Raw genomic sequence first — 89,281 nt, 5'->3', positions numbered from 1 at the left:
TTGGAATCAAGATATACCTATCGGTATAACGGAGTCATGAATAAAGACCTAGTGTCTTGGATCTTGTCTCTTTGATCTAAAAGTCTTCAAAGATTTAGGCGGCCTGGCGCAGGGGTTCCACCTCTTCCCATCCCGAACAGAGCAGTTAAGCCCTGCAGCGCCGATGGTACTGGGGTTACACCCGGGAGAGTAGGTCGCCGCCTCATTATTCAAAACCTCAGCCTAACAGCTGGGGTTTTTTGGTTTTAGGGCTTTTTGAATGAGGAAAAAAAGATACTAGAAGCAATAGCTTATAGATGAATTGTAATTTTTAAGATTTTGAACCCTGTCTCTAAAAGCCTGCAATGACTTTAAAACATTGTGAAATAAACTTTTACCCTCAATATTTTACTTTACAGGGATTAAAAAAGTATATGGGTTCGCTTTTTTATTTAAGTGATACCAATGTAACTCCAGCTCCTCCTCGATCTGCATGTTCATCCTGCATTCTCTGGACTGGTGGCATTGTTCTAAGGAGGTTGCGAGTAATATCTCTAAGGATACCGTCTCCCTTTCCATGTACAATTCTAAGCTCCTTGATCCCGAGCATATGACCCTCGTCTATGAAATTTTGTATCATTGGGAGTACTTCTTCCCCTCGTTTACCTCTCAAATCCAGATTGGTAGAAAAATCCATCATTTTTTGATTTGGTAAATAAGTGCCTCCTTTCCGAGTTTTACTTTCTTTTTTCAACTCAGTTTTGGAGATTTTCTCCAATCTGGAAAGCTTGACAGTGGATTTTAAATCTCCTATTGATATATCAGCCTCTTTATTCCTTAAGTTCAAAACCTCTGCAATTGCACCGTTGTCTTTGACTCGTACAGCATCTCCAATTTCTATCTCTCCCGATACTTTTTTGTAGGTTGGTGCGATTGGTTTTTTCTCCGGTTGAATAGTCTTTTTAAACTCTTCTAGGCCTTTACGTGCTTCTTTCGTCTTTTCTTTTTCGGCCTGTTGCTCTTTGATTTGCCGAATGGTAGTTTCTATTTTTTGGTTTGCCTGATCTAAGAGCTGCTTAGCTTGAGATTTAGCCTCTTGAAGAATGGTTTTTTTACTTTGTTCCAGTGTCTCCTTTAGCTGATTGTACTCTTGAAGCCTTGTCTTGAGAAGCTTATCCTTTTTGGTGACTTCACTAAGTAATGCCTGATATTGATTCTTTTCGTTTTCCAGTTTTGTCAAAAGCCGATCATAATTCACCCTTTCTTCTCCAATTTTAAATTTCGCATAAGAAAGGATTTCCTCGTGAATCCCAATTTTTGAAGCTATTTCAAGTGCAAATGAAGAACCAGGCTTTCCTATCTGAAGTCGGTACATAGGTGTCAGCTTATCCACATCATAGCGCATAGCTCCATTAATCATTCCTGGGTTTTTCTCTGCCACTTGCTTCAAATTGCCATAGTGGGTTGTAATTACTCCAAAAACCCCCTTCTTATTCAGGTCTAATAATACCCCTTCGGCAATAGCTCCGCCAAATTGTGGCTCCGTCCCAGTCCCAAATTCATCAATAAACAAGATTGTCTTTTTATTGGCGAATTCTGTAAAATGTCGCATGCTCATCAAATGCGAGCTATATGTAGAGAGGTCATTCTCCAAGTTTTGCTCATCACCGATATCGATGAAAAAATTCTGAAAAAGTGTACTTTTTGAATCCGGATGTACCGGAATCAAAAGACCACATTGAAGCATGTATTGAAGCAAAGCTACTGTTTTCAAGGAGACAGATTTTCCTCCTGCATTCGGACCTGAAATCACTAAAATCCGCTCATTTCCCTCCAATCTGATATCAAGGGGAACTATTTTTTTCTGTTGGCTTTTTAATACCAACTCCAAAAGAGGATGTCTGGCTTTTGACCAGATCAAAACTCGTTGTTTTTCGAGCTGTGGTTTATTGCTTTCTGTTTTTTGGGCAAACTTTGCTTTGGCTCTAATGAAATCCATTAAACCGAGGAAGTTTGTTGCTTTTTTTAGACCTGGAATAAAGGGTCTGATTCGATCAGTTAGTTCGGTCAAAATCCGAATAATTTCCCTTCTCTCCATGTATTCAAGGTCCCGGATCTCATTATTGATATCCAATGCTTCTTCAGGCTCCATAAATACAGTCTGTCCGGTGGAAGATTCATCATGAATAAATCCACGAATTTTCCGTTTGTTTTCGGCTGCAATTGGAATAACCATTCTGCCTGACCGGATCGTGATGCCGATATCATCTACTGTAAAGCCTTTAGCCCGAACTTCCTTGAAAATCCGATCCATTACCTTTCTGAGGCGGGATTCTTCATAGATTATTTGGGACCTGATCAGTTGGAGTTCTTTGCTTGCATTACTCCTGATTTGACCTTTTTCATCGATAATCTTCTCGATTTCCTTGAGAAGATTCATGTCCAAATCGATCACCAAACCTAAAAGTTGGGATAAGCTTGGGTACAAATCCCCATGTTTGGCAAAGAAGTTCAAACATCCTTTGACCATTTGCAGAGAAAGTTTTAGCTCATGGAATTCCTCTTCATCTAAAAATGTCCCCTCAAGTCTTGCTTTCTCAAGAAATGGATTGATATCTGATATGCTTGAACTTGGAAAGCTCTCTCCGGATTCGAGAATTTTCTTGAATTCATCTGTTTGATCCAATAATTTCTGGACTAAAGAAAAGTCAGATGAAAAGGATATTTTTTCAACATAATCCCTCCCCAAAGAGGAGTTACACTCTTCCTTGATTAGGTTTTTGATTTTCTGAAAGTTTATTTTTTGTTCGAGATTGGAAGGGTAGAGCATTAGAATTCTTCTTGGCTATCCGGTTTGGATTCTTTGACGACCAATGAGTCGATCACTTGTGTGTAGAGTTCATCCATTTTTTGTGGATACTGCAAATAGTATCGCATACTTTCGGTAAAAACAGAATCTGTGACTCCATGTTTTAGAAAAATCTCTTTTTCTAGCAGGGTGTACAATACTTGGGAAGAATCGTATGAAATCGGCAGTGCACTGGCTATCCCTTCTTGGAGATGGATATCGACCAATACCTCTACCATTTTATTTTCTGGTAAAATATGTTTTGGTTTTTCTTCGGATTCGCAAGCAAACAGAATCGCTAAAAGGAATAGTCCCAGTCGGATTACTTTCATCATTCAAAATTAATTTTTTTTAACTGAATAAACCCATACCCTTCCTGTAAGGTAAATTTTATTATTGCCTAGGGTCATTTATCTTAGGCGGTCAAAGCAAGTCTTATGAATCAGCAGCTATTTAGCAAGCTTCGAAAATATGAAATTATGATCCGAAAGGTGGCCAATAATCACCTGCAAGGAGATTATCAGTCACTTTTCAAGGGGGCTGGGCTGGAATTTGATGACCTGCGTCCCTATCAATACGGAGATGACGTAAGAACGATCGAGTGGAAAGTTTCTGCCAAAGGCCACGGAACCTTTGTAAAGACATTCAGAGAGGACAAAGATCAGTCTGTTTATTTCCTTTTGGATATTTCCGGCAGTCAGGATATAGGAAGTGAGGGTTCCAAGAAAATAGATCAAGGGAAAATAATCGCCGGCGTGCTTACTTTGGCTGCATTATTTGAAGGTAGTCAGGTGGGATTGATAAGTTATTCGGATCAAAAAGAAAAGGTAGTCCCACCTGGAAAAGGGAGTAAACAAGGAGTAAAGGTGATCAGAGGGATTTTTGATCACGAAAATCAATCTCTCAAAACTGACCTTGACGGAATGTTTACCTATTGCTTGAATTTGATCAAAAAGCGTAGTGTCATTATCGTGATATCGGATTTTATTGACGATGGCTATCAACGCTCATTTAGGGCGATGGCCGAAAGGCATGATTTGGTTGCAATTCAACTCACTGACCCAAGGGAATCAGCACTTCCTGCTTTAGGTATTATTCCTGTTTTTGATAAAGAAAAAGGCAGAACCACCTGGGTGAATACCGCCTTTGGTGGATTTAGTAAAAAAATATCCGAGACATTTACGACTGAAAGAGAATCACTGAAAGAGCTTTGTAAGAAAAATCAGATCAATTACCTCGCTATCGATACCACTGAAGACATTGTTTTGCCTCTAATGGAGCTTTTCAAGTACCGTAATAAATCTATGAAACGTGGCTAAAAAGTTATTCTTCATAGTAATTGTTTTTCTTCCAGACCTCATTTTCGCTCAAGGGGTCAATGTTGAGGGGTATTTTATGGCTGACTCTGCCAAACTGGGTGAGCGAATCGGCTATGTGCTCAAAGCGACCTATCCACGGGACAAGCAATTGATCTTTCCAGACTCCTCCTTCAATTACGAGCCTTTTGTATTGCTGGAGAAAAAGACCTACGTGAGTAGCACTATCGATTCGGTCACGACGGATAGCACAGTTTATTTTGTCTCCAATTTTGCGCTTGATTCGACGGTATATTTGACCTTACCGGTCTTTGAATTGAGCAGGTATGATAGTGTGACTCACTACCCGCTGGAGGCTGCCCTTGCAGTCAATTGGCAATTGGATTCTATTCCTGAGCAGTTAGCTTTCCAGGAAAATAATGTTTACCAGCCAATTCCCAAGAACTGGAATTGGATCTTAATGGGTCTGATTCTCGTTTTGCTTTTAATCGCCCTTGTAGGTGGTTATCTTCTTTTTGGGAAAAGAATCAAGAAATATCTCAGTGAAAGAAATGAAAAAAGAAGATGGAAAGTATTCGAAAAGCGGTGGCATTCAGCAGTTGAAACGCTCATAAATGATCAAACTATTGATGCAGCAGATGAACTTTTGGGCCTTTGGAAAGGATACATGGAAACGATCACCAAGCTGCCTGTCAGAGAGTGGACTTCCAGTGAGGTTGGTGAAAAGCTGGCCGATATCCGGATTTTCAGTTCACTCCGAAGCATAGAAATGATCATCTACGCAGGAACCAAGTCTGAAGTCAAGGAATCTTCAGATTACTTATTGGCCAAAGCCAAAGAAAACTATCAAGAAAAACTAAAGAATATCAAGCATGATCGAGCAGTTGTCTGATTTTTTTAGCTTCTCTTGGTTTTTACCGGAAACATTCCAGAGCTACGAATGGGAAAAACCTTTTTTGCTCAATTTGATTTGGGTAATTCTGGTCTTGATGCTTTTGCGAAAAGCGGTGAAATTTCTGAAGAATCCGGTTTTAGAATTATCTCTTCCGAAAAGAGTCGCGAAGAATAATCCTTGGACCTATCTCCGGCTTGTACCATCTCTATTTTTCTTCCTTAGCCTTGTGATGATCATTATTGCATTGGCTCGGCCACAGCGAACCAATGAACGCGTCGAGCAATATACCGAAGGGATTGACATCATGCTGGTCATGGATATTTCGGAGTCGATGGATTTGCAGGATTTTACTCCAAATCGTCTTGAATCCGCCAAAGGCACTGCTTCTGACTTCATCAATGGTCGAATGGGTGATCGGATAGGGATCGTGGTTTTTGCAGGGGAGGCCTTTTCACTAGCTCCCCTGACCAATGATTACAAGTTATTGGATGAACTGATTTCTGAAATTGCTTTTGATCTGATGGAAGCTAAAGGAACGGCGATTGGTTCAGCAGTTGCTGCCGGGACCAACCGGCTTAAAGATGCGGAATCAGCCTCGAAAGTAATGATTTTACTCAGTGATGGTGAAAGTAATGCAGGAAATGTAGATCCGCTTTTTGCAGCAGAATTGGCTTCTGCTATTGGGATTAAAATTTACACGATCGCAGTGGGTAAAGATGGAATGGTACCTTATGGAACAGATTTTTTTGGGCGTCCTCAGATGGTAGAAAGCTACTTGGATGAGACCACACTCAGAGAGATTGCGCAGTTAACCAAAGGAGAGTTCTTCAGAGCCTCGGATGGTACCGCACTTCAGCAGATTTTTGATCGGATCGATCAGCTAGAGAAGAGTGAGATCATGGAAAACCGGTATCGGGAAACGACCGATTATTATCGCGCCTACCTTTTTTGGGCGATTCTTTTCTTCCTGGTTTGGCTACTTCTGAAGAGCAGTTTCTTGAATAATTTCCTATTGGACTGAGGTTTCAAAGGTCTTTTGCTTCCAGTTCTGTAGTCTTGGATTCATAATCGAAAACCACAGTGGTGGGAAAAATGCCAGGATTATCATAGCCGAATAGCCTGCAGGCAATTGGGGGCTTTCATCATAGTGATTTAGCACTTGATAGGGTTTGTGTGCAAAAGCATGATGATCAGAGTGTCGTTGTAGCTGAAATAGAAGGAAGTTACTCACACGATGGCTGGCATTCCAGGAATGCAATGGAGTGACTCGTTCATATAGCCCATTTGGAAGTTGCTTGCGCTCCATCCCATAATGCTCCAAATAGTTCACAGCCTCTAAAAGGCTAAAGGCCAAGAAGCTTTGGGTGAAAAAGAAAAGCGGCACCTCCCATACCCATCGATCTAGTGCAATAGAAAACCCAACAAAGAATAGACTCACAAAAATTAAAGGGGCGAGTGTAAACTGAATCATTTCATTTTTAAGTGACCAAAAGGGAAGTGATTTTCTATCCAGTCTGCTTTTCTCTAAAGCCCAGGCACTTTGATAACCATCCCAAACTGATCTCGCCCAAAAGGCATAAAAATTCTCGCCAAAACGACTCGTAGCCGGGTCTTCCGGAGTAGCTACTTTTACATGGTGACCTCGATTATGCTCTATAATGAAATGCATATAACAAACCGTCATGAGTAGTACCTTAGCATAAAACTGGTCTACTTTTTCTTTTTTATGACCTAGTTCATGAGCTACTGTAATGCCTATTCCACCCGTCACTAAGGCCATACCTGTGCATAGAGCAACCCATTCAGTCAGAAGGAGCGTCTCAGTCGCTACTACATAAAATCCCCATACTAGCACGGCCATCTGTACATAAACCCATGAAAAAGTAACTAATTTATAAAATCGCTGCTTCGCAATCTGTGAAATGGCTTCCTTGGGGACATTGCTTTGATCCGTGCTGATTGCATAGTCCATTAGAGGCACTGCTACAAACACAAAAATGTGAATCATCCAGATGCCTATTCCACCAATGTAATGACCTAGTACCAATAAAATAGGGAGGATTAGGGCACTTAGGAATCCTATACGTTTAATGGTTTTCATAGATGAGGGGACTAAGTTTTCCTAAATTAAATCCTTTGGTAAATAAAATCAAGGGCCCGGAATCATGTTCGCGGCTCAATCCCTGATTTTTATCAGCTTTCAGACAAAAACTTATCAAGTTTTCTAAAGATAGACTTTCTCAACTTTGGGGAAATTAGAATAGCATGCTCAGCCCTCAACTCATTCAAAAATATAATACGCCTGCACCTCGATACACTAGCTACCCGACGGTTCCACTTTGGGAAAATAACCTCAATGGTCAAGATTGGGAGGTTTTGGTAAAAAGAGCTTTCGGTTTATTTGGTAGCAAAGAAGGAATCACGCTTTACATTCACTTACCTTTTTGTGAAAGTCTTTGTACCTATTGTGGATGCAACAAGCGAATCACAAAAAGCCATTCGGTAGAATCACCCTACATTGAGGCACTTCTCATTGAATGGGAAAACTATTTAAGACTTTTTGGAGAAAAGCCGAAACTCAATGGAATTCATCTTGGAGGAGGCACTCCGACCTTTTTCAGCCCAGAATCACTCAAAAGGTTGCTTTCGGCTATTACCCATTCTTGTGACATCGCCGAGAATCCAGAGTTTAGTTTCGAAGGACACCCCAACAATACCACATTTGAGCATTTGGAGGCTTTGGCTGAATTGGGATTTGATCGGGTGAGCTATGGAATTCAGGATTTTGATGAGCAAGTTCAGCAATCTATTCACCGGATTCAGCCCTTTGAGGCAGTGGAAAAGGCTACCCAAAATGCCAGAAACCTAGGGTATACCTCAATCAACTTTGATTTGATTTATGGGCTACCTCATCAGACCATTGCTACACTTGAGAAGACTTTTGAGCGAGTAGCCGAATTGATGCCTGATCGGATTGCTTTTTACAGCTATGCCCATGTGCCTAGTTCATTTCCAGCTCAGAAGAGCTATGAACAGTACCTCCCGAGTGAATTAGAGAAAAGAAACTTGTATGATCGAGGGAAGGAGATTCTTTTGGAACTTGGCTACGTAGAGATCGGCATGGATCATTTTTCCCGACAAGATGATCCTTTGGCTAAGGCCAAGGATTTAGGGAAGCTTCACCGGAATTTTATGGGCTTCACTACTTCTCCATCAAAGATGTTGATCGGTCTCGGAGCCAGCAGTATCAGCGATATTCATTTAGCTTTTATGCAAAATGAAAAGGGGATTTCTGCCTATCAGGAGGCGATGGAAAGTGACAATTGGCCAATTGTCAGAAGTCATGAAATGAGTAATAAGGACTTGATAATCAGGAATTTGATTTTGGATCTGATTTGTAAACATGAGGTGATAATCTGCGAAGAGCTTGATTTATTCTTGGGAAATAAACAATGGGAGCAACTCGCAGAGATGCAGGACGAAGGTTTAATAGAGATTTCGCCTAAAAAACTGAAGGTTACAGATGATGGGGTAGGAGTGATCCGTCAAATCTGCAAAGTATTTGACCTTAGGCTGCAATCCCAAAATAAGGAGTTGATTTTTAGTAAGGCTATTTAGTGGCAAACGGTAATCTCCATTTTTTCCGTTCCATAGTCGAAGGTCACCATTTCTGGACTCAGACCGGGAATCCCTAATCCTAGGCCTCTGAAGATAAAGATGATTCCCAAGATGACTCCCAAATAGGGGATCGCTTTTTGAAAATTCATTCGGGTTTTCACTGTGATTATCTGGCTTGAGAACATTAAAAACAGTAAGAGTGGGATCGTACCTATTCCAAAGAAAAACATGTAAACTGCTCCCAAGTAGGGGCTTTGCATGCCAAGTGCTGCGATGAGTGCCATGTAGACCATACCACATGGGAGAAGCCCATTGGCTAAGCCTGTGGCAAAAAAGGCAGGTTTTCCTCCACGTTTTAGGAAGTAGGATAGCTTTTGTCTGACCCATTTTACCAAACCTGAAAAAATGGATACTTGAAGCAGTTGCTCTGATTTTTTGTAATTGAGCGACAGTAAGACTAAAACTACCCCCATGGCAATTGAGAAACCCTGTTGGATTCCAGCTAAAGACATGGAAAAGCCTACAAATCCAATGAGAAGGCCTAAAAGGGCGTAGGTAAAACTTCTACCAAGATTGTAGAGAATTTTATTCCAAATGAATCCGGAATTACTGGCATTTCCAACGGCGAGTGCAATAGGTCCACACATTCCCACGCAGTGGAAAGAACCTAAAAAACCCAAAAGAAATGCAGTCCAAATCATCAGAGTGTAATTTTTTTCTCTTGATAGAATTCTGTTCCGTTTTCGGTCCAAGTGAGTTGAACTCTCCAATATCCAGGTTTAAGATTGGCGATGGATATTTGTTTTTTTCCTGACTCGATAATTTCTACAGGCACGCTTTGATCCAGTTTTACATCCGAAGGTCGATAGAGGTTGAGATTTCCTTTTGCACCCTTTGGAAGATCCAGAATGACTGCTTTAGATTGGGAATCAAAAGCTAAAACTTCCCGATCAAGAAGGAGCGTGGAAGACTCTCGATCGATCTGTTCTTGATATTTGATCTCTGCTTCGTAGTAATTGTCCCTTACCAGCTCGATTCCATCCATTCTAACTGATATCACCACCATGGTCATGATGATCCCTACGAAAGCAATGATTGAAAGTAAAATTCCTTTTCCCCAGTTCATAGTATTATTCTTTTGATACAGGAGCCATAAAGCTCGTTTCTATTTTATCAATTTCTTTATCCGCGTGCACCAGTGAAAGTTGAATTTCCTGCTGTGGGCGGTTTACGCTCTTTTGATCAGTAACGATGAAAAACCGTCCTTCTACTTTGGATTGAGGCTCAAGCACCCAATTTTGTCCGCCGACGATTTCTACATTCATTCCTTCTACCAAGGAAGAAAGATCCACCGTTTGAGGTTCGAAGGTTTTATTGATGAGGGTGATTTGATAGAGATTTGAAACCGTACCATTATCCCGCATCTGATAGGTCATTCCAGGGAACCTTGTCACTGTAGCCTGAAGCTCATCACGAGTAGCAATCAATGATATAAATCCAGCTACCAAAATAACCAACACAACAGAATAAGCTTTGACTCGGTTGGTGATTAGTTTCTGAAAGCCTTGTTGAATACTGTTTTCTGATGCATATCGAATAAGGCCTTTAGGGCGGTCTACTTTGACCATTACCTCATCACAAGCATCTATGCAAGCCGTACAATTGACACACTCCATTTGTACTCCATTTCGGATATCAATGCCTGTCGGACATACCTGCACACAAAGATTACAGTCTACACAATCTCCAAGTGGGGTTTCTTCGACTTTATTTTTTCGAATCGGTCCTCTAGGCTCTCCCCGCACATAATCATACATTACGTTGATAGAGTTGTTGTCTAAAAGCACTCCTTGTAGTCTACCGTAAGGGCAGACCACTGTACATGCTTGCTCTCTAAACCAAGTGAAGACGAACATGAAAATCCCTGAAAAGGCAACCAAACCAATAAATCCGGCAAGGTTAGCGGTTGGTGGCTGGGTGACGATCTCTCTGACCTGATCGATTCCGATCAAATAAGCCATCACCAAATGTCCGATCAAAAGAGAGATTAAACCAAAGATTAGAAGCTTTGATCCTTTTTTGATAATCTTTTCACCATTCCAAGGCATGGCATCCAATGCACGCTGTTGATTGGCATCTCCTTCGATCATGTATTCGATCTTGCGGAAAACCATTTCCATGAAAAGTGTCTGAGGACAAGCCCAACCACACCATATTCTCCCAAATATCACAGTAAACAAGATGATAAATACAAAGAATATCAGGAGAAGGAATATCAACAAATGGGTGTCTTGTGGCCAGAAAACCGCTCCAAAAATGATGAATTTCCGCTCAAAAATATTGAATAGAAGCCAAGGTCTTCCATCTACCTGAATGAATGGGCCGGCAAATAAAATAGCCAAAAGAATCCACGAAAGGTAGGTGCGGTATTTGTAAAAGAAACCCTTTACTTTTTTAGGGTAGACCCAGTTTCGTTTACCATCATCTTGGACAGTTGACAGGGAATCCCGGAAAGTATTCGGATCGAGATGTGGATTTTTCTTTGCCATAATCAGAGAATAATTAAAGACTGTCAGAGAATAGCTCTGACAGTCTAAAGGTATTAAAGTGCAGCAACCACGCTTGTGCTATCAGTCACCACTTCTTCTTGCGTAGGTGTATAAAGTTCCCCTTGTGGGTCTTTGGGACTAGCTGGAGTAGTACCAACTAAACTTAGGATGTAACTGGAGACTTGTTGCATTTCCTGTGGAGAAAGCTGATCCTCCCAAGGCACCATCCCTTTGCTTACTACGCCATATTTCACTACAGAGAAAACATCGTTGATAGACCCTCCATGGATCCAGTATTGATCCGTCAGATTTGGCCCTACACCACCTCCGCCATCTGCAGCATGACAAGCCGCACAGTTGGCTTCGAAGATTGACTTTCCGACGGCTAATCCAGACTCAGAATCATCAACTGTTACGTTTGTCTCGTCTATGGATGCTGTAAGGTTTGCCATTCTTGCTTCCGCAGCTATGGCCTCTACTCTGAGCTCTTCCTGATACTCTTCCACGCCTGTGAGCCCAAAGCCTAAGACTGAATAGTAAGTGAAGTATCCGACGCCGTAGATGATAGTCAATATGAAAACCCACTGAAGCCAAGGCGGCATGAAGTTGTCTAACTCTGTGATGCCATCATAGGAGTGATCGGCCATCATTTTTGCTTTTTCTTCTTTGCCTCCTACAGTATCCATTTTACCAGTGACGAAGCGTTCTTTGAACTTCTCCCACCAGCTTGGTTCATTCGCCAATTCCGGATTTTCATTTCGGAATACCGCAACCATAAAGGTCATCAAATAGACCATCAGAACTAATAAAAGAATGATTACCAGAAGGACAATACCAAGGATAATCAGTAAGGTCAATTGTCCAGGATCCATTGCTTGAAGGTCTGAGTACCAATTGGAGCTTTCTGTTTGTCCAAAAGCAAGCTGAGTGGGTAGCCACCCGATTGTGAATAGAAATATGAGAAACTTTTTCATGGCTGGGATGGGGTTATATCGTCGTCATTTTCCATAGGTAGAGATTTCAGGTGGTCCACCACGTCTTTTGGGATAGACTTTACCCAAAAGAAAACTCCCAAGAAAAATGTGACAAAGATGAGCAGTGAAATCACTGGGTAGATTTCAATATTTTCGATTGATCTTAAAACTTCTTTATACATGGTTTCTTCGGTTTAATTGGATGCGGTAGCATTGATATCTGTCCCAAGTCGCTGTAGGTAAGCGATCAGTGCTACGATTTCGGTATTTGGAAGTACTTCCACACCGGCATCTTTCAGATTGGTCACAATCTGATCAGCTTGGCGCTCCAAATCCGCCATGGCTTGCTGGTCATAACCTTCAGGGTACGGTACGCCAAGTTTTTGTAGCGTTCTGATTTTGGCAGGTAGCTCCGAATAGTCCATGATATTCTCCTTCATCCAAGGATAAGGAGGCATCAATGATCCCGGAGACATTGTTCTTGGATCCTCCATGTGGAAGTAGTGCCAAGAATCAGGGTATTTGCCACCTACCCGATGCAAGTCTGGACCAGTTCGCTTTGATCCCCACAAGAAAGGTCTGTCATAGACGAATTCGCCAGCTTTGGAGTATTCTCCATATCGCTCTGTCTCAAATCGGAATGGTCGGATCATCTGTGAGTGACAGCCTACACAACCATTGGCGATGTAAAGATCTCTACCCTCCAACTCTAGTGGAGTATATGGTTTCACTGAAGCGATGGTCGGCACATTTGACTTTACGAGAATGGTAGGGATGATTTCGATCGCTCCACCAATTGCGATCGCGATGGTAGCCAAAACAGTAAAGAATACTGGCTTGCGCTCCCATGCTCTGTGCCAAAATTCTCCAGCAGGATTGTAGTTTTTAGCCAAAGCTGGTGCCTGATCTTCTTCATAAGCTTGGAAACTTCCTTTCTTGGCAGTCATGTACATATTATACATCATGATAATAGCACCACCTAGATAGAGTAGTCCTCCAAATGCTCTTAGCATGTACATTGGTATAAGCTCTACAACAGTTTGTAGGAAGTTGCCATAAGCCAATCGACCCATTTCATTAAACTCACGAAGCATCAAGAACTGGGTAAGAGCCGCTACATACATCGGAAGTGCATAGAAGATGATTCCGAGTGTGCCAATCCAGAAGTGAGTATTGGCAAGTTTTTGTGAGTAAATCGTGGTTTTGAATAGTCTTGGCCACATCCAATACAGCATTCCGAAGGTTAAGAAACCATTCCAACCCAATCCGCCAATGTGTACGTGTGCTACGATCCAGTCCGTGTAGTGGGCGATGGCGTTGACATTTTTCAATGATAGCATCGGTCCCTCAAAGGTGGACATACCATAGGCTGTCACTGCCACGACCATAAACTTCAATACTGGTTCATTCCGCACTTTATCCCAAGCACCTCTAAGTGTCAGGAGACCATTCACCATACCACCCCAAGAAGGAGCAATCAGCATTACAGAGAATACAGTACCTAATACTTGAGCCCACTCTGGAAGTGCCGTGTAGAGCAAGTGGTGAGGTCCTGCCCACATGTAGATAAAGATCAAGGACCAAAAGTGGATAATGGAAAGCTTGTAGGAATAAACTGGTCTATTCGCAGCTTTTGGAAGAAAGTAATACATCAAGCCAAGGAATGGGGTAGTCAAGAAAAATGCTACTGCATTGTGTCCATACCACCACTGAACCAAGGCATCCTGAACACCTGCATAAGCAGAGTAACTCTTCAGGAAGTTGACTGGAAGTGCAAGAGAGTTGAAGATGTGAAGTACTGCTACCGTCACAAAGGAGGCTAGGTAAAACCAAATGGCCACATACATGTGACGCTCACGACGCTTGATCAGCGTACCGATCATGTTGGCACCAAAGGCTACCCAAACTAATGCAATGGCAATATCGATGGGCCATTCTAGTTCGGCATACTCCTTAGAGGTGGTCAATCCTAGTGGAAGCGTAATGGCTGCTGCCAAAATGATCAATTGCCAGCCCCAAAAGTGAAACCAGCTGAGGCCCTTATTCCACATAGGGGTTTTCAAGAGTCTTGGCATGGAGTAATAAACCCCTGCAAAGATTGCGTTACCTACAAAGGCAAAGATCACCGCATTGGTGTGCAGTGGTCGAATCCTTCCAAAGGTCGTGTAAGGGTTGCCTAAGTTTGCTTCAGGCCAGAAAAGCTGCGTGGCTGCTATGACCCCCACGAGCATCCCCACTATACCCCAGATAATCGTCGCGGCTCCAAAGTACTTGACAATTTTATTGTCGTAATGGAACCTTTCCAGTGTAGCGTCATTCATTGGACTTTTGTTTTAAAGGTTGATTTTTCGTTGTTTTTTTATGATTGTCAAAGAGAATCCTCACCGAAGGAGTGTAGTCATCATCAAACTGTCCGCCTTTCATTGCTTTGAAAAAAAGAAATAGAAAGGTCACCGCCAGAATCAAACTCACCCCGATTAGAATAAATATTACTTCCATGCTTTAGGGCTTTGATTGCGTTAAGAGTCCTTTGCGCCAGGCTAAGAAATTGGTAGAAAGCGTGGTGAAAAGAACTACTGATATACTTGATAGAGGCATCAATACAGCACAGATCACAGGGCTCAAAATACCTTGAACTGCGAGGCTAATACCGACAATATTGTATAGAAAACTCAGGGCGAAACTTGCCTTGATGACATTTCTGCTTTGCTTGGCAAAAGCCAAAAACTCCGGGATTTTATCAAAAGAATCAGCGTCTAAAATGGCATCACTTGCGGGAGAAAAATGGCTAACCCGGTCTGATATCGCTATCCCGACTTGACTTTCCTGCAAGGCTCCTGCATCATTCAATCCATCACCGACCATAAGCGTTTGACGGCGATCCTGATTCAATTTTTTGATGTATTGTAATTTGTCATTTGGTCCCTGCTGAAAATTATAATGGATGTCACTCCCCAGATGGTTTTGAAGCGATTTCATTTCATGACTGTGATCGCCGGAAAGCAAGTGAAGCTCATACTCGTTTTCTAAATGGGATACAACGTCTTTAGCTTTGGATCGCAAACCGGATTGGATATGGAAATATCCAAGGATCACATCCGAGACGCTGAAGTAAACCAGATTGCCTGATTCTACAGAAAGTCCGTTTTTGACACCGCAAAATGCTCCGGATCCTACTTTGACAGGCTGTCCCAGATACTCTCCCTGAATACCTTGTCCTTTGATTTCGGATACATGATCTAAAGTCGCCGAGGCTACATCGCCAAGCCAAACATTGATTCGATTGCTCAGTGGATGAGTAGATCGTGCCACCAGAGATTTTAGAATAGACTTTGATTCTTCGGAGAGTTTTTCTCCCTGATATGAAACACTAGCCTTTGCCGGGTCTGTCAACGTGCCAGTTTTATCAAAAATAAGCGTGTCCACCAAGGCTAAGCGCTCTACCACACTGGCGTTTTTGAGGTAGAATTTTCCCCTGCCAAATATTCGAAGTGTATTTCCCAAAGTAAAAGGAGTAGACATTGCAAGTGCGCAGGGGCAGGCAACTATCAGTACCGAAACAAAGGCTTTTACACCCATGGAAACATCCATCGGTATCCATGTTAACAAGGCAATCAAGGCAATGCTAATGACGGTCCAGGTGAAAACTCCAGAAACCTGATTGGATAGCGGTTCAAGTAGTTTGTCTTTCGATTTTTCGAAGCTTTCATTGTTCCATAGATCGGTGAGATAGCCCTGAGAAGGTGACTTTTGAACTGTCAAAAGAACTGGGTCCCCTTTTTGCCGACCTCCCGCATAGATCAACTCTCCCTTACGCTTTGGAACAGGTACTTCCTCACCGGTGACAAAGCTGTAATCGACTTGAGCGCTTTCACTCAATAGAAGAGAATCTGCTGGAATTAACTCTTCATCACGGACCAAGATTACATCCCCAACCTCCAGCTTTGTCAATGGGATGACTTCTTCTCGATTTTGGACTAATTTGGTAACTGCAATGGGGAAATAAGACTTGTAATCTCGGTCAAACTCAAGGGCAGAGAAGGTTTTTTGCTGATAGATTTTTCCGAGTAGCAAAAAGAATAAAAGTCCTCCTAGGCTATCCATGTACCCTGCATTGCCAAAGGCGAAAATTTCCCAAAGGCTATATAAAAATAAGGAAGCGATACCCAATACGATGGGAATATCCATGTTAATCCGTCGCTGCTTGATGGAGTTCCAGGCGGAGAGGTAATAATCACTTGCAGAATAAGTGACTACTGGGATCGCCAAAAGCACATTTAGATAATTGAAAAGGCTTCGGAAGTTTTCTGCTATCAGCTCTACTTCTGAGAAGTATTCTGGAATGCTAAACAGCATCATATTCCCAAAGCAAAAGCCTGCTACAGCGAGTCTCTTTATTGTGCGTCGGTCTGCTTTTCCGGTTTTATCTTTCTTGTCAAGATGGGAGAGTGAAATTTTTGGTTCGTAGCCGATGGTAGAGAGTAGGCTTACTACTTCTTGAAGATTAATCTTTTCCTTCAAGAATTTGATCTGTACCTTTTTCTTGATGAAATCCACTCGGCTACTGATGATTCCGGGATGGATTTGGTATAGATTCTCGAGTAGCCAAATGCAAGAAGCACAATGGATCAAAGGGATATGGAATGTCACGTGACATTCACTTTCGTTTTGAAAGTCTAGAAGTTTTTGGGCTGTTTCTTCGTCGTTTAGATAGTCAAACCGATTGGCTTTACCTTTCTTTTCCTTCTGACTTTCTCCAGGGAAAGATTCTAAATCATAGTAGGTACAAAGGTCATTCTCTGACAAAACCTCATACACAAGCTTACAGCCTTGGCAACAAAATACCTTTTCGTCGATCTTCAACGAATCATTTTCACATTGCTCACCGCAGTGATAGCAATGCGTTTTTTCGGTAGTTGCTGGGTTAAGCATGATTTTATTTTTTACAAAAATTTAATAATAAATGGCTGAATTTTATGACTTTTGTCATATTTTTTATTGATTTAGAGCGATAAATAAAAAGAAAGTTTGTCGCTCCACATTTTGCCTTTATAGAAGTGGAAAAGCACCTTAGCAAGATCTGCTTGATAGTTTTTGGTGGTGACTAGTAGGGTGCAGTCATGCTTGACGGCATAAGACCAAAAGTCACCAATTCGTAAAAAATTGAACTTGATGAAACTTGTTTCCCGGGTAGATTTGGATACTAGTTGAATCAGCTCTTGTTCCTCCTTTATTTTCGATTTGGGAATAAATGAAGGAGAGATGATCGTCGCTTTGCTATTCCGTATTTTGTTCTGAAATAGTTTGATGTAATTTTTGATGAGGCGAAAAGAGTGTGGGGTGCCATCGTAATGGAAGAGTAAGTGCTGGGTAGAGAAGTTGGGTACGAATAGCAAAACAGGAATCTCGCAGACCTCTTTTTCCAATGGGACAGGTAATTCTTCCTGATGAAGCCAATCCAATACTTTATTAAGGTTGACGGTAATCAAGGAAGGCTCGCCTTCTTTAGGATCGCAGAGTATTTCTTCTTCCTTGCCCGGCCAAAAGTCAGTTGTCAGAACAGGGCAATTGTATTCATGAAGAATAGTTTCAGGAATATGAAATTTGGTGGCGTAGGATTCTTTGAGCTCCATAGTTTCTTGAGATTATTCAAAACTACTGCGCCCCTCCCAGTCACGGTCTGACTAAACCCATGAGCAAACCTGATAAAAATCAGTTTATTTGAGTTTTATCATATTTTGACCAAAAAAAAGAGGGCCAAAGCCCTCTAAATGTTTGATTTATTGATGTTTTTAATCTTTAACCAGATTGAAAACATAGCTCCCCGCCACTGCCTGTACACCAAAAACTCTAGCGCCTGGGGCGGGAATGTTAAACTCTAGTCGAAGGTTATTGCCCGTCTGAGTAAAGGAGATTTCCCGTCCTGCTGCGGGCTTGTTTCCTGTCAAAGTGAATTTGTCAAAATTGGTACCGGCAAAGCTCCAATTCCCAGAATTGTCAAAAAGATCATTATTGTTTCGAGAAGTATAGGTCCTCGAAGAGCCTGAGTTGAGAATTAGTTCAAAATTCTGATAAAGGTCCGTAACAGTGTTTCCACTTCGAGTCACAGATCCTCCACCTGCTATACTCCAGGATTGAGTACCAGTACCTGTAAGGGCTTCGATTGCCAATTCTTCAGGGGTTTTCTGAGGCGGTTGCGGTGTAGGGTCATCACCACCACAAGCTGATGAAAAAATCACCAGAAGCATCAAAGCGAAAAGAGAGGAAAGATTTCTGTTCATACTGATATTAAATTAGAACTTTAAAATTAGCCATATCTGTCTAAGTTCAAAGCTAGCTCTCATTTATAATTCTCTAAGTCTAGTTTTTGTTCGCAAAAATCAAATTCGCGAGGCTCGTTCGAGCAGATTACAAGGATTTTATCACCCTGAAATTTCTTAATCATTTCCCGATACCAGTCGATTCCTCTGATATCTAAATTGGAGGTTGGTTCGTCTAGAAAGACAATACCTACATCCGATATCATAGCCAGGATCAACTTCAGGCGTTGTTTCATTCCTGAGCTGAATTGAGAAACCATTTTTTGGCTATGTTCTTCCAAATAAGCAATCCGTATGATTTCCTCAGGAGTCATGCCATTGATAGGCTGTTTGAAGCGGAAGTGAAATTGAATTAGCTCTTCAAGGGTGAACTCCTCAGGTAGCTCCAAATAGGGGGCTGCTATACTAAGGTGTCGAAACCAATCCCCTTCATCTACATTTTTGCCTTCGAAATTGAAGTTGATTTTACCAGAAGTTAGCGGGATAGATCCAGTAAGGCATTTGAGAAGGGTAGACTTTCCAGAACCATTACTTCCGGTAATAGCCAACTGATCCTTTGGCTTCAGAAGTAGGGATAGTTCTTTGAATATCCATTCGAATTGGAAGCGCTTTGATGCTTTCTCTACACCTATCTCAAGCATGCTTAATGGATGTAACCCTTCATGACTCCTCGCTCGGAGGACCTGATGAAATTCAAAATTTCATCCCGTTCTTTGGTTGCAGGCAGGTTAATTTCAATTTCCTCCAGAGCTCTTGAATTATTCATGCTATTGAGGAAAAGGAACCGATAAACCTCCTGAATATGAGCAATCGACTCAGATGAAAAGCCTCTTCTTCTCAAACCTAAAGAATTGACTCCGGCATAGGAGAGAGGTTCTCTCGCTGCTTTGGTAAAAGGGGGGACATCTTTTCGTACCAAAGATCCGCCAGAGATCATGGAATGCATGCCAATTTTGACAAATTGATGGATAGCGCTAGAACCACCCACAATGGCCCAATCGTCGATGGACACATGACCAGCAATTTGCACGGAGTTGGCGATGATTACATGACTTCCAATCACACAGTCATGAGCCACATGGACGTAAGCCATTAGTAGACAATTGCTTCCGATTACTGTGGTTTGCTTATCTACAGTTCCTCTGCTTATAGTGACGCATTCTCGGATGGTGGTATTGTCTCCGATGACAACGGTGGACTCTTCACCTTGAAATTTGAGGTCTTGCGGAATGCCTGCGATGACAGCTCCCGGAAAAATTTTACAGTTTTTGCCGATTCTCGCTCCCGGAAAAATAGTAACGTTTGGACCAATCCAAGTACCTTCACCTATCTCGACATTTTCATGAATCATCGTGAAAGGGTCGATTTGTACATTCTTCCCAATAGTTGCCTTGGGATCTATGTGGGCCATTGGACTGATCATGATTCTTTACGAGTTATACTTGCTGTCATTACTGCCTCGCATACGAGTGTGTTTCCGACGTAGGCTTCTCCTCTCATTTTAGCGATTCCTCTTCGAATAGGTGCAAGCAATTCACATTTGAATATAAGTGTATCTCCCGGAAGAACCATCTTTCGGAATTTGCAGCTTTCTATTCCCAAGAAATAAGTCCAGTAATTTTCTGGATCGTCTACGGTGCTTAGAACCAGGATCCCGCCCGTCTGTGCCATAGCTTCTACCTGCAATACTCCCGGCATCACGGGGTTTCCTGGAAAATGGCCTAGAAAGAATGGCTCATTCATTGTCACATTCTTTACACCGGCTACCACTGTGTCATCCAGATAGATTACTTTATCTAGTAGCTGAAATGGATATCGATGCGGAAGGATATTGCTGATTTGATTGATATCCATCACCGGCGGAAGCTTGGGGTCATAGTAAGGGATATGGGAAGAGGATGCCTTTTCCATGGCCCTTTTGATTTTTTTTGCAAAAGCCACATTGGCAGCATGCCCAGGTCTGGCAGCTAAAATTTGGGCTTTCAGTGGTCTTCCTACCAAAGCTAGGTCACCTACTACATCCAGAAGCTTGTGTCTGGCAGGTTCATTTTTGTATCGAAGGTCCACATTGTTTAGAATACCCTCTTTTTTGACTTCCACATGTTGCTTGTTAAACATCTTCGCCAGATGCTGCAACTCATCTTTCTCTACGACTCGATCTACCACCACGATGGCGTTATTCAAATCTCCACCTTTAATAAGGTTAGAGTTGTAGAGCATTTCCAGCTCATGCAAAAAACAAAAAGTCCTGCATGAAGCGATTTCAGATTTGAATTGACTGATATCTGTGATGGAGGCATGTTGGCTTCCTAAAACAGGTGAATTGTAGTCCACCATGACAGTCACTCGGTAATTATCTGTCGGTAAGGCTACCATTTCCACTTCGCGAGAAGCGTCTTTATACTGAATGCTTTCCTGTACCTCGAAGAATCTTCTCAACGCATTTTGCTCCTCAAATCCTGCATCTTCCAGGACTTCGATGAATTGGATGGAAGAGCCATCCATAATCGGAGGTTCTGGACCGTCCAATTGAATCAAGACATTGTCAACTTCCAATCCTACAAGTGCTGCCAGAACGTGCTCCACCGTGTAAACTCTAGCTCCATTTTGCTCCAAAGTGGTACCTCGGGAAACATCCACCACCAGGTCACAGTCAGCATCCACTGTAGGTCGACCTTCGAGATCTATTCTTTGAAACTTGATTCCGTGATTGGGAGGAGCGGGTAAAAAGGTCATGTTGGAGATGACTCCTGTGTGAAGTCCGACTCCTGACAGTTCTACTTGCTTCTTTATGGTATGTTGTTTTACTTTCATCGTGTTGGTTAAGCAGTTAGATAGCTTTGGGGCGCAAAATTAAGCCTTTTTTTCGAGTTCTTTGAGTCTCTTCTCCAGCTCTTCAAGATTTTTGAAGAGAGAATAGGACTTGAGAAACTGCTTCATGTCCATTCCCATGTAGCCAAAAAGAGTCTGTCCAGGCTTTTTGATTGACTTGCTTACTCCTGTATTTGCGCCAATCGTGGTTTTTTCGGCAATCTTAATGTGCCCCACAATACCTGCCTTTCCTGCGAGGACTGAGTTTTTTCCTATTTCTGTAGAGCCGGAAATACCAGCTTGGGCGGCGACGACCGTATTTTCACCGATGATTACATTATGAGCAATTTGGACCAAGTTGTCGATTTTAGCTCCTTTTTGGATGATGGTAGAGCCCATCGTAGCGCAGTCTACGGTCGTATTGGCTCCTATGCTTACATGATCTCCTAAAATTACATTGCCGATTTGAGGGATGGCTTTGTAGCTTCCATCTTCCTGAGGAGCAAAACCAAAACCTTCCGAACCAACTACAGCACCCGGATGAATCTCGCAATGATTGCCTAATACCGAGCCATCGCAAATTTTGGCACCAGGATGTATGATGCAGTTATCTCCAATTGTGACTTGGTTGCCAATATATGCGTGAGGATGAATTTTTACCCCATTTCCGATTTGACACTTTTTACCGATGTAGGAAAAAGCCCCTCTGTAGTAACCGTCCCCGATTTGACTGCTTGGATCCATATAGCTCGGCTCTTCCACACCCGATTGGGAGTTTTTGGTAAACTGAGCGTAGGTTTCGAGAATTTGGGTAAAACTTGAGTAGGCGTCTTTTACTCGAATGAGATTCGTTTTATAGGTTTTTTTGGGAGTAAAATTTTGAGAGACAATGACAGCAGAAGCCTCAGTTTCGTATAAAAAAGCCTCATATTTTTCATTGGCTAAAAAGCTTACCCCTCCTGCCTTACCTTCCTGAATTTTATCCAGTCTATTGACTTTTATTTGAGGATCTCCCTCGACGGTGCCTTGGAGAAGTTCGGCTAGCTGCCCAAGCGTAAATTCCATAAAGCGTAAATATTTTAAGGTTTTAAAATTAGGGTTTTAGCCTTACAAACGTAATGCTTCTCAACTATTTTGCTCATGATTTGAATATTTGGCAAGTCAGCAGCGTCGGCTACATCAACCACTTTTCCCTTTTTTGTGAGGATCGAAATCCTATCCTTGGCTAGATATCCATAATTACTCAAGGTACCAGCCGAGAAAAAATAGGGTAGATGTTCTTTGGGGACTTTAAGCTTTTTAATGGTTTTTTCTTCGAGAATTCCGATTTCTTCTTTTTCGAAGGGAATATTGGAAAGTTGGATCTTGAAAAGATTTCTAGTCAAAAACATCCTGGAAATATTCGCCAAAACATAGTCAGGGGAGTTTTTCCATAGTTTGATCGCTCCCCAAATGTCCAAATCATCAAGCTCCAGGAAGATCCGTAGCAATTCCGGGTTAGTCTGGAAGTCTGATTCAGTGATTTTGTGCCCAAGCAAGTAGTCAAATTCATCTGTGATCCCAAAGATTTTGTCTTCAGCCTTCAGGTCCTTTGCACGCTGAATCAGGTTGATAAGCATTTTTTCAGCGCAGACTGTCGTCTTGTGCAGATAGACCTGCCAGTACATCAGTCGACGGGCACTCAGAAAGTTTTCGATGGAATAAATTCCTTTTTCTTCGATGACTATCTTGTCATTTTTGACATCCATCATTTTGATGATCCGATCAGCGCCGATAGTCCCTTCGGATACGCCAGTAAAAAAACAATCTCGCTGCAAATAGTCCAAGCGATCAATATCCAGCTGGCTGGAAACGAGTTGGTGGAAGAACTTTCGCTCATATTGATTTTTGAAAATTTTCAAAGTGAGATCAAGTCTTCCTCCTAGTTCTCGATTGAGCATTTCGATTATCAAAATCGAAAGCTTTTCATGGGGTATAGATCTGAGAAGGCTGTATTCCAAAGCATGTGAAAACGGTCCATGACCGATATCATGAAGGAGAATCGCAATCAAAGTAGCTTCAAATTCTTCGTCGGATATTTCAATACCTTTGGTTCGGAGATGATCTAGTGTCACATGCATGAGATGCATGGCGCCAAGTGCGTGGTGGAATCGCGTATGTAAAGCACCGGGATAGACAAAATCAGTCAAACCCAATTGCTTGATCCGGCGTAATCTCTGAAAGTATGGGTGGTCAATGATCTCAAAAATCAATTCACTTGGAATTGTAATAAAACCATAAACTGGATCATTGAGTATTTTCTGGCTTTTCAAGGAGGCCTGTTTTGTTTACCCAAAAGTAATTATAATTTTAAAAGAATCGGACAACACTATGAACCAAAATGCCTCCATCCTCTGGGCAGATGATGAAATCGACCTGCTCAAACCCCATATTCTTTTTCTAGAACAGAAAGGCTATCAGATCACCACGGTCAATTCGGGTGTAGATGCTATTGAAGAAATAGAGAAAGGGATGTTTGATGTAGTATTTTTAGATGAGATGATGCCAGGAATGACCGGATTGGAGACACTGCAGCAGATCAAGCAGATCAAACCTCAGATTCCCGTGGTGATGATCACCAAGAGCGAAGAAGAGCATATCATGAATGACGCGATAGGAGGGAAGATCGCAGATTACCTGATCAAACCCCTCAATCCAAGTCAAATTTGGCTTTCAGTAAAAAAAATCCTTCAAAATCGTCAGTTGATCGATCAGAAGACTACCATGAATTATCAGCAGGATTTTATGAATATTTCCATGGCAGTTGGAGATGCGGTTGATCATGAAGATTGGGCAAATATTTATACCAAGCTGACCTATTGGGAGCTCCAAATCGACGAGACGGAGAATAAAAGCATGAAGGAGGTTTTAGAGACTCAAAAGTCAGAGGCAGATGCCAATTTTGCTCGTTTTGTCAAGGAATCCTACCTGTCCTGGATGGAAGAAAAAAATCAGGAAAAGCCCTTGATTTCTCCGAATGTGATGAGAAAAAAGGTCTTCCCAAGAATTCAAAGTGGCAAACCGCTCTTTTTCATAGTCATTGACAATCTCAGACTCGATCAGTGGGAAGATATGGAATCCCTGCTTACTCCTTATTTCTCGATTGCTGAGAAGGAGACCTATTACAGTATCCTGCCTACGACCACTGCTTTTGCCAGAAATGCTCTTTTCAGTGGGATGATGCCTTTGGATATGGCTAGATTTTACCCTCAGTATTGGGAAAATGAAGATACAGACGAAGGCAAAAATAACTTTGAAGAAGAGTGGATTCGGATCAATCTGGAAAAAAACCGGCAAAAAATAAGATTTTCCTACACCAAAATTCTGCAGGCTGCTCATGGTAGAAGTGCAGTCGATCAGTTTCATACTATGTTGCAAAATGAGCTAAATGTCTTGGTTTATAATTTTGTCGACATGGTCTCGCATGCACGGACGGATATGAAGATGATCCGTGAGCTTGCTCCGGATGAATCCGCCTATAGGTCACTGACCAAAAGCTGGTTTGAGCACTCGACGTTGTTTGAGATGCTCAAGAAAATTCAGCAAGCGGGAGCAGATGTCATTATCACCACTGACCACGGAACCAAGCGGGTCAACAAGCCCTATCGAATCATCGGCGATAAAAATGTCACGACCAACCTCAGATACAAGCAGGGTAAAAACCTAAATTATGAGCCCGGGAAAGTTTTTGAGGTTTCGAAACCCGAAGAAGCCAAACTTCCCAAATTGAATGTTTCCAGTGCTTATGTATTCGCTGTGGAGGATTATTTCTTTGCCTATCCCAATAATTACAATTATTATGTCAATTTTTACAAGGACACCTTTCAGCATGGAGGGATTTCTCTGGAAGAAATGATTGTCCCGATTGTCTATCTCAAATCAAAATAATTCAAATTTGGACACAAAAATTTACGGATTAGACCAGCTTGATGACATCGCCTCTTGGGTGGTAGATAAGGCAGGAGAGGAACAAATTTGGGTATTCAAAGGTGAAATGGGGGCTGGAAAAACGACTCTTGTCAAAAGTATCGCTAAGCAGCTAAATGTCATTGATCCGATAAGTAGTCCGACCTTTGGCCTTGTCAATCATTACGAAAGGAATACGGGCGAGGAAATTTACCATTTTGACTTTTACCGAATAGAAGATCCCGATGAAGTCTTGGATATCGGAATAGAAGAGTATTTTTATAGTGGCAATATTTGCTGGATAGAATGGCCGGAAAAGATTGCTCCATACCTTCCAGAGGAGTTTTTCTTAATAGAAATAGCTTATCTAGATACACAAACCCGAAAAATAACCCTAGAACATTTCCATAATGCCTAGCGAAATCAAAGAAATAGCAGCCGTGGGATTGATACCAAAAGAGGCCCCTTTAGCTGTGCAGAAAAGGAAAAACCCGATCACGATTGGCTTGCCAAAAGAAAAATCCTCCGAGGAAAGAAGAGTGCTTTTGACCCCTGAGGCGGTAGGTCTTCTGAGTAATAATGGGCTTCAAGTCATTGTTGAGACAGGTGCGGGGAAAGCTTCCAAATTCACAGATCAAGATTATTCTGATGCTGGTGCCAAAGTGGTTTATTCTTCCAAAGAAGCCTTAGAAGCTCAGTTGGTTTTGAAAGTTGATGCACCGGATTTGGAGGAAATAGAGCAGATGAGTCTAGGGGCTTGCTTAATTTCAGCCTTGCAGATTTCCAGACAAAACAAAGAATTCATCGAGGCATTAAATGCCAAGAAGATCACGGCGATTGCCTTTGAGTACCTGGAAGATAAGGTAGGAGGGATGCCAGTAGTGAGGGCTATGTCAGAAATAGCCGGAAGTACTGTGATGCTGATTGCAGCGGAATACCTTTCGAGTGTAAATGACGGTAAAGGGCTGATTCTCGGTGGTGTCACAGGAGTGCCGCCCACTCAAGTGGTGATTATCGGGGCGGGAACCGTGGCAGAATATGCGGCACGAACAGCCTTAGGACTTGGAGCAAATATCAAGGTTTTTGATAATCATATTTACAAGCTTCGACGCTTGAAGCAGCTTCTAGGCCAGCAGATTTATACCTCAACGATTGATAATTTGACACTGACTCAAGCACTTTCGGAAGCCGATGTAGTCATCGGTGCTCTCAGAGCTGAGAAAGGAAGAAATAAAATCGTGGTCAGTGAGGAAATGGTTGCCAATATGATGCATGGAAGCATTATCATTGACGTGGGGATTGACCAAGGTGGCTGTTTTGAAACTTCAAAGATGACTACGCATGAAGATCCTACGTATCAGATACATGATGTAACTCATTACTGTGTGCCAAATATTGCCTCAAGAGTTTCCCGAACAGCTTCTTATTCTTTATCGAATATTTTCACACCCATCGTTCTTCAAATGGCAGACTTGGGTGGGCCAGAAGAAATGATTTTTAATTATCGATGGTTTTTGAGAGGAGTGTATACCTACAGAGGTAGCTTGACCAATGCTTATTTAGCCAAAAGATTTGATCTCACTCATAAGGAATTACAGCTACTTTTAGCAGCGAGGTATTGATTAGCTAAGAAGATTTTGCCTTAAAAGGAACTCCAGTTGCTCATTTGCTTTGATTAGTGCCTGAGTCAATCGCTCGTTTTCTCTTCGAAGGGAAAAGACTTCGTAAGCATTTTTAATGACAGTTCTGAGGTAATCTTCTTCCCAAGGTTTGGTGAGGTAGTGGTAAACTTGACCTTTGTTGATCGCGTCAATTACCGCCTGAATATCAGTGTATCCGGTTAAAAGAACTCGTATCGGGCTTGGATAATGAGGGATGATAGACTCCAGAAATTCAACTCCTGTTTCTTCAGGCATCCGTTGATCGGTAATAATGATTTCTATGTCTTCCTGTTCCAGGATTTTTCTTCCCTCTTCTCCAGAAATCGCAATAAAAATTTTATAATCCCTTCTAAATGTAGCTCGAAACGCCTGGAGGTTGTTTTCCTCATCGTCTACGTATAAAATCCGGATTTTTTCGTCTTTTTTGGTTTCTTCCATTTTACACCCGATTTGGGTCCAGATATTTGAAACCGAAATAATTGTTTTTTTCGATGAAAAACAAACAAAGTGATCTGGATTTTCTACTATTCCTGAATTTCTTCAGTATGCCAGAATTCATTTTTCACCAAGGGTGTCAATAACCTGCAGAGAATGAGAATACTTAATTATATACATTTTTTGAAAAGCTAATATTCACAATAAAAACAAAATGCGTTTTTATTAATTATAGTGACTAATTATATGATTCATAAAAAAATAATTTAAAAATACATTTGAGAATTAAAATCAAAAACTAACTTTACAAAGCACATCACCCTATTTGCGCCTATTTCATGCTATATTCACCCAAAATAGATCTGGAAGCACGGGCCTATCCTATTATCCTTGACCCAAGAATTTCTTCTCAAAAGGAAGAGTTTTTAGAGTTATTGGATGTCCCTCATATTCAGGTAGTTGATCAAATTGAAAGTCAGGTCAAAGATTTGATAAAGGCGAATAGTCCAACGCGCACCTTTACTGAAATCGAGCTGGATGTCGAGGTCGAAAACTTTTTTAGAGATAGGATAAAGGATGATTTTGGTAACTGGGTTTACTATCCTTGGAAAAATACAATTGTCCACTTATTGGAAGAAGAGGATTTCATTAAGATCAGGACGGTTAGGAATAATTACAAAATCACTCCGGAAGAACAATCCGAACTTGGAACAAAGAAAATTGGAATTGTCGGGCTTTCAGTAGGGCAAAGTGTCGCGATTGCCATGGCTCTTGAGAGAAGTTGTGGAGAAATGCGTCTTGCAGATTTTGATACTTTGGAGCTAAGTAATCTCAATCGGATCAATGCTAGTTTGACTAGTTTGGGTCAGGAAAAGGTAGTGATCGCGGCAAGGGCGATATCTGAGATAGATCCTTACTTAAAGCTTACGCTTTACAGGGATGGAATAACAGAAGAAAATGTTGACGACTTTTTAGATTCAGATGGTGGACTCGACTTGCTTATCGACGAATGCGATAGCTTGGATGTGAAAGTTCTCCTCAGGGAGAAAGCTCGTGCAAAGAAAATTCCTGTTCTGATGGAAACCTCAGATAGAGGTATGCTAGACATTGAACGTTTCGATTTGGAGCCTGATAGGCCTATTTTCCATGGGATGATGGGGAATATAGAAATGGGTTCTCTCAAGGGACTGAGTAATCAGCAAAAAGTAGGTATAGGATTGAAAATTACTGGAATTGAGACGCTTTCTCCACGGATGAAAGCATCTCTTTTGGAAGTAGGGCAGACCATTTCCAGTTGGCCACAATTAGCTTCAGCAGTTTTCTTAGGTGGGGCTTCAGTTGCACATGTCGGTCGAAAACTTCTCCTCGAAGATGAAGTGAAATCGGGAAGATTCTATGTGGACTTGGATGAACTTGTCCAAATAGAAATGACCGAGGATACTGCCCCATATCATTCAATACCTGTCAAAAACCGTGATTTCTTAGCTTCTTTACCCAATAATATCCTGCCATCAGGGTACAAACCATCAGAGGAGGAGCTTCTTGAAATGCTCTCTTTTGCCAATTTGGCGCCTTCAGGAGGGAATATTCAACCCTGGGTTTGGGTGATGGATCAAAAAGGAGTTTTGCACCTTTTCCACGACAGAGAGCGAAGTCATTCGCTTTTGGATTACAAAGGTACTGGCTCATTGATCGCTTTTGGTTCTGCCCTTGAAAATTTGAGGATTTACTGTGGAAAGCATGGTTTTGAGGTTGATATAATTGATCAGGTTCAAAGCTTTGAAGATGATCTGATAGCTAGTATCAGGTTTGTGAGTAAACAGAATCAAAGTATTGATATTCCTCACCTTGACTTGTATGAAGGGGTGAGAATTCGGTGTACAAATCGAAAAAACACTAAAAAGGAAAATCTGACTCCAGAACAAATTCAGATGGTTTTTGATCTGATACAATCAGAAGGTCTGAAGTTGGATTATCTGGAAGCGGAACAGGAACTAGAGAGACTTTCAGAGATCTTGGGTGGAATGGATAGGATGAGGTTGTTTCATCAGCAGGGTTTGCAGGATTTCATCCACGAACTGAGGTGGAATGACAAAGAGGCAAAAGAGAGTAGTGATGGGATAGATATAGCTACTTTAGAACTTTCCGGGACAGAGAAAGCTGCAATGGGCTTGCTTCGGGACCCTCGCACAGTGAAGTTCTTCAGAAAGTTTTTGATGGGCTACGGCTTGACTAAAATCAGTCATTCGACCTTGATGGCAAGTTCTGCTATTTTCCTTTTGCAAAGCAAAAAATATACTGCCTCCTCTGTTTTGGAAGCCGGTAGAATACTACAGCGAATTTGGGTAAAATCTAACATGATGGGGATGAGTTTTCAGCCCGTTACCGCTTCGCTTTTTATTTTTCATAGAGTGAATCGCGAGAAGGATCATGGCTTTACTGAGAAGGAAGAGCAAATCATCAAAAAACACCATGAAACTCTCAGAAAATTATTCCAGATCGAAAATGGAATGGAGGAAATTTTTATGTTTAGGCTAAATTTCGCAGGGGAACCAAGCATGCGTTCCTATCGCCGCGATGTAAGAGAGACCTTAATCATGCAGCAATAATGTTTACATTCAAAGCCTTCAGGGCTATTGATGAACCAGAAATATGTGATCAATTCATTGAGGGTCATGCAAATGTGCTGAAGGAGTATGGAGTGACCAAAGTAACCTCTTCTAATAACGACTGGAAGTATAACCCATATGTCTTTGTAGTAACTGTTCATGAGAACTCCACAGGAAATGTCGTTAGCGGCCTTCGAATACATATAGCCTCAGAGGAATATCCTCTTCCCTTGGAAGGTGCGATTGCACCCGTAGATTCAAGAATTTTTGATCTTGTAGCCAAGTATAGAAATGCGGGTACGGGGGAGATTGGGGGATTATGGAATAGTCGCGCGATTTCGGGTTATGGAATAGGGGCAATTTTTCTTTCAAGAACCTCGCTTGTTATAGCGGAGCAATTACAAGTTCCGACACTTTTTGCGCTATGTGCAGAATATACACTCAAACCTACTCTTCAAAAAGGATTTGAAATAGAAGAGGAGATTGGGAATAGTGGAACGTTCTTTTACCCAAAACTGGACTTGGTAGCAACATTGGCTATTCTGAGAGATGTGAAAAATTTACCTCATGCCCTTCCGGTGGAGCGGGATTTTATTTTAGATCTAAGAAAGAACCTTGAGTGTACAAGAATGGAAGAAACTCTCAAGGGACCGGTAGAGATCACTTATCAATTGAAAATTAAAAGTCCTAATTGGAGATAGTTTATGTTGTTTACTATTATTTCTTCACTACTCTTACTTTTTGCACAAAACCCGATTAAGATAACTGGTGAGAGTGTTTATTTGGATCGTTATGAATATTTGATTTTAGAGTCAGATGAAGATTTGTCCATAGAAAACGTGGTCAATCGAGATGATTTCTCATTGCTTGATAATGAAAATAAAAATTTTGGAATTAATAATGACGTAATATGGCTTAAGTACCAAGTAGAAAATCAGGGAGAAAATCTCGAGAAGTACCTTTACATAAACAATCCTTCTCTGGACAGCTTGGAGCTTTTTGTAGTTCAAGATGGAAAAGTTCTTGATTCATACCTTGGTGGAAGATTGGTTGATTTTGATAGTAAGTCTATTCCATCAAAATCTATCATTTTCAAGGTAGATATTCCAAATGAGGGGCATGTTGATTTATATCTCAAAGTAAATAGCGTCAACAAAAAGATTATAACTTCATCCGTAGCATCAAGAGAATTCCTTGAAAGGCTAATCAATAGAGAGAATATCTTTTTTGGGATTTTTACCGGTGTAATTGTCGGTTTATTCTTTTATAATCTATTTTTATTTTTCTCAGTTAGAGATAAGTTATATCTAATTTATGTAATCCATACGGTATTAGTCTGGTTTGCTCAATCCTCCATATTGGGTTATACACAAGGAATACTTTGGCCTAATTTCATCTGGATGAATTTAAGGGCTGGAGTTATTTTTTCATCCTTGGTGAGTATTGTGGGTATTTGGTTCCTTAGAGTCTTTTTATCTACCGATAAGTTTGTTCCAAAGCTGGATAGAGGGTTTTATTTTATATACCTAGTATATGCTTTTATCCTTGTAAATGCATTCTTCTTTTCTATTACCGTTAGTTATCAGACTTTATTGGTTACGCAGTCCATAGTGGTGATTTTTGTATTGCTTGTTGCATTTTCAATATTAAAATTAGGCTATCGTCCCGCACGCTATTATTTGTTGGCTTGGTCGGTTTTTATGCTCGGTATCTTCCTATTCGTTTTGAGCGAAATGGGTATTATCCCGACAAATGATCTGACTGCATATATCATGCCTTTGGGCTCTGCATTGGAAGTGGTATTACTCTCCTTCGCCCTTGCAGACAAAATCAACATCCTCAAGAAGGAGAAGGAAGAAGAGCAGGCCGAGAGACTGAAAGTATTGAAGCAGAATGAGGAGCTAGTCCGGGAGCAAAATACCCTCTTGGAAGAAAAAGTAAGGGTTCGTACAGATGAACTAGAGCAGGCTTTGAGAAACCTGCAGAACACTCAAAGTCAATTGGTCAGTCAGGAGAAGATGGCCTCCCTAGGTCAGCTTACTGCAGGTATCGCTCATGAGATCAATAACCCAATCAATTTTGTGAGTTCTAACATCACGCCCCTCAAGCGAGATATAAAAGACATCATGGAGGTGATCGATTTTTATCGAACAACCGGGCAATCGGAATTCGCTCCTGAATCTAAAAAGAAGGCAGCGGACCTGGAGGAGGAGCTTGAACTTGATTATGTCCTTGAGGAAGTAGATCAATTGCTGAAAGGGATGGAAGAAGGGGCAAAACGTACGGTTGAAATAGTCAAAGGTCTTCGGCTCTTTTCTCGTGTGGATGAGCAGGATGTCAAAAAAGTGGATCTTCACGATGGTATCAATAGTACCATTATCCTTCTTAATAGTTCTATTCCAGGAAAAATTCGTATCGTTAGGGATTTTGGAGAGCTTCCGATGGTCGAGTGCTTGGCAGGTAAGATCAATCAGGTATTCATGAACATTATCAATAATGCTGTTCATGCCTTGAGTGATCATATCGATACGATCAAAGATCCAAAAATTGAAATACGCACCCGTTCACTGGGAGACTCTGTGGTAGTGGAAATTGAAGACAACGGTCCGGGTATGCCTGAGCATGTGAAGGAACGTATTTTTGAACCTTTTTTTACAACCAAGTCAGTAGGGAGAGGTACAGGTTTGGGGCTTTCAATAGTTTATTCTATTATTGAGAACCATAAGGGCACGATGGAGGTAAATACCGAAGTCGGTCAGGGCACAACTTTTATCATTACGCTACCCACCTACCAAAGTAACAGCAAGAATGAATAGCAGTGATATTCGGGTACTTTACATTGACGATGAGGACAATAACCTCAAATCGTTCCGCGCTACCCTTCGAAAAGATTTTAAGATTTTTACTGCCATCGATGCTTTCGAAGGATTAAAGATCGTTCAGGAAGAAGAAATTCATGTCGTCATTGCTGACCAACGGATGCCGGGAATGACAGGTACGGAATTTTTTGAAAAAATGATCGAAATCAATCCGGACCCTGTGCGGATTTTGCTGACAGGCTATTCAGATATTGCCTCAGTCATTGATGCGATCAATAAAGGTGAGGTCTATCGTTTTATAGACAAGCCTTGGAATATCGAGCAGATCAAAAATTCGATCAAAAACGCTGCAGATATCTTTTTTATGCGGAGAGAGCTGAAGGAAAAAAACATCAAACTGGAGAAACTCCACTCAGAGATGAACCAGTTTGTATATAGTCTTTCCCATGAGCTTAGAGGGCCTTTGATGAGTATTTCGGGCGTTTCTAAGCTTGCCAAAATGGAAATTAAAGATCCACATGTCCTTGAGTTTTTTGACATGATCGATACGGCCACGACTAAACTGGATGACTTTATCTATAAGATGCTGGATTTTTATCGATCCACTAAAATCGATCATAAAATCACTCAGATTGACTTCAAAGAAGTAGTCAATCAGCAAATGGAAGCTTACAGAGCCAAGTTTGATCTTTCACATTTTCACGTAGAATTACAGGTCAACCAAGAAGAACCTTTTTTCTCAGACGATTCTAAAATCCGAGTGATTTTAAATAACCTATTCTCCAATTCGGTTCAGTTTATGAAAAATGAGCATGGAGAAAAGCGAATCGCACTGACGATAGATGTGCGAGATGGTGAAGCGATCGTCATGCTCGAGGACAATGGTATCGGCATCGAAGACCGTCATCATCCGGAAGTATTTAATCTATTCACCCGTGCAACGCAGCAAAATGTAGGTACTGGTTTAGGTCTGTACATGGTCAAAGAGGCAGTGGAGCAATTGGGCGGAAAGGTTGAATTGGAATCTATTTTGAATGAAGGAACTACAGTGAGAGTAGTGCTTCCTTCTTTGAATTCGTAATTCTTGCTGGCCTTTTGGCCATGAAAGCCTATCTTTGTTGCGATAATTTTTTCCAACAAAAAACACATATTATGATTAATCCTTGGCATGATGTAAACATCGGTAAAGGCGCTCCCGAACAGGTAATGGGCGTAGTGGAAATCCCCAAAGGAAGTAAAGGGAAATACGAACTACACAAAAAGTCCGGAATGCTAATGCTCGATAGAGTTCTCTTTTCCGCTGTTCATTATCCGGCAAATTATGGTTTTATTCCACAGACCTATTGTGAGGACCATGACCCCTTGGATATCCTGATTATTTCTCAGATTGATATTCCTTCCATGTGCTTGGTGGAGGCAAAAGTGATCGGAGTGATGCGAATGGTAGATGGAGGAGAAGCGGATGATAAAATCATCGCAGTAGCTGCGGGAGACCAATCTGTGAATTATATCAATGACATCGATGAGCTTCCTCCGCATTTGATGAAGGAGGTACACCGATTCTTTGAGGATTACAAAAAGCTTGAAAACAAGGAAGTGAAAGTGGAGGACTTCTTAGGAAAAGAAGATGCGATCCGAATTATCAATGAAAGTATTGAACTTTACGATAAGCATTTTCGAAATCAACGATAACCAAAGGCCTGAGCAATCAGGCTTTTTTGTTTTTAATCTCTTTTTTAGCTGCTTTTTTACGAAGGTATTTGACCAGTTCACTGTAGGCCTCATGCTCATGATTGGAGATACTAATAGATTGCTGATCTGAGAATGCCACAGTCATTTGTCTGAATTCTTTTTTGTTCGCTACCACCACTTCTTCTTCCCAAACCAGAATATCGCTGACAGGATAGGCTTTCTGAAAGCCTCTAAGTGGTAGCTTCACGATGATTTGATCCCTACCGGCAGTGATGAATCGAAAGCCTGCCATCATTTTCACCAAAAGCATCAGCAGAACCAACGTGATCAAAGAAGCTGCAATCAGGTAAAACCAAAGCCCAAAGCTTCCCTTATAGGCAAAATCCCGTAAAATGAAGATCAAGCCTGTCAGCAAGGCAACTACAATCAGGCTAAGTGAAAAATAGGTGGATATTTTGGGTTTGATGACGATCATGTGTGACTGGCTAGTTCGCTAAGTTTTTGTCTGGCAAAAGTCTCCAATTCTCTGAAAAAAGCGAAAAAAATCACCTCAAATTCATCTTCGTATTCGATCAAAGCCAGATGTGCTTGCTCCATTTTGGAGTCAAATCGGGTACGTTTGGCCATTCCGGTCAGTGAGCGCCGGATACCTTCCACTTCCCCATAATGCAGGAGCCAATTGTCCTTTTGCATCCAATAATACATATTGGCAAAGCGCTCCGGAAAGATGTCCTCGTGACGATCGAGGGTATCGTAGGTTTTTTGGATAAAGTCTTCAACAGTTGAAGCTGAAAATTCTGACCAGTTTTTGATCAAAAAATAATCGAAAAAAACGTCCGTGATGACTGTGGAATAGTGTCCAAATTTGGGGCGGAGGTAGGATTGCCCTGCTTTGACCAAAGGGTGAGAATCGGTGAACAGGTCTATTTCGCGATGGAGAAATATGCCTCGCTTGATTTCCTCCTCGAAGTTTTCGATTTGCCTGCCTTTCACAAAGTCTGCGATAAAATTCCCGACAAGAATTTTTTCTTGATCAAAGGACAGAAAAGCATGTGCTAGAAAATTCATGAGGGATGTAAAAAAAAGGAAACTCTATGGCTTTTGATTAGTTTCGTCCACAAAATACGGATTGATGGACAAAGTCACGGAGGAATTAAGAAAAGGACTGAAACTTTTGAAGCAGGAGTGGCAGGAGGACCTAGCCCAATACAAAAAAAAGTTTTTGAATACTTCTCTGGCAGATAAGAAAAATGAAGGAATTACCTGGCACCCCATTCAGGTCAAAAAAGCCAAAATTGGAATGGGAGAGCGGCTTTTGGTAGAAATTGAAAGACTGGACTCCAGCCAAAACTCTGCCTTTCAGTCCGGAAAATCTGTAGCATTTTTCTCTACCCAAGATGGCTATGCTACTTCTGAAAACCGCGTCAACGGAGTCATCAACCAGGTTAAAAAGGATAGTATGATTGTCACGCTTCAGGCGGATGAGTTGCCGGACTGGATGGATAGCAGCCGTTTGGGTGTGGACTTATTGTTTGATGAGGCCAGCTATCGAGAGATGGAATTTGCTTTGAAAAAAGTGATTTCTCCAGAAAATCAACGACTCAAAGAATTAAGAGAAATTCTGATTGGCGATCGAGCTGCAGCATTTAGTGATCTGTCAAGGAGGGAGTCTGAGCACCTGAATTTTTCCCAAAACCAAGCTTGCCAAAAAATCGCCAATGCAAAGGATGTAGCAATTATCCATGGACCTCCGGGAACCGGAAAAACCACTACCTTGATCAGAGCTATTTCGGAGGCTACTGATAAAGGTCTATCCGTTTTGGTCTGTGCTCCCAGTAATGCTGCGGTGGATTTATTGGTTGAAAAATTGACGGATTCAGGGATTTCAACTTTGCGATTGGGGCATCCAGCCCGAGTGGAGGAAAAGATTCTCAATCAGACTTTAGATGCTAAAACAGCAAATCATGAGTCTTATCGAGACCTGAAAAAGCTTCGAAAAGACATAGCTCAATATCTCAAACTGGCTAAGCAGTACAAGCGAAATTTTGGGCCGGAAGAACGTCGGCAGCGGAAGTTATTATTTGATGAGGTGGGGCGAATCCGTGAAGCAGCTAAGCATCTGGAGGAGTATATTTCCTTCGATATTTTTCAAAAGACGCAGGTCTTTGCCAGCACCTTGGTCGGAGCTTCTTCTCATCACTTGAGAGGGATGAGCTTTGATGTGGTATTTATTGATGAGGCAGCTCAGGGATTGGAAGCGGCAACTTGGATTCCAATCCTGAAGGCTAAAAAGGTGGTTTTTGCTGGTGATCACTTACAACTTCCGCCAACGATCAAATCCTTCGAGGCTGCAAAAGAAGGTTTAGCTATCACGCTTATGGAAAAGGTGATCCAGCGGAAGCCTCAAGTAGCAGAACTGTTGCAGGTGCAATACCGCATGAAAGCCGAAATCATGGGATTTTCCAATGAATATTTCTACGGTGGTAAATTGCTAGCTGCAGAAAATACCAAGCAGCATTTCTTTGAAGATGAATCCATAATAGAATGGATTGATACCGCCGGTGCAGGCTATACTGATCGGCAGGAGGAGGAAAGTCTGAGTACATTTAATCCTGAGGAAGCTTTATTCGCGTGCAAGTATTTGAATGAACTGATCAAGCGAATCGGAATTTCAAAATTCAAGGAAAATGGCTGGACTATCGGTTTGATTGCGCCTTACTCGGCGCAGGTCAGGTACTTACGTTCCTTGATTTTTGAGAGCTTTGATTTTCCCAACCTTAAGGCTTTTGCTGACCTGATTACCATCGATACCGTAGATGGATTTCAGGGGCAGGAGCGGGATTTGATGCTGATTTCTCTGACTCGATCCAATGAGCGGGGAGAGATCGGTTTTTTGGCTGATGAGCGCCGGATGAATGTCGCCCTGACCCGCGCCAAGCGCAAGCTGGTCCTGATCGGAGATAGCAGCACCTTGGCAAGTAACTCCTTCTTCGATTCTTTACTGGGTTATTTTGAAGAAAAAGGAGGATACAGAAGTGTTTGGGAGTTTATGGGTGATTAAATTAAATTAAAATTTAAAAATTGCTGTTAAAGGGAAGTGGTCCGATATTTTGAGCCATTCCTCTGACTCTGATACTTCAATTAATTGAAGGTTCTGATGAAATTTTGAAGAGGCAAAAAGGTAGTCGATATGGTAGCTTGTTTGGCTATTTTTCCTATGAAAAAAAGTTGGTTTGGTTTCTCGTCCTTGGCTTTCTTGGAAATGTTGGTGATATAAACTTTTTATTCCTTTTTCCTCTAAGGTCTTGACAACATCTGAGTGATTCCACCATCTATCCCATTGATCCCAAATTACATTACTGTTGAAATCACCACCAACTATTATCTCTTCAAAATTTGTCATATTGGTTTGAAGATACTTCCAGAATTGGCCTATATACCCAAAATTTGGTGAATTGTTTCTATGGGTCCAGACTCCTAAAAGCTGGAATGACTCATTAACTCTACAAGGGAAAAAATGCTTTACTGTATGGTCTTGAAATACGTTTGACCAATCTAGTTTTTCCAATTGGATCTCGGGTTTGGCAAAGATCCCTAGCCCCTTATTTTTAGTATCTCCAATCCAAAGATGGTTTTTAGCCCAGTCTTTATAATTTGGATTATTTGATTTGTGGGGTTCTTCGCATTCTTGAATGATATAAATATCTGATTCTAGAGTTTCTAAAAAATCAAATTTTTTTCGAAGCGCACCGGCACAATTCCAAGTAGTAATTTTCAAATTTTTCAATTTTCAACTCCTTTTCAATTCCTCGAAATCCTTTCCTGCTGATACACCAAATTCAAGAGACTCAAGACTTCCCCAAAAGCTTCCGTGGATTTCATTTGCTCATCCGAAACTTTCTTGCCCAGTAGTCTGCAAAGCAAAAGTCCATAGACTCCGTTGAGGCAGATTTGGATTTCATTTCCCAGGTCTTTGCCTCCGGCTTCCATTACAGCTTGTAGAATGTAAGGCTTTGCTTTTTGATAGGAATCAAAATAGGTTTTGTCCGTCTTTAAGAGCTTCCAGTGAATTTTCGAGAGTTCCTTTACTAATTTTTGGGTTTCCTCCAGATGCCCCTTCTCCATAATTCTTTCTTTTTCCATTTGATTTCGGAAGTCCTGATACCAATTAAAAATGGACTCCTTTTCCATTTTTTCCACTGGAAAGTGAGCCACGACATACTGTCGGATTTCCTCCAGATTCCCTTGAAAAGAGCGAATTAAATCCTCCTGCTGATAGAGATAGATGATATACTCGGCGATGTTTTGGGACTTTTTTGATTCGGCGATGGATTGCATGAATTAAATTATTTTCGTGGCAAAGTTAAAAGCTAAATGTCAGAGGTCGAAATACAGTGGAAATACGGTTGAAATAAATTCACCTTCGGTGAATGAAATAAAGCTGCCAAGAAGAGTATTTTTGCGTAAAGCCTATTTCGCCGAAGGCTTATTTCATGGAGCGAAGCGATTGTATTTCCACTGTATTTCATCTAAGCTGTATTTCAATTGTATTACTCATAAATTCTCCTTCTTTTTCCCTACTTTTGCGGCACAAATGCTTATGAAAAACATTCGAAATTTCTGTATTATCGCCCACATTGATCATGGGAAGAGTACGTTGGCGGATAGGTTGTTGCAGTTCACCAATACGGTGAGTGATCGGGAGATGCAGGACCAGTTGTTGGATGACATGGATCTGGAGCGCGAGCGGGGGATTACGATCAAGTCGCACGCTATTCAGATGAAATACCCTTACAAGGGGGAGGAATACACCTTCAATTTGATCGATACCCCGGGACACGTGGATTTTTCCTACGAAGTGTCGCGTTCGATCGCAGCTTGTGAAGGAGCACTTTTGATTGTGGATGCTTCGCAAGGTATTGAAGCTCAGACGATTTCTAATTTGTACTTGGCGATGGGCCATGATCTGGAAATCATTCCAGTTCTCAATAAAATTGATCTGCCAGGTGCTGATCCTGAACTTCGAGCTGATGAAATTATCGATTTGATCGGTTGTGATCGGGAAGATATCATTTTGGCCTCCGGCAAAGAGGGAATTGGCATTGAGGATATTTTGAATGCCGTGGTAGAGAAAGTTCCTGCTCCTAAAGGCGACCCGGATGCTCCGTTACAGGCGATGATTTTTGATTCGCATTACAATTCCTTCCGGGGAATTGAAGTAATCTTCCGAATCTTCAATGGAACGCTTCGTAAAGGAGAGAAAATTAAATTTGTCAACACCGGCAGGGAATATGAAGCTGATGAAATCGGTATTTTAGGTTTCAATCAAATCCCTCAGCAAGAAATGGGTGCGGGTACTGTTGGCTATTTGATTTCTGGGATTAAAGTAGCCAAAGAAGTAAAAGTAGGGGATACGATTACCCACACCAAGCGTCCTTGTGACAAAGCCATTCAAGGTTTTGAAAATGTGAAACCGATGGTTTTTGCAGGAATTTATCCGGTAGATACCACCGAGTTTGAGGAGTTGAGAGCTTCTATGGAAAAGTTGCAGCTCAATGATGCATCGCTCGTCTGGGAACCTGAGACTTCTGCGGCCCTAGGCTTTGGATTCCGATGCGGATTCTTGGGAATGCTGCACATGGAGATCGTGCAGGAGCGCTTGGAGCGGGAGTTTGACATGACTGTTATTACAACTGTGCCTTCGGTGCAATTCCGTGCGCTGATGACCAACGATACCTACCAAGTGATCAATGCGCCATCAGATATGCCTGACCCGACTAAGTTCAAGCATATTGAAGAGCCTTTTGTCAAAGCATCCATCATTACCGCCTCGGATTATGTAGGTCCAGTGATTCAGCTTTGTATGGAAAAGCGTGGACAGATCAAGAATCAAGTCTACCTGACTTCCGAGCGGGTAGAATTACAGTTTGACATGCCTTTGGCAGAGATTGTGTTTGACTTTTTCGATAAATTGAAGACGATCTCAAGAGGTTATGCTTCTCTGGATTACGAGTTGAAAGGCTACCAGCCTTCACACATGGTCCGTCTGGATGTCATGCTAAACGGCGAGCCCGTGGATGCCCTTTCGGCAATCGTCCATCGGGACAAGGCCTATGAATGGGGCAAGCGTCTTTGTGAAAAACTGAAGGAATTGGTGCCTCGTCAGATGTTTGAGATTGCCATTCAAGCTGCAATCGGAACGAAGATTATTGCCCGGGAAACTGTAAAAGCCCTTCGTAAAAATGTGTTGGCGAAGTGCTATGGCGGTGATATCTCCCGAAAGCGAAAACTTCTTGAAAAGCAGAAAAAAGGTAAGAAACGCATGAGACAAGTCGGCAATGTAGAGGTACCTCAGGAGGCGTTTATGGCAGTGTTGAAGCTAGATTAGAAGTACGAAGTGCGAGTTCTAAACTTCAGCGTTCGACATTCGATGTTCATCATTCATTATTTATAAATATTGGTTGGTGGGAATATAAAATAAGGCCTGAGATTGCTTGATTGGATACTTGCTATGGAAAGAAAATATGATTTGGAAGAGCGTTTGATAAATTTTGCTGCCTCAATCATTGCTTTCACAGATTCTATGGTCAACTCAAAAGCTGGAAACCATTTAGCAAATCAGCTGCTTCGAAGTGGGACCTCTCCAGCCTTGAATTATGGTGAAGCACAATCTGGAGAATCAAGAAAGGATTTTATCCATAAACTGAAAATTGTCCTCAAAGAGTTAAGAGAAACTAGAGTTGCAATCAAAATAATTGATAAATCCATTTTGCATCTTGATAAGGGAGAAATCATAAAACTCTTAAACGAGTGTAACCAATTGATTTCAATCTTTGTGAAAAGTATAGAAACTGCTGAACGAAATAATAATTAAATATCGAATGATGAACGTCGAATGATGAATTTCGAAGTTCAAAACCTACACACGACCTATGCCTACAATTATCGACGGAAAAAAAACCTCACAAGACATTAAAAATGAAATAGCTGCTCGAGTAGCAGAGATCAAAGCTGAAGGTGGAAAAATTCCTCATCTGGCTGCAATCTTGGTGGGAAATGACGGTGCGAGCCAAACCTACGTGGGCGCCAAAGTGAAAGCATGTCATGAAATAGGTTTTGAGTCTACTTTGGTAAGAATGGAAGACACAGTTTCTGAGGAAGAACTTTTGGCGAAGGTGGAAGAAATCAATGAGAATCCGGATATCGATGGTCTGATTGTACAGCTTCCCTTGCCCAAGCATATTTCCGTTGAAAAGGTAACTGACAAGATCAAACCGGAGAAAGATGTGGATGGCTTTACTCCTGCGAATGTGGGCCGAATGGCATTGAACTGGCCGGCATACGTGGCTGCAACTCCCTATGGAATCGTCGAATTGCTCAAGCGGTACGAAATCGAAACTTCCGGAAAGCACTGCGTGGTAATCGGCCGCAGCCACATTGTGGGTAGTCCCATGAGTATTTTGATGGCTAGAAATGGATATCCAGGGAATGCTACTGTTACCTTGACTCACAGCCGAACCCAAAACTTGAAGGAAATTGCACAAAGTGCTGATATTTTGATAGTGGCCTTAGGTAAGCCTGAGTTTGTTACTGCAGATATGGTAAAGCCTGGTGCAGTCGTCATTGATGTGGGAATTCATAGAGTGGAGGATTCCAGCAAGAAATCCGGATTCAGATTGATCGGAGATGTGAAGTTTGATGAAGTAGCCGAAAAGGCTTCGGCTATTACTCCTGTCCCGGGTGGAGTAGGGCCGATGACCATTGCCTCATTGCTTTACAATACGCTTTTGGCGGCCGAGCGAAAGGTTTACGGTTAAAAATATTTTTGCAAAAGCTAGAAATCTGTTTGCATCGAAGACTTCAGCTTTCTACTTTTGCAGACCCTAACCGCGCACGTGGTGAAACTGGTAGACACGCCATCTTGAGGGGGTGGTGCATTAAGTTGTGTGGAGGTTCGAATCCTCTCGTGCGCACTTCAGGCCTGCAAGCTATAGCAGGCCTTTTTTATTTAAAAATGATTTTTGTTTTCTTCCTTATCACCTTATCCTATGCGGGTATTATCTACCTCGCAGGTCATCCGGCAGAAAGGGCAAGGATCTATCTATCGATTAAAGCTTGGCTTAAAAACCTAATTAAATAATACCTAAGTAATATTTGATAAATGGGTCGCTGATCGTTTAGATTTTTACTTATTTTTCGATTCTTAAAATCAAATCCATGATCAAGAATCTATCCCTGCTTTCGCTTATTTTTGTTTTGACCTGTTCATCTTTAATTGCTCAGGAAGCCCAATTTCCAATCGTTAAGGGTTTTGGAGGTATCTACGAGGTGCCGGAAGCTACCGAACGTCCCGATCCTTCGCTTGAATATAAGATTTTGATAGACCTGATTACAGGTACTGAAACCCCTGAAAATGTCAACCGATATGTAGATAATGTGGCTCGATTGATGAATTTACATGGCTTGGCAGGAGTACCCAAAGAAAGGCTCCATGTCAAAGTAGTGGTCCATGGTGGGGCGATTTTCTCTATTTTGAATAATGAGAATTATAAAGAGCGATATAAAGTAGACAATCCGAACGCTCCTGTATTCGCAGCTTTGAGAGAAGCGGGAGCTGATATTTTAGTTTGTGGACAATCCATGATCTTGCGCGGCCTGAAAAAAGAAGACTTGGTAGAAGGGGTAGAAGTGGCTCATTCTATGCTTACTACGGCCACAACCTACGTTCCTCAAGGCTACGTGATGCTTCGTTTTTGATCTTAGCTAGGACATTGATAAGGAGTAGCGCAGCGAAATGAACTTTTCGGTTCTGAATTCTTTTAAATTGCTGTACCTTTGTATCATCACGCTAACTTATCTCCCGGTCAATGAGTGACGCCATCAAGCATGAATGCGGTATAGCCATGGTCAGGCTCCGCAAATCCCCTCAATATTACATCGATAAATACGGCACGCCTGCTTTTGCTTCTAATAGGATGTACGTTCTTATGCAGAAGCAAATCAATAGAGGTCAAGACGGTGCCGGTGTCGCCAATATCAAAATTAATACTAAACCCGGCACGCGCTACATCAGTCGATATCGCTCGATAGAGCCCTCTGCGGTCAATTATATTTTTGATAAAATCAATAAGAAGTACAAGAAAGCTAAAAAACTTGGAGGACACGATGCACTCAGTGATGCAGATTGGCTGAAAGAAAATATTGCTTTCTCTGGCGAAGTTTGGCTAGGACACTTGCGCTATGGTACGCACGGGGAAAACAGCATTGAGACTTGTCACCCTTTCCTCAAGCAGAATAACTGGCGAAGCCGTAACCTGGTAATGGCTGGAAACTTCAATATGACCAATGTGGAGGAACTGTTTGAAAAGCTAGTTCAATTGGGTCAGCACCCGAAGGAGAAGACCGATACGGTCACGGTGATGGAGAAAATTGGTCACTTTTTGGACGAAGAAAACCAACGGATTTTCGAAAAATACAAGCACCAGTATTCTAATGAACAAGTCACACACCTAATTGAGGATGAATTAGATGTAGGCAGAATTCTACGTCGATCCTGCCGTGATTTTGACGGAGGTTATGCGATGGCTGGAATGATAGGAAATGGTTCGAGCTTTGTTGTTCGTGATCCTTCCGGAATCAGGCCAGCATATTATTACGCCGATGATGAAATTATCGTAGTAGCCTCCGAAAAGCCTGCGATCAAATCTGCTTTTGATATTGATTTTAAGGAGATTAAGGAAATTCAGCCGGGTCATGCCTTGGTGATCAATAAGGATGGAAGCTACTCAGAAGAGGAAATTATGCCTGCCAGAGAAAAGAAATCCTGTTCATTCGAGCGGATCTATTTTTCTCGTGGTACCGATCCAAATATTTATCAGGAGCGGAAAAATTTAGGAAAAGCACTCATTCCTCAAATATTGAAAGCTATTGATTTCGATCTGAAGAATACCGTATTTTCTTACATTCCAAATACAGCTGAAACAGCCTTTTTGGGTATGATCGAAGGTTTAGAAGATTATCTGGTTGCCAAGCGTAAAGAGGTCTTTTTGGAAGGAAAACCTCACATGGGTGATTTGGAAGAATTGCTCAATTTCCGGCCAAGAGTCGAAAAACTTGTTAGCAAGGATGTCAAGCTTCGAACTTTTATCACCAATGACGATGATCGAGATGTGATGGTGAGTTCGGTGTATGACACGACCTATGAAGTAGTCAGACCGGGTGTAGATACCCTTGTGGTGATTGATGATAGTATCGTTAGAGGTACCACTTTGGAGAAGAGTATTTTGACTACGCTCGACAAACTCAATCCCAAGCGGATTGTAATCGTTTCTTCTGCTCCTCAGATCCGTTTCCCTGATTGCTACGGGATCGATATGTCTCGAATGAAAGAATTCATTGCCTTCCGTGCCGCTTTGGCTTTGCTAAAGGAACGCAAAATGGAGAATATTTTGGATGAGACATATGAGGCTTGTATAGCTAATCCAAGCTCCTTAGAGAACTATGTGAAGAAGGTCTATGAGAATTTTACCGATCAAGAGATATCTGACAAGATCGCCGAAATCGTAACCTCACCAGAAATCAAAGCGGAAGTTCGGGTGATTTATCAGACGGTTGAATCCTTACATCATTGCATTCCTGATCACGTTGGGGACTGGTACTTTACTGGCGATTATCCGACAAGTGGTGGTACTCGAGTTGTAAACCGGTCATTTGCAAACTTTATGGAAGGAAAAACCATCCGGGCATACTAGTTCGATAAGAATCTTAAATTTCAAGCGCAGCGTCTTCGTTGCGCTTTTTTTATCTTGTATTTTAGCTCAATTAACTGATATAAATAGAATATATGGACGTTTCATTACTCAAAGATGTATGCGAAATAGCCGGAGCACCGGGATTTGAAAAACGGATTAGAGACCTAATTATCGAATTGGTAAAGCCTTATGCCGATGAGATCAAAACCGATAATTTGGGAAATGTCATCGCAGTCAAAAAAGGACAAAGAAACCCTGATGGTAAGCGGGTGATGGTAGCAGCGCACATGGATGAGATTGGTTTTATTGTGACTCATATCGATGAAAATGGATTTCTGCGGTTCCATACCCTCGGTGGGTTTGATCCCAAGACTTTGACAGCACAGCGAGTGATAGTACATGGGAAGAAAGACCTAATCGGTGTGATGGGAAGTAAGCCTATTCATGTAATGAGTCAGGAAGAGCGAAATAAACTTCCAAAGACTACTGATTTTTTCATTGATCTAGGCATGCCCAAGGAGGAAGTCGAAAAGTATATTTCTATCGGTGACCCCGTGACCCGCGATCGAGAATTGATCGAAATGGGTGATTGTGTTAACTGCAAATCGATCGACAATCGAGTAGCGGTTTTTATCCTAATTGAAGCCCTCAAGAATTTGAAAAGCCCCGCTTATGATGTCTTTGCTACTTTCACGGTACAGGAAGAAGTGGGAATACGAGGAGCCAATGTGGCAGCTCATAGTATCAATCCGGATTTTGGGATTGCTTTAGATACCACTATCGCTTTTGATGTGCCAGGTGCACAAGCTCATGAAAAAGTGACGGAACTAGGAAAGGGTACAGCTATCAAAATCATGGACGCGATGACTATCTGTGATTATCGGATGGTGGCTTTTATGAAGCAAATTGCAGATCAAGAAAAAATCACTTGGCAACCCGAGATTCTTACTGCTGGCGGGACAGATACCGCAGGAGTACAGCGAATGGGTAAGCAAGGAGCGATTGCCGGTGCTATTTCTATTCCAACCCGACACCTTCATCAGGTGATCGAGATGGCGCACAAATCGGATATTCAAGGATCGATCGATCTATTGGTCGCTTGTTTGGAAAAAGTAGATACTTACGATTGGAGTCACTGAAAGGGTAATCAGTCAATTGATAAAATGATGAATCTTCAAAAGAGGCCTTAATGTAAAGGCCTTTTTTTGATCATTCCGCCTTTGGTATCCTTGATGGGATACTGAATGACGAAAGCCTTTGGGTCGATTTTGTCGATTTCAGTCAATACGCGTGTAACTTCTAATCGGGTGACTACGCAAAAAAGTACATTTCGATCAGGGTTTTTAGCTTTTTCACCAAATCCGCCGTCGGCTTTAAATGCTGTCACTCCCCGGCCAAGATCGTAAGTGATTTTTTCTTTGATCGCATCTGAGTAATTAGAGACAATCATCACCCCGAGATATTCTTCCACACCATTGATAAGGAAATCGACGGTTCTTGACGCAGCAAAATAGGTCAGCATGGAATACATGGCTGTTTCAAGCCCCACCAGAATAGCGGCTACTAAAAAAAGGCAAACATTAAAAACAGTGATAAAATCTCCTACAGTAAGACTTGACTTTCGGGAAACCTGAATAGCCAATACCTCTGTACCATCAATGACGGCTCCTCCCCGTATCGAAAAGCCAATTCCACTTCCTAAGAAAAAGCCCCCAAAAACAGCAATTAAGAGTTTGTCGGCTGTGATTGTAGGTAGTTCGATGTAGTGAACAAGCAGTGCTAGAGCAAAAATGGCAAAGGTACTTTTGATTGCAAACCTTAGATTCAACTGTTTGTATCCCAGATAAATAAAAGGAATGTTTACTAAAACGATTAGGACAGAAAGGTCAAGTGGAGTGAGAATTTCCATCAACAGCGAAACTCCCATAGCCCCACCATCAAAAAATCCATTTGGAAGTAAAAACCCTTTTAAACCAATGCTGGCCATCACCACACCTATTCCAATAAATAAGATGTCTTTTACCTGTCTCCACAAAGTGACACGCCTTACCCAGGCATTGTCAGGTATATTTAGAATTCCCCTAACCATATGCAAAAATACTGATAATTAATGAGGGTTGGTTCAATTTGCTACAACGGCACCCTTTTCCGGCATTTCAAAAAGATCATCATCAAGAGCATCCTCTGTCAGTACAACATCTGCGAAACTGACCTGATATCGTATCCTGCCTGTGGAATCACCTTCTAATGTGTAGCCTGTCAGAACTCTTGGAAATACCAATCCTCCTGCATCCCGATAGTCCTCGTATTTAAGGGCATTTAGGGTAGGTTCTGGACTATCAAAAAACGTAACTGTATAGAGCACCCATTCCAATTGATGGGTTTCTGGGTCAGCTAACATGTAGTATTGGTCATCAGGGCTATCTCCTTTATCACTGGCAAAGCTTACACTGTAGGTTTCATAGCTTTTGCCATTTAAGGTGCGATCTTCGATCTTCTCCACGCTCACTCCAGGATCTGTGAAAATGTAGGGAATGCTAAAAAAGTAGAAATATAGATTATGATAGAATCTTACGGAAGGCCCCCCAAAAGCTTGTCTGTTGGGGCTAATCCAGACTTTTTGCCCATCAAAGCCTATTTGAAAATTTTGAGCATCGATTCTACCTTTTCTCGAATCCAAATTGAAAAAGTGATTCTCTTGAGTCAAATTCGTTTCATGAAACATGGTGTAAGAAAAGGCTTCTGCATCAAGCCATCGGCTCCAATCTCCATGTGCATCTAGCACTCGTTTGAAATCCTCAGGTTGATTAGCCCGTGGATCTGGTTCCTTTTCTGTGCAGGCAAATATTGAGAGTAGAAGCAGTATAAAGTAAGAGTTTTTCATGATTGGTGGTGATTTCGGCCTCAAGTTAAAAAAATGCCAATCATTTCATCTGTTTATAACTTGATTTTTAGCGGTCAGATGCAATGCCCTACCCCGATGTATCGAGGCATCTCCCCGTGTGCGAAGCAATTCTCATGGGCATTTCCTTTTTTTCAATTTGAAGTCTTTCTATGACCATTCAAATATTTTTTAGAATCAATCTTAATAATCTTAATTTTTCCTTTTAATTTTGACCAAATCTAAATAAGGATAAAGAATGGCAGCCACAAATCCCCTTTGGAAAAAAGTCCGCAAACTCTTCAATGATATTCACCTTTACGCAGGTCTGATTTCTGGATTAGTTGTCATCCTTGTTTGTCTTAGCGGGACGATTTATGTCTACAATACTGAGATCAAAGAGTGGGCAGATTCAGAGCGGTATTTTGTGGAAGAAGAGGGGAGTAGACTTTCTTTGGATGAATTGAGAAGTAAGGTTGAGTCTCAAATTGGCGGTGAAGTCACTTCTGTTTTTGTGAGTGAAGATCCAAGCCGAACCGTGCAGTTTAGCTTATTGAAAGAGGGTGAAAAAGGTCGGGGTACTACCTTTTTTGTCAACCCTTACTCTGGCGAAGTCGTTGCAGATAATTCGGAGCGAACAGCAGCAGAAGAATTTATGAGTATGCAGTTTTCACTGCATCGATGGTTGTTGATCGACCGAATTGAAGAGCCTTTGCTAGAAAGCATGAGCAATCGGGAGCTAGGCCGTTTGATCAATGGAATAGCCACTTCTTTATTTTTATTAGGGGTATTAACAGGAATGGTAATTTGGGTACCCCAAAAGGTCAATAGCTGGCGTCAAGGTCTCAAAGTGAAATGGTCAGGAAACTGGAAGCGGGTGAATCATGACTTGCACAACACCTTGGCATTTTATTCCCTAATCGCTTTGTTTATCATGTCTGCAACGGGATTGTTCTGGTCATTTCAATGGTACCGAGAAGGTTGGCAGAAGACGTGGGACACTTATCAGCCACCTAAAGAAGAGCAAAAAGGAGAGGAGGCCATTGAGATAGTTCCTGGACCGGCTCTTCAGTTTTCTTTAGATAAGGCGTTAGCAAAAGTAAATGAAACCCTTCCTTACAGCGGAAACAGCAGAATCAGCCTTCCGAAGGACGACTCCGAATCCATCAGTATCAGTAAATACCGAACGGGTTTTTTTGCCAGATCAGGGTCGGATCAACTGCAACTTGATCAGGCTAGTTTAGTGGTGAAGGAAAGCAAGCTTTTCTCAGATATGACTGTCAGACAGCAAATTGGCCGCTCGGTGAAAAGCCTACACACAGGAGAGATTTTTGGCACCTTTACAAAGTTTCTTTGGTTTGTCGCTTGCTTGATCGCTACTTCTCTTCCTATCACCGGGACGTTGATTTGGTGGAATAAGTGGAAAAAGAAAAAGCCAAGTAGCAAAAAGAAAAATGTCAAGGAAAGACAGGTGGAAATGGCTTAATTTTCAAATGCAGTGAGTTTCTTGATTTTTTAAGGAAACTTTAAAGAAGAAAACCTGCATTTTTCCTAAAAATCCCGAAATTTTGGCTCATGAGAATTCTCATTGTAGAAGACGAGCCGGGTATATCTAATTTTCTTAAGCAGGGTCTTGAGGAGGAAAACTTTGCTGTAGACATTTCTGATAATGGAAGAGATGGTCTGAATTTAGCCCTTACTGGGGAATATGATCTACTATTGCTCGACTGGATGGTGCCTGGAATTAGTGGAATAGAGTTGACTAGGCAGTTTCGAAAGGAATTCAGCTCCACGCCAATTATATTCCTCACGGCCAAGGATACGGTGGATGAGACCGTTTTTGGCTTGCAGGCAGGTGCGAATGATTACATCAAAAAGCCATTTCACTTTCAGGAGCTGCTGGAAAGAATTAGAGTACAGCTAAGAAAAGTAAATCAAGAGCCTGAGGTTTTGACTTTGGGGCCTTTTCGTTTAGAACCATTGAGTTTTAAGCTTTTCAAAGAAGAAAAAGAAATTCCCCTGACTCAGAAGGAGTTTGCCTTATTGGAGTTTTTGATCCGAAATAAAAATACGGTTTGTAGGCGAACTCGAATCATTGAGTCGGTTTGGGATATCCATTTTGAATACAACACCGGTGTGATTGATGTCTTTATCAATTCACTTCGGAAAAAACTGGGCATTACGAAGGATCAGGACTACATACAGACGATCCGTGGGGTAGGATATATGGCTAAAGAATAGATAATGAGTGTTTCCTACAAAAAACAGCTTTCCCGCAGACTCACACTTTTAGTGGCTGGTATTTTTTTGGTGGTTTTTGGGGTGATCTATGGGGTGGTCTACGTCACGGTGATTTCAAGCATAGATCGTGAGCTACGGCTAGAGACGGATGAGCATAAGGATCAGATTTTCATCGTCAACGGTGAGATTCGCTTTCTTCACAAAAATGAATGGAGTGAAATGGAGCATAGTCAGATCCAGCTGAATCCGATTTTTATTGAGATTGTAGATCCAGAGGGGAAAAGTATGGATCGATCTCCTAACCTGAGGGATAATCATCTTGAATTTTTCCCCGACCGAGCTAATTCGGGGCAGGCTTGGACTCTAAAAGCAGGCTCTCGCTATCTGCGTCAGATGCAAATCCCGCTACGGAATGCAGGGAAAATGGAAGGCTTTCTTTTGGTAGCTCAATCTTTTGATGATGCACAAGCCCTTTTTACCAAGTTGAGGTGGATTCTTTTAATTCTTTTCCCGATTGTACTTATGATTGTGTATTGGATGATGCGCGATCAGGCAAATCGGACTGTCCGGCCTATTCAGCAGCTTATTCGCAAAGCCAATCAGGTAACTCAAAGTAATTTGAGCGAACGAATTCAGTCCCCTGGCAATCAAGAGGAAATCACCCAGCTTACGCATGCCATTAATGATCTTTTGGGCCGATTGGAGAAGGCCATAAAACGAGAGCAGCAATTCACCTCAGATGCTTCTCATGAGCTACGAACTCCCCTCTCGGTGCTCCGAGGTACCTTGGAGGTGATGATCCGCAAGCCACGCACTCCTGAAGAATATGAGCAAAAGATCGAATTAGCTCTTCAAAGTATCGATCGGATGACAGGAACAATCGAGCAATTATTGGCTCTTGCACGTGTAGAAAGCGGGCAATCCATTGTGCTGGAAGAGCTTGATTTGCTATCTTTTTCAGAAGAAGTAATAAGTAGAAAATCAGAATCAACACGGAAGAGGATTGAATTTGTTTCTCAGCTTGGTCATCCAGTATTTGTTTTGACAAATGAGAAATCGCTACAGATAATTTTAGACAACTTACTGGACAATGCTTTCAAATACGCTGGAGACTCAGCTCCCCTTTTCTTGGAAGTTGGAAAAAATGATAAAGAGGTCTATCTGAAAGTTTCAGACCATGGAGTCGGAATTTCTTCAGAAGACTTACCGTATATTTTTGACCCATTTTTTAGAGCAAAATCCAGTCATGGATCAAAAAAAACTGGAGCCGGGTTGGGGCTAGCCATCGTCAAAAAACTTTGTGATGAGTTGAAAATCCGACTTTCCGTAGAAAGCCAAGCTGGGAAAGGGACCTCGTTTAAGCTTTCCTGGTAAAATCTTAAGAGAATCTTAAGAAAGCCCTAAAAAACACCTAAGAGTTCTGAGGTTTCTTTGTGTCAAAAGAAACCCACATTATGCTTGATTCGATTATTCGATGGAGTTTAGCCAATAAATTACTAATCGGCATTTTTACTATTATATGGATTGGATTTGGGACCTATTCCCTTACGAATATTCCCATTGGAGCTGTCCCCGATGTTACGAATAATCAAGTCCAAATAATCACTACTTCCCGAAATCTAGCCACTGAAGATGTAGAAAAATATCTTACTTACCCAGTCGAATTGGAAATGGCCAATTTACCAGGGGTAAAAGAGATTCGATCTGTATCCAAGTTTGGTCTGTCTGTAGTAACTATTGTATTTGAGGATGATTTAGGTACATACCTACCCCGACAGCTTATCGCAGAGCGCCTCAAAATTGCTGAAGAAAATATCCCCGCAGGTTTTGGTAGTCCTACCATGGGACCTATTTCTACAGGTCTGGGAGAAATCTATCAATACATCATCGATGTAAAACCTGGGTATGAAAGCAAGTATTCGATTACGGATTTGAGAACAATCCAAGATTGGGTGGTCAAACGTCAGCTAGCAGGGATCGACGGTGTCATTGAAGTCAATACTTGGGGAGGTTTCTTGAAGCAATATGAGGTAGCGATTAATCCTGAGCGACTTAGAGCGATGGACATAAGCATAACTGAGGTATTCACTGCCCTTGAAAAAAACAACTCCATAGCAGGTGGAGGATATATCGAGAAAAACAACCAAAGCTTCTTCATCCGCGGTGAAGGATTAACAGGCTCACTGGAGGATATCGGCCAAATCGTTGTGACTACTCGATCAGGATCTCCCATATTCATTAGGGATATTGCCTCTGTAGGGTTCGGAGCTGCCAATCGATTTGGTGCAATTACTGCCAACGGAGAAGGGGAAAAGGTTCTGGGGCAGATCATGATGCTAAAAGGAGCTGACTCTAAGCGAACCATCGATCGTGTGCGTGAGCGAATTTCCCAGATAGAAAGTTCTTTGCCTGAGGGCATTTATATCAATGGATTTTTGGATAGATCTGAGCTCATAGGGCGGACTACTTTTACAATAAGCGAAAACCTCATTTTAGGTTGTTTGATAGTCATCTTTGTCGTAGTCCTTCTTTTGGGTAATATTCGGTCGGGCTTGGTCGTGGCTTCCGTCATTCCACTTAGTTTGCTTTTCGCGCTTTCCCTCATGTATATTTTTGGGGTTGATGCCAATTTGATGAGCTTAGGAGCGATTGATTTTGGGATAATCATCGACGGTGCAGTGATCATCGTCGAATACATTGCCTATCAATTTACCAAATCTTCCGATGAGCTTTTAGGGTTAAATAAAGTACAGCGGATAGCGAAGAGGGATGATATTTCATTCAAAGGAGCATCCAAGATGATGCATTCTGCCATTTTTGGGCAGATAATTATCATTATAGTATTTATTCCGATTTTATCTCTTTCTGGTGTAGAAGGTAAAATGTTCCGACCGATGGCAGAGGTATTTAGCTTTGCACTGGTAGGGGCTATGATATTGGGATTGACATACGTTCCAGTTGCTTCCTCCTTATTCTTGAAGGCTGACAAGCAGGGTCCAAAAAATATATCTGTTCGGTTAATTAAAGCAATTAACAAGGCCTATGAACCATCCCTTCGCTGGGCTTTGAATCATACAAAGGTAGTTTTGGTTGCTGCAGGAGGTATTTTGATTTCGGCTGTTTTGATTTTTTCCTCCATGGGATCAGAGTTTGTCCCGACTCTTGATGAGGGTGATTTTGTGATACAGCCAGTTTTAAAGACTGGAACTTCTCTCAGTAGTACTGTAGAAACGATTACCAGCATTGAAAATATTTTGTTGGACTTTCCCGAGGTCAAGCAGGTGGTGACACGAATTGGTGCTGCAGAGATTCCCACTGATCCCATGTCTATGGAAGAAAGTGATGTAATCGTGACCCTCCATCCGCCTAGCGAGTGGACTACCGTGGAATCAAAAGATGAATTGGCAGATAAATTCAAGGAAGCTCTGGAGATTATTCCTGGACTTGATTATGAGTTTACCCAGCCGATAGAGATGCGCTTCAATGAGTTAATTACCGGAGTCCGTGCTGATTTGGCTATTAAGGTCTTTGGGGAAGATTTAGACGAGCTTTTGCGCTTAGGAGAGGAGATTGAAAGTGCGATTCAAAATGTCGATGGTGCTGCTGATATCATCATGGAAAAAGTAGACGGTTTGCCACAGATGAAAATAGAATATGATCGATCTAAAATTGCCAAATATGGACTCAATATTTCTGACTTGAATTCTCTTGTTACCATGGGCTTTGCAGGGGAGGTGGCAGGTACTGTTTTCGAAGGAGAAAAGCAGTTTGATTTGGTAGTGCGTTTTGACGAGGATCATCGAAAAAACCTTCAAAGTCTGGAAAATACTACCGTGAAATTGGAAGATGGTAGTTCTGTTCCTTTTTCGGAATTAGCTGATATTTCCTACACGAAAGGTCCGGCTAAAATATCAAGAGATAATACCCAAAGGAGAGTGGTGGTCAGTGTGAATGTCCGTAATCGAGATCTACAATCAGTAGTAGATGATATTCAACAAATTATCAATCAAAAAATCAATCTACCCGAAGGATATCGAGTAGATTATGGGGGGCAGTTTGAAAATCTTCAGCAAGCTAGGTCAAGACTTTTGATTGCTGTACCAGTAGCTCTGATTTTGATTTTTATCCTGCTGTATTTTGCCTTTTCTTCCGCTAAAGATGCCTTAATGATTTACTCTGCCATCCCGCTTTCAGCAATAGGAGGAGTATTCCTGCTTTGGTTCCGGGATATGCCATTTAGTATTTCTGCAGGGGTAGGTTTTATTGCCCTCTTTGGTATAGCGGTCTTGAATGGGATCGTGTTGATAGAGCACTTCAAATCATTGGAGACCAAATTCACATCAATAAAAGACTTGGTTGTTTTTGGAGCTAAAGAAAGACTCCGTCCCGTCCTCCTGACTGCTTCAGCTGCGGCTCTAGGGTTTTTACCGATGGCTATTTCATCATCTGCTGGTGCAGAGGTTCAGAGACCATTGGCCACAGTGGTAGTAGGAGGCTTGGTTTCAGCGACAGTATTGACTTTAATCGTATTACCGGTCTTATATACGCTATTCCATGAGAAGCAATTGGGACTCAAATGGTCATCTAAGCCTTTGGTTATGCTTTTCATTTTGATGTCATGGGCTGTAAAACCTTCTTTTGGCCAAGAGCAGGAAAAACTAGGCTTGGAGGAGGCACTTTCCATAGCCATTTCTCAAAATATAGACCTTCAGGCTTCCAGGAAAATGCTAGAGCGATCGGAGTCTCAGGTAGGGGCAGGTTGGAATATCGGAAAGACCCAGGTTTCCTATGGTTGGGATGAAAATGATATTGCCGAAAACGGAGTCTACAACCGTGTGTGGCGAGTGCAGCAGCAACTGGAATTTCCTTCAGTATATGCAGCAAGGACAGCAGTCTTGAAAGCCGAACTGGAGCGAAGTCAGTCAGAATATCTTTTGCGTGAAAGACAAGTCAAAAAGGAGGTTTCAGCAGCCTACCTCAAATCATTTTATGCCCGAGAACGAATCTATAATTTGGTTTATCTGGACAGTATTTATGGGCAGTTTGCGAAAGCCTCTGCACGTCGTTTTGAGTTGGGAGAGAGTAATCTACTGGAGAAGCTTACCGCAGAAAGCAAGGAACAGGAACTTTCGATACGACTGAATGCAGCCCGTCGGGATTATGAATCTTCACTGATAGAATTGAGGAGGTTACTTTTCGTGGAGGACAGCCTAGTTCTTGCCGACGAGGAGCCTTTGTTGAGTTTGCAACAAAATGACGAAATAACTCATCCCCTGACTTTGATGCTGGAAGCTGAAATCCGAAAGGCTGATTTTCAGGTCAAGGAGGCGAGAAGGAGTTTTTTGCCTGACCTGAGTCTGGAAGTTTTCAATGGGAGTAATCCTGGGATCAATGCGCAGAATTACCCTGGATTTCAAGCGGGCGTTTCCATTCCCCTATTTTTTGGATCAAATAAATCCAAATTGAATGCGGCTTCATTCTTCCAGGAGGAAATTCAACTCCAATCTCAGGCTGTGACTCAATCATTAAATGCACGAAGTGAGCAGCTGGAAAATGAAATATCCAAAAACCGCTCGACTTTAGATTATTATGAGGAGGAGGGACTTAGCCTTGCCGAGCAATTAGAAACACAGGCTACCCGATCTTTCCAGGAAGGTGAAATAGACTTCCTGCAGCTAGTACAACTCCTCGAAAATTCCCGGAATATCCGACTTCAATACTTACAAAGTAAGCTGGACTATCAGCTTGCTAAGCTCGAACTCATTTACTTGACGATCTGATGAATTTACATTTAAGAAAAATCTCATTTATTCTCTTATTCCTTTTGGCTATATCCTGTCAGAAAAAAGACGATTCGTCTGAAGGAATAGAAGTAGAGGCGGCAGAAGTAGCAGCTTCATCTCAGCTTCAACTTTCTCAAAGCCAGTTTAACGCGTTGAAGATGGAGTGGGGATCCATAGAGACTCGAAATCTATCTGAGCAACTCAGTCTTCAAGGTATGGTGCGTGTACCCACAGAAGGGCGGCAGGACGTTTCTGCCATTTATGGGGGGTATGTTTCTGGCCTTTCTCTAATTGAAGGTGAGTCTATTCGACGTGGTCAGGTTTTGTTTTATCTGGAGAATCCTGAGTTTGTCAATCTTCAGCAATCCTATCTGGAGACCCAAAGTCAGATGGACTATTTGAAAGCGGAGTATGATCGTCAACAGACCTTGTATTCCGAGCAGATCTCTGCACAAAAAAACTTCCTGAAAGCTGAGGCTGATTTTCGGACAGCTGAGGCCAAATTGGCTGGTTTGGAGCAGCAGCTCTTACTGCTCAATATTGACCCAACAGCGCTTGAACCGGGAAAAATTCGCTCAAAAATCCCAGTTTATTCCCCCATCAATGGCTTTGTGGAAAGTATTCATGCAGTGCCGGGAAGTTATCTCAATGCCACAGATAAAGCACTGACTTTATTGAACCGAGATCACCTGCATGTAGAGCTAATTGTGTATGAGAAGGATGCTAGGAAATTGAAAATTGGCCAAAAAGTAACGGTTTCAATCCCTGATTTGAAGGAAGATCAGATCCTGGCAGAGGTCTATGTCATCAGTCAATCTATCAATTCGGAAAGACAAGTAATGGTGCACGCTCATTTGGTAGACGAAAGCATGGAAAAACACTTAGTACCGGGGATGTACTTGGAGGCAAAGTTAGATTTGGAGGATAGACCATCAAAGGTAGTCCCGGAAAGTGCTGTAGTAGAGGTAGATGGCTTGAATTATATTTTGATTCAAAGTGGAAAAACGGAAACCGGCTACCTCTTGGATAAAGTAGAAGTTCAAATAACGGGAAGCCAAGAGGGATATTTGGCGATTAAACCTGCCATTGATTTGGATGAAAGTGCAGTTATTTTGGCCAAAGGGGCGTTTGGGTTGATTTAATGATTCTAATCTAGTTGAAATCTGATTTAAATTTCCAATTTTTAATGTATAGTATTTATATACTTTTTTAGACAATGATTTTTTAAAAATTTATAAACATTGGGCTCTTTGTTAAGCTCTTTTTACTTATTAAAAACTGCTTTATTTTAATTCAAATGGCTATTTTGGTGCTTTTAACTTTGAGGTAATTCATTTTTTGATAATGCTAAATTAAAGTCTGAGAGTTTTGTAAAGTTTAGCTTTGGTAAAATTTCTAACCAAAACTTTTACCTATTAAAAATCTTTACAAACCATGACTGCTAATCAAAGCATTTGGAGAGGATTAATGACATTGATGATGTTATTTGTTCTCAATTTTTCCTCCGCCCAGCAAGCGAGGATCACAGGAAAAGTAAGCGATCCAAACAATCAGCCTCTACCAGGGGCAACTGTTTTGGTCAAAGGAACAACCCGTGGAACTGTCACGGATGTGGATGGAAGCTATGCAATTGAGGCATCTGCCCAAGATGTGCTCGTCTTTTCATTTGTAGGCTTCGAGACTCTCGAAAGAACCGTGGGTAATTCTACGATAATTGACATCACACTCTCTGAGGGTGTCGCCCTCACTGAAGTAGTTGTAACTGCCCTAGGAGTGGAGCGGGAGACAAAAGCTCTTGGCTACTCTGTGCAGGAAGTGCAAGGAGATCAGTTTACGGAAGCGAGAGAGACCAATGTGATTAATTCTCTTAGCGGAAGAGTTGCAGGGGTTCAAATTACAAATGGTACTTCAGGCCTTGGAGGTTCTACACGGGTGACAATTCGGGGGGAATCTTCTTTGAATATCAATGCCAATCAGCCGCTCTTCGTTGTTGATGGTATTCCGATTTCAAATAATGTTGTTGGTTCGTCGGGCTCTGGAAATCAGGAAGTAGACTATGGAAATGCCGCCGGTGAGATCAACCCGGATGATATCGCGTCCATGACGGTCTTGAAGGGTCCTGCCGCGGCAGCCTTGTATGGTAGCCGTGCAGCGAATGGCGCGATTTTGATTACAACCAAAAACGAAAAAGGTAAAAAAGGCCTTGGAGTTACCATTAATTCCAACACAACTTTTGACAATCCTTTAGTATTGCCTCAATGGCAAGATAAATATGGTCAGGGTAATAACGGCCAATTTGAATTTGTCAATGGTGCCGGAGCTGGTATTGCTGATGGAGTGGATGAAAGCTGGGGACCTGAAATGGACACCGGCTTGCTTATTCCGCAATTTGATTCACCCCGATCTGTTCCGGGTTTTAGAGGAGGAGATTTGAATGCTCCTGCGGGAAGTACGATTACCCCAACGCCATGGGTCTCTCAGCCGGATAACATAAATGACTTTTTCCAGACAGGTGTGACGCTTTCAAATAACGTCTCTATTGCAGGAGCTAATGATAATGCCAATGTCCGTCTTTCTTGGACCAATCTGAATCAAAAAGGAATTGTGCCCAATACAGATTTGAAGCGAAATACTATCGCTCTAAATGGGGGGATCAATGTGACAGATAAGCTCTCTGTAAATGCAGCTGTCAACTATCAAAATACCAATAGTGGCAACAGACCTAATATCAGCTACGGTACGGAGAACTTAATGTATCTGTGGATTTGGTACGGTAGACAACTTCGTACTCAAAACCTGCGGGATTACTGGATGCCTGGATTGGAAGGGGTGCAGCAGTTTAATTACAACTATAACTACCATGATAACCCTTATTTCAATGTTTATGAAAACACCAACGGACAGGACAAAGGGAGGATATTTGGGAATATCATGGTGAATTACAAATTTACTGACAAGTTGAGTTTGATGCTTCGTACTGGTCTGGATACCTACAATGAATTGAGGGACAGACGAAGAGCATTTAGTACTCAGCGGTTTCCTAGAGGTAATTACAGAGAGGATGCAGTATCTTTTTCTGAGCAGAATTCTGATTTTCTCTTGACTTATTCTGAGACCACCAAGCCGGTTTGGTCCTACAGTATCGCACTAGGTGGTAACCAAATGCGACAGGAAAACAGATTTCAGCAAACCATTGCTCCACAATTGTTGATTCCTGGTATTTACAACTTCACCAATACAGCTGTGAATCTTCAGGTCAATCAGTTCAATTCAGAAAAGCGAATTAATTCACTTTATGGATTCGGGCAGATTGGTTTCAAGAATATTTTGTTCCTCGATATCACTGGTAGAAATGACTGGTCATCCACACTACCTGTAGAAAGTAATTCTTACTTCTATCCATCAGCGACTTTAAGCGCGATCATATCAGATATGATTACACTGCCGAGTGCTATTTCCTTCTTGAAGGTTCGAGGTGCTTATGCAGAAGTAGGTAATGATACAGATCCATTTAGCTTGACTAATGTCTTTAACCCACAGGTAGCTTGGGGATCAGATCAGGCTAAGACAGAATCAAATCGATTGGCCAATGCCAATTTAAAGCCTGAAAGAACAGGGTCCTTTGAAACTGGATTGGATATTCGCTTCATGGAAGGAAGAGTTGGATTGGACTTCACGTATTTTGACAATCGTACCCGTAATCAGATTATACCAATCGAACTGGATATTGCCACTGGTTATGCTTCTCGAATTATTAATGCCGGAGAGATTCAGAATAAAGGGATTGAAGTGGTTTTGAGTGGTGCTCCGGTAGTCTCACAGAATGGCTTCAATTGGAACTTCCTAGCCAACTTTACTAGGACTCGTGGTCGAGTCTTGGAATTGACTGATGGACTGGATGCATACACCCTTACAAGTAGAAATGGCGCAAATATCCAAGCTAGAGTCGGTGAAAGAATGGGGGATATATATGGGGTGGGATTCCTCCGAGTTGAGGATCCCAATAGCCCATTCTTTGGCGAAATCATTCACAACTCTACTGGTACTCCTCTTCGTGACCCTGAGCTGAAGCTTCAAGGAAACTATAATCCTGACTGGATGCTAGGTCTCCAGAATAATTTTAGCTACAAAGGAATATCCCTGGGAGTCCTTTTTGATTATCGTCATGGAGGCATTGTGGTCTCTCGAACCAAAACCATCGGTAGTACCTCCGGTCAGCTTGAAGAAACTCTTTTGGGAAGAGAGAATGGATATGATCTGAGTGTAGAAGGAAACGGGATAGTCAGTCCCGGTGTGGTTCAAAATAGTGATGGATCCTACTCTCCAAATACGGTGAAAATCACATCCAGAAATTGGCACAACCGCTATTACGAACGAAACAATGTAGAAGCTGCCAAATATGATGCTACCTTCTTGAAGCTACGAGAAGTGACGATCGGGTACACTATTCCTCGTTCCGTATTGGGTAGGTTGCCTATCCAGGATGTGAAAGTATCTCTGGTAGGTAGGAATTTAGCCCTGTGGACAGAAAACCCGCATTTTGATCCAGAGACACTTTCTATGTCTGGAGGGACACTTCAGCCTGGCGTAGAAAATATGGCTTTCCCTTCTACTCGAAGTGTTGGCTTCAATATCAATGTCAAATTCTAATTCAGTACTGAAAATCAAAATTTGTAATCATGAATTTTAATAAGAAATATATAACTGCACTGAGCCTCTCTTTTCTTTTGGGCTTGGGAGCTTGTGATCAGGATTTTGAAGAAATCAACATTAATCCTAACAGTCCCGAGACGGTTTCTTCGGCTTTGCTTTTGCCTACGGTGATCCGAAATACGACCAATGAAATAGCTGGTCGCGCATGGGGATATGGAAATGTGGTTATGCAGCAATCTGCCAAAATCCAGTTTACCAACGAGGACCGCTACAACTGGGGTCCTCAGGGAAATCCTTACAGTACCTTTTTCAACTCTCTTAGAGATTTGAACAATGTGATTGAGATTTCTACAGAAGCGGGTCAAAGCAACTATGTGGGGATTGCAAAGGTGATCCGAGCGAACATGTTTTCCTTCATGACTGATGCATACGGTGACCTTCCTTATTCAGAGGCTACTCGCGCTAAGCAGGATATTAATTATCCCAAGTTTGATACCCAGGAAGAAATCTACAATGGTATTTTGGCCGAATTAGAGGAGGCAAATAATCTTTTAGGCTCGACAAATGAAGTTGTCGAAGGTGATATCCTATTTGATGGGGATGTGATGAGATGGAAGAAATTTGCCAACTCCCTCAGGCTTCGAATTCTCATGCGTCTTTCTGATCGTCGCGATCCGTCTGCTGCAATGCAATCTATTCTGAGTAATCCTTCTCAGTCTCCGATCTTTACTTCTAATGAAGATCAGGCAGCCTTACAGTACCTGTCTGATGTTCCTAATCAGCACCCACTTTATACTACCCGTTCGGGTTCTTTTGACGAATATCGACTTTCCGAAAAGATGGAGGGTGTTTTAAAGGATTATAATGATCCACGGCTTTTCGCTTACGCTCAACCCACCAATGATAGTGGTGCAGGCGTGATTGGTGAAATAGAAGACTATCAGGGTGTGCCTAATGGTCTTGCAGATGAAGAGGCTCTCCAGTATTCCCCTTCGGGTGATCCTGCAAAGGGTGGGTCTAATTTTATTTCCAGAATTGGTTTGCTTTGGTCTTGCTCGGCCTGTACTTCGCTGGCAAATCCGCAAGGGTACCAAGCGATCTTAATGAGTTATGCAGAATTGCAATTCATCTTGGCTGAGGCGCGTGAGAGAAATTTCATCTCTACTGGATCTGCGGAGGAATACTACCGAAATGGTATCCAAGCCTCATTTGACTACTATCGAGATCGATACAATTTCGTCAATTTGCCGGAAATCGCTGACAAACTGATGATTGATGAATCTTATTTTGCACAGGATGAGGTTGCCTATGCTGGTTCTACTGAAGATAAGCTTCGCAAAATCGGAACTCAGAAATGGTTGGCTTTATTCTTCACAGGAATGGAAGGTTGGTATGACTGGAGAAGGACTAATTATCCAGAGATCCTGCCAGGCCCAGCAGCTTTCATCAATACCGTTCCCGTTCGATACATGTATCCTTCTTCGGTACAGTCTCTTAATGGAGAAAAATATCAAGAAGTGATCTCCCGTCAGGGTCCGGATGAAATTACTACCCGGGTTTGGTGGGATGTTAATTGATAAGCCACTAACTTAAATCAATCAAGAGCTGCCAGTCTTTTTGCCTGGCAGCTAATTTTAAATTACAATACTATGAGAAAAATAGTCTTTTTGGTTTTGATTATGTCCTTACCGGGGATGGATCTCTTGGCTCAGAAAACCACTCAAACAGAAAACATCATCTTAATCACCTTTGATGGTTTGCGATGGCAGGAGCTCTTTAAGGGAGCAGATTCATTAATGGTGGATGATACGGGACTAATTGATACGCCGGGGTCTCTTTTGGCAGATTACTGGCATTCCGATCCAAAAAAGCGCCGAGAGATGCTGTTCCCATTCTTTTGGGGCACTATAGCCACTGAAGGTCAATTATATGGGAATAGGCATTTTGGTAATAAAGTGGATAATAGTAATAAAATGTGGTTTTCCTATCCTGGATACAATGAGGTTCTTTCTGGCTTTGCGGATGATGACCGCATCAATTCCAATTCGAAAATCAATAATCCAAATGTTACTTTCCTTGAGTATCTCAATCAAATGCCAGAATATAATGGTAAGGTAATGGCTTTCGGTTCCTGGGATGTCTTTCCGTATATAATTCATGAAGAGCGTAGCGGCGTACCAGTCAATGCTGGCTTTGATCTGGCTGAAGGAGATGATCTGACGGATGTAGAAAGAACAGTCAATCGGATACAGCAGGAGATCCGTGGACCTTGGGGTGGAGTTCGTTTAGATCCATTTACCCATCATTTTGCGATGGAAGGTTTGAAAAAGCACAGACCAAAAGTGATGTACATTGCCTATGGAGAGACGGATGATTGGGCACATGGAGGCAAGTATGATCAATATATTTGGTCGGCTCATCAAACTGACGCATACATCAAGGAGATTTGGGATTGGGTTCAATCAGATCCTGAGTATAAAGACAAAACAACCTTAATCATTACTACAGATCATGGACGGGGAATTACGAAAACTTCTTGGAAAAGTCATGGAGCTTCCGTTCCAGAAGGTGGTGAAATTTGGATGATGGCAATAGGACCTGATACTCCGGCTTCAGGTGAAATGAAAATTGAAGGACAGTGGCACTCTGCTCAGGTTGCCAGGACAATTTTCAAACTATTGGGTATGGAATATCCTGATCCTAAAGCAGGAGAAGTCATCGAGGATATGGTCCGATGAAAAGGAATGTATTTATACTTTTAGTAATGATTTCGTCAAGCTGTTTTGAAAAACCAACCTCCCCAACTTATGGGGAGGTGTTTTTTTCGGATGAATCTAAACTCATCTCTTTATTTGAGATGTCCTTCCCTCAAGAGGATACGCTGGTTTTAGATACGGGCTGGCAATACCTGGGAGCTGATTCGATTCCGGGTATGGAACAGCCTATTCCTGAATTTACTTCGGAGGGCGAAGCGGTTACCTTGCCCCATAAATTGGTCCTACCTAATCATTCCCTTTGGTATTCATGGAAAGGTAAGTTAGATAAGGGAGTACTTTTTTTGGATGGAGACGATGGGACTCAACTTTGGGTAAATGGAGAGCGAGTTCCGCGATCTGCTGAAGGGGAATTCTATAGGATTGAGCAGGAAGAAGAGGTTCAGCTTATTGTCAGGGTGATTAATAATGCGGTGTCTGGAGGATTGAAAAAAGCCTTTTGGATGGCTGAATCAAGTTTTTTGAAATGGATGACTGATCGAAAGGAGCTGCTGGATTCGCTATTGCTCAATCGAAAAATTGAGTTGCTTACAGATTCAGGACTCAAGGTTCAACTCTTAGAATTAGACCAGAAGGATCAGGAGAAAGAGTTGGCTGACTACCCCATCATGATGACTGAGCCGATTATTATTCTGGATTCCAAGGGAGAGCCTTTCCTTCGTTGGCAAAGCGAAAAGGGGGGTGAAGCGGTTATTGGTAGAGAATCTGGTGAAAAGTATTCTGTTTCTTCGAAAGATGGAGTCTTTACTCTTCCTATAGAATTTGGTGAAGTGTACAAGGTTTGGATTCAACAGGGTAAATCTCTTTTTGGACCTTTTCATTTTAATCAAGCTGAGCCTGCTGATCAAATCAGGCTTGCTATTTGGGGGGATTCTCAGGGAGGATGGAAGACTTTTAATAAGATTTCTCAAGAAATCGCTAGTCAAAATCCTGATTTTAGTCTAGGGCTTGGGGATTTGGTGAATAATGGTTCTCAACCTTTCGTTTACTCTCGATTTTTACAAGTGGCCTCACAGATGAATGCTCCTCAGATACTTATTCCAGGAAATCATGATTACGATGGTTTCTATGAAGATTTGATAGCCAAAGAGATGGAGAGGCATCTGTTTTTACCCGGTCAAAGGCGATTTGGTTTTCAGATACTTGGTCCTGTGGGTGTTTTGGCTTTGGATCCAAATGTCAATTTCCCAGTTTCAATTCCAAAAGGAACGGAACAGCAGATTTGGATGGATTCTATACTGACGTCGGAAACCTGGTCAAACCTACGATGGAAAGTGATAGCAATCCATCAACCTCCTTATTCTCAGGGCTGGCCAGGATATCATGGAGAATTGAGCATTCGGGAGACATTAGAACCATATTTTCATAGGGGTTTGATTGATTTTGTCATTGCAGGCCATACGCATGATTACGAACGGCTCACTTTGAATTTTTCAGGAAATTCGGTTCACTTTCTAATCGTAGGCGGTGCTGGAGGAGGACTTGAACCAAAAGAAAAAAGCTCAGACTATCCCAAAATGGAGCGAGTGATTAAGGAATATCATTTTGGTATCTTGGATTTTGGGAAGGACAGTTTTAATCTCCGGGTATTCAATTTGGAAGGGGAAATAATTGATCAGTTTACTGAAGAGGAATAGAGAACTTCTTTTGCCAGGGAAATGTATTTATCCAAATCTGGCAAAGGAATATGCTCAACCTTTGCCTCTTCATCCCAGTTCCTCATCAGCAGGGAAATATCGAAAAGGGGGTCATTTTCAAAGGCAAGTGCCTCGTCATTGCCCATCGGCCCACCTTGGAATTCCAACGTTTTTTTGCTGGCTTCTGAAAGTTTTTCGAAATATTCTGGGAAGCGAAAAGTAAGATATCTTTTTGCCTGGACATGATTTTCTACCAGTTGGGGAATTTTATCTGGAAATCCCAAATTTCGAAGAAAGTCCGCGCCAATTTGCTCGTGACGCTTTACTCCAAAGCCCCCCATGGATTCTGTGTTTTCCAGATGATTTAGTAAGTGGCCAATATCATGAAAGAAGGCTGCCAGAATGACCTCTGAGTCAAATCCTTCCTTTTCGGCAAGTTGTGCGGATTGACACATGTGCTCAATTTGGGAGACGGGTTCTCCTATGTAATCTTCATGTCCGTGATTCTTGTAAAGTCCAAAAATCAAATCGAGCTTTTGTTCAATAGATAAGCTAGAATAATTCATTGTTTTATGTTTACAAATACTAAAATTATGAAAAATAACTTATCATTTTATTCGGCTGGAAAACTTAACTTTTATTTTCTTTTAAGTTTAAGAATGAATAATACTCATCCTAAAATAAAGGGTCTTTTTTTTCAAAAAATTGGATTTTTATTTTTTAAAGCTCATTTTTTCGAGTTTCTATCAAAGTAAAACTCAAGAATTATTGATAACAAAAAGATAATAACTATTCCACGGTGTAAATGAATTTGAAGTTTAATTTTGCTAAACAATAATTGAGTTGGTTTAGCTTTAAAAATGGGAGGGCTATCATTAGTCCCCCTTTTTTTTAGCCAAGTAAATGACAAATAATGGGAAAAATCAGACTAGCTGTCTTCGATATGGCAGGAACGACTATTCATGATGAAAATAATGTTGCTAAGGCTTTTCAGAAAGCATTGAATGAAGCTGGGTATCCACAGGTAACCTTGAAAGAGGCCAATGAAAAAATGGGGTATTCGAAGCCTCAGGCTATCCGGGAACTCTTAGAAATCCACGAACCAAACTCAGATAAAATCACCGACGCCATCATAGAAAGAATTCACTCTGATTTTGTCAATGGAATGCTACATCATTATGCTACGGAACCTGGCATCAAGCCTGTAGATGATGCAGAGGAAGTATTCGAGGCACTACACGATATGGGTATCAAAGTGGCATTGGATACTGGTTTTAGTAGAGATATCACTGACATCATTTTAAAACGAGTTGGATGGGATCAAAGTGGTCATATCGATGCTACAGCGGCAAGTGATGAAGTACAAAAAGGGCGTCCCTATCCTTTTATGATTCAAAAGATTATGGACGAACTTGGTATAGAAGACTCCAAATCTGTGATTAAAATCGGGGATACAGAAGTAGATATCAATGAAGGTCATAATGCTGATTGTTTGATGAGTATTGGGGTGACAAATGGGGTCTATTCACGTGAAGAGTTAATTCCTCATCGGCCTACTCATCTTGTGAGTAATCTGAGAGAGCTCATTGAAATAGTGAAGCAATATGAATCCGCTTTAATGAGCTAACATGTATCGCGTTCCTTCACTTTTTAGGCGATTAGAACAAGCAGGTACTTTCAAGATGAGTCTTTTTGCCGCAATCATGGGTTTTTTGACATACAGCAGTATGTATGCTTTCAGAAAGCCTTTTGCAGCTGCTGTTTTTGAAGGAGAATTGCTGTGGGGACTTGATCTAAAAATCTGGCTTATTCTTGCTCAGACATTAGGCTACATGGCGAGTAAGTTTTATGGGATCAAAGTCATTTCGGAGCTTAAGAAAGAAGGAAGAGCATGGTTGATAATAGGCTTGATTTCCATTTCCTGGATTGCTTTGCTTGGTTTTGCAGTAGTACCAGAGCCTTATTCAGTACTCTTTTTTTTAATCAATGGTTTTCCTTTAGGGTTAATTTGGGGGATTGTTTTCCACTACATGGAAGGTAGGCAGTTTACTGAAATGATGGGTTCTATGCTGGCTGCGAGTTTTGTTTTTTCATCGGGATTTGTCAAGTCAGTCGGGGTCTATTTAATGCAAAACTGGCAAATCTCAGAGCATTGGATGCCTTTTGCCACAGGAGCTGTATTTTTTCCCTTATTGATGCTCAGCGTATTTTTGCTTAATCATATACCTGAACCCACTGATCAAGATCTCCAATTGCGAAGTCCTCGAGCTCCGATGAGTAGAAAAGTTCGAAGAGATTTTTTTAAGGAATTTAGACCTGGGATTATTCTGTTGATAATCGTCTATATGATGCTTACCGGACTTCGCGATCTTCGGGATAATTTTGTTATTGAAATTTGGGATGGGCTGAATATTTCGGTCGAGCCTGAGCTTCTTACTCAAACCGAAATTCCCATTACTTTAGGTTTGTTGGTTTTAATGACTGGATTGGTTTTGGTCAAAAACAACAAAAAGGCATTTTTCATCAATCATTGGATTATCCTGATTGGATTTGGGCTTTCTATATTTTCGACCTTAGGACTACAAGCTGGTTTCATTTCTCCATTTTTTTGGATGGTTATGGTAGGAGCAGGTGTTTATATGGCCTATATACCGTTTAATTGCCTTCTTTTTGATCGGCTGATAGCCACTTTTAAGCGAAGTGGAAATGTGGGGTTTCTAATGTACTTGGTTGATAGTTTTGGGTATTTAGGCTCAAGTCTAATCCTATTTTCCAAGCAGCTTGGGGGCTGGGATTCAATTCCTTGGCTTCAATTTTATATCACGGCCATTTTTGGTTTTTTGGGGCTTTCACTCGTTTTAATGGCTGCTTCGTTTATTTATTTTCAAAGAAAACTTCTGCGAGAAGAGCGGGCAAAGCCTCATTCCGTAACCCTTATCAATTCACTATGAGTACCAAAAAAGCGATCGTAATCGGAGCAGGTATTGTAGGTCTATCTATCACTCGAGCTCTCCATCAAAAAGGCTATGAAGTAAAGGTTTTTGAGCGACACCCGAAGGCTCAAGGTGCTTCTGTTCGGAATTTCGGGATGGTTTGGCCAGTCGGACAAGCGCAGGGAAAGACTTACGATCGAGCTGTCCGTTCCAGAGAAATATGGCTTGAAATGAGTCAAAAAGCAGGTTTTTATGCAGAGCAGACTGGGGCTTTACACTTGGCCTACACAGATTTGGAGATGCAGGTAGTAGAGGAATATGTGAGGGAAATGAAAGGTCTCAAATCTGCCCATTCACTTTCTCCCTCAGAAGTGGCTATGAAAAGTCCAGCTGCAAAGCTCCAAGGTCTTAAAGGTGCTCTTTGGACGGAAGAAGAGGTAATAGTCGATCCAAGAGAGGCGATAGCAAAGCTAGGTGCCTATTTTGAGAATCAGCCAGGGATTGAGATTTTTTGGAATACGGCTATTTCTAAGGTAGAGGGAAATATGGTATTTAGTGGTTCAAAGCGCTGGGAGGCGGATAGGATATTCATTTGTTCAGGTGCAGATTTCGAAATATTGTATCCTGAAGTTTTTCAAGCTGCTGCTATTACAAAGTGTAAGCTTCAAATGGCTCGATTGGTGCAGCAACCCCAGAATTGGCGGATTGGTCCTGCTCTTTGTTCTGGACTTAGTTTTATTCATTATAAAGGCTTCGAAGTGTCTCCTAGTCTTCAAAAGCTGAAAGAAACCTATCAAGAGAAATTTCCAGAATTGCTTAAATGGGGTATTCACGTTATGGTTTCGCAGAATGGTCTAGGAGAATTGACCATAGGGGATAGTCACGAATATGGATTGGACCTTTCTCCATTTGACAGGCAAGATATCAATGAGTTGATTTTCGATTTTTTAAAAACCTTTGCTCAGTTTAAAGACTGGAGAATTGAATCCACGTGGCATGGAATCTATCCTAAAATGACCAATGGGGCAACTGAGTTTATACATGAGCTTTCAGAAGATATTTGTATCGTAAATGGTTTAGGTGGAGCTGGGATGACTTTGTCTTTCGGATTGGGAGAGGAAGTGGTAAACGGACTTTTGGGTAAATAGCCGATTTTTTTTCGGTGGTAAAAAGTTTTCCGTAGTTTACTTGAAATTTCCCTTTATTACCTAACTATGGAGCACGAAGTTATTGTCCAAATCAGTGAAAAGATCAAGCGGATTCGCAAAGAAAAAAATCTGACTTTACAGGATATAGCTGATCGGGCAGGGGTCACCAAGGGGCTTATTTCACAAATCGAAAATGGGCGCACCATTCCATCTCTTTTGGTTTTAATTCAAATCATTAAAGCTATTGAAGTGGATTTGGATGAATTTTTCAATGAACTAAGCCTGAATGGAAGGGAAGCACCTATTGTAGTCCATAGAAGAGCTGAATACGAGCGATTTGAAAAGGAACCGGCTAGTGGATATGAATACTTCAGGATTTTTACCAAAAAAGTGAAAGAAAGTACCATCGATATTGTGCTTCTGGAGATACAGCCTGGTTCGGAAAGAGACTTTGTTCAAACAGATGCTTTTGAATACAAATACATTATTTCCGGAGAAGTGGTTTATCATTTTCGCGATCAATCGATTAAACTCGAAGCGGGTGATTCCATGTTATTCGACGGGAGATTGGAGCATAATCCCGTGAATTTGGGAAATTCAACCTGTCAAATGCTAGTGGTATATTTTTTCGAATAATCATCAGAAATGGAATTAAATGTGATGCGTATTATTTTTTTGATTGGAATAATCCTCGTGGCTCTAGGCTCTTCTTTTGCCCAAACCGGCTACAAGGATGAATTGGGTCGGGAGATCAGTCGGGAGTATTTTGAAAAGCAGATCTTAGAGCAGGCTTACTTTGGTATTCCAGATGGTGAAGGAGGTAAAATGCTCGTTCACCGAATGCCAGTTGGACTTTTGGATAATCCTGAGATATTTTTTCAGAAGACCGGAAATGAACAGGCCTTTCGGGAAGGTAAAATGCTCTTGGTGATTTTTTATCCAGGAAAGGATGGGTGTAATTCCTCTGGTCAGGGAAATAATGCCGACTCTTTCCAAAAGGAACACAAAACGCTTTTGAAATGGGCTGAGAAGCATCTGGCAACTGAGCCAGTTTACCTTTATGCAAATCCAAGTGGCTTAGAAAAATATCAGGGTAAAATTTCCTACAAGCCGGATCCTGATAGCCTATTCCAAAAGCAGTTCTTCAAGTACCCATATCCTTGTGGAAGTTTTGTGGTCATTCATCCAAATGGTACTTTCCGGGGGATTTTGGGAGGATATCCCTTGTCCCAGGTGGAAGTGGCTATGAAGAAATTGAGGAAGGGGGAATAGCTTTTAGCATTTTTTTCCTAGATTAATTCTATGGAATCTCAAAATAAATGGACGAGCTTTAGTAAGCGGATTCATATCCAAGCGACTATGGATCAAGTTTACAGGGCCTGGGCTTGCTCCTCTGGTATCGAAAGCTGGTTTTTGGAGCAAGCAACTTATTGGGATTCATCCAAACAAAAAAGGAAGGGCGAAGAACTGGTTCAACGCGGGGATTCTTTCACTTGGAAATGGCACAATTGGGACTTTGAGGAGAAGGGTGAAATTTTGGAGGCGAATGGAAAAGACAGAATTTCTTTTACCTTCGGAGCAGGTGGCAATGTCCATATTCATCTCAAGGAAAGTCAATGGGGAGTCGAGGTGGAATTGACTCAGGATCACATACCTACTGATGAGGAAAGTAAACTCAATATTTTTGTAGGCTGCTCTACAGGCTGGACTTTTTGGTTGACCAATTTAAAAGCATGGCTTGAATATGGAATCACTCTTCATATTAAAGGTTTACCACAATCGGAAACTCAAAACCTCGTAAATTCTTGAGTTAAATCCCCCGAATCACCTCTGCTGCTAAACTTATGTTTTCCACCGTATGGAATCGCTCGTGGACGATTTCATGGTCCACTTGTTCATGAATCCAGGTCACATGAAAGGGAATATGAATAGCGTAAGCCCCTAATTCCAGAACAGGCAGGATATCTGATTTCAGGCTGTTTCCAAGCATTAAAAAGTCCTCCGGAGCGACATCCAAATGCCAAATCAATTTGGCGAAATCTTCCACCCTTTTTTCGCTCATGATCTCGATGTGATGGAAATATTTCTCCAAGCCTGATTTGCGTAGCTTTCGCTCTTGATCAACCAAGTCTCCCTTTGTTGCGAGGACTATTCGGTAGTCACCGTTTAAGGAAGTGAGGACCTCCTCCACTCCCGGTAGGAGTTCCACGGGCTTTTGAAGCATTTCTTGGCCTATGGAAAGGATTTTTTCTACAATTGAAACTGGGACTTTTTGGACTGAAACACGCATGGCTGTTTCGATCATCGAAAGCATGAAGCCTTTGATTCCATAGCCATAAAGAGCCAAATTTTGAATTTCTGTTCGATACAGCTCTTTCAAAATGGCATGTGCCGGCATAAAGTCTTCTAGAAGCGAACAGAATTTCTCCTCGGCTTCCCGAAAAAAGGGTTCATTTACCCAAAGTGTATCATCCGCGTCGAAGGCAATTACTTTGATCGGCATTTCATTTCAAATTATTGATCCAGTCTAAAAGAACTTCCCGCCAGTTTGCTACTGCGCCTCTTCCCATACCAAAAGCAAATCCATGACCGCCCTTTGGATAGATATGCAAGGAGGCTTCTACACCAGCAGCATGAAGCGCTTGGTAGTAGAGGGTGCTATTTTCCAGCGGAACTGCTTGATCATCCTGTGCGTGGATTAAAAAGGTAGGCGGGGTGTTTTCGTCAACATTCAACTCATTTGAAAAACGCGTGACAAGATCAGGATCAGGATTTTCTCCCAAAAGGTTCCTTTTGGAACCGCCATGGGTAAATCGATCATTGAAAGTGATGACCGGGTATACCAATATGGAAAAGTCAGGTCTGGCGGATAATTGATCGATTTCATCCATTTCTCTGTCGATTGAATGATCAAATTGAGTGCTTAATGTGGAGGCCAAGTGACCTCCCGCCGAGAAACCCATGATCCCGATTTGATTCGGATCTATGTTCCATTCTTCAGCCTGGTGTCTAACTAGTCTCAAAGCCCGCTGTGCGTCTAGCAGCGGTACTTCTTTGGGATTGGTCAAGGACTTAGAGATGGGAAGTCTATACTTGACGACTATTCCGGCAATTCCCTGAGAGTTGAGCCATTTGGCGAAATCTGTACCTTCCCAATCATAAGCAAGAATCCCATAGCCTCCTCCAGGAAAGATCAAAACAGCTTTCCCAGTGGCAATTTGTTTATTGGGAAGATATACTTCAATGGTTGGGGTTTGTACATTGGATATCCGAAGAATTCCTTCCTGAATCGCCTCTTCTTTGAGATCCATTTCTTTTTGTAGAGGAGGAGTTCCTTCCCATAGAGGCATGAGGTGGTTTTGTGCCAAAGAAATATTACCAAAAATCAGGAGTGTTAGGAGTATTCCAATTCGTTTCATAGGAAAGTTATTTATTTTCTACTGCTCTAAAATCAAAAACCTTTTTCATCAAGGCCCATCGCCAGTTAGGAGGCGTTCCGGGTAGGTTGCTTTGAAATTGTCCGACAAAAGCTTCCCATTCCTGCACCTTTGGATTGGCATTATCCAGCGCTGCTTTTTTTTCGAAAGTGAATTCATCATCGGCCTTCAAGATCATGGTCAGACGATTTTTCCATCGATAAATGGACATCTCTAGGATTCCTGCTTGTCGAATGCTTTCTAAAATAGGTTCAGCTACAGCTTGATGGCATGCATCGTATGCTTCAATTGCCTCAGGCTCATCCTTCAGGTCGCAGATCAAAACGAATGTTTGCATGGTTTAAGTTTTGGAAATAGAGTTCACACGGACTGCAAAAAACCAAACTATTAAAAAGCACATAAATGGAAGAATGAATGAAAAATTGACTTCGGATACACCCAGAATCTTGATGTCAGAATAGCCACTACCACCCAAGTCCAAAATCATACCTTGCAAAGTCGGCATGATCGCACCTCCTACGATGGCCATGACCAGAAATGCTGCTGCGAATTTGGAGTCCTCTCCCAAACCTTCCAGAGCAATGCCATAGATAGTAGGAAACATCAAAGACATGGCAAAACTGATGGCGACCAGGCTATAAAGCCCGAGCATGTCAGGAAGGAAAATCGCTCCGAGTGTAAATAGCATAGCCATCAGGGCGAAAACGCTCAGTAGCTTTGAACTTGAAATGTACCTGAGCAATACTGTGCATACCCAGCGACCCAAAAGAAAGACGATCAAAGCTGCATATCCGAAATTGACGGCAGAGGCATTATCGATACCCAAGGCTTCGGCATATTGATAGATGTAGGTCCAGACCATGATTTGTGCACCGACGTAGAACATTTGGGCTAGGGTGCCTTCTACGAAATTCCGTTTTGAAAAAAGTCTTCTCATGGTAGGCCAAAAGTCAATTCTACCCTTATTGTCCTTGTTTTCCGGCATTTTCACCAAGGCAATCAGAATCAAAATCCCCAAAACCACCAAGCCCAGCATGACATAAGGGTTGCGAATGACCATCAGATCATTGGTTCGGATCACAGCCTTTGCTGACTCTTCGAGGGTACTGTAAATGATCATTCCATCCGCATCCGTTTCATTAGATTGAAGGGAGTTGAGTATGAATTGCTTTGCTACGAAAAGCCCTGCTAAAGCTCCCATGGGGTTGAAAGCTTGGGCTAGGTTTAGTCGTTGGGTTGCAGTTTGCTCCGGACCCATGGAAAGGATATAGGGATTGGCCGTAGTCTCTAAAAAAGCCAGCCCAAAAGTCAGGATATAGAGAGAGGCCAAAAAGAAGCCATAACTTTCCCAGGAAGCTGCGGGATAAAACAGTAGCGCTCCAAAGGCATACAAGCCGAGACCCAAAAGGACTCCGGTCTTATAGGAATATTTTTTGATGAAAAAGGCTGCAGGAAGAGCCATGGTGAAGTAGCCCCCATAAAAAGCCAATTGCACCCAAGAAGCTTGGACATTATTTAGCTCCAATACTCGTTTGAAAGCTGCAACCATCGGGTTTGTGATATCATTGGCAAATCCCCACAATGCAAAAAGCGAGGTGATGAGCACAAAAGGGAGAAGTAGGCTTTTGGGTACTATGGGTGGTTTTTCGCTCATAAGGCTCGGTCAAGATGTGTGTATCCGCCATCTACATAGATATGCTGACCAGTCGTATGAGCGGACTTTTCTGAGAGTAGAAAGAGAACAGTCGAAGCAATCTCCTCAGGAGTTGTCATACGCTTTCCCAATGGAATTCGATTGCTGATTTCCTGGAGCTTACTATCTGGATCGGGGAAAGAGCTAAGCCATTTTTCGTACAAAGGCGTCATCACTTCGGCAGGAATGACGGCATTGACTCGGATTTGATAGGGTAGGAGCTCGACGGCCCATTCCCGGGTGAGAGCAAGTTGCGCTCCTTTTGCAGCCACATATCCAGAAGTCCCACCCTGGCCAGTAATGGCAGTTTTTGAGGAAATGTTGACGATGCTACCTTTGGACTTTTTTAGAAAAGGAACTGAAAAATGAACCAGGTCATAGTAATGCTGAAGGTTTTTTGAAACTGACTTGGCAAAGGCCTCTGGGCTTCCATTTTCAAGGCCCACGCCATCATTGGCTCCCGCATTATTTACGATTCCATGTATGCTCCCAAATTTTTCGATGGTCAATTCGACGGCCTTTTTTGAATCTTCGGGTTGCTCCAGTCGAATGGGTATGTGAAGTCCTTTTCCATTCGCAAGCATAAGAATTTCTTCCCCTTCAGATGAAGGGTCAATTATGACAGGAATTCCTCCTTCTTCGATGAGACCTTTTGAGATGGCGGCCCCGATTCCCTTGGCCCCACCTGAAATGAGTATGACTTTATCTTTGAGCAGCAGATCCATCTTATTTTTCAAGTTTGTAAAACTTCGCAGCTGTTTTGCCCATTATCCATGATTTTTCTTCAGGAGAAAGGCTGTCGGTGAAACTTTCCACTGCTTGGAGGATTTTCTCATAGCTTCCAGCCAACTGAGATACTGGCCAATCACTCCCAAACATCAGGCGCTTTGGACCGAATAATTCCAAAGCAATCTCGATGTAAGGCATAAGGGTTTCTTCTGACCAATTATTCCAATCCGCCTCAGTGGCAAGACCCGAAACCTTTGCATATACAAACTCCCGCTCGGCTATCGGTTGAAGGTTTTTCTTCCACTCTTTCCATTCCCCGTCTTTGATAAGAGGCTTAGCTAAATGATCTATTACCAAAGCATGCTCCTCACATTTTGTCACCAATTCTAGAACAGCAGACAAATGCCAAGGATATACCAGGATGTCGTAAGTGTATCCCTTTACTCGTAGGGATTTGAGTCCACGGAGGAAATTTTCCCGAAGCATGTATTGTGGAGGCTTGGCTTGAAGAATTTCACGAAAGCCCTTCAACTTCTTGTTTCCATGATATTGCTCAAGGACTTGGCTGAGTCTGCTCGAGCCAATATCTGTCCAGCCTACTACACCTTTGATCCAGTTGTTTTGATCGGCTAGATCGAGCAGATAATCGGTCTCTCTAAGACTTTCCTCGGCTTGCACCGCGACACAGCCATCAAACCCAAACTCCTCCAAGTATGGCTGCAGATCTCCGGGCTTAAAATCCCTTCGAATGCTTTTCATACTATCGTCTATCCAATCTTGTCGGGCAGGATCATATTCCCAAAAGTGCTGATGAGCGTCGATTCTCATGCCTCCGGGTCATTCATGGCGACTTGTCGGGAGTTTCCAAGACCATCTATGCCCAATTCCACTACATCTCCATGCTCCAAGTATCTGGGATTAGGTTTCAGCCCCATACCAACACCTGCTGGAGTACCTGTGGAAATCACATCCCCAGGAAGTAGGGTCATGTATTGACTTAGGTGAGCGATGATTGTCGGAATGTCAAAAATAAAATCAGAGGTATTGCTGTCCTGTACGATTTTTCCATTCAGCTTAAGCCAAAGTCTCAACTTGTGAGGATTTGAAATTTCATCCTTTGTAACCATGTAGGGTCCAAGAGGTGCAAAATGGTCTGCGCTTTTTCCTTTGACCCACTGCCCTCCATGCCTAAGCTGAAAATCACGCTCGCTTACATCATTGTGCGTGGCATAGCCCGCCACATAATCCATGGCATTTTCGATCGAGACATACTTGGCTCTTTTCCCAATAATGACCGCTAATTCTACTTCCCAGTCAGTCTGGGTTGAGTTTTTTGGGATGAAAATGGGATCATAGGGGCCACAAAGGGAAGAAGTGGCTTTCATAAAAATGATGGGTACCTCTGGTACCGGCATTCCGGCTTCTTCGGCATGCATTCGATAGTTGAGACCTATGCAAATGATTTTGGATGGCCGGGCGATAGGTGAGCCAAGTCTTGCGTTTTTCGGGATTTCGGAAAGTTTATTTTGGTTTTCACGGAGCCAAAGCCGAAGCCGGTGCAAACCTTCATTTTCAAAAAAACTTTCATTCCAATCTTCTCCAAAGGAAGAGCAATCTAAATTTTTGCCGTCTGCTGTCTGTATTCCGGGTTTTTCTTGGCCGATTGGTCCAAATCGAAGCAATTTCATATTACTGAGTATTTTTGATTTTGGTTAAGCCAAGTTACATTTTTAGATTCAAGAAGCCACCGTCAATATTATAATTGGCACCAGTCACAAAGCCACCGGCGTCAGAGCTGATAAAGTAGGCTAATTCGGCGATTTCTTCAGGGCTGGCCATTCTCCCAATGGGTTGGGTAGCGGCAAGCTTATCAAACATTTCTTTTTCCTGGCCAGGGTAGTTTTTTTCTAAAAAGTCATCCACAAAAGGAGTGTGCACTCTTCCAGGAGATATACAGTTGCAACGGATTCCTTTATCCACATAATCTCTCGCTATGCTCAGGGTCATGGAAAGTGCTGCACCTTTTGTCATGCTGTAGGCAAAGCGGTCTGGTATCCCAATGGTTGCGGCTACGGAGCATAGATTTAGAATAGATCCACCACCATCTTCGAGCAGCTTTGGAAGGGCTGCTTTGGTACAAACAAACATCCCTTTTACGTTGATTTGAAATAATCTTTCAAAGTCTTCCATAGATGTATTCTCCACCTTACCAATATGGGAAACTCCCGCATTGTTGATCAAAACGTCTAGCTTTCCAATGTGGCGCTTGACATGGTGACTGACGGCATCAAAATCCGTCACATCTGCATGCCAAAAATTAACCTGATGACCACGTTCCATTTCCTCATGCATCACGCGTTCGCCTTCGGGGATATTATTATCGATGAAATAGACGATGCTTCCCGATTCAGCAAATTTACGAACCATAGCTAAGCCAATTCCGCTTGCTCCTCCGGTGATGAGGATATGTTTGTCTTTCATTATTATGGGTTTTAGGTCTTTTGATTTGCGACTTAACGAGAGTTATCAATTTTCTGATTTATCAGATAGAATTGATTCGGATTTTTTGCTGATATCTCGGATGATTAGGTCTAGTTCTTCCGCGGAGTTTTTGATATAATTGATCAATTCTAGATTTTCTTCGGAGGTTTCACTGTCTTTGAGATCCAGTAGATTAATCAGTCCCATAAGTCTAGAAAGAGGGGCTCTGACCACATGGGATTGAATCCAGGCGATCTCTCTGAAAGTTTTATTCTGTTCCTCTATCGTAGCGATATGCCTGATTTGATCTGTGATATCGTTCACCACTACAATCTTCGCTTCGACTCCATTGTATTCTATTGGAGCGGATTCAAATTGAACATCGATTTTTTGGCCAGACTTGGTATAGTGTATTTCCCTATTGAAATAAATCTCATGTTTTAGGGGGGAATCGACGGTTTGATTCACATTGGTTCTGGGAATATTTTTGCAGATGATATCTGAAAGTTTCATTTGTAAAAACTCTGCCTTTGAGAATCCATATTTTTTGACAGCGGCATCATTTACATCCAGGAATTGAAGCGTTTTTTGTTCAAAAACCCACATGGGGGAGGGGTTCAGATGAAAGAGTTCACTGTACCTTCTTTGGGAATCTTGCAATTCTTCGATATACCGGTTTCGCTCAATAGCGTATATGAGGCTTTTGTAAAGAAAAGCAGAGTTCAGCTCGTCTTTTAAGAGGTAATCAGAAATTCCCAGCGCCAAGGAACGAATGCTAAATTCCAGATCCGAAAAACCAGTTAAAGCGACGATTGGAATCCCTTCGGATAGTTTTAAAATATCCTTAATAAGATCTTCACCGGCATGATCAGGAAGAGAAAGGTCTAGGAAGATTAGGTCAAAATTCTTTTTGGTAATAAGTTCTTGTTTTGCAGAAGCAAATGAATCTGCATGTACTACTTCTGCATCTAAGATATACTCAGAAAGGTATTCTTCGATAAGCACAAAATCCCCTAAATTGTCTTCGACGATTAAAAAATTATAGTGTTTGTTGTCTTTTCGCATCTTAGTGGGAAGTTGGAAGTTTGACTAAATTAAACCAAAATTCTTCGATTTTTGAAGTTACTCTAAGAAAATCATTTACATCTACTGGTTTGGTGATGTAGCAATTTGCATAGTTGCTGTAGGCATCTTGTATATCATTTTCCGAACTGGAGGTCGTCAAAACTATAATTGGGATTTTTTTAAGTTCTGGATCGCTTTTTATTTCCGTCAATACCTCATGACCATTCATCTTGGGAAGATTGATATCTAAAAGCATTAAGTCCGGGAGCTGATTTGGTTGGGATACTTTCAGTTCCCTTAAGTAAGAGATGGCTGCTTCACCGTCTTTTTTTATAGTGACCTCATTGGGTAATTGTGAATCCATAAGAGCTTCCATTGTGAGAACAATATCCCCTTCGTTATCCTCTACCAGTAAGATTTTTGCCATCCTCTTGCTCATAACTTTGATTTACTATTACTGAATCAGAATCCGGTAATGGGCTTAAGCTTTTTATACTAATTTTTATTGCTCTATGAGATTTAGGTCTTTTCAATCGTGAAAAAGAACTTTGTTCCAACTCCAATTTCGGATTCTACCCATATCTCCCCACCATGTTGGTTTACAATTTTTTTACAAATCGCTAATCCCATACCGCTTCCCTCATACTTTTCCTTGGAATGAAGTCGAATCATAACTTCAAAGATTTTGTCTTGTTCTTTTTCCTCTATGCCTATTCCATTGTCTTCAACTATAAATTGCCAAAAATTTTCCAATTCAACACATTTTATCGAAATAATTGGCGTGCTATTTTCTTTGGCAAATTTTAAGGAATTGGTAATCAGATTATGGAATAGCTGTTGGATAGGCACCCTTATCGCTTGGATAATTGGCAAGTTTTCAGCTTTTATTTGAGCTCCTTTCGCTTCAATACTCTGCTTGTTGATATCAATAATCGATTCAATGGTTTTATTTGTATCAACTGATTCTTTGTTTTTCGAATCGAACCCTATTCGTGAATATTCCAAAAGATCTTCAATAAGCAGGCTTAATCGCTTTGCGCCTCCTACAGCAAAATCAATGTATTGATTCCCTTTTTCATCCAGTTTCTCTGCATATTTTTTTTGTAGAAGCGATAGGAATGAACTGATCATTCGGAGTGGTTCACGCATATCATGTGATGCTACAGAAGCAAAGGCTTTCAATTCCGAATTAGTGGATTGAAGCTGTTTATTTAATCTCTCTAATGCCTCCTCTTTGGCTTTTTTCTCTGAAATATCGATCTGTGTACCAAACATCCACAAGGGGCTTCCATCATCTGCCTTACTCATCACTCTACCTCTCCCTAAGACCCATACCCAATGACCCTCTTTATGCCTTAGTCTTATCTCAGTTTGGTAGAAAGAAGCTTTACCTGAAAAGTGATCTTCAAGATCTTTCTGAGCTACTGGAAGGTCTTCAGGGTGTAAAAGGCTTTCCCAAGTTTTGATACTGATTGGTTCAAGTTCATGTAGTTTATAGCCTAGAATCCGGGCCCACTCCTCATTAAAAATGGTTTCTCCGGTTTGTACATTCCACTCCCATATTCCAGCTTCTGTTCCCTCGATCACTCTGATGAGTCTTTCTTTCTCGCTGGCAAGGGCAAGCTCCGCTATTTTTCGTTCGGTGATCTCTTGAATTGCCCCGATCATTCTTATAGCCTTTCCCTCTTGGTCACGAAGAATATATCCACTATCAACGATGTAATGGTAATTCCCTGCCTTATCTTTTACTCTGAATTCAGCTTTCCAATAGTTTGAATCACTTTCTAAAGTGTCTTTAAGATTTTTTTGAATGTATGGCCGGTCCTCGGGATGAATTAGGTTACTCCAAAAATTGACATCCTTTTTTTGCTCCTCAGGATTAAAGCCAAAATGTTGCTCAAAATTTTTACTTCTAAGTACATTGCTAGATGCAAAGTCCCAATCCCAAATCACATCAGAAGTGGCCCTAGTGGCATATTCATAGCGTTCGGTAGCGGCTAACAATTCGCGCGATTGTTCTTCTATCTTTTTGGATAAAAGTGCTGGTTGTCGCACAAAACTATAGGCCAAGAATCCAAGTAATCCTGCGGAAATTATTCGTAGTAAAACCACGGGTATTTGGTTCAGGACACTAATTCCCTCCCTTTGTGCCACTGTAACCTCCCAATTGGCACTTGGGAGTATTTTTGATTTTGATATTCCAGTTACAGATGGAGAATGTGCCAAGGATTGAAAGAAAACAGAATCGGCACTTCTATTATCAGGGTTGATTTTCTTTATCTGAACAAATGCGTTTGGAATATTTAAAGATTGGAAAGTGGAATCAAACAGGGTGTTTAAATAAATAATTGCAGTAGCAAAGCCCTGAAATCTATCGCTTTCATTAGAAAAAATGGGAAGTCTTCCGACTATTCCCAACCCACCTTGCTTGAGATTGATAGGCCCCGCGAAGTACACGCTCCTTCTTTCTATTGCTTCAATTGCTTCAATTCTTTGTTTTTCATCCTTAAGAATATCATAACCAATGACCACTTCATTTCCCTTGAGGGGATAGGTTGCGACGATTTTACCACTATCCAAAACCTGTACTACACTGACTGATGGATGACTTTCTAAAATCGCTTCGCCTGTAGGTTCAAAATTATTTTCGATTTCATAGTATTTACTGAAATGTGCCAGGGATTTGATAGCTCCTGTTGCATCTGTAAGCGAAGCTTGGATTTGATTACTTAGTCTGTTTAATTCTGAGCTTATTTGTTGTTCGGTATTTGCAACTCTGAGCTGATACTCCGTATAAGTGATGTAGCTTGAGATCATCAAAAAAAGTATGCAGATTAATACCCCAACCGTCTTTGGGTGGTTATAAACCATCTGCAATATTTTTTCCTGAGGATGTTTACTCATTTTGAGGTTTTTGAAGGGTGAAATGGAATGTAGAACCTTCTCCAAGGGTGGATTCTACCCATATTTTTCCTCCATGGATTTCGGTTATTTTTTTACAAATCGATAAGCCAATTCCAGAACCGGGGTAATGTTCTCTACCATGGAGTCGCTGGAAAATAATGAAAATTTTATCAAGGTATTTTGGATCGATTCCTATTCCATTGTCTTTAAGCTTGAAGTGCCAGTAGTTTTCTTCCTCTTCAGCAGAGATATCGATAATAGGCTTTACTCCGTCTTTTTTGTACTTAATCGAATTCGATATCAAATTATTGAATAATTGGATCAGGCCGCTTTCTTGAGCAAAAACTGACGGCAAGCTATTTATCTTAATTTTTGCGCCCGATTCACTTATGAGTTTTTTATTCAAAAGCAGCACTTCTTTTATGATTTGAGGCATTTGGATCCACATTTTGGATTCTGTAGCTTCCTTGAGTCTGGAGAAATCCAGCAAATCCAATATAATGCTTCGCATGCGTTTGGCTCCATCTACAGCAAAGGAGATGTATTGTTTGCCTTTTTCATCAAGAATGTCATCATACTTCTTTTCAATCAAACCTAGGAAGCTGGAAATCATTCTTAACGGCTCCTGCAAATCATGAGAAGCGACATAGGCGAACTGCTCCAGTTCTCTATTAGAATTCTCGAGTTCTCTATTTGAAACCATCAATTGTTGATTGAGTGCTTTCAGGGATTCCTCATATCGCTTTCTATGGCTGATATCTTGGATAGCTCCTACCATTCTCACAGCTTTACCCTTCGAATCTCGGATAATAGTACCCCGGTCTACTACATAAAAAGTTTTATTTTGATTGATAATTCGATATTCAGATTCAAAAATTGTTTTTTCCGGGTCCTGCAGTACCTTCTTCAGGGTTTCTTTCACACTGATAACGTCTTCCGGATGAATGGATTCTAGCCATCTATTATGATTATCCTGAAGGCCGGCCACATCCTGGCCCAGCAACTTATTAAAGCCTATTCCCCAGTAATGCTCTCCCGTTTGGATATTCCAATCCCAAATAGCATCATGTGAAGTATTGGAGATAATGGTAAATCGTTCGTTGAATTCAGCGATTTCCTCTTCGGCCTTTTTGCGGTCGGTAATGTTCCTGACAAATATGGAAAGCCCAACAGCTCTAGGATAAACGGAGATTTCCAACCATGATTTTGTGAAGGGGTCCTCGATTTCTAATTCTTGCTGAGACTTGCTTGACATCGCATACTTTAACAGCTTTGCAAAGTCAGGGTGAATTGCTTCCTCAAAGACTTCCCATATAGTTTTATTTAAGACAACTTCTCTTTTCAGTCCAGTAAGTTGCTCAGCCTGATAGTTCCAATAGGTAAAGCGATATTTGTCATCTAATGAATAAAAGGCCTCTCCGATACTTTCAAGAATATTGCTATTGTTTTCTAAGGCCTCAGCAAGCTGGTTCATCGTTTCTTGCTTTTCAATAGCTACTATTAGGTTATTAATGATGGATTGTATGAAATTCTTTTCTTCATCAGTCCACTCTCGCTCTTCGAAACAGCACTCAAAGCCAACATGTCCAAAATATCCACCATTTACATAAAGCGACCCATTAAGCATAGATAGGATTTTTTGAGCTTCCATGATTTGTCTGGTGTGGCCGCTAGCGTCGCTCAATAAAACTGTAAATGGTTTTTTGACTGAAGCATCCTGGATGAGTAAGGGATGCTCATCGATGGGAATAGTATGATATTTTGGATTTTGGATTTCTTCTTTGACTTTTCCATTGGTCCATTCATAATCAAACCTTACATAATCCCGTCCATTTTTATCTTCAATTTTTCGAAATAAGTAAGCTCTATCTGCATGAATAGTTTCTCCCATGATTCTCAGCACATCATCCATGATGGTCTCCCAATTGTCTGCAGAAAGAAAGATTTGGGCACATTCAGCCGATTTTTGGATAAAGAGCGTTTTTTGGGCAATGGAGGCTTCGCGTTCCTTTTCCTTGGTGATGTCTTGAAGAGCCCCTACAATTCGGATAGGCTTGCCAGACTTGTCCCGCTGTATAGAAGTTTGTTCTTTTACAAATGCATAAGTTCCATCAGCTTTCTTAAAACGATAAGAGCCTTTCCATTTTTTTGCATTTGGGTCTTTTCGCGCTCTCTGTATGTCTTCAAAAATTTGAGGTAAATCATCAGGATGTACGCAACTCTCCCAAAAGCCCTCCGGTACGTATTGCATTTCTTCAGGATAGCCAAAGAGGTGGTGGTATCCTTTTCCCCAAAAGATTTTTTTTCCTAAAATATTCCAGTCAAAAATAGCATCTGTGATCGCCTCCGTAGCTAAATGAAAACGTTCATTGCTTTTTTTCAATGTCTGCTCAGCCCAATACCTGTCTGTCTCATCCCATACGGTCGATATCATTAAATCTTGATCCAAAATTGCAATGTTTTTCGCTGACACTACTCTTTGTTTCCCATCCTGAGTGGTGATGAATACGTCCTGCCACTGCATTCTGCTAGGATCCCCTGACTGCATATCCGACATGATTTGCTGAGAAATCTTCGCCCGGTATTCGGGATCGGGATAGGCTGATTTGAAAAAAGATTCTACGTCCTTGATAGTTGATTTTGGCCAGCCGTAAATTTCCGAGAAGGCATTGTTCATAAAAGTGGCTTTGCCGCTGCTGATTTCGTTCACAGCTACTCCTATGGATATATTTTCGAGGGCAGATTCAATGAAGTGATTCCTTGATTTTAGCTCGTTTTCTATCAGTTTTTCTTCTGTGATATCCTGAGCAGTTCCTCTAAGAACTCGGTGACCGGAGTCTGGATTGATATAAGGACTTGCTCTTTCCCTGACATATTTTACTCGGCCATCTTCCATTATTATTCTATGGACGCAATCCATGCTGCCAGATTCTGAAAGTGTCTGTTCCAGGGCTTCCAAAAACTCGTCTCTATCATCGGGATGGATGGAGTTTTTGAAAAAATTGAAGTCCGGCTCGAAATCGGTTGATAGTTCCCAAATCCGATATATTTCGTCAGACCAAAAGAGTTTTTCGCTCTTTACCTCAAGATCCCAATACCCAAGCTTTGCGATTTTTTGGGCTCTGTTGAGCCTTTCAAGAAGTCCCTTAGTTTCTTTCTCCAGTTCAATTTTTTCGTTGATATTCCGAGCACTTATAAAAAGAGCCTGGTATTCTGGATCTGTAGTGATAGACCACTCTAGATTGACAAGACCTCCATTTTTATGGATGTATCGATTTTTGAAGTTTGAAACAATTTCTCCTGCTCGTACTTTTCGGGCAGCTTGCATGGTCTCGGGGAGGTCTTCGGGAAAGACCAGATCTTTGAGGTATTTGCCAATCAACTCATCTGGATGATATCCTAAATTTTGATAAGATGATTCGGATATATTTTGAATGATTCCATCCCAATTTATTTCAATCAATAGGTCTTTGGAGTTTTTAAAGAAGCTTTGTAGCTCTCTTTTTTTTCGCTCTGCTTTTTTCTGAAGGAGTTTTTCAGTACTAATGTCCTTTACTATTCCGTAGACCTTTATAGGAAGTCCCTTCTCATTTTTTTCTATATGACTTTCGGAAACTATGTGTCTGATTTCTCCATCTGGCCTTATAATTCGTTTCTCAATTTTAAAGCTTTGCCCTGCTTCAATAGCGTTTTGATAGGCTTTCTTTGACTTTTCCCGATCTTCCGGATGAATACATGAGAGTCTTAGACTTTCACTAGGAAGATCTTTTTCAGGATCAAGTCCAAAAATCTCAAAAAACTGATCCGACCAATAGTAATCTCCTGTGAGCAGATTCTTCTCCCAAAAACCCATATTGGCTGATTTCTCAAGCTTTCTTATCAAACCGATAAGAGATGATTCAGATATATTTTTATTCTCTTTTTCAGCCATTGTTTAGAAGTTTAAGAGAGAAAAAATCACGCTACTTCAACGTAATTATTTTCCCTGTTTTGACAGCTTCGTCACATGCGAAGGCTATTTTCAAGCTGTTTAAGGCATCATCAAGATGATCGGTCAAGTCTATATTTTCTTTGATTGCCTTTAGGAAATAGGCCTGTTCCCTGTCGCAAAGTTCTTGATGTCCAGGCTCATCTTTCATGTCAATCCATTCATCCGCTTTGGTGAAGTGATTTCTGGAGTCTATCTCTGCGTGATGTACACGGATGGATTCTGTTTTGGTATGGGAGTCTACGTCGTCGGATTTTCCCGATCCTCCCGCATCTTTTGCCACAATCGATACAGCGCCCTTTGGACCAAAGACATCCTTGATGAAGAATGCTGTCTCGGAGACCATTGGTCCCCATCCGGCCTCATACCAGCCCACAGAACCATCCTCAAATCGAATCTGAAGTTGACCATAATTGTAATTGTCTGGAGCGATGTCTTCAGTCAACCGTGCTCCGATAGCTGATACAGTTACCGGCTTGGAACGGGTCATTTGACACATGACATCGATGTAATGTACCCCACAATCGACTATTGGGCTTAGGCTTTTCATCAAACTGCGATGTACATCCCACATGACTCCATGACTTTGCTGATTGAGGTTCATTCGCATGACTAGTGGTTTGCCTAGCTTCTGAGCCTCATCGATGAAGCGGATCCAAGATGGATGATGACGGAGTATGTAGCCTACCACCACCTTTTTATTGGACTCTTTAGCTTTTTGAATGATCCTTTCGCTGCCTGCAATAGTATCGGCAAGTGGTTTTTCGATAAAAATGTGACAGCCCTGCTCGAGAGACTTGATGGCAATTTCTTCATGCGTATCCGGATAGGTCGAGATACAGACAGCATCAGGTTTTGTTTCTGTCAATGCTTTCTGATAGTCATCAAAAAGGGGGTAGTTGCCAATCAATTTTTGATTTAGTTTTTCTTTACTACTACCTCGGGATACTAATCCGCAGATTTCAAATTCTGACATTTTATCATAGGCGGCGGCATGTGACGCCCCCATATTTCCACATCCAATTACTAAAATTTTTAGGGGGGAATTCATGGTTTTAGGTTTATATGCTAGTTGATCCAATAAAAACTGACATCCTGATGGCTCAAGATGATTGACGTGAGTCATCCTAAGAGCTAACTCTATGATTTAAGTTTAAAAAGAATTTTCCTCAAAATCAGACTTATTTGCTTTTAATTATAATTAAAGCAATAAGTTGGAGACTAAGCCTCACTGAGTGTCTAGGATTTTTCTAAGTTGGCGTGGAGGGATTTCAATGATATTTACATCCAAAGTAATAGCCTCGGTCGGCTGATCATTTTCGTCCCGAGACACACGGACAATTTTTTCCACGATGTCCATGCCTTGAATGACCCTTCCGAATACCGTATAATCCCCATCTAAACGATGTAATCCTTCCTTATTTTCAACAATGTAGAATTGGCATCGGGCCGAAAGCTTATCTGGATTATTATCTCTTCCGGCTCCAACAGCACCGTAGACATGGGTAAGGGAAGGATCAAACTCCGGTTCTAAGAGGTATTCCGGGTCATTGAATCCTTCTGGAGTATCTGGACATCCACCCTGAGCGACAAAATCTGGAATCACCCGATTAAAGGTCAATGAATCCCAATATCCTGCTTCTGCCAGCTCGATAAAACTTTCGCGATGCCGAGGGGTGCGCTCATCCAACATGATCAAGATTTCACCGAGAGGTGTGATTATTTGCGCTACCTCTATATTCTTTTGGTTTACAGGGTAAGCAAACATCGACTGTAGGAAAATCAGGATTGGGATGATCGACATAGTTGTATTCGTTAGGAACCTGGGCTGGATGTTGTGCTCAATTGCTTCTTGTTACTCACGGGGTTGGCATACATGGCCAAATAGTTATGTACTTCTTCTGGGTTTTTAGAATCAATTTTTTCTTCGATTCGGTTCTCAAAGGCCTCTTTCTCTTCCCTATTGTATTCTTGAGCAAATTCATTTTTTTGATGTAGCATATCGTGCGCTATGAAATTGCTTGGCCAAAGTCTATAGCCGTCCCATATTTTTTGATCAATGATAGTAGCCAAGTCGCTAAGCTTGTCACTGAGCGTGCCATCTTTTTGGTCGATTTCATCAATTTCCTTATCCAATACTCCATTGATGGATAGATGGATGCGCTTTTTGGTACCGATAATGCCCCTCATGAGATTTAAAAAATCTTCATTTTCGCTTTTAATGTATTTTTCATCACGAGCCTTAGCTATCAGTTGTGGGATTTTAAGTTTGTCTGTCGGGTCATATTCATAAGAGATGGAAACAGGGACCACTTTTATTTTTTTGAAATATTGGAAAGCATCTGCATCCTTCTCAGCCAAAGTCAACATGCGGAGGACTCCTTTTTGAGTGACATCATTTCCGTCTTTTGTTCTTCCTTCTCGCTGAGCGATCCATACGGATCTGTTCTCGTGAAGAAGTGAATTGGAAATGTATTCCGAAGCGATCTGTGAGCTTTCCAGTAGCTCCCTTCCTTTGAGTCCTCTTCGAATGGCAAAATTTCTATTGAGTCTTGAAAGGGTCTTCAAAAAAGGCTTTTTGATCAGGTTGTCTCCAATAGCCGAAGTGGTCATGACGAGCCCCTTTTCATAGAGACAGGCATTCAATAAGGAGGTGTCAAGGATAATATCACGATGATTTGAGATAAAGAGGTAGGCGGTATTGGGTTCTAATATTTCAAACCCAGAGGTGCTTAGTCCATCAGAACTCCTTTCCAACACTTTCATCAGCCCGGGATAAATAAAATTGATCTGAAAGTCTCTCAGGGAATGTGTGCGCTTCATTAACTCTTTCCATTGTCCAGTTTTGTCCTCCGGAAAAGAAAACTCCATCATGGCTATCAGCATGGGGTTGTTGACAATTTCCAAAATAGCAGCATTTGCCTCGGCGTCGTAAAAAGGTCTTATCTGATCAAATTTTGTCATGAATCAATTTGCTAGGTTTGGAGGGAGTGGTGGTAAAGGTGTGAAATTAAAGACTATTCTCGACTTAGGTGTCGATTTAAAAATAAGATGTGAACTGGAAGGGCCTCTGTCCAATACTGCCAGGTATGCGCTCCGGGTCTTTCGGTGTACTCATGAGGTACTTCTCGGTCAAGAAGTGCTTGGTGAAGTTGACGATTGGTTTCTATCAGAAAATCGTCCACTCCACAATCTATTAAAATATCTTGGCCGTTTTGCTCAAGCTGATCCAATAGTCCCATGACCGTGTAGGGATTGAAGTTAGGGGCGTCATAGTTGAGGTCAGCCCCCAGCATAGCTTTTTGCTGTCCTTCGCGAATATTTCTGAAGTCCTCAGGTACTTTCCAAAGTCGGGTATCGATATTCATCACACCGCTCATCGTGCCTACAGCTGTGAAAAGGTTCGGGTGCTTCGCTGCCAGCATCATTGCGCCATGGCCCCCCATAGAAAGCCCGGTGATCGCTCGTGATTCTTTTTGGTCCAGTGTACGATAATTTTGGTCAATAAATGGGATTAATTCACGGATAATGTAGCTTTCATACTGCACACTGTCCATTATGGGACTATCATAATAGTAACTAGAAGGACCTACTCCCGGGGTGACGATGATTAGTTGGTATTGGTCAGCGAGTTTGGGAACGAGTCCTGGTTCCGTGACTTTTTGATGCCAGTCAGAAAATGCCCCAAATCCTCCGTGTAAAAGGTATACTA

Annotated in this window: 76 protein-coding genes, 1 tRNA gene and 1 rRNA gene (1 of these 78 only partly in view); 36 read left to right on the top strand and 42 right to left on the bottom strand. The window is 41.7% G+C overall.

The annotated features are described in order from the left end of the window. The first annotated feature begins 94 nt into the window (after positions 1 to 94). Positions 95 to 206, top strand: a 5S ribosomal RNA gene (gene rrf, locus OU792_RS01830). A gap of 221 nt (positions 207 to 427) precedes the next feature. Here rrf and OU792_RS01825 read toward each other — a convergent pair. Together OU792_RS01825 and OU792_RS01820 are read right to left on the bottom strand one after the other, a co-directional pair. Continuing rightward, entirely contained in the window at positions 428 to 2,809 is a 2,382-nt protein-coding gene (locus tag OU792_RS01825) for an endonuclease MutS2 (protein WP_134202124.1), read from the bottom strand. Further along, on the bottom strand, positions 2,809 to 3,162 hold the full coding sequence (locus OU792_RS01820) for a DUF4296 domain-containing protein (protein ID WP_026944639.1): 354 nt from the start codon (positions 3,160 to 3,162) through the stop codon (positions 2,809 to 2,811). Before OU792_RS01820 ends, OU792_RS01825 begins: the two co-directional genes overlap by 1 nt. A 102-nt stretch (positions 3,163 to 3,264) precedes the next feature. Between OU792_RS01820 and OU792_RS01815 the strand changes: the two genes are divergently transcribed. The 3 genes from OU792_RS01815 to OU792_RS01805 are packed head-to-tail and all read left to right on the top strand — an operon-like array spanning position 3,265 to position 6,059. Continuing rightward, positions 3,265 to 4,146: a DUF58 domain-containing protein gene (locus OU792_RS01815; protein WP_134202125.1), complete on the top strand. Its 882-nt coding sequence runs from the start codon at positions 3,265 to 3,267 to the stop codon at positions 4,144 to 4,146. Next, on the top strand, positions 4,139 to 5,035 hold the full coding sequence (locus tag OU792_RS01810) for a hypothetical protein (protein ID WP_134202126.1): 897 nt from the start codon (positions 4,139 to 4,141) through the stop codon (positions 5,033 to 5,035). The genes OU792_RS01815 and OU792_RS01810 overlap by 8 nt, the downstream gene beginning before the upstream one ends. Then, entirely contained in the window at positions 5,016 to 6,059 is a 1,044-nt protein-coding gene (locus OU792_RS01805; protein ID WP_274669305.1) for a vWA domain-containing protein, read from the top strand. The genes OU792_RS01810 and OU792_RS01805 overlap by 20 nt, the downstream gene beginning before the upstream one ends. On the opposite strand, the gene OU792_RS01800 is transcribed toward OU792_RS01805, so the two are convergent. Continuing rightward, entirely contained in the window at positions 6,048 to 7,139 is a 1,092-nt protein-coding gene (locus OU792_RS01800; RefSeq protein WP_134202127.1) for an alkane 1-monooxygenase, read from the bottom strand. The genes OU792_RS01805 and OU792_RS01800 overlap by 12 nt on opposite strands. 164 nt (positions 7,140 to 7,303) lie before the next feature. Here OU792_RS01800 and hemN point away from each other — a divergent pair, with 164 nt between their 5' ends. Next, positions 7,304 to 8,656: an oxygen-independent coproporphyrinogen III oxidase gene (gene hemN / locus OU792_RS01795; RefSeq protein WP_134202128.1), complete on the top strand. Its 1,353-nt coding sequence runs from the start codon at positions 7,304 to 7,306 to the stop codon at positions 8,654 to 8,656. On the opposite strand, the gene OU792_RS01790 is transcribed toward hemN, so the two are convergent. From OU792_RS01790 to OU792_RS01720, 15 genes are all read right to left on the bottom strand, one after another. Next, a complete protein-coding gene (locus OU792_RS01790) occupies positions 8,653 to 9,357 on the bottom strand; it encodes a sulfite exporter TauE/SafE family protein (RefSeq protein WP_100629478.1) in 705 nt (234 codons plus the stop codon). The two genes, hemN and OU792_RS01790, sit on opposite strands and share 4 nt — an antisense overlap. After that, positions 9,357 to 9,782 (bottom strand): FixH family protein, encoded by a 426-nt coding sequence (locus OU792_RS01785; RefSeq protein WP_134202129.1) that lies wholly within the window; start codon positions 9,780 to 9,782, stop codon positions 9,357 to 9,359. The genes OU792_RS01790 and OU792_RS01785 overlap by 1 nt, the downstream gene beginning before the upstream one ends. 4 nt (positions 9,783 to 9,786) lie before the next feature. Continuing rightward, positions 9,787 to 11,205: a cytochrome c oxidase accessory protein CcoG gene (ccoG, locus tag OU792_RS01780; protein ID WP_134202130.1), complete on the bottom strand. Its 1,419-nt coding sequence runs from the start codon at positions 11,203 to 11,205 to the stop codon at positions 9,787 to 9,789. 53 nt (positions 11,206 to 11,258) lie between these two features. Beyond that, complete coding sequence (locus OU792_RS01775) at positions 11,259 to 12,179, bottom strand: cbb3-type cytochrome c oxidase N-terminal domain-containing protein (RefSeq protein WP_274669304.1); 921 nt, start codon at positions 12,177 to 12,179, stop codon at positions 11,259 to 11,261. After that, positions 12,176 to 12,361 (bottom strand): hypothetical protein, encoded by a 186-nt coding sequence (locus OU792_RS01770; protein WP_026944648.1) that lies wholly within the window; start codon positions 12,359 to 12,361, stop codon positions 12,176 to 12,178. The genes OU792_RS01775 and OU792_RS01770 overlap by 4 nt, the downstream gene beginning before the upstream one ends. 12 nt (positions 12,362 to 12,373) lie before the next feature. Then, positions 12,374 to 14,500, bottom strand: coding sequence for a cytochrome-c oxidase, cbb3-type subunit I (ccoN, locus tag OU792_RS01765; RefSeq protein ID WP_134202132.1), 2,127 nt, complete (start codon positions 14,498 to 14,500; stop codon positions 12,374 to 12,376). Continuing rightward, positions 14,493 to 14,678 (bottom strand): cbb3-type cytochrome oxidase assembly protein CcoS, encoded by a 186-nt coding sequence (gene ccoS / locus OU792_RS01760; RefSeq protein ID WP_026944650.1) that lies wholly within the window; start codon positions 14,676 to 14,678, stop codon positions 14,493 to 14,495. Before ccoS ends, ccoN begins: the two co-directional genes overlap by 8 nt. A 3-nt stretch (positions 14,679 to 14,681) precedes the next feature. Then, entirely contained in the window at positions 14,682 to 17,111 is a 2,430-nt protein-coding gene (locus tag OU792_RS01755) for a heavy metal translocating P-type ATPase (RefSeq protein ID WP_134202133.1), read from the bottom strand. A gap of 71 nt (positions 17,112 to 17,182) precedes the next feature. Then, the gene (locus OU792_RS01750; RefSeq protein WP_134202134.1) at positions 17,183 to 17,812 is read right to left on the bottom strand and encodes a hypothetical protein; all 630 of its coding nucleotides are present in this window, start codon (positions 17,810 to 17,812) and stop codon (positions 17,183 to 17,185) included. A 159-nt stretch (positions 17,813 to 17,971) separates the two neighbouring features. Next, positions 17,972 to 18,460 carry a hypothetical protein gene (locus OU792_RS01745; RefSeq protein WP_274669303.1) on the bottom strand — a complete coding sequence of 163 codons (489 nt, stop codon included), beginning with the start codon at positions 18,458 to 18,460 and terminating at the stop codon, positions 17,972 to 17,974. A 59-nt stretch (positions 18,461 to 18,519) separates the two neighbouring features. Beyond that, positions 18,520 to 19,140 (bottom strand): ABC transporter ATP-binding protein, encoded by a 621-nt coding sequence (locus OU792_RS01740; protein WP_134202135.1) that lies wholly within the window; start codon positions 19,138 to 19,140, stop codon positions 18,520 to 18,522. A 2-nt stretch (positions 19,141 to 19,142) separates the two neighbouring features. Beyond that, positions 19,143 to 19,922, bottom strand: coding sequence for an acyl-ACP--UDP-N-acetylglucosamine O-acyltransferase (lpxA, locus tag OU792_RS01735; protein WP_026944655.1), 780 nt, complete (start codon positions 19,920 to 19,922; stop codon positions 19,143 to 19,145). Further along, positions 19,919 to 21,313 carry a bifunctional UDP-3-O-[3-hydroxymyristoyl] N-acetylglucosamine deacetylase/3-hydroxyacyl-ACP dehydratase gene (locus OU792_RS01730; protein ID WP_024283278.1) on the bottom strand — a complete coding sequence of 465 codons (1,395 nt, stop codon included), beginning with the start codon at positions 21,311 to 21,313 and terminating at the stop codon, positions 19,919 to 19,921. The genes lpxA and OU792_RS01730 overlap by 4 nt, the downstream gene beginning before the upstream one ends. Positions 21,314 to 21,352: 39 nt before the next feature. Further along, complete coding sequence (lpxD, locus tag OU792_RS01725; RefSeq protein ID WP_134202136.1) at positions 21,353 to 22,375, bottom strand: UDP-3-O-(3-hydroxymyristoyl)glucosamine N-acyltransferase; 1,023 nt, start codon at positions 22,373 to 22,375, stop codon at positions 21,353 to 21,355. A 14-nt stretch (positions 22,376 to 22,389) separates the two neighbouring features. Beyond that, complete coding sequence (locus OU792_RS01720) at positions 22,390 to 23,622, bottom strand: HD domain-containing protein (protein ID WP_134202137.1); 1,233 nt, start codon at positions 23,620 to 23,622, stop codon at positions 22,390 to 22,392. A gap of 58 nt (positions 23,623 to 23,680) precedes the next feature. On the opposite strand from OU792_RS01720, the gene porX reads away from it, so the two are divergent. Genes porX through OU792_RS01705 form a run of 3 tightly spaced genes read left to right on the top strand, consistent with a single transcriptional unit; the run spans position 23,681 to position 26,877 of the window. Then, entirely contained in the window at positions 23,681 to 25,237 is a 1,557-nt protein-coding gene (porX, locus tag OU792_RS01715) for a T9SS response regulator signal transducer PorX (RefSeq protein ID WP_100629489.1), read from the top strand. Between the two features lie 7 nt (positions 25,238 to 25,244). After that, the gene (gene tsaE, locus OU792_RS01710; RefSeq protein WP_134202138.1) at positions 25,245 to 25,673 is read left to right on the top strand and encodes a tRNA (adenosine(37)-N6)-threonylcarbamoyltransferase complex ATPase subunit type 1 TsaE; all 429 of its coding nucleotides are present in this window, start codon (positions 25,245 to 25,247) and stop codon (positions 25,671 to 25,673) included. After that, the gene (locus OU792_RS01705; protein ID WP_134202139.1) at positions 25,666 to 26,877 is read left to right on the top strand and encodes an alanine dehydrogenase; all 1,212 of its coding nucleotides are present in this window, start codon (positions 25,666 to 25,668) and stop codon (positions 26,875 to 26,877) included. Before tsaE ends, OU792_RS01705 begins: the two co-directional genes overlap by 8 nt. Here the strand turns inward: OU792_RS01705 and OU792_RS01700 are convergent, their stop codons facing one another. Then, positions 26,878 to 27,354, bottom strand: a complete 477-nt coding sequence (locus OU792_RS01700; RefSeq protein WP_026944661.1) for a response regulator — start codon at positions 27,352 to 27,354, stop codon at positions 26,878 to 26,880. A gap of 335 nt (positions 27,355 to 27,689) precedes the next feature. On the opposite strand from OU792_RS01700, the gene OU792_RS01695 reads away from it, so the two are divergent. The 5 genes from OU792_RS01695 to OU792_RS01675 all read left to right on the top strand — a co-directional run bounded on the left by OU792_RS01695 (position 27,690) and on the right by OU792_RS01675 (position 34,471). After that, entirely contained in the window at positions 27,690 to 29,960 is a 2,271-nt protein-coding gene (locus tag OU792_RS01695; RefSeq protein WP_134202140.1) for an Rv1355c family protein, read from the top strand. Further along, positions 29,960 to 30,661 carry a hypothetical protein gene (locus tag OU792_RS01690; protein ID WP_133390075.1) on the top strand — a complete coding sequence of 234 codons (702 nt, stop codon included), beginning with the start codon at positions 29,960 to 29,962 and terminating at the stop codon, positions 30,659 to 30,661. The genes OU792_RS01695 and OU792_RS01690 overlap by 1 nt, the downstream gene beginning before the upstream one ends. Before the next feature lie 3 nt (positions 30,662 to 30,664). Beyond that, the gene (locus OU792_RS01685; RefSeq protein ID WP_274669302.1) at positions 30,665 to 32,776 is read left to right on the top strand and encodes a sensor histidine kinase; all 2,112 of its coding nucleotides are present in this window, start codon (positions 30,665 to 30,667) and stop codon (positions 32,774 to 32,776) included. Beyond that, on the top strand, positions 32,769 to 33,860 hold the full coding sequence (locus OU792_RS01680) for a hybrid sensor histidine kinase/response regulator (RefSeq protein ID WP_134202142.1): 1,092 nt from the start codon (positions 32,769 to 32,771) through the stop codon (positions 33,858 to 33,860). The genes OU792_RS01685 and OU792_RS01680 overlap by 8 nt, the downstream gene beginning before the upstream one ends. A 71-nt stretch (positions 33,861 to 33,931) precedes the next feature. Then, positions 33,932 to 34,471, top strand: a complete 540-nt coding sequence (locus OU792_RS01675) for an inorganic diphosphatase (protein WP_024283267.1) — start codon at positions 33,932 to 33,934, stop codon at positions 34,469 to 34,471. Positions 34,472 to 34,487: 16 nt separating this feature from the next. Here OU792_RS01675 and OU792_RS01670 read toward each other — a convergent pair whose 3' ends face one another. Together OU792_RS01670 and OU792_RS01665 are read right to left on the bottom strand one after the other, a co-directional pair. After that, positions 34,488 to 34,946, bottom strand: a complete 459-nt coding sequence (locus OU792_RS01670; RefSeq protein ID WP_222583764.1) for a hypothetical protein — start codon at positions 34,944 to 34,946, stop codon at positions 34,488 to 34,490. Next, positions 34,943 to 35,539, bottom strand: a complete 597-nt coding sequence (locus OU792_RS01665) for an acyl carrier protein phosphodiesterase (protein ID WP_274669301.1) — start codon at positions 35,537 to 35,539, stop codon at positions 34,943 to 34,945. The genes OU792_RS01670 and OU792_RS01665 overlap by 4 nt, the downstream gene beginning before the upstream one ends. 64 nt (positions 35,540 to 35,603) lie before the next feature. Between OU792_RS01665 and OU792_RS01660 the strand changes: the two genes are divergently transcribed. Then, positions 35,604 to 37,532 (top strand): AAA domain-containing protein, encoded by a 1,929-nt coding sequence (locus OU792_RS01660; protein ID WP_274669300.1) that lies wholly within the window; start codon positions 35,604 to 35,606, stop codon positions 37,530 to 37,532. A gap of 6 nt (positions 37,533 to 37,538) precedes the next feature. On the opposite strand, the gene OU792_RS01655 is transcribed toward OU792_RS01660, so the two are convergent. Continuing rightward, entirely contained in the window at positions 37,539 to 38,249 is a 711-nt protein-coding gene (locus OU792_RS01655; protein WP_274669299.1) for an endonuclease/exonuclease/phosphatase family protein, read from the bottom strand. 23 nt (positions 38,250 to 38,272) lie between these two features. Then, positions 38,273 to 38,809: a DUF4924 family protein gene (locus OU792_RS01650; RefSeq protein WP_274669298.1), complete on the bottom strand. Its 537-nt coding sequence runs from the start codon at positions 38,807 to 38,809 to the stop codon at positions 38,273 to 38,275. Positions 38,810 to 39,065: 256 nt separating this feature from the next. Here OU792_RS01650 and lepA point away from each other — a divergent pair, with 256 nt between their 5' ends. The 7 genes from lepA to OU792_RS01615 all read left to right on the top strand — a co-directional run bounded on the left by lepA (position 39,066) and on the right by OU792_RS01615 (position 46,361). Further along, the gene (lepA, locus tag OU792_RS01645; protein ID WP_035482884.1) at positions 39,066 to 40,859 is read left to right on the top strand and encodes a translation elongation factor 4; all 1,794 of its coding nucleotides are present in this window, start codon (positions 39,066 to 39,068) and stop codon (positions 40,857 to 40,859) included. 102 nt (positions 40,860 to 40,961) lie between these two features. Beyond that, the gene (locus OU792_RS01640; RefSeq protein WP_248602799.1) at positions 40,962 to 41,345 is read left to right on the top strand and encodes a four helix bundle protein; all 384 of its coding nucleotides are present in this window, start codon (positions 40,962 to 40,964) and stop codon (positions 41,343 to 41,345) included. A 58-nt stretch (positions 41,346 to 41,403) separates the two neighbouring features. Further along, positions 41,404 to 42,288, top strand: a complete 885-nt coding sequence (locus OU792_RS01635) for a bifunctional 5,10-methylenetetrahydrofolate dehydrogenase/5,10-methenyltetrahydrofolate cyclohydrolase (protein WP_274669297.1) — start codon at positions 41,404 to 41,406, stop codon at positions 42,286 to 42,288. 72 nt (positions 42,289 to 42,360) lie between these two features. Beyond that, positions 42,361 to 42,444: transfer RNA gene (locus tag OU792_RS01630), tRNA-Leu, on the top strand. 244 nt (positions 42,445 to 42,688) lie between these two features. Then, the gene (locus tag OU792_RS01625) at positions 42,689 to 43,228 is read left to right on the top strand and encodes a DsrE family protein (RefSeq protein WP_134202149.1); all 540 of its coding nucleotides are present in this window, start codon (positions 42,689 to 42,691) and stop codon (positions 43,226 to 43,228) included. A 110-nt stretch (positions 43,229 to 43,338) separates the two neighbouring features. After that, on the top strand, positions 43,339 to 45,222 hold the full coding sequence (locus OU792_RS01620) for an amidophosphoribosyltransferase (protein ID WP_274669296.1): 1,884 nt from the start codon (positions 43,339 to 43,341) through the stop codon (positions 45,220 to 45,222). Between the two features lie 92 nt (positions 45,223 to 45,314). After that, on the top strand, positions 45,315 to 46,361 hold the full coding sequence (locus tag OU792_RS01615; protein WP_274669295.1) for a M42 family metallopeptidase: 1,047 nt from the start codon (positions 45,315 to 45,317) through the stop codon (positions 46,359 to 46,361). 47 nt (positions 46,362 to 46,408) lie between these two features. Here the strand turns inward: OU792_RS01615 and OU792_RS01610 are convergent, their stop codons facing one another. Further along, the gene (locus OU792_RS01610; protein ID WP_134202152.1) at positions 46,409 to 47,311 is read right to left on the bottom strand and encodes a YitT family protein; all 903 of its coding nucleotides are present in this window, start codon (positions 47,309 to 47,311) and stop codon (positions 46,409 to 46,411) included. Positions 47,312 to 47,344: 33 nt separating this feature from the next. Continuing rightward, positions 47,345 to 48,106 carry a DUF6503 family protein gene (locus OU792_RS01605; RefSeq protein ID WP_134202153.1) on the bottom strand — a complete coding sequence of 254 codons (762 nt, stop codon included), beginning with the start codon at positions 48,104 to 48,106 and terminating at the stop codon, positions 47,345 to 47,347. Positions 48,107 to 48,362: 256 nt separating this feature from the next. Here OU792_RS01605 and OU792_RS01600 point away from each other — a divergent pair, with 256 nt between their 5' ends. The 9 genes from OU792_RS01600 (at position 48,363) to OU792_RS01560 (ending at position 65,191) form a co-directional block, all read left to right on the top strand. Next, positions 48,363 to 49,589, top strand: a complete 1,227-nt coding sequence (locus OU792_RS01600) for a PepSY-associated TM helix domain-containing protein (protein WP_274669294.1) — start codon at positions 48,363 to 48,365, stop codon at positions 49,587 to 49,589. 89 nt (positions 49,590 to 49,678) lie between these two features. Further along, the gene (locus OU792_RS01595; RefSeq protein ID WP_026944680.1) at positions 49,679 to 50,344 is read left to right on the top strand and encodes a response regulator transcription factor; all 666 of its coding nucleotides are present in this window, start codon (positions 49,679 to 49,681) and stop codon (positions 50,342 to 50,344) included. Positions 50,345 to 50,347: 3 nt separating this feature from the next. Then, the gene (locus tag OU792_RS01590) at positions 50,348 to 51,718 is read left to right on the top strand and encodes a sensor histidine kinase (protein WP_274669293.1); all 1,371 of its coding nucleotides are present in this window, start codon (positions 50,348 to 50,350) and stop codon (positions 51,716 to 51,718) included. Between the two features lie 80 nt (positions 51,719 to 51,798). Beyond that, positions 51,799 to 56,124, top strand: coding sequence for a CusA/CzcA family heavy metal efflux RND transporter (locus tag OU792_RS01585; RefSeq protein WP_274669292.1), 4,326 nt, complete (start codon positions 51,799 to 51,801; stop codon positions 56,122 to 56,124). Further along, entirely contained in the window at positions 56,124 to 57,269 is a 1,146-nt protein-coding gene (locus OU792_RS01580; RefSeq protein ID WP_274669291.1) for an efflux RND transporter periplasmic adaptor subunit, read from the top strand. Before OU792_RS01585 ends, OU792_RS01580 begins: the two co-directional genes overlap by 1 nt. 292 nt (positions 57,270 to 57,561) lie before the next feature. Then, positions 57,562 to 60,777, top strand: a complete 3,216-nt coding sequence (locus tag OU792_RS01575) for a SusC/RagA family TonB-linked outer membrane protein (protein WP_274669290.1) — start codon at positions 57,562 to 57,564, stop codon at positions 60,775 to 60,777. A 29-nt stretch (positions 60,778 to 60,806) separates the two neighbouring features. After that, on the top strand, positions 60,807 to 62,357 hold the full coding sequence (locus OU792_RS01570) for a SusD/RagB family nutrient-binding outer membrane lipoprotein (protein WP_222583759.1): 1,551 nt from the start codon (positions 60,807 to 60,809) through the stop codon (positions 62,355 to 62,357). 72 nt (positions 62,358 to 62,429) lie between these two features. Beyond that, the gene (locus tag OU792_RS01565) at positions 62,430 to 63,518 is read left to right on the top strand and encodes a sulfatase-like hydrolase/transferase (RefSeq protein WP_274669289.1); all 1,089 of its coding nucleotides are present in this window, start codon (positions 62,430 to 62,432) and stop codon (positions 63,516 to 63,518) included. A gap of 26 nt (positions 63,519 to 63,544) precedes the next feature. Next, positions 63,545 to 65,191: a metallophosphoesterase family protein gene (locus tag OU792_RS01560; protein ID WP_274669288.1), complete on the top strand. Its 1,647-nt coding sequence runs from the start codon at positions 63,545 to 63,547 to the stop codon at positions 65,189 to 65,191. Here the strand turns inward: OU792_RS01560 and OU792_RS01555 are convergent. Next, positions 65,170 to 65,757, bottom strand: coding sequence for a phosphonate degradation HD-domain oxygenase (locus tag OU792_RS01555; RefSeq protein WP_274669287.1), 588 nt, complete (start codon positions 65,755 to 65,757; stop codon positions 65,170 to 65,172). The two genes, OU792_RS01560 and OU792_RS01555, sit on opposite strands and share 22 nt — an antisense overlap. Positions 65,758 to 66,104: 347 nt before the next feature. Here OU792_RS01555 and OU792_RS01550 point away from each other — a divergent pair, with 347 nt between their 5' ends. The 6 genes from OU792_RS01550 (at position 66,105) to OU792_RS01525 (ending at position 71,081) form a co-directional block, all read left to right on the top strand. Then, on the top strand, positions 66,105 to 66,818 hold the full coding sequence (locus OU792_RS01550) for an HAD hydrolase-like protein (protein ID WP_026944688.1): 714 nt from the start codon (positions 66,105 to 66,107) through the stop codon (positions 66,816 to 66,818). 55 nt (positions 66,819 to 66,873) lie between these two features. Next, a complete protein-coding gene (locus tag OU792_RS01545) occupies positions 66,874 to 68,142 on the top strand; it encodes a DUF5690 family protein (RefSeq protein ID WP_274669286.1) in 1,269 nt (422 codons plus the stop codon). After that, positions 68,139 to 69,272 (top strand): TIGR03364 family FAD-dependent oxidoreductase, encoded by a 1,134-nt coding sequence (locus OU792_RS01540; RefSeq protein WP_274669285.1) that lies wholly within the window; start codon positions 68,139 to 68,141, stop codon positions 69,270 to 69,272. The genes OU792_RS01545 and OU792_RS01540 overlap by 4 nt, the downstream gene beginning before the upstream one ends. Before the next feature lie 66 nt (positions 69,273 to 69,338). Further along, positions 69,339 to 69,908, top strand: a complete 570-nt coding sequence (locus tag OU792_RS01535; protein WP_222583753.1) for a helix-turn-helix transcriptional regulator — start codon at positions 69,339 to 69,341, stop codon at positions 69,906 to 69,908. Between the two features lie 24 nt (positions 69,909 to 69,932). Next, entirely contained in the window at positions 69,933 to 70,544 is a 612-nt protein-coding gene (locus OU792_RS01530; protein ID WP_134202167.1) for a hypothetical protein, read from the top strand. A gap of 30 nt (positions 70,545 to 70,574) precedes the next feature. Beyond that, a complete protein-coding gene (locus tag OU792_RS01525; protein ID WP_134202168.1) occupies positions 70,575 to 71,081 on the top strand; it encodes an SRPBCC family protein in 507 nt (168 codons plus the stop codon). Between the two features lies 1 nt (position 71,082). Here OU792_RS01525 and OU792_RS01520 read toward each other — a convergent pair whose 3' ends face one another. The 16 genes from OU792_RS01520 to OU792_RS01445 all read right to left on the bottom strand — a co-directional run. Further along, positions 71,083 to 71,775 carry an HAD family hydrolase gene (locus tag OU792_RS01520; RefSeq protein ID WP_134202169.1) on the bottom strand — a complete coding sequence of 231 codons (693 nt, stop codon included), beginning with the start codon at positions 71,773 to 71,775 and terminating at the stop codon, positions 71,083 to 71,085. 1 nt (position 71,776) lies between these two features. Beyond that, on the bottom strand, positions 71,777 to 72,691 hold the full coding sequence (locus OU792_RS01515) for an alpha/beta hydrolase (RefSeq protein WP_134202170.1): 915 nt from the start codon (positions 72,689 to 72,691) through the stop codon (positions 71,777 to 71,779). A gap of 7 nt (positions 72,692 to 72,698) precedes the next feature. Continuing rightward, positions 72,699 to 73,046: an L-rhamnose mutarotase gene (locus OU792_RS01510; RefSeq protein WP_134202171.1), complete on the bottom strand. Its 348-nt coding sequence runs from the start codon at positions 73,044 to 73,046 to the stop codon at positions 72,699 to 72,701. Between the two features lie 3 nt (positions 73,047 to 73,049). Then, on the bottom strand, positions 73,050 to 74,363 hold the full coding sequence (gene fucP / locus OU792_RS01505; RefSeq protein ID WP_134202172.1) for an L-fucose:H+ symporter permease: 1,314 nt from the start codon (positions 74,361 to 74,363) through the stop codon (positions 73,050 to 73,052). Continuing rightward, positions 74,360 to 75,127, bottom strand: a complete 768-nt coding sequence (locus tag OU792_RS01500; RefSeq protein WP_134202173.1) for an SDR family oxidoreductase — start codon at positions 75,125 to 75,127, stop codon at positions 74,360 to 74,362. Before OU792_RS01500 ends, fucP begins: the two co-directional genes overlap by 4 nt. Before the next feature lies 1 nt (position 75,128). Beyond that, positions 75,129 to 75,959, bottom strand: coding sequence for an amidohydrolase family protein (locus OU792_RS01495; RefSeq protein ID WP_134202174.1), 831 nt, complete (start codon positions 75,957 to 75,959; stop codon positions 75,129 to 75,131). Continuing rightward, positions 75,956 to 76,819, bottom strand: a complete 864-nt coding sequence (locus OU792_RS01490; RefSeq protein ID WP_274669284.1) for a fumarylacetoacetate hydrolase family protein — start codon at positions 76,817 to 76,819, stop codon at positions 75,956 to 75,958. The genes OU792_RS01495 and OU792_RS01490 overlap by 4 nt, the downstream gene beginning before the upstream one ends. 34 nt (positions 76,820 to 76,853) lie before the next feature. Then, entirely contained in the window at positions 76,854 to 77,612 is a 759-nt protein-coding gene (locus tag OU792_RS01485) for an SDR family NAD(P)-dependent oxidoreductase (protein WP_026944699.1), read from the bottom strand. Between the two features lie 45 nt (positions 77,613 to 77,657). Further along, complete coding sequence (locus OU792_RS01480) at positions 77,658 to 78,677, bottom strand: response regulator (protein WP_274669283.1); 1,020 nt, start codon at positions 78,675 to 78,677, stop codon at positions 77,658 to 77,660. A 1-nt stretch (position 78,678) separates the two neighbouring features. Beyond that, entirely contained in the window at positions 78,679 to 79,104 is a 426-nt protein-coding gene (locus OU792_RS01475; protein WP_274669282.1) for a response regulator, read from the bottom strand. Between the two features lie 92 nt (positions 79,105 to 79,196). Then, positions 79,197 to 81,581, bottom strand: coding sequence for a PAS domain-containing protein (locus OU792_RS01470; RefSeq protein WP_274669281.1), 2,385 nt, complete (start codon positions 81,579 to 81,581; stop codon positions 79,197 to 79,199). Next, positions 81,574 to 85,512: a PAS domain-containing protein gene (locus OU792_RS01465; protein ID WP_274669280.1), complete on the bottom strand. Its 3,939-nt coding sequence runs from the start codon at positions 85,510 to 85,512 to the stop codon at positions 81,574 to 81,576. Before OU792_RS01465 ends, OU792_RS01470 begins: the two co-directional genes overlap by 8 nt. 31 nt (positions 85,513 to 85,543) lie before the next feature. After that, the gene (locus tag OU792_RS01460; RefSeq protein WP_274669279.1) at positions 85,544 to 86,620 is read right to left on the bottom strand and encodes a Gfo/Idh/MocA family protein; all 1,077 of its coding nucleotides are present in this window, start codon (positions 86,618 to 86,620) and stop codon (positions 85,544 to 85,546) included. 177 nt (positions 86,621 to 86,797) lie between these two features. Continuing rightward, complete coding sequence (locus OU792_RS01455; protein ID WP_026944705.1) at positions 86,798 to 87,373, bottom strand: peptidylprolyl isomerase; 576 nt, start codon at positions 87,371 to 87,373, stop codon at positions 86,798 to 86,800. A gap of 11 nt (positions 87,374 to 87,384) precedes the next feature. Then, complete coding sequence (locus OU792_RS01450) at positions 87,385 to 88,533, bottom strand: 1-acyl-sn-glycerol-3-phosphate acyltransferase (protein ID WP_274669278.1); 1,149 nt, start codon at positions 88,531 to 88,533, stop codon at positions 87,385 to 87,387. Between the two features lie 53 nt (positions 88,534 to 88,586). After that, a protein-coding gene (locus OU792_RS01445; RefSeq protein ID WP_134202183.1) for an alpha/beta hydrolase crosses the window boundary here: on the bottom strand, positions 88,587 to 89,281 show its 3' portion. It continues 154 nt past the right edge of the window; 695 of the gene's 849 nt are visible here — the last part of the coding sequence; its start codon lies beyond the right edge, outside the window; the stop codon is at positions 88,587 to 88,589.

The organism is Algoriphagus sp. NF (genome assembly GCF_028823735.1).
GTDB lineage: Bacteria > Bacteroidota > Bacteroidia > Cytophagales > Cyclobacteriaceae > Algoriphagus > Algoriphagus marincola.
This window is presented reverse-complemented; position numbering and strand designations above follow the sequence as displayed.

Excerpts from the sequence above, each read along its gene's own strand:
- lepA (WP_035482884.1), top strand. The coding sequence starts at position 39,066 with ATGCTTATGAAAAACATTCGAAATTTCTGTATTATCGCCCACATTGAT.
- OU792_RS01785 (WP_134202129.1), bottom strand. The coding sequence starts at position 9,782 with ATGAACTGGGGAAAAGGAATTTTACTTTCAATCATTGCTTTCGTAGGG.
- OU792_RS01750 (WP_134202134.1), bottom strand. The coding sequence starts at position 17,812 with ATGGAGCTCAAAGAATCCTACGCCACCAAATTTCATATTCCTGAAACT.
- OU792_RS01595 (WP_026944680.1), top strand. The coding sequence starts at position 49,679 with ATGAGAATTCTCATTGTAGAAGACGAGCCGGGTATATCTAATTTTCTT.
- OU792_RS01730 (WP_024283278.1), bottom strand. The coding sequence starts at position 21,313 with ATGAAAGTAAAACAACATACCATAAAGAAGCAAGTAGAACTGTCAGGA.
- lpxD (WP_134202136.1), bottom strand. The coding sequence starts at position 22,375 with ATGGAATTTACGCTTGGGCAGCTAGCCGAACTTCTCCAAGGCACCGTC.
- OU792_RS01605 (WP_134202153.1), bottom strand. The coding sequence starts at position 48,106 with ATGAAAAACTCTTACTTTATACTGCTTCTACTCTCAATATTTGCCTGC.
- OU792_RS01700 (WP_026944661.1), bottom strand. The coding sequence starts at position 27,354 with ATGGAAGAAACCAAAAAAGACGAAAAAATCCGGATTTTATACGTAGAC.
- ccoG (WP_134202130.1), bottom strand. The coding sequence starts at position 11,205 with ATGGCAAAGAAAAATCCACATCTCGATCCGAATACTTTCCGGGATTCC.
- OU792_RS01560 (WP_274669288.1), top strand. The coding sequence starts at position 63,545 with ATGATTTCGTCAAGCTGTTTTGAAAAACCAACCTCCCCAACTTATGGG.
- OU792_RS01800 (WP_134202127.1), bottom strand. The coding sequence starts at position 7,139 with ATGAAAACCATTAAACGTATAGGATTCCTAAGTGCCCTAATCCTCCCT.
- OU792_RS01520 (WP_134202169.1), bottom strand. The coding sequence starts at position 71,775 with ATGCCGATCAAAGTAATTGCCTTCGACGCGGATGATACACTTTGGGTA.
- OU792_RS01460 (WP_274669279.1), bottom strand. The coding sequence starts at position 86,620 with ATGAATTCCCCCCTAAAAATTTTAGTAATTGGATGTGGAAATATGGGG.
- porX (WP_100629489.1), top strand. The coding sequence starts at position 23,681 with ATGAACCAAAATGCCTCCATCCTCTGGGCAGATGATGAAATCGACCTG.
- OU792_RS01620 (WP_274669296.1), top strand. The coding sequence starts at position 43,339 with ATGAGTGACGCCATCAAGCATGAATGCGGTATAGCCATGGTCAGGCTC.
- OU792_RS01635 (WP_274669297.1), top strand. The coding sequence starts at position 41,404 with ATGCCTACAATTATCGACGGAAAAAAAACCTCACAAGACATTAAAAAT.
- OU792_RS01610 (WP_134202152.1), bottom strand. The coding sequence starts at position 47,311 with ATGGTTAGGGGAATTCTAAATATACCTGACAATGCCTGGGTAAGGCGT.
- OU792_RS01575 (WP_274669290.1), top strand. The coding sequence starts at position 57,562 with ATGACTGCTAATCAAAGCATTTGGAGAGGATTAATGACATTGATGATG.
- OU792_RS01680 (WP_134202142.1), top strand. The coding sequence starts at position 32,769 with ATGAATAGCAGTGATATTCGGGTACTTTACATTGACGATGAGGACAAT.
- OU792_RS01670 (WP_222583764.1), bottom strand. The coding sequence starts at position 34,946 with ATGATCGTCATCAAACCCAAAATATCCACCTATTTTTCACTTAGCCTG.
- OU792_RS01465 (WP_274669280.1), bottom strand. The coding sequence starts at position 85,512 with ATGGCTGAAAAAGAGAATAAAAATATATCTGAATCATCTCTTATCGGT.
- OU792_RS01545 (WP_274669286.1), top strand. The coding sequence starts at position 66,874 with ATGAGTCTTTTTGCCGCAATCATGGGTTTTTTGACATACAGCAGTATG.
- OU792_RS01555 (WP_274669287.1), bottom strand. The coding sequence starts at position 65,757 with ATGAATTATTCTAGCTTATCTATTGAACAAAAGCTCGATTTGATTTTT.
- OU792_RS01570 (WP_222583759.1), top strand. The coding sequence starts at position 60,807 with ATGAATTTTAATAAGAAATATATAACTGCACTGAGCCTCTCTTTTCTT.
- OU792_RS01625 (WP_134202149.1), top strand. The coding sequence starts at position 42,689 with ATGATCAAGAATCTATCCCTGCTTTCGCTTATTTTTGTTTTGACCTGT.
- OU792_RS01540 (WP_274669285.1), top strand. The coding sequence starts at position 68,139 with ATGAGTACCAAAAAAGCGATCGTAATCGGAGCAGGTATTGTAGGTCTA.
- OU792_RS01550 (WP_026944688.1), top strand. The coding sequence starts at position 66,105 with ATGGGAAAAATCAGACTAGCTGTCTTCGATATGGCAGGAACGACTATT.
- OU792_RS01675 (WP_024283267.1), top strand. The coding sequence starts at position 33,932 with ATGATTAATCCTTGGCATGATGTAAACATCGGTAAAGGCGCTCCCGAA.
- OU792_RS01585 (WP_274669292.1), top strand. The coding sequence starts at position 51,799 with ATGCTTGATTCGATTATTCGATGGAGTTTAGCCAATAAATTACTAATC.
- OU792_RS01825 (WP_134202124.1), bottom strand. The coding sequence starts at position 2,809 with ATGCTCTACCCTTCCAATCTCGAACAAAAAATAAACTTTCAGAAAATC.
- OU792_RS01600 (WP_274669294.1), top strand. The coding sequence starts at position 48,363 with ATGGCAGCCACAAATCCCCTTTGGAAAAAAGTCCGCAAACTCTTCAAT.
- OU792_RS01705 (WP_134202139.1), top strand. The coding sequence starts at position 25,666 with ATGCCTAGCGAAATCAAAGAAATAGCAGCCGTGGGATTGATACCAAAA.
- lpxA (WP_026944655.1), bottom strand. The coding sequence starts at position 19,922 with ATGATCAGTCCAATGGCCCACATAGATCCCAAGGCAACTATTGGGAAG.
- ccoN (WP_134202132.1), bottom strand. The coding sequence starts at position 14,500 with ATGAATGACGCTACACTGGAAAGGTTCCATTACGACAATAAAATTGTC.
- hemN (WP_134202128.1), top strand. The coding sequence starts at position 7,304 with ATGCTCAGCCCTCAACTCATTCAAAAATATAATACGCCTGCACCTCGA.
- OU792_RS01530 (WP_134202167.1), top strand. The coding sequence starts at position 69,933 with ATGCGTATTATTTTTTTGATTGGAATAATCCTCGTGGCTCTAGGCTCT.
- OU792_RS01455 (WP_026944705.1), bottom strand. The coding sequence starts at position 87,373 with ATGTCGATCATCCCAATCCTGATTTTCCTACAGTCGATGTTTGCTTAC.
- OU792_RS01775 (WP_274669304.1), bottom strand. The coding sequence starts at position 12,179 with ATGAAAAAGTTTCTCATATTTCTATTCACAATCGGGTGGCTACCCACT.
- OU792_RS01580 (WP_274669291.1), top strand. The coding sequence starts at position 56,124 with ATGAATTTACATTTAAGAAAAATCTCATTTATTCTCTTATTCCTTTTG.
- OU792_RS01485 (WP_026944699.1), bottom strand. The coding sequence starts at position 77,612 with ATGAAAGACAAACATATCCTCATCACCGGAGGAGCAAGCGGAATTGGC.
- OU792_RS01650 (WP_274669298.1), bottom strand. The coding sequence starts at position 38,809 with ATGCAATCCATCGCCGAATCAAAAAAGTCCCAAAACATCGCCGAGTAT.
- OU792_RS01535 (WP_222583753.1), top strand. The coding sequence starts at position 69,339 with ATGGAGCACGAAGTTATTGTCCAAATCAGTGAAAAGATCAAGCGGATT.
- OU792_RS01495 (WP_134202174.1), bottom strand. The coding sequence starts at position 75,959 with ATGAGAATCGACGCTCATCAGCACTTTTGGGAATATGATCCTGCCCGA.
- OU792_RS01565 (WP_274669289.1), top strand. The coding sequence starts at position 62,430 with ATGAGAAAAATAGTCTTTTTGGTTTTGATTATGTCCTTACCGGGGATG.
- fucP (WP_134202172.1), bottom strand. The coding sequence starts at position 74,363 with ATGAGCGAAAAACCACCCATAGTACCCAAAAGCCTACTTCTCCCTTTT.
- OU792_RS01615 (WP_274669295.1), top strand. The coding sequence starts at position 45,315 with ATGGACGTTTCATTACTCAAAGATGTATGCGAAATAGCCGGAGCACCG.
- OU792_RS01525 (WP_134202168.1), top strand. The coding sequence starts at position 70,575 with ATGGAATCTCAAAATAAATGGACGAGCTTTAGTAAGCGGATTCATATC.
- OU792_RS01815 (WP_134202125.1), top strand. The coding sequence starts at position 3,265 with ATGAATCAGCAGCTATTTAGCAAGCTTCGAAAATATGAAATTATGATC.
- OU792_RS01755 (WP_134202133.1), bottom strand. The coding sequence starts at position 17,111 with ATGCTTAACCCAGCAACTACCGAAAAAACGCATTGCTATCACTGCGGT.
- OU792_RS01490 (WP_274669284.1), bottom strand. The coding sequence starts at position 76,819 with ATGAAATTGCTTCGATTTGGACCAATCGGCCAAGAAAAACCCGGAATA.
- OU792_RS01745 (WP_274669303.1), bottom strand. The coding sequence starts at position 18,460 with ATGAACAGAAATCTTTCCTCTCTTTTCGCTTTGATGCTTCTGGTGATT.
- OU792_RS01480 (WP_274669283.1), bottom strand. The coding sequence starts at position 78,677 with ATGCGAAAAGACAACAAACACTATAATTTTTTAATCGTCGAAGACAAT.
- OU792_RS01515 (WP_134202170.1), bottom strand. The coding sequence starts at position 72,691 with ATGAAACGAATTGGAATACTCCTAACACTCCTGATTTTTGGTAATATT.
- OU792_RS01510 (WP_134202171.1), bottom strand. The coding sequence starts at position 73,046 with ATGCAAACATTCGTTTTGATCTGCGACCTGAAGGATGAGCCTGAGGCA.
- OU792_RS01770 (WP_026944648.1), bottom strand. The coding sequence starts at position 12,361 with ATGTATAAAGAAGTTTTAAGATCAATCGAAAATATTGAAATCTACCCA.
- OU792_RS01740 (WP_134202135.1), bottom strand. The coding sequence starts at position 19,140 with ATGCTTGAGATAGGTGTAGAGAAAGCATCAAAGCGCTTCCAATTCGAA.
- OU792_RS01500 (WP_134202173.1), bottom strand. The coding sequence starts at position 75,127 with ATGGATCTGCTGCTCAAAGATAAAGTCATACTCATTTCAGGTGGGGCC.
- OU792_RS01660 (WP_274669300.1), top strand. The coding sequence starts at position 35,604 with ATGGACAAAGTCACGGAGGAATTAAGAAAAGGACTGAAACTTTTGAAG.
- ccoS (WP_026944650.1), bottom strand. The coding sequence starts at position 14,678 with ATGGAAGTAATATTTATTCTAATCGGGGTGAGTTTGATTCTGGCGGTG.
- OU792_RS01475 (WP_274669282.1), bottom strand. The coding sequence starts at position 79,104 with ATGGCAAAAATCTTACTGGTAGAGGATAACGAAGGGGATATTGTTCTC.
- OU792_RS01690 (WP_133390075.1), top strand. The coding sequence starts at position 29,960 with ATGTTTACATTCAAAGCCTTCAGGGCTATTGATGAACCAGAAATATGT.
- OU792_RS01805 (WP_274669305.1), top strand. The coding sequence starts at position 5,016 with ATGATCGAGCAGTTGTCTGATTTTTTTAGCTTCTCTTGGTTTTTACCG.
- OU792_RS01450 (WP_274669278.1), bottom strand. The coding sequence starts at position 88,533 with ATGACAAAATTTGATCAGATAAGACCTTTTTACGACGCCGAGGCAAAT.
- OU792_RS01820 (WP_026944639.1), bottom strand. The coding sequence starts at position 3,162 with ATGATGAAAGTAATCCGACTGGGACTATTCCTTTTAGCGATTCTGTTT.
- OU792_RS01470 (WP_274669281.1), bottom strand. The coding sequence starts at position 81,581 with ATGAGTAAACATCCTCAGGAAAAAATATTGCAGATGGTTTATAACCAC.
- OU792_RS01790 (WP_100629478.1), bottom strand. The coding sequence starts at position 9,357 with ATGATTTGGACTGCATTTCTTTTGGGTTTTTTAGGTTCTTTCCACTGC.
- OU792_RS01685 (WP_274669302.1), top strand. The coding sequence starts at position 30,665 with ATGTTGTTTACTATTATTTCTTCACTACTCTTACTTTTTGCACAAAAC.
- OU792_RS01665 (WP_274669301.1), bottom strand. The coding sequence starts at position 35,539 with ATGAATTTTCTAGCACATGCTTTTCTGTCCTTTGATCAAGAAAAAATT.
- OU792_RS01695 (WP_134202140.1), top strand. The coding sequence starts at position 27,690 with ATGCTATATTCACCCAAAATAGATCTGGAAGCACGGGCCTATCCTATT.
- OU792_RS01590 (WP_274669293.1), top strand. The coding sequence starts at position 50,348 with ATGAGTGTTTCCTACAAAAAACAGCTTTCCCGCAGACTCACACTTTTA.